This window comes from Chitinophaga oryziterrae (genome assembly GCF_009758125.1).
GTDB classification, from domain to species: domain Bacteria; phylum Bacteroidota; class Bacteroidia; order Chitinophagales; family Chitinophagaceae; genus Chitinophaga; species Chitinophaga oryziterrae.
This window is the reverse complement of the sequence record NZ_WRXO01000004.1, coordinates 173,015-288,357: the sequence shown is the minus strand read 5'-3', so window position 1 is coordinate 288,357 and position 115,343 is coordinate 173,015. Positions and strand designations below refer to the sequence as shown.

General features: G+C 40.6%; 102 protein-coding genes and 1 pseudogene (2 of these 103 running past the window's edge). 35 read left to right on the top strand and 68 right to left on the bottom strand.

What is annotated here, in order from left to right:
• Positions 1 to 1,530 carry the end of a DNA polymerase III subunit alpha gene (gene dnaE, locus GO495_RS16175; RefSeq protein ID WP_157300756.1) on the top strand. 2,106 nt of this gene lie to the left of the window's left edge, so 1,530 of the gene's 3,636 nt are visible here — the last part of the coding sequence; its start codon lies off the left edge, out of view; the stop codon is at positions 1,528 to 1,530.
• 138 nt (positions 1,531 to 1,668) lie between these two features.
• Positions 1,669 to 1,986 (top strand): thioredoxin, encoded by a 318-nt coding sequence (trxA, locus tag GO495_RS16170; protein ID WP_089786735.1) that lies wholly within the window; start codon positions 1,669 to 1,671, stop codon positions 1,984 to 1,986.
• Between the two features lie 51 nt (positions 1,987 to 2,037).
• Here trxA and GO495_RS16165 read toward each other — a convergent pair whose 3' ends face one another.
• Positions 2,038 to 4,689, bottom strand: coding sequence for a T9SS type B sorting domain-containing protein (locus GO495_RS16165; protein WP_157300755.1), 2,652 nt, complete (start codon positions 4,687 to 4,689; stop codon positions 2,038 to 2,040).
• 255 nt (positions 4,690 to 4,944) lie between these two features.
• Between GO495_RS16165 and GO495_RS16160 the strand changes: the two genes are divergently transcribed.
• The 5 genes from GO495_RS16160 to GO495_RS16140 all read left to right on the top strand — a co-directional run bounded on the left by GO495_RS16160 (position 4,945) and on the right by GO495_RS16140 (position 10,839).
• Complete coding sequence (locus GO495_RS16160; protein WP_157300754.1) at positions 4,945 to 7,083, top strand: M43 family zinc metalloprotease; 2,139 nt, start codon at positions 4,945 to 4,947, stop codon at positions 7,081 to 7,083.
• Complete coding sequence (mqnE, locus tag GO495_RS16155; RefSeq protein ID WP_157300753.1) at positions 7,080 to 8,258, top strand: aminofutalosine synthase MqnE; 1,179 nt, start codon at positions 7,080 to 7,082, stop codon at positions 8,256 to 8,258. The genes GO495_RS16160 and mqnE overlap by 4 nt, the downstream gene beginning before the upstream one ends.
• A gap of 16 nt (positions 8,259 to 8,274) precedes the next feature.
• A complete protein-coding gene (locus GO495_RS16150; protein ID WP_157300752.1) occupies positions 8,275 to 8,787 on the top strand; it encodes a DUF192 domain-containing protein in 513 nt (170 codons plus the stop codon).
• Positions 8,788 to 9,112: 325 nt separating this feature from the next.
• Positions 9,113 to 9,385: an RNA recognition motif domain-containing protein gene (locus tag GO495_RS16145; RefSeq protein WP_157300751.1), complete on the top strand. Its 273-nt coding sequence runs from the start codon at positions 9,113 to 9,115 to the stop codon at positions 9,383 to 9,385.
• Between the two features lie 50 nt (positions 9,386 to 9,435).
• Positions 9,436 to 10,839: a sigma-54-dependent transcriptional regulator gene (locus GO495_RS16140; protein ID WP_157300750.1), complete on the top strand. Its 1,404-nt coding sequence runs from the start codon at positions 9,436 to 9,438 to the stop codon at positions 10,837 to 10,839.
• Here GO495_RS16140 and GO495_RS16135 read toward each other — a convergent pair whose 3' ends face one another.
• Positions 10,840 to 13,092, bottom strand: coding sequence for a DUF7133 domain-containing protein (locus GO495_RS16135; RefSeq protein WP_157300749.1), 2,253 nt, complete (start codon positions 13,090 to 13,092; stop codon positions 10,840 to 10,842).
• A gap of 156 nt (positions 13,093 to 13,248) precedes the next feature.
• On the opposite strand from GO495_RS16135, the gene GO495_RS16130 reads away from it, so the two are divergent.
• Positions 13,249 to 14,511 carry a NupC/NupG family nucleoside CNT transporter gene (locus GO495_RS16130; RefSeq protein WP_157300748.1) on the top strand — a complete coding sequence of 421 codons (1,263 nt, stop codon included), beginning with the start codon at positions 13,249 to 13,251 and terminating at the stop codon, positions 14,509 to 14,511.
• 151 nt (positions 14,512 to 14,662) lie between these two features.
• Here GO495_RS16130 and GO495_RS16125 read toward each other — a convergent pair whose 3' ends face one another.
• Positions 14,663 to 15,058, bottom strand: coding sequence for a DUF4259 domain-containing protein (locus GO495_RS16125; RefSeq protein WP_157300747.1), 396 nt, complete (start codon positions 15,056 to 15,058; stop codon positions 14,663 to 14,665).
• Positions 15,059 to 15,087: 29 nt separating this feature from the next.
• The gene (gene smc / locus GO495_RS16120) at positions 15,088 to 18,618 is read right to left on the bottom strand and encodes a chromosome segregation protein SMC (RefSeq protein ID WP_338075437.1); all 3,531 of its coding nucleotides are present in this window, start codon (positions 18,616 to 18,618) and stop codon (positions 15,088 to 15,090) included.
• Positions 18,619 to 18,906: 288 nt separating this feature from the next.
• Between smc and GO495_RS16115 the strand changes: the two genes are divergently transcribed.
• On the top strand, positions 18,907 to 21,135 hold the full coding sequence (locus GO495_RS16115) for an FUSC family protein (protein WP_157300746.1): 2,229 nt from the start codon (positions 18,907 to 18,909) through the stop codon (positions 21,133 to 21,135).
• A gap of 213 nt (positions 21,136 to 21,348) precedes the next feature.
• Here GO495_RS16115 and bshC read toward each other — a convergent pair whose 3' ends face one another.
• The 3 genes from bshC to GO495_RS16100 all read right to left on the bottom strand — a co-directional run bounded on the left by bshC (position 21,349) and on the right by GO495_RS16100 (position 25,933).
• Positions 21,349 to 22,944 (bottom strand): bacillithiol biosynthesis cysteine-adding enzyme BshC, encoded by a 1,596-nt coding sequence (bshC, locus tag GO495_RS16110; RefSeq protein WP_157300745.1) that lies wholly within the window; start codon positions 22,942 to 22,944, stop codon positions 21,349 to 21,351.
• Between the two features lie 277 nt (positions 22,945 to 23,221).
• Positions 23,222 to 24,493 carry a glucose-1-phosphate adenylyltransferase gene (locus tag GO495_RS16105; RefSeq protein WP_157300744.1) on the bottom strand — a complete coding sequence of 424 codons (1,272 nt, stop codon included), beginning with the start codon at positions 24,491 to 24,493 and terminating at the stop codon, positions 23,222 to 23,224.
• A 27-nt stretch (positions 24,494 to 24,520) separates the two neighbouring features.
• Positions 24,521 to 25,933, bottom strand: a complete 1,413-nt coding sequence (locus GO495_RS16100; protein WP_157300743.1) for a glycogen synthase — start codon at positions 25,931 to 25,933, stop codon at positions 24,521 to 24,523.
• Positions 25,934 to 26,237: 304 nt separating this feature from the next.
• Here GO495_RS16100 and GO495_RS16095 point away from each other — a divergent pair, with 304 nt between their 5' ends.
• From GO495_RS16095 to GO495_RS16080, 4 genes are all read left to right on the top strand, one after another.
• On the top strand, positions 26,238 to 27,140 hold the full coding sequence (locus tag GO495_RS16095; protein ID WP_157300742.1) for a DUF72 domain-containing protein: 903 nt from the start codon (positions 26,238 to 26,240) through the stop codon (positions 27,138 to 27,140).
• Between the two features lie 66 nt (positions 27,141 to 27,206).
• Positions 27,207 to 30,137, top strand: coding sequence for an FAD-binding and (Fe-S)-binding domain-containing protein (locus tag GO495_RS16090; protein ID WP_157300741.1), 2,931 nt, complete (start codon positions 27,207 to 27,209; stop codon positions 30,135 to 30,137).
• Positions 30,138 to 30,305: 168 nt separating this feature from the next.
• Entirely contained in the window at positions 30,306 to 30,821 is a 516-nt protein-coding gene (locus tag GO495_RS16085; RefSeq protein ID WP_157300740.1) for a hypothetical protein, read from the top strand.
• Positions 30,822 to 30,835: 14 nt separating this feature from the next.
• Positions 30,836 to 31,360 carry a hypothetical protein gene (locus tag GO495_RS16080; protein ID WP_157300739.1) on the top strand — a complete coding sequence of 175 codons (525 nt, stop codon included), beginning with the start codon at positions 30,836 to 30,838 and terminating at the stop codon, positions 31,358 to 31,360.
• 100 nt (positions 31,361 to 31,460) lie between these two features.
• Here the strand turns inward: GO495_RS16080 and GO495_RS16075 are convergent, their stop codons facing one another.
• Both GO495_RS16075 and GO495_RS16070 read right to left on the bottom strand, forming a co-directional pair.
• On the bottom strand, positions 31,461 to 32,339 hold the full coding sequence (locus GO495_RS16075; protein WP_157300738.1) for an inositol oxygenase family protein: 879 nt from the start codon (positions 32,337 to 32,339) through the stop codon (positions 31,461 to 31,463).
• 320 nt (positions 32,340 to 32,659) lie between these two features.
• On the bottom strand, positions 32,660 to 34,291 hold the full coding sequence (locus tag GO495_RS16070; protein ID WP_157300737.1) for a sodium/sugar symporter: 1,632 nt from the start codon (positions 34,289 to 34,291) through the stop codon (positions 32,660 to 32,662).
• A gap of 101 nt (positions 34,292 to 34,392) precedes the next feature.
• Here GO495_RS16070 and GO495_RS16065 point away from each other — a divergent pair, with 101 nt between their 5' ends.
• Positions 34,393 to 35,454: a hypothetical protein gene (locus GO495_RS16065; RefSeq protein ID WP_157300736.1), complete on the top strand. Its 1,062-nt coding sequence runs from the start codon at positions 34,393 to 34,395 to the stop codon at positions 35,452 to 35,454.
• Positions 35,455 to 35,456: 2 nt separating this feature from the next.
• Here the strand turns inward: GO495_RS16065 and GO495_RS16060 are convergent, their stop codons facing one another.
• Together GO495_RS16060 and idi are read right to left on the bottom strand one after the other, a co-directional pair.
• A complete protein-coding gene (locus GO495_RS16060; protein WP_157300735.1) occupies positions 35,457 to 36,425 on the bottom strand; it encodes a (-)-gamma-cadinene synthase in 969 nt (322 codons plus the stop codon).
• A gap of 80 nt (positions 36,426 to 36,505) precedes the next feature.
• On the bottom strand, positions 36,506 to 37,021 hold the full coding sequence (idi, locus tag GO495_RS16055) for an isopentenyl-diphosphate Delta-isomerase (protein WP_157300734.1): 516 nt from the start codon (positions 37,019 to 37,021) through the stop codon (positions 36,506 to 36,508).
• A 300-nt stretch (positions 37,022 to 37,321) separates the two neighbouring features.
• Here idi and GO495_RS16050 point away from each other — a divergent pair, with 300 nt between their 5' ends.
• The 5 genes from GO495_RS16050 to GO495_RS16030 all read left to right on the top strand — a co-directional run bounded on the left by GO495_RS16050 (position 37,322) and on the right by GO495_RS16030 (position 41,868).
• Entirely contained in the window at positions 37,322 to 37,801 is a 480-nt protein-coding gene (locus GO495_RS16050) for a GAF domain-containing protein (RefSeq protein WP_157300733.1), read from the top strand.
• Between the two features lie 21 nt (positions 37,802 to 37,822).
• Complete coding sequence (locus GO495_RS16045) at positions 37,823 to 38,587, top strand: tyrosine-protein phosphatase (protein WP_157300732.1); 765 nt, start codon at positions 37,823 to 37,825, stop codon at positions 38,585 to 38,587.
• Positions 38,588 to 38,619: 32 nt separating this feature from the next.
• Complete coding sequence (locus GO495_RS16040; RefSeq protein ID WP_205691278.1) at positions 38,620 to 39,939, top strand: nucleotide sugar dehydrogenase; 1,320 nt, start codon at positions 38,620 to 38,622, stop codon at positions 39,937 to 39,939.
• 95 nt (positions 39,940 to 40,034) lie between these two features.
• Positions 40,035 to 40,865 (top strand): hypothetical protein, encoded by an 831-nt coding sequence (locus GO495_RS16035; protein ID WP_157300731.1) that lies wholly within the window; start codon positions 40,035 to 40,037, stop codon positions 40,863 to 40,865.
• A 316-nt stretch (positions 40,866 to 41,181) separates the two neighbouring features.
• A complete protein-coding gene (locus GO495_RS16030) occupies positions 41,182 to 41,868 on the top strand; it encodes a response regulator transcription factor (RefSeq protein WP_157300730.1) in 687 nt (228 codons plus the stop codon).
• On the opposite strand, the gene GO495_RS32725 is transcribed toward GO495_RS16030, so the two are convergent.
• A complete protein-coding gene (locus GO495_RS32725; RefSeq protein ID WP_420808921.1) occupies positions 41,855 to 41,962 on the bottom strand; it encodes a hypothetical protein in 108 nt (35 codons plus the stop codon). The two genes, GO495_RS16030 and GO495_RS32725, sit on opposite strands and share 14 nt — an antisense overlap.
• On the opposite strand from GO495_RS32725, the gene GO495_RS32190 reads away from it, so the two are divergent.
• Positions 41,925 to 42,065, top strand: coding sequence for a hypothetical protein (locus tag GO495_RS32190; protein ID WP_240915246.1), 141 nt, complete (start codon positions 41,925 to 41,927; stop codon positions 42,063 to 42,065). The genes GO495_RS32725 and GO495_RS32190 overlap by 38 nt on opposite strands.
• 54 nt (positions 42,066 to 42,119) lie before the next feature.
• On the opposite strand, the pseudogene GO495_RS32815 reads toward GO495_RS32190, so the two are convergent.
• Positions 42,120 to 42,230: pseudogene (locus GO495_RS32815) on the bottom strand (AAA-type ATPase lid domain-containing protein); the annotation flags it as partial.
• Between GO495_RS32815 and GO495_RS16020 the strand changes: the two are divergent.
• Both GO495_RS16020 and GO495_RS16015 read left to right on the top strand, forming a co-directional pair.
• Positions 42,221 to 42,439 carry a hypothetical protein gene (locus GO495_RS16020; RefSeq protein ID WP_157300729.1) on the top strand — a complete coding sequence of 73 codons (219 nt, stop codon included), beginning with the start codon at positions 42,221 to 42,223 and terminating at the stop codon, positions 42,437 to 42,439. The pseudogene GO495_RS32815 and the gene GO495_RS16020 sit on opposite strands and share 10 nt — an antisense overlap.
• Positions 42,440 to 42,441: 2 nt before the next feature.
• Positions 42,442 to 42,615 (top strand): hypothetical protein, encoded by a 174-nt coding sequence (locus tag GO495_RS16015; protein ID WP_157300728.1) that lies wholly within the window; start codon positions 42,442 to 42,444, stop codon positions 42,613 to 42,615.
• Positions 42,616 to 42,991: 376 nt separating this feature from the next.
• On the opposite strand, the gene GO495_RS16010 is transcribed toward GO495_RS16015, so the two are convergent.
• The 35 genes from GO495_RS16010 to GO495_RS15845 form a co-directional block, all read right to left on the bottom strand.
• Positions 42,992 to 43,837: a formyltransferase family protein gene (locus GO495_RS16010; protein WP_157300727.1), complete on the bottom strand. Its 846-nt coding sequence runs from the start codon at positions 43,835 to 43,837 to the stop codon at positions 42,992 to 42,994.
• 11 nt (positions 43,838 to 43,848) lie between these two features.
• Positions 43,849 to 44,415 carry a sugar transferase gene (locus tag GO495_RS16005; protein ID WP_157300726.1) on the bottom strand — a complete coding sequence of 189 codons (567 nt, stop codon included), beginning with the start codon at positions 44,413 to 44,415 and terminating at the stop codon, positions 43,849 to 43,851.
• 4 nt (positions 44,416 to 44,419) lie between these two features.
• A complete protein-coding gene (locus GO495_RS16000) occupies positions 44,420 to 45,109 on the bottom strand; it encodes a PIG-L deacetylase family protein (protein WP_157300725.1) in 690 nt (229 codons plus the stop codon).
• A gap of 187 nt (positions 45,110 to 45,296) precedes the next feature.
• The gene (locus tag GO495_RS15995; protein ID WP_157300724.1) at positions 45,297 to 46,226 is read right to left on the bottom strand and encodes an NAD-dependent epimerase/dehydratase family protein; all 930 of its coding nucleotides are present in this window, start codon (positions 46,224 to 46,226) and stop codon (positions 45,297 to 45,299) included.
• Positions 46,223 to 47,470, bottom strand: a complete 1,248-nt coding sequence (locus tag GO495_RS15990) for a glycosyltransferase family 4 protein (protein ID WP_157300723.1) — start codon at positions 47,468 to 47,470, stop codon at positions 46,223 to 46,225. Before GO495_RS15990 ends, GO495_RS15995 begins: the two co-directional genes overlap by 4 nt.
• Positions 47,471 to 47,988: 518 nt before the next feature.
• Complete coding sequence (locus GO495_RS15985; RefSeq protein ID WP_157300722.1) at positions 47,989 to 49,188, bottom strand: acyltransferase family protein; 1,200 nt, start codon at positions 49,186 to 49,188, stop codon at positions 47,989 to 47,991.
• A 168-nt stretch (positions 49,189 to 49,356) separates the two neighbouring features.
• Positions 49,357 to 50,949: a T9SS type B sorting domain-containing protein gene (locus GO495_RS15980; RefSeq protein ID WP_157300721.1), complete on the bottom strand. Its 1,593-nt coding sequence runs from the start codon at positions 50,947 to 50,949 to the stop codon at positions 49,357 to 49,359.
• Between the two features lie 346 nt (positions 50,950 to 51,295).
• Positions 51,296 to 52,072: a phytanoyl-CoA dioxygenase family protein gene (locus tag GO495_RS15975; protein ID WP_157300720.1), complete on the bottom strand. Its 777-nt coding sequence runs from the start codon at positions 52,070 to 52,072 to the stop codon at positions 51,296 to 51,298.
• Positions 52,073 to 52,328: 256 nt separating this feature from the next.
• Entirely contained in the window at positions 52,329 to 53,471 is a 1,143-nt protein-coding gene (gene wecB, locus GO495_RS15970) for a non-hydrolyzing UDP-N-acetylglucosamine 2-epimerase (protein ID WP_157300719.1), read from the bottom strand.
• Between the two features lie 17 nt (positions 53,472 to 53,488).
• Complete coding sequence (locus GO495_RS15965; RefSeq protein WP_157300718.1) at positions 53,489 to 54,619, bottom strand: polysaccharide biosynthesis C-terminal domain-containing protein; 1,131 nt, start codon at positions 54,617 to 54,619, stop codon at positions 53,489 to 53,491.
• A 56-nt stretch (positions 54,620 to 54,675) separates the two neighbouring features.
• Entirely contained in the window at positions 54,676 to 55,698 is a 1,023-nt protein-coding gene (locus tag GO495_RS15960) for a polysaccharide biosynthesis protein (RefSeq protein ID WP_157300717.1), read from the bottom strand.
• 81 nt (positions 55,699 to 55,779) lie between these two features.
• Positions 55,780 to 56,940 carry a glycosyltransferase gene (locus GO495_RS15955; RefSeq protein ID WP_157300716.1) on the bottom strand — a complete coding sequence of 387 codons (1,161 nt, stop codon included), beginning with the start codon at positions 56,938 to 56,940 and terminating at the stop codon, positions 55,780 to 55,782.
• Between the two features lie 79 nt (positions 56,941 to 57,019).
• Positions 57,020 to 57,976, bottom strand: a complete 957-nt coding sequence (locus tag GO495_RS15950) for a hypothetical protein (protein WP_157300715.1) — start codon at positions 57,974 to 57,976, stop codon at positions 57,020 to 57,022.
• Between the two features lie 15 nt (positions 57,977 to 57,991).
• The gene (locus tag GO495_RS15945) at positions 57,992 to 58,477 is read right to left on the bottom strand and encodes an acyltransferase (protein ID WP_205691276.1); all 486 of its coding nucleotides are present in this window, start codon (positions 58,475 to 58,477) and stop codon (positions 57,992 to 57,994) included.
• A gap of 22 nt (positions 58,478 to 58,499) precedes the next feature.
• On the bottom strand, positions 58,500 to 59,771 hold the full coding sequence (locus tag GO495_RS15940; RefSeq protein ID WP_157300713.1) for a lipopolysaccharide biosynthesis protein: 1,272 nt from the start codon (positions 59,769 to 59,771) through the stop codon (positions 58,500 to 58,502).
• A complete protein-coding gene (locus GO495_RS15935) occupies positions 59,772 to 60,788 on the bottom strand; it encodes a hypothetical protein (RefSeq protein ID WP_157300712.1) in 1,017 nt (338 codons plus the stop codon).
• Positions 60,785 to 62,050 carry an O-antigen ligase family protein gene (locus tag GO495_RS15930; protein ID WP_157300711.1) on the bottom strand — a complete coding sequence of 422 codons (1,266 nt, stop codon included), beginning with the start codon at positions 62,048 to 62,050 and terminating at the stop codon, positions 60,785 to 60,787. The genes GO495_RS15935 and GO495_RS15930 overlap by 4 nt, the downstream gene beginning before the upstream one ends.
• 14 nt (positions 62,051 to 62,064) lie before the next feature.
• The gene (locus tag GO495_RS15925) at positions 62,065 to 63,111 is read right to left on the bottom strand and encodes a nucleotidyltransferase family protein (protein ID WP_157300710.1); all 1,047 of its coding nucleotides are present in this window, start codon (positions 63,109 to 63,111) and stop codon (positions 62,065 to 62,067) included.
• 32 nt (positions 63,112 to 63,143) lie between these two features.
• On the bottom strand, positions 63,144 to 64,259 hold the full coding sequence (neuC, locus tag GO495_RS15920) for a UDP-N-acetylglucosamine 2-epimerase (RefSeq protein WP_157300709.1): 1,116 nt from the start codon (positions 64,257 to 64,259) through the stop codon (positions 63,144 to 63,146).
• Complete coding sequence (neuB, locus tag GO495_RS15915) at positions 64,256 to 65,278, bottom strand: N-acetylneuraminate synthase (RefSeq protein WP_157300708.1); 1,023 nt, start codon at positions 65,276 to 65,278, stop codon at positions 64,256 to 64,258. The genes neuC and neuB overlap by 4 nt, the downstream gene beginning before the upstream one ends.
• Positions 65,275 to 65,916 (bottom strand): acetyltransferase, encoded by a 642-nt coding sequence (locus GO495_RS15910; RefSeq protein ID WP_157300707.1) that lies wholly within the window; start codon positions 65,914 to 65,916, stop codon positions 65,275 to 65,277. The genes neuB and GO495_RS15910 overlap by 4 nt, the downstream gene beginning before the upstream one ends.
• Positions 65,909 to 67,042, bottom strand: a complete 1,134-nt coding sequence (locus tag GO495_RS15905; protein WP_157300706.1) for a LegC family aminotransferase — start codon at positions 67,040 to 67,042, stop codon at positions 65,909 to 65,911. The genes GO495_RS15910 and GO495_RS15905 overlap by 8 nt, the downstream gene beginning before the upstream one ends.
• Positions 67,039 to 68,037 (bottom strand): NAD-dependent 4,6-dehydratase LegB, encoded by a 999-nt coding sequence (locus tag GO495_RS15900; protein ID WP_157300705.1) that lies wholly within the window; start codon positions 68,035 to 68,037, stop codon positions 67,039 to 67,041. Before GO495_RS15900 ends, GO495_RS15905 begins: the two co-directional genes overlap by 4 nt.
• Positions 68,038 to 68,180: 143 nt before the next feature.
• Positions 68,181 to 70,601, bottom strand: a complete 2,421-nt coding sequence (locus tag GO495_RS15895) for a GumC family protein (RefSeq protein WP_157300704.1) — start codon at positions 70,599 to 70,601, stop codon at positions 68,181 to 68,183.
• An 18-nt stretch (positions 70,602 to 70,619) separates the two neighbouring features.
• Positions 70,620 to 71,468, bottom strand: a complete 849-nt coding sequence (locus GO495_RS15890; protein WP_157300703.1) for a polysaccharide biosynthesis/export family protein — start codon at positions 71,466 to 71,468, stop codon at positions 70,620 to 70,622.
• 82 nt (positions 71,469 to 71,550) lie between these two features.
• Positions 71,551 to 73,404, bottom strand: a complete 1,854-nt coding sequence (locus tag GO495_RS15885) for a polysaccharide biosynthesis protein (RefSeq protein WP_338075433.1) — start codon at positions 73,402 to 73,404, stop codon at positions 71,551 to 71,553.
• A 1,369-nt stretch (positions 73,405 to 74,773) separates the two neighbouring features.
• Positions 74,774 to 75,055, bottom strand: a complete 282-nt coding sequence (locus GO495_RS15880; protein WP_157300701.1) for a hypothetical protein — start codon at positions 75,053 to 75,055, stop codon at positions 74,774 to 74,776.
• Between the two features lie 54 nt (positions 75,056 to 75,109).
• Positions 75,110 to 75,889, bottom strand: coding sequence for a hypothetical protein (locus GO495_RS15875; protein WP_157300700.1), 780 nt, complete (start codon positions 75,887 to 75,889; stop codon positions 75,110 to 75,112).
• 95 nt (positions 75,890 to 75,984) lie between these two features.
• Complete coding sequence (locus GO495_RS15870) at positions 75,985 to 77,466, bottom strand: M56 family metallopeptidase (RefSeq protein ID WP_157300699.1); 1,482 nt, start codon at positions 77,464 to 77,466, stop codon at positions 75,985 to 75,987.
• 5 nt (positions 77,467 to 77,471) lie between these two features.
• Entirely contained in the window at positions 77,472 to 77,849 is a 378-nt protein-coding gene (locus GO495_RS15865; RefSeq protein WP_157300698.1) for a BlaI/MecI/CopY family transcriptional regulator, read from the bottom strand.
• 92 nt (positions 77,850 to 77,941) lie between these two features.
• Positions 77,942 to 78,442, bottom strand: coding sequence for an ABC transporter permease (locus tag GO495_RS32185; RefSeq protein ID WP_240915244.1), 501 nt, complete (start codon positions 78,440 to 78,442; stop codon positions 77,942 to 77,944).
• A complete protein-coding gene (locus GO495_RS32180; protein ID WP_240915243.1) occupies positions 78,405 to 78,947 on the bottom strand; it encodes an ABC transporter permease in 543 nt (180 codons plus the stop codon). The genes GO495_RS32185 and GO495_RS32180 overlap by 38 nt, the downstream gene beginning before the upstream one ends.
• A gap of 122 nt (positions 78,948 to 79,069) precedes the next feature.
• Complete coding sequence (locus tag GO495_RS15855; RefSeq protein WP_157300697.1) at positions 79,070 to 80,272, bottom strand: alpha/beta fold hydrolase; 1,203 nt, start codon at positions 80,270 to 80,272, stop codon at positions 79,070 to 79,072.
• Between the two features lie 2 nt (positions 80,273 to 80,274).
• Positions 80,275 to 80,823 carry a hypothetical protein gene (locus GO495_RS15850; protein WP_157300696.1) on the bottom strand — a complete coding sequence of 183 codons (549 nt, stop codon included), beginning with the start codon at positions 80,821 to 80,823 and terminating at the stop codon, positions 80,275 to 80,277.
• Positions 80,820 to 81,119: a DUF2089 family protein gene (locus tag GO495_RS15845; protein ID WP_157300695.1), complete on the bottom strand. Its 300-nt coding sequence runs from the start codon at positions 81,117 to 81,119 to the stop codon at positions 80,820 to 80,822. Before GO495_RS15845 ends, GO495_RS15850 begins: the two co-directional genes overlap by 4 nt.
• Positions 81,120 to 81,307: 188 nt before the next feature.
• Here GO495_RS15845 and GO495_RS15840 point away from each other — a divergent pair, with 188 nt between their 5' ends.
• Positions 81,308 to 81,595 (top strand): hypothetical protein, encoded by a 288-nt coding sequence (locus GO495_RS15840; RefSeq protein ID WP_157300694.1) that lies wholly within the window; start codon positions 81,308 to 81,310, stop codon positions 81,593 to 81,595.
• A gap of 75 nt (positions 81,596 to 81,670) precedes the next feature.
• Here the strand turns inward: GO495_RS15840 and GO495_RS15835 are convergent, their stop codons facing one another.
• From GO495_RS15835 to GO495_RS15825, 3 genes are all read right to left on the bottom strand, one after another.
• The gene (locus GO495_RS15835) at positions 81,671 to 82,003 is read right to left on the bottom strand and encodes a hypothetical protein (protein WP_157300693.1); all 333 of its coding nucleotides are present in this window, start codon (positions 82,001 to 82,003) and stop codon (positions 81,671 to 81,673) included.
• Positions 81,990 to 82,400, bottom strand: coding sequence for a DUF4267 domain-containing protein (locus GO495_RS15830; protein ID WP_157300692.1), 411 nt, complete (start codon positions 82,398 to 82,400; stop codon positions 81,990 to 81,992). The genes GO495_RS15835 and GO495_RS15830 overlap by 14 nt, the downstream gene beginning before the upstream one ends.
• 73 nt (positions 82,401 to 82,473) lie before the next feature.
• Positions 82,474 to 83,049, bottom strand: coding sequence for a Crp/Fnr family transcriptional regulator (locus GO495_RS15825; protein ID WP_157300691.1), 576 nt, complete (start codon positions 83,047 to 83,049; stop codon positions 82,474 to 82,476).
• A 90-nt stretch (positions 83,050 to 83,139) separates the two neighbouring features.
• Between GO495_RS15825 and GO495_RS15820 the strand changes: the two genes are divergently transcribed.
• The 4 genes from GO495_RS15820 (at position 83,140) to GO495_RS15805 (ending at position 86,622) form a co-directional block, all read left to right on the top strand.
• Positions 83,140 to 83,517, top strand: a complete 378-nt coding sequence (locus GO495_RS15820) for a hypothetical protein (RefSeq protein WP_157300690.1) — start codon at positions 83,140 to 83,142, stop codon at positions 83,515 to 83,517.
• 85 nt (positions 83,518 to 83,602) lie between these two features.
• Positions 83,603 to 84,160: a DUF3347 domain-containing protein gene (locus GO495_RS15815; RefSeq protein WP_157300689.1), complete on the top strand. Its 558-nt coding sequence runs from the start codon at positions 83,603 to 83,605 to the stop codon at positions 84,158 to 84,160.
• 5 nt (positions 84,161 to 84,165) lie between these two features.
• Entirely contained in the window at positions 84,166 to 84,627 is a 462-nt protein-coding gene (locus GO495_RS15810) for a heme-binding domain-containing protein (RefSeq protein WP_157300688.1), read from the top strand.
• 6 nt (positions 84,628 to 84,633) lie between these two features.
• Positions 84,634 to 86,622, top strand: a complete 1,989-nt coding sequence (locus GO495_RS15805; RefSeq protein ID WP_157300687.1) for a copper-translocating P-type ATPase — start codon at positions 84,634 to 84,636, stop codon at positions 86,620 to 86,622.
• A gap of 43 nt (positions 86,623 to 86,665) precedes the next feature.
• On the opposite strand, the gene GO495_RS15800 is transcribed toward GO495_RS15805, so the two are convergent.
• Positions 86,666 to 88,693 carry a pectate lyase family protein gene (locus GO495_RS15800; protein ID WP_157300686.1) on the bottom strand — a complete coding sequence of 676 codons (2,028 nt, stop codon included), beginning with the start codon at positions 88,691 to 88,693 and terminating at the stop codon, positions 86,666 to 86,668.
• A 240-nt stretch (positions 88,694 to 88,933) separates the two neighbouring features.
• Here GO495_RS15800 and GO495_RS15795 point away from each other — a divergent pair, with 240 nt between their 5' ends.
• Entirely contained in the window at positions 88,934 to 89,476 is a 543-nt protein-coding gene (locus tag GO495_RS15795) for an ester cyclase (RefSeq protein WP_157300685.1), read from the top strand.
• An 80-nt stretch (positions 89,477 to 89,556) separates the two neighbouring features.
• Here GO495_RS15795 and GO495_RS15790 read toward each other — a convergent pair whose 3' ends face one another.
• The gene (locus tag GO495_RS15790; protein WP_157300684.1) at positions 89,557 to 90,459 is read right to left on the bottom strand and encodes an SDR family oxidoreductase; all 903 of its coding nucleotides are present in this window, start codon (positions 90,457 to 90,459) and stop codon (positions 89,557 to 89,559) included.
• Between the two features lie 131 nt (positions 90,460 to 90,590).
• On the opposite strand from GO495_RS15790, the gene GO495_RS15785 reads away from it, so the two are divergent.
• Complete coding sequence (locus tag GO495_RS15785; protein WP_157300683.1) at positions 90,591 to 91,169, top strand: Crp/Fnr family transcriptional regulator; 579 nt, start codon at positions 90,591 to 90,593, stop codon at positions 91,167 to 91,169.
• 5 nt (positions 91,170 to 91,174) lie between these two features.
• Here the strand turns inward: GO495_RS15785 and GO495_RS15780 are convergent, their stop codons facing one another.
• Positions 91,175 to 91,729 carry a DUF4202 domain-containing protein gene (locus GO495_RS15780; protein ID WP_157300682.1) on the bottom strand — a complete coding sequence of 185 codons (555 nt, stop codon included), beginning with the start codon at positions 91,727 to 91,729 and terminating at the stop codon, positions 91,175 to 91,177.
• A 32-nt stretch (positions 91,730 to 91,761) separates the two neighbouring features.
• Complete coding sequence (locus tag GO495_RS15775; protein WP_157300681.1) at positions 91,762 to 92,553, bottom strand: MOSC domain-containing protein; 792 nt, start codon at positions 92,551 to 92,553, stop codon at positions 91,762 to 91,764.
• Positions 92,554 to 92,617: 64 nt separating this feature from the next.
• Here GO495_RS15775 and GO495_RS15770 point away from each other — a divergent pair, with 64 nt between their 5' ends.
• The 4 genes from GO495_RS15770 to GO495_RS15755 all read left to right on the top strand — a co-directional run bounded on the left by GO495_RS15770 (position 92,618) and on the right by GO495_RS15755 (position 98,275).
• Positions 92,618 to 93,844 carry a hypothetical protein gene (locus tag GO495_RS15770; protein ID WP_157300680.1) on the top strand — a complete coding sequence of 409 codons (1,227 nt, stop codon included), beginning with the start codon at positions 92,618 to 92,620 and terminating at the stop codon, positions 93,842 to 93,844.
• A 253-nt stretch (positions 93,845 to 94,097) separates the two neighbouring features.
• Positions 94,098 to 95,270 (top strand): hypothetical protein, encoded by a 1,173-nt coding sequence (locus tag GO495_RS15765; protein ID WP_157300679.1) that lies wholly within the window; start codon positions 94,098 to 94,100, stop codon positions 95,268 to 95,270.
• Positions 95,271 to 95,382: 112 nt separating this feature from the next.
• Positions 95,383 to 96,549, top strand: a complete 1,167-nt coding sequence (locus tag GO495_RS15760; protein ID WP_157300678.1) for a hypothetical protein — start codon at positions 95,383 to 95,385, stop codon at positions 96,547 to 96,549.
• 709 nt (positions 96,550 to 97,258) lie between these two features.
• On the top strand, positions 97,259 to 98,275 hold the full coding sequence (locus tag GO495_RS15755; protein WP_157300677.1) for a GntR family transcriptional regulator: 1,017 nt from the start codon (positions 97,259 to 97,261) through the stop codon (positions 98,273 to 98,275).
• 136 nt (positions 98,276 to 98,411) lie between these two features.
• Here the strand turns inward: GO495_RS15755 and GO495_RS15750 are convergent, their stop codons facing one another.
• Positions 98,412 to 99,617, bottom strand: a complete 1,206-nt coding sequence (locus GO495_RS15750; protein ID WP_157300676.1) for a PAS domain S-box protein — start codon at positions 99,615 to 99,617, stop codon at positions 98,412 to 98,414.
• 291 nt (positions 99,618 to 99,908) lie between these two features.
• A complete protein-coding gene (locus GO495_RS15745; RefSeq protein WP_157300675.1) occupies positions 99,909 to 100,907 on the bottom strand; it encodes an LLM class flavin-dependent oxidoreductase in 999 nt (332 codons plus the stop codon).
• 601 nt (positions 100,908 to 101,508) lie between these two features.
• On the opposite strand from GO495_RS15745, the gene GO495_RS15740 reads away from it, so the two are divergent.
• Positions 101,509 to 101,778: a hypothetical protein gene (locus GO495_RS15740; protein WP_157300674.1), complete on the top strand. Its 270-nt coding sequence runs from the start codon at positions 101,509 to 101,511 to the stop codon at positions 101,776 to 101,778.
• 125 nt (positions 101,779 to 101,903) lie between these two features.
• On the opposite strand, the gene GO495_RS15735 is transcribed toward GO495_RS15740, so the two are convergent.
• The 9 genes from GO495_RS15735 to GO495_RS15695 all read right to left on the bottom strand — a co-directional run bounded on the left by GO495_RS15735 (position 101,904) and on the right by GO495_RS15695 (position 113,301).
• A complete protein-coding gene (locus GO495_RS15735; RefSeq protein ID WP_157300673.1) occupies positions 101,904 to 104,531 on the bottom strand; it encodes an alpha/beta hydrolase family protein in 2,628 nt (875 codons plus the stop codon).
• A gap of 308 nt (positions 104,532 to 104,839) precedes the next feature.
• On the bottom strand, positions 104,840 to 105,070 hold the full coding sequence (locus tag GO495_RS32720) for an IS3 family transposase (RefSeq protein WP_157300672.1): 231 nt from the start codon (positions 105,068 to 105,070) through the stop codon (positions 104,840 to 104,842).
• A gap of 37 nt (positions 105,071 to 105,107) precedes the next feature.
• On the bottom strand, positions 105,108 to 105,329 hold the full coding sequence (locus tag GO495_RS32715; RefSeq protein WP_420808920.1) for a DDE-type integrase/transposase/recombinase: 222 nt from the start codon (positions 105,327 to 105,329) through the stop codon (positions 105,108 to 105,110).
• Between the two features lie 86 nt (positions 105,330 to 105,415).
• Positions 105,416 to 105,583: an IS3 family transposase gene (locus GO495_RS32710; RefSeq protein WP_420808919.1), complete on the bottom strand. Its 168-nt coding sequence runs from the start codon at positions 105,581 to 105,583 to the stop codon at positions 105,416 to 105,418.
• 298 nt (positions 105,584 to 105,881) lie between these two features.
• Positions 105,882 to 106,082: an IS3 family transposase gene (locus GO495_RS32705; RefSeq protein WP_420808917.1), complete on the bottom strand. Its 201-nt coding sequence runs from the start codon at positions 106,080 to 106,082 to the stop codon at positions 105,882 to 105,884.
• 728 nt (positions 106,083 to 106,810) lie between these two features.
• Positions 106,811 to 107,053 carry a hypothetical protein gene (locus GO495_RS15710; protein ID WP_157300670.1) on the bottom strand — a complete coding sequence of 81 codons (243 nt, stop codon included), beginning with the start codon at positions 107,051 to 107,053 and terminating at the stop codon, positions 106,811 to 106,813.
• A gap of 107 nt (positions 107,054 to 107,160) precedes the next feature.
• Positions 107,161 to 108,411 carry a thioredoxin family protein gene (locus GO495_RS15705; RefSeq protein WP_157300669.1) on the bottom strand — a complete coding sequence of 417 codons (1,251 nt, stop codon included), beginning with the start codon at positions 108,409 to 108,411 and terminating at the stop codon, positions 107,161 to 107,163.
• A 118-nt stretch (positions 108,412 to 108,529) separates the two neighbouring features.
• Positions 108,530 to 109,993, bottom strand: a complete 1,464-nt coding sequence (locus GO495_RS15700; protein ID WP_157300668.1) for a RagB/SusD family nutrient uptake outer membrane protein — start codon at positions 109,991 to 109,993, stop codon at positions 108,530 to 108,532.
• Between the two features lie 23 nt (positions 109,994 to 110,016).
• The gene (locus tag GO495_RS15695) at positions 110,017 to 113,301 is read right to left on the bottom strand and encodes a SusC/RagA family TonB-linked outer membrane protein (protein WP_157300667.1); all 3,285 of its coding nucleotides are present in this window, start codon (positions 113,299 to 113,301) and stop codon (positions 110,017 to 110,019) included.
• Positions 113,302 to 113,663: 362 nt separating this feature from the next.
• Here GO495_RS15695 and GO495_RS15690 point away from each other — a divergent pair, with 362 nt between their 5' ends.
• Positions 113,664 to 114,671 carry a FecR family protein gene (locus GO495_RS15690; protein WP_157300666.1) on the top strand — a complete coding sequence of 336 codons (1,008 nt, stop codon included), beginning with the start codon at positions 113,664 to 113,666 and terminating at the stop codon, positions 114,669 to 114,671.
• On the opposite strand, the gene GO495_RS15685 is transcribed toward GO495_RS15690, so the two are convergent.
• Together GO495_RS15685 and GO495_RS15680 are read right to left on the bottom strand one after the other, a co-directional pair.
• Entirely contained in the window at positions 114,636 to 115,178 is a 543-nt protein-coding gene (locus GO495_RS15685; RefSeq protein WP_157300665.1) for an adenylyl-sulfate kinase, read from the bottom strand. The two genes, GO495_RS15690 and GO495_RS15685, sit on opposite strands and share 36 nt — an antisense overlap.
• A protein-coding gene (locus tag GO495_RS15680) for a phytanoyl-CoA dioxygenase family protein (protein ID WP_157300664.1) crosses the window boundary here: on the bottom strand, positions 115,178 to 115,343 show its 3' end. 761 nt of this gene lie beyond the right edge of the window; 166 of the gene's 927 nt are visible here — the last part of the coding sequence; its start codon lies beyond the right edge, outside the window; the stop codon is at positions 115,178 to 115,180. Before GO495_RS15680 ends, GO495_RS15685 begins: the two co-directional genes overlap by 1 nt.

Genomic DNA, 115,343 nt, shown 5'->3' with positions numbered 1-115,343 from the left:
CTGCCGGAACTGGAAGAATACCTCCACGATACCTACGGGATCACCGTATACCAGGAACAGCTGATGCTCCTGAGCCAGAAACTGGCCAACTTCTCCAAAGGAGATGCCGACGTACTCCGTAAGGCGATGGGTAAGAAACAGAAGGCGGTGATGGATAAAATGAAGAAACAGTTCATGGAAGGATGTGCCGCTAACGGGCACGACCTGAAGATCTGTGATAAGATATGGACCGACTGGGAAGCGTTCGCATCCTACGCCTTCAACAAATCCCACTCTACCTGTTATGCCTTCGTGGCCTACCAGACCGGCTACCTGAAAGCACACTACCCTGCTGAATATATGGCGGCAGTACTGAACTGCGCCAGCAACATTGAAAAGATCACCTTCTTCATGGAAGAAGCGAAGAGAATGGGCATAGACGTATTGCCGCCGGATGTGAACGAATCCTTCAAAGGGTTTGCCGTGAATAAACAGGGTCAGATCCGTTTCGGACTGGCAGGTTTGAAAGGTGTGGGTGAAGCGGCCGTGGAAAACATCCTGGAAGAACGTAAAAACGGGCCTTACCAGAACATCTTCGAGATGATCAAACGTGTGAACCAGCGTGCAGTCAACAAGAAATCACTGGAAGCCCTGGCCATGTCCGGCGCTTTCGACTGCTTCCCTGCCCTGCACCGTGCACAATACTTCTTCAAACCGGAAAATGATAACACTACCGGCCTGGACAAAATCGTGAAATTCGGTAACCAGGTAGCGGCCGGCTCCAATTCAATAGGCAGCCTGTTCGGTGCTGATGATTTACCGGACATAGAGCCACCAAAGATCCCTCCCTGCGATCCATGGCCGCTGATCCTCAAACTGAATAATGAAAGAGAAGTAACCGGTATCTACATCTCGGGGCATCCACTGGATGATTACCGCTTTGAGAGCCGTTTCTATAACATGAATACCGTGCAGGACCTGGTAGAATACCAGGCCGATCTGGCCACACCAGGTAATGCCCGGGCCGGCAGGGAAAGGAATTTCCGCCTGGCTGTGTACGTTACCGGCGCCCAGGAAAGGATCTCCAGGAACAACCGCCAATTTGGCATTATGACGATAGAGGACTACTCCGGCAAGTTCGAATTTGCCCTCTGGAGTGAGGACTTTATCCGCTTTGCACCCTATCTGAAAACAGGGCTTTGCCTGTTCGTAAATGGTGGTTTTAAGGCAAAAAGATTCAATGATGCTGAGTACGAATTCAAAGTAAACGGGATCCAGTTACTACAGGAAGTAAAGAAAACGCATACCAAAAAGGTAGGTTTAGTGACCATGCCTAAATTTATTACCCGGGAGTTCGTGGATTTTATTGTAGATAATATCGCCAAATATCCCGGCGCCAGTGAATTGTACCTGCAACTGATAGACAGGGATAAGGATATGGCCGTGAAACTGCACACATTCAACAAACATATAGAGATGAATGATGAGCTGGCACACTATCTGACCCAACAGCGGGATATCGATATTTATATAGAGACAATCAATAAGTAGGGTATCAAAAAAGCACTACCTTGCACCCTGTATTTGATTCGAAACCAGCATGTCAAAAGAGCAGTAATATAGATCCGGTTTAATTCTTGAAGTATAGTAATCACAAATTGAATAACAACAATCATAAATTAAAATATCATGGCATTAGAATTCACAGATTCGAACTTCCAGACGGAAGTGTTAAGCTCAGATAAATTGAGCGTGATAGATTTCTGGGCAGAATGGTGTGGTCCTTGTCGCGCTATCGGTCCGGTTATCGAAGAACTGTCCAAAGATTACGCAGGTCAGATAAACGTTGGTAAAGTAAATGTGGACCAGAACCCGCAGCTGTCTATCAACTATGGTATCACCAGCATTCCTGCTATCCTTTTCATTAAAGGCGGTCAGGTAGTTGACAAACAGGTAGGTGCAGTACCAAGATCTGTACTCGAAAAGAAAATACAGTCTAATCTGTAATAAATCATATAATTATATATGAAAGCGACCCGGATAACCGGGTCGCTTTTTTTATTTTACCAAGGTCACCGTTCCCTTTTGCATCAGTTTGGTAGTCTCCTTTCCGTAAAAGGCATATTCTATCATGTACACGTATTCTCCCACCTCCTGCAGTGCCCCATCCCAGCCTTTACTCATATCCCTGGTTTGATAAACCAGCTCCCCCCAGCGGTTATAGATCTTCATGCTATAATAAGCCACTCCCTTACCCTTTACACGGAATACATCATTCACCCCGTCTCCATTCGGAGAAAAGGCATTAGGGGCATATAAAGAGAGATTATAAGTAAGGTGGATAGTGACCGTATCAGCCGGTACACAATTTAATCCGGTAACTGTATGTACGATGTAAGTAACAGGCGTTAAAGGCTGTGCAAATGGAGAAGGACAATCCGTACAACTCAATCCTTCCGCAGGTGTCCACTGGTAATCTACCGCATTCACAGCATGCAATGCTACTATATCTCCTATATTCACCGTCGTATCATGATTGTTGATATGTACAGGTGGAAGATTGATATTATTGATATCGACAGATGAACCGGTATTACAACTATTGGCATCCGTTACAGACAAGGCATAATTACCTTTCGATAATCCTGTTATTACATTACTGTTTTGCAGTACATTATCCCAGTAAATATTATAAGGAGTAGTGCCACCACTTACATTAACAGTGACCTTCCCATTCCCTCTTTCGCAAATTTCATCTTCTGTTATTACATCAGCTGTAAACGCTGGCGGCGTGGTCAGTGTGACCATCACACTATCTATACAAACAGCATTGCGGATATACACTTTATACGTTCCGCTTCCCAGGCCGGTAAACGAAGCGCCGGGTTGATATGGCTGCCCTGCAATCGCATATTCAAAAGGCGCGGTCCCTTTCTGTACCTGTATATTAATAGTCCCATCGGTAACCCCATAACATTCAGGGGAAATACCAGTCCCTGTTGCCCTGATAATACCGGGCGTATTCTCTGTGATAGTCAGTGGCACTGACACTTCGCAACCAGATGCATCCACTACCCTCACTGTATAATTCCCTACTGTAAGCTGACTATAAACAGAATCACTGTTCCTGTTTGTTCCATTCACGTAATAAGTATAAGGCCGTGTGCCACCCGTAGGATGCACTTCTATCTTTCCATAAGGGACACCGCAATCAATATTTGTAACAACAGGTGTATGCAGATCCATAGGATCTGAAACAGTGACTTTAATCATATCAGTGGCCGTACAACCACCATTGGTGACAGTCACGCTGTAAGTACCTGTTGTCGTCACCGGAATCGTTTGTGTGGTAGCGCCTGTATTCCACAGGTACCTGTTACCCGGAGAACCCGCATCCAGTAATAACGTTGTGCCAGCGCAAATCGCTTTATCATTACCCAGGTCAACTGCCAGTGTGGGCATCACAACGATATTCTTGCAATAAGTGGTCTGATCGGGTAAGGACTCATTCGTCAGCAGGTGTACCGTATAAGTACCCGCCTGGCTGTACGAAACAGGAGGCGCCACAGCCAGTGAGGAAGAGCCGATACTGGAACTCGTACAGCTCTTGAATACCAGCCGGGTAATCGTATTATTATCTATATTGGTAATGAAAGCATACAGATTATCTCCTTCCCTGAAGATGGTGGATATGGAATGCGGGAAACTCAGATTGCCGCCATTCCCCAATGAAACAGCCGTTGGAATACTGGTAATATCCGAGTTAAAATCAAGTCTTACCAGTTCATTGGAAAAGTGATTCACCACCAGAGCAAAGATGCCACCGCAATCATGTATGATACATAAATCCCTTGGGCCACTCAACAGCGGGTTTGTCAGTTTTACACCTGTAGGCGTATTTGTGAGAGAGTTACCAAAATCAAGCCTGGATAAGGAATTGTCTACTTCATTCGCCACAAAAACATGCCATTCCCCATTTTCCTGTATGGCAAAAATACCGGTAGGCATATTCACACCTCCTACTCCACCAAAGTTTGTACCCACCGGTGGATTCCGGAAGTTGGCGCCAAATGCAAAACGGGTGACCGTATTATTATAAAAGTTGACTGTCAGTCCATACCAGTTACCTCCATCCTGAAAAAGATAAAGATCTACCGGGTAATTCATTCCGCCTATATTTCCCCAGTTAGTAGCTACCGGCGTGTTATTGGAAAGTGTTGCACCAAAATCCAGTTTCATAATGCAGGCAGCCGCCACAGAGGCCCCTCCCACTATAATCACATGCCATCCGTCCAAATCCTTTACAACCTGCAATCCTTCTGTATTATTGGGTATCGCCCCGTTGAAATTACCCAGGTCGGTCACGGTAGGCGTATTGAGTAAGTTAGTGCCAAAATCCAGTCGCAGTAAAGAGGCAGATCCCAGGTTGGTCACAAAAGCATAGTAGTTATTCCCATCTTTTGCCGTAGCCATGAACGTTGACATATTCTGTGCATTGCCTACATTACCAAGATTTGTTAAATCCGGTGTTCCATATAAACTCCCGGAACAAAAATTCCAGAAATACGTTGATGCACCTACTGAAGTATTCTGTATCGTGACGGGGCTGTTCACGCATACTGTATCAGGAGCCGTAAAACTGGCCTGGGCATACGTTTTAGTAATAAAAAAAGTGAGGTATATGAAAATGCTCAGTAAGAATCTATTCATAGTATAAGGTAGTCCGGGCCGGGTCTGTTATATATTGTGTCCGCGCCCTAAAAATAGTACAATATTAATAATCCCCCTATAATAAGAAAATCATACAATTTGCGTTTAACGTTGTAGTTCAATTTGTTTTAATATCAATTGACTGCCGGAATATTCCTTTTCGCAGATTCTCTATAGGGGATCTGATAAAGAGATTGTAACTTCCCCCGGAAATCATTTGAGAAGCCAAGAATTTTTGACTTACAAACTTTAACATTGCGCAATTTTACCCTTTTTATCCTGACTATTTTCTATGTATTACCCGCTATTGCACAACGTAATTGTGGAACCGAAACATCTATCCTGCAACAAATCCAGGCCAATCCGGCCCTGCTGCAGGTAAGAGAGGCTAAAGAAGCCAGCCTCAGAGAAGCCACCCTGCGCATGAAGCAGATAAGGGCTCTCTCAAAAACGTCTTACAGTACCGTTACCATTCCCGTTGTAGTACATATCGTGTTGAAGAACCCGGCCAGTGTAACGGATGCGCAGGTACTTTCCCAGATAGCTACACTCAATGAAGACTATATCGCCGCTAACGCAGATATGTCCCAGTTGCCTTCAGCATGGCAATCACTGGTAGGTAACTCATCCCTGCAGTTTTGCCTGGCACAGCGTACACCTGATGACAATCCTACCAATGGTATAGACAGGGTAACGACTACCAAAAACAGCTTTTCGGCATTGGATAATGCAGCGCAGGGTGTGAAATTTGCCTCTACCGGTGGCGCTGATATATGGGATAATACCCGTTACCTGAATATATGGGTATGTGATCTTGCCAACAACTACCTTGGCGTAGCTACCTTCCCCGGCTTATATCCGGCCAACCAGGAAGGCGTGGTGGTTGATTATACAGCCTTTGGCAATACCGGTACTGCAGCTTCCCCTTATAATAAAGGCCGCACGGCCGTCCATGAAATAGGCCACTACTTTACCCTGCGTCATACCTGGGGTGATGAAGATGCCTGCGCAGCCGATGATGGTATCGACGATACCCCTTTACAGGGTACCAGTACCTCTGGCTGCCCTGTATTTCCCAGGACAGATAACTGCTCAAAAGTTTCTCCGGGTATCATGTTCAATAACTACATGGACTATTCAGATGATGCCTGTATGCTGCTGTTCACTTCTGAACAGGTAGACAGAATGCGCGTGTCCCTGGATGCTGACCATGCCAGCCTGCTTACTTCAAATGCCTGTCAGCCGCTTAACCTGCTCGCCAACGATGCCCAGGTGTTAAATATCCTCGCCCCTTCGGCACAGATCTGCGAGAACAGCATCACGCCGTATATCGTGCTGAAAAACCAGGGTCTTAACAAGCTCACTGCCGTTACCATCACCTACCAGATAGACAATGGTGATACGCATGCCTTCAACTGGACAGGCAGCCTGACCGCCCTTAAAACTGATACGCTCTACTTACCTGACACCGCTCCGGGAGAAGGCGCACATATACTGAAAGCTTATACCTCGCAGCCTAATGGCGGAACGGACGACGATATTACCAACGATACCGCTTCCATGGCCTTCCAATATTATGCAGATGGTACTTTCCCGCTCACGGAAGGCTTTGAAGGCAGTACCTTCCCGCCAACAGCCTGGGAAATAAAGAATTATGATGCCAGCTATACCTGGGAAGTAACCACTGATGCAGCCAAATCGGGCAGCAAATCAGTAGTGATGCACAACCGGGCTTATAATACAAATGGTGAGACAGACGACCTGTTCTCCCCTCTTATGAACCCTTCCGGTTATGACTCTGTATTCCTGTTCTTCGACGTGGCTTCCGCTTCCTATTCCGGCGCTACCAGTGGTGAAACCCTCTGGGACAGCCTGATGGTACTCACCACTTCCGATTGCGGCATCACATTCGACAGTATTTATAAAAGAGGTGGCCCGGATTTTCTGACACATAAACAGTCCGTTACCTCAGAATTCATCCCTACGGCTGCCGAATGGCGCAGAGACTCTGTGAACCTCACCCCTATCATTAAAAAAGGTGAGTTCCGGGTGGTTTTCCGCAACATCAGCAATGACGAAAACAATATCTACCTGGATAATATCAACCTGGTAACCAAAGCAACCCTGCCTTACCTGAAGGAAAAAGGGTACACCGTTGGGCCAAATCCAACCTCCAACCAGGTATTTATTACCTTCCTGGAACCACCGGCAAACCTCCAATATATAGCGTTATATAACACTTTAGGACAACTGGTATCAAAGCAGCAGGCCTCCGATATCAATAGCAGTAACCGTTTCATCTTTGATTTGGTAAATGAACCAAATGGTATTTATTTTGTGAAACTAATCTACAGGAACTCGGTTAAGACTATTAAAATAACAAAAGTGCAATGACGACTAGAAATGACTTTCCTGCTGTAGACATACTTCTGCAGGATACCAGACTGGATAAAGGATTGAAAATCATCGGTGAGAAAGTATTATCATCAGAAAGATTAACACCTGAAGAAGGATTGTTGTTATTCGAAAAGGGCGAACTCGGCTTCCTGGGCGCCCTGGCTAACCTGGTGCGGGTGCGCATGCATGGCGACAAAACCTATTTCAACCGCAATTTCCATATAGAACCGACCAACGTTTGCGTGTTCACCTGCAAATTCTGCTCTTACTCACGGCTTTACAAGAACCGGGAAGAAGGTTGGGAACTGAGCATCGATGAGATGATGGATATCGTGAAAAAGTATGATGGTCAGCCAGTTACAGAAGTACATATCGTAGGGGGGGTACATCCTAAAATGAACCTCGACTTCTTCTGTGAACTGTTAAGCAAGATAAGGGATTACCGCCCGGACCTGCACCTGAAAGGGTTCACGGCCGTAGAGCTGGACTATATGTTCCGCAAGGCTAAACTGACCATAGACGAAGGTATGCGCAAGCTGCACGAGGCCGGTTTACAGTCAATGCCAGGCGGTGGTGCTGAAATCTTCCATCCTGATGTACGTGTACAGATCTCCCACGATAAGGTAGATGCGGAAGGATGGCTGGAAATTCACAAAGCAGCACATAAACTGGGCATGCATACCAATGCTACCATGTTATATGGTCATGTAGAGAACTACTGGCACCGTGTAGACCATATGGAACGCCTTCGCAACCTGCAGGACGAAACACATGGTTTCAATACCTTTATACCACTGAAGTTCCGTAACAAAGACAATGAAATGTCTCATGTACCGGAATCCTCTATCATAGAAGATCTTAAATTATATGCAGTTGCAAGACTGTATATGGATAACTTCCCTCATCTGAAAGCCTACTGGCCTATGTTGGGAAGAAATACCGCACAACTCACATTGTCATTTGGGGTAAATGACCTGGATGGTACCATTGATGATACCACCAAGATTTACTCCATGGCGGGATCTGAAGAACAAACACCGTCTATGAACACTGCCCAGTTAGCGATGTTGATCCGGCAGGCAGGCAGAAGGCCCGTAGAAAGAGATACTGTTTATAACGAAATCAAAGATTATACTGAAGTGGAATTTACTGAGGAAGAACTGGCTGGCTGATTATAACTAATATATTATGCTTCTATCTTCTAAATGGTTATTTAACATAGGGTTATGTCTTTATATTGCAGGCTGCCATAACAACCAGGCAGGTCGTAATACAGTAGCTGCCAACATTGTTACTGATGATGGCCCTCAGTTTACCAAAGAAGGAGAATTGTATTTTCTCAGCAAAGTCAATAGTGATACCCTCCGGAAAATTGATATAGAACTGGCCACTACCAACCAGGAAAGGGCCCAGGGGTTGATGGACAGAAAATCAATGACAGATGAACAGGGCATGCTCTTTATTTTCCCTTCGGCATCTGAACAGTCCTTCTGGATGAAGAACACATACATCTCTCTGGATATCATATACATAGATGATCATAGAGAAATCGTATCTGTACAGAAGTATACCACTCCTCTCTCTGAAGAAAGCCTGCCATCATTTAAGAAAGCACAGTATGTGCTGGAAGTAAATGCAGGATTCTTTGATAAATACCATATCGCTTATGGCGATAAAATCTCCTACAAGGAAAAAAAATAATGTTATTGTACCAATAATGCAGCAAGCCCCGTAGAGGGCTTTCTGCATTATTGTTTATATGCTATTATTGCCTCAATGATTTATCTAGCGTTATTTTCGATACCTTTATGGTGTTATAGAAATATTGAGTTCTCTTACAACACTGCTTTTAGTCGCGTTTCCTCTTCTTGCAGCTTTATTATTGAATTTGCTCATTTTTATCTCTTCTGATCACCTCCTGACGAGAGCAAATTTTTTTTAAGACAATGTATTACGGTTTCAAAAAGGCTTAGTGCTTTCCGGGTATGTGTTTGTTCAGTTAATCTTCTCACTTAAAATAAATATTATGACTATTTATGTTTCAAACCTCATGTCTCAAATCAATGAGGAAGAATTAAAGAAAGTATTTTCCGCTTATGGAACAGTGGCTTCCTGCAAGATTATCGGCGACAAATTTACCGGTGTATCCCGTGGATTTGGTTTTGTAGAAATGGAAGACGAAAGTGGCAATAAAGCAATCAAAGAACTGGACGGAACAAATCTGGGTGGTAGAAATATCTCCGTTGCTGTTGCAAAGGAACGCGTTGACCGGTCATTTCCCTCCGGCAGAAGTTACTGATACGAACGCATAAAAGGCATCCTGATAATTTTTCCAAACAATTTGAATCTATGAGAAGTATCCTTATAATAGACGATGAGATCCATACATGTACATTATTACGTAAGATCCTGATGAAAGAAGGCTTTGATGTAGATGTTACCATGTCTGGCAATACAGCGCTTAAAATGGTCAAAGAGAAACACTATCAGGTTGTCTTTTGTGATTACCGTCTTAAAGACAAAGAGAAAGATGGCGCTACACTTTCCCGCGAAATACATTTGCTGAGCCCACTGACAGCCATCATCATTATGACGGGCTATCCCGATGTACGTATTGCCATCCAGTTCATCAAAAACGGTGCTTATGATTATATAACTAAACCTTTATATGCAGAGCAGGTAGTACTGCTGGCAAACAAGGCATTCTTATACATCGCCAATGCACATGGCAATGAAACTACCATCGATACACCGTCAGTCACCAGTGTAAATGCACAGGGAAAACTCAGTGAATCCGGACATGTATATGGTACCAGCAGTGCGTCCAAAGAGCTGGACCAGCAGATATCGCTTATCGCCCCTACTAATTACAGTGTCATCATCTTCGGAGAAACAGGTACCGGTAAAGAATCCGTTGCCCGCTTAATACATAGCCGCAGTAAGCGCCGTGATAAACCTTTCGTAGCACTGGATTGTGGCAGCCTTACCAATGAACTGGCGGCCAGTGAATTGTTTGGTCATGAGAAAGGTTCTTTTACAGGGGCCATCAGCTCCAAAACCGGCGCCTTCCAGGAAGCAAACGGTGGTACATTGTTCTTGGATGAAGTAGCGAACCTTTCCTACTCCATACAGGTAGCATTATTACGTGTGCTGCAGGAAAGAATGATAAGGCCTGTAGGGAGTAATGTAGAAATAGCAGTAGATATCAGGATCATCGTTGCCTCCAATGAGAACCTGTCTCAGGCTATTATCCAGGATAAATTCCGGGAGGACTTATTTTACAGACTAAATGAGTTCACACTCACTGTTCCTCCTCTGCGTAATCGACTGGAAGATCTACCCTTGTTCATAGAAACATTTGTAAAAGAAACAGAAAAGGATTTACAACGCAAAGCAGGCCCGTTATCTGCGGAAATGCTGGAATACTTCAGTACTTATAGCTGGCCGGGCAATATCCGTGAATTGAAGAACGTGATCCGGAGAGCCTGCCTGTTAACTCCGGCCAATAGTACAATTGATATACAGGTATTACCTCAGGAAATGATGGATGTACACAAGCCGGTACATAAGAAAGTGTTCATCATAGGAAAGCCTGATAACAATCTGAAATCTATTGCACAACAGGCAGAACACGAAAAAATCATGAAGGTATTACGCGAGGTAAAGTTCAATAAAACAAAAGCTGCAAGGCTGATGAATATTGATCGTAAAACCCTGTACAATAAGTTACAGTTACTGGAGATAAAGGTATAGTTACTTACCCAGTTCCTTTATTGTAAAAGACTTTTGCCTGCCTTTGTTTTGCTTCCTCACATCCTGGATATCTTTTTCCGTGATTGCAGGAGCTTTATTACTCCAGCAGTTACGAATGAAGCTCAGTACCTGGGCTATATCTTTGTCAGAATATTCATCATTACTGCCTATCCCCGGCATATCTCCGCTTATCTCAGGTGCTTTATATGTCTTTCCCCCTACTTCTACCGGTCCGGTAAGGCCATACAGTACAATGGAAATCAATCTTTGTTTTTCACCGGTTACAATGCCCGACTCGTTCAGTGGTGGCGCCAGCGACTGTATTCCATTACCATCTGCACCGTGGCAGGTCTGGCATACTGTTTTAAACAATATGGCCCCACGTGGATACATCTTCTTCAGTCCTTCCGTCAGCTTCTCATTCTTATGACTTTCTATGTTCTTTAATACCAGTTTCAGTCTTTTTGCTATCAGTAATGTCGTATCAGGCATCGCTTTCAGCAAATCAGCCTCTTTACCCGCATTATTACTGATAATGGCATCTGCCACGTACTTGTCATTTGCGTAATGCTTTATTAATTCCGCCTGCAAGAGCCCGGCCTGTTTAGCAGGTAAAACCGGCAACAGTAAAGCCACGTAAGGAGCCAGGAAAACATTCTGTGTTAAACGAGACAGTTCCTCCGCTATCTGTACGCCATTAGCAGGTGTAATAACAGCAGGTAATGCTGCTAATGCCTGTGCCTGTATATAGGGGTTCTTTTGCTGTAATAATAACTGGATATCGGCAAGATGCAGCGCGCCCAGTCCTTCCAGTGTCCATAAAGCATGCATTTGTCCATTTATGCTGTCTGTTTTTTGCAGGCGTTCTCTGAGAGCAGGAATTAACAGGGTATAATGATGATCGATGATCATCTGTTGTGCCTTATCCCTGATCCATCCGTTATTATTATTTAATAAAACCAGTAATTGCTGAGGATCATTCTCCAGTTGTACCGGTGTTACTTTTGTATTTGCCGGCACTATTCTGTAGATACGTCCGCAGTTCAGCGGGTTCGTTAAATTCCTGCTTTTAATTTCACTTTTCAGATAAGGGGTGAGAAAGGTTTTATGCTGGATAATCCCTCTGTACATATCTACTATGTATAAAGCGCCATCGGGAGCGTCATAGAGACTTACCGGGCGAAAACGTTCATCATCACTGGCCAGGAATTCCTTTTTATGATAGGCTTCTTTGCCTTTTACGATATATCCGCTGTCCTGTATCAGGTTGCGTTTAACCAGGTTGCCGGAGGGTTCTGCTACGAACACGTTATTATCGTATGCTTTGCCCAGCAGTTGCCCTCTGTATACTAATGGACTGCAGGCGGCCGTCATTTCATTTAAGCGCAGGCTATCGTCCAGTATTCCTTTCATATAGCCCCGGTTCACACCGGTAGTGGCCCTGATGGGGAATACTTTTTTGTCCGGTACTATCTTTTCATCATAACCGGCAACGTTACGTTGTTGCGGGTTGCCGGCGCCGAGTCCGGGTGGGAAGTAATCTCCCAATACATTTTCTGAGTTGTTATTATAGAAAAGCCTTCCATAATTATCCTGTGAAAGTCCCCACTGGCCGCGGAAATGAGTTTCTTCTTTCAGCCATTTATCACCTGCTTTTCTATATCTCTTGTCAGATTTTGCGTTGTAGATCCAGTTATCCATAGCTCTTAACAGCCCATTGGGTTGATGCTCCACATTTCCGCCTTCTGTATATTTATCATCTACCAGGGTACGTTTGCCGGGCTTATCATGATCGATCTCTACAAACCAGAGTTTGGGTGGTTCTGCCACTAACACCCCATTTTCCAGCAAACAGATGGCCCTGGGTAATACCAGGGAATCCAGGAATACTTTACGGGAGTCTGCAACACCGTCTTTGTCGGTATCTTCCAGGATCACTATTTTCCCATTGGGGATATCTTCTCCTGTACCAACGGTATCGGGCATATAACCAGTCATTTCCACTACCCACATGCGGCCTTTTTCGTCGAAGGTCATGGCAACGGGAACGGTTACCAGTGGCTCTGACGCGACTAACTGCACTTCCAGGTCTTTTTCAGTGACCATGTGCCGGATGGCCGTTTTAGCATCCAGTACCGGTGATACCGCATATTTTTCCCTGATGGCCAGTGAATCGGTGGCATGTGTATGCTGCTTTCCTTTACAGGCAGTCATTAATACGACAGCTCCCAGCAGATAAACGTGGTATTTCATCTTCAATCGATTGTAATCTCAAAATATAAATTAAATATGAATTATGAAGAGGGTAGTTATGAGTGGTAGATATACGTGCTGAATTGATTCGAGTTAATAGTAATTCGACATAGTTTTTTTTTATCTTCGTTCATTTACCATCATCTAACTCGGCTTATGGGACGTTTTCAGGGCATTTTCGGTATTATTCTCATCCTGGGACTCGCTTACTTATGCTCCAACAATAGAAAAAAGATCAATTTCCGGCTGGTGATCAGCGGAATTTCTTTACAGGTATTAATCGCCCTGCTCATTTTTAAAGTCGGACCCGTATTCTGGTTTTTCCAGCAATTAGGTAAAGCAATGGGTAAACTGGAGCAGTTTGCAAGCCAGGGTGCAGCCTTTGTATACGGCGGTATTGCCGTAGAACAGGCCCCCGGTACAATCGGCAACTATGTAAATGGCGGGTTCGTCTTTGCATTTAATGTAACAGCAGCGATCATCCTGGTATGCTCGCTGGTAGCTATCCTTTATCACTTTGGTGTCATGCAGCGCATCGTAGCGGTGATTGCACGTGCCATGAATGTGATCATGCGGGTAAGCGGTGCGGAAGCGCTCAGCAATGTGGCCAGCGCCTTCGTAGGACAAATTGAAGCCCAGGTAATGATACGGCCTTATCTGAACTCCATGACTAAAAGCGAACTGCTGGCGTCTATGAGTGGAAGTCTGGCCTGTATAGCAGGTGGTATCCTTGTTGTTTATTCCAACATGGGCCTTGCAGCAGGATTAGACCTCGCGCCTAAACTCATTACCGCCAGTCTTATGGCGGCACCTGGAGCCCTGGTCATTGCCAAAATCGTGTTTCCCGAAACAGAGAAAAGCATGACCATGGATACGATCAAGCTGGAAGTAAAAAGCCAGTACGTGAACGTGATAGATGCTATTACCCACGGTGCCAGCGATGGTTTTAAGATAGCCATGAACGTAATTGCTATGATCATCGGCTTTATTGCCCTTATTGCCTTCCTCGACTGGGGGTTGTTAAAAATAGGCCACCTCTTCAACGCGGATTTCAACCTCAGTCTGGATTGGATCTTTGGGAAGATCTTCTACCCTGTTGCCTGGGCAATGGGCGTACCTGCCAGCGATGTGAATAACGTAGCTACACTGCTGGGGCAAAAGCTCACCATCAACGAATTTGTAGCCTTCAAACACCTTACGGATAAGTCAGTTCCTATTATGACAGAGAAGGGACTACTGATAGTAAGTATCGCTATCTGCGGATTTGCGAATTTCAGTAGTGTAGGTATGCAGATAGGTGGTATCGGTGTACTTGCACCGGAGAGACGTGGAGACCTGGCCAGTCTGGGTTTAAAAGCCCTGTTCTGTGGCACACTGGCATCTTACCTGTCAGCTACTATCGCAGGTATATTGATCTGATTATAAAACACATTTTTTTTGTGATGGAGTTTCGCTCCATCACAAAAAATTAAAGGGGCTTTGCCCTGCACCCAAAATCAAATAACAAATTCCGCTTTACGTTCATTTTATCATGAACATAAAGCGGAACTCTATTTATAGCGTAACAGGCTTAGCTTAATCTCTTCTGCAGATCTTCCAGTATAGCTACCCACGCGTTAATGTCGCCGGCATCTGTCCACAATTCCTTCATCTCAGAATCGTTCTTTATTTTCTCTACTGCCGCAATAGCTAATTTCTTCAACGCAGGTGTTGCAAGGAGGTCCAGAGAATCCAGATTCTCGAGAGGATCTTCCGGGAAATCCTCACTGGCTTTACCCGCCAGCGCCGCTACTACTTCCGCAGCAGCCAAAGCATCTTCACATTCGGAAGCGTCCAGGTGCCCTTCCTTATTAATTGTGAATTGCAAGGTATCGGCAACCATGCCGCCATCCTTGTTCTCCATCATTTCGAATATCCAATCTTGTGAACCGTCGTTCTCAAAGTTCCTGGTGCCCCATGTGCCCATGATATTAATTTTTTGTTTGGTTTCTTAATTTAGTTCAGACTCCTGAAATCCACCGGAACCAGCTTACTTACGCCGGCCTCCTGCATGGTCACACCATAAATCACATCCACAGAGGCCATCGTCTGTTTGTTGTGCGTTACAATGATAAACTGAGAGTTGTCTGAAAATTTACGTATCATATTGGTAAACTTACCCACATTCGCATCATCCAGCGGTGCATCCACCTCATCGAGGATACAGAATGGCGCCGGCTTGATCAGATAAATAGCGAACAGCAATGCGGTCGCCGTCAGCGTCTTCTCTCCACCACTCAGCTGTGTAATTGCTGCCGGACGTTTACCTTTTGGTTTTGCGATGATCTCAATCCCTGTATCAGCCAGATTACCCGGATCATTCAGGATCATATCGCACTCGTCCTCTTCGGTAAACAAGGCCTTGAACACACGTGCAAAGTTCTCTTTTACCTGGTTGAACGTATCCAGGAATTTCTGGTTAGCGGTAGACTCCACTTCCTGTATCGTCGCCATTAAAGATTCCTTGGCGCTTACCAGGTCGTTCTTCTGCTCCAGTATGAACTCATAACGTTTCTTCATTTCCTGGTAAGCTTCAATCGCTGTAGGATTGATCTCACCCATATTTTCCAAACGTTTCTTCAGTCGTTCCGCACTCCCCTGTAACTCATCTACCGGTAAAACAGACGTACGCTGCTCATCCAGGATCTCATCCAGGTTCACTTTAAACTCCACGCTCAGACGTTCTTTCATGGAAGAAAGCTGTAAGCGGAGATCGTTCACCTTGTCTTTGATCACCGTTAATGCCTGCTCTAACTGATCTTTTGCACGCTGTTTCGCACGCAAGGTAGTTTCCTTCTCCTGTAAAACATTACGGAAGTTGTAATATTCCTGGTCCTTTTCGTTCAATTCTTTTTCCTCTTCTTCTTTCTTACGGAACAGGTCTACCAATCCTTCTTCAGCATCACTTAATTTATCCTGAGCAGCAGCAATATTCGCTACCGCATCTTCTAACTGCGATTTATTACTGGTGATCTGCACATGCAGATCAGATAACTGTTTGCGTTTGAATTCCAGTTCCTGTTTCAGCGCCTGTACCTTACTTTGCTGGCGGGTATGTTGCAGGTTCTGGTTATTGAACTGTATGTTCGACTGGTTGAACTGTTGTTCTGCATCAGAAGCTGCTTTCTCTGCGGTGATGATGTTATCATGCAGGGCATGCACCTTCTCATTCAGGTCTTCCAGTTCTTCACGTACCCCGGAAATGCTCTCCTGGTTGGTTTCCAAAGACAACTGCATTTCTGCCAGCCGTTTATCACCGGTCTCTATCAGTAAACGGAAATTCTCAATACGGTTCTGTAAACCAAACACCTGGTTATTCAGTTGATTGATACGTTCACGGGCGGTATTGATCTTGTTCTCATTCAATTGACCGTTGTACCCCAGCACCTGGTTATGTTTCTCCTGGATCTGATCACGCAGACCGGCCACCACTGTTTCCAGTGATTTGATCTCTTCGTCTAACTTCTCCAGGTTCTTCGCACGACCCAGTTTCTTGCCTTCAAACAACCCTACAGAACCACCACTGAAGCTGTATTTGCCACGGTGCATACGACCGCTCTTCTCGATGATCAGTACATCCTGGTCTACCAGTTTGTCGAATTCCAGTGTACTTACATCTTCGGAGATAAATACTTTAGCCAGCAGGTAGTTACCCAGTCCTTTGTAACGTTCATCAATCTCCACTACTTCCAGTGCGGAAATAGTTCCCGGAGGCGCAAATAAAGCTCCACCCTGGTGATTGAACTGATCTAATATGAAAAAATTAGCCTTTCCTTTCTTGTTTTCGTCCAGCAGACGGATAGCCTGAATGGCCTCTGCTGCATTATTTACAACATAATAGTTGAGATAAGGTTCCAGCAGGTTCTCTACGCAGGTGCGGTAATCTTCTTTACAGAAGAAAATATCACTGAGGATAGGCGCCTTGTTGTTCCAGTCGGTGTTCTTTTTAAGGAACTTGATACTCTCCGGATAGCCTTCCAGGCTATCTACGAGAGATTTCAGCAGGTCGTACTCATTCTTTTTCTGGTCTAATGAACGGTTCTCGTTCACCAGTTTATCACGCAGCCCTTCAATCTCGCCCTGTGTAGCCAGGATTTTGCCTTTGGTCTCTTCCTGGAAAGCCACCATATCTTCCAGGTCGGCCTTGCTGTCAGTGACGGTATCCTGTAAACCCAGTTTTTCTTCTTCCAGTTGGGAGATCTGTAACTGGCGGTTTGTCTTTTCTTCCTGTAACTGCTGGATACCGCGTTGCAGGTTCTGCACGGAAGTATCAGCAACTGCTACTTTCTTTTCCGCTTCGAACTGCTGGCGTTGCCATTGCTGCTGATCGCGGCGCAGGTTTTCCAGCGACAGTTTTTTCTGGTTGAAGAGTTCTTTCTTTTCATCCACCATTTCTGTCAGTCCTTCCAGTTGGTCCTGCAAAGACTCGAACACTTCCTGTTCTTCTTCAACCTGTTTATCAGTAAAGGCAATAGAATCGCTGAAGCCCTGCAACTGCCCTTCGGCATTGTTCAGGAACTGGCTGATATTCCTTTCTCTTTCTTTTAAATAGGTTAATTGCTGGGTAGCCAGGTTTTTATCATTCTCTTTGGTACGAACGGTGGAAATCAGTTCATTGAATGATTTCTGCAATACCTGCAGTTCTCTTTCCTTGGCTACAAAGTGTAGTTTATCTTCTTCAACGCTGGCCTCATCAGTAGCAATCTCAGCTTCCAGTGCTGTTTTGCGGTCGCTTTCCTGCTGTTGCTGATCTGTCAGCTCTTTAAAATTAATATTAAACCCTTCCAGGGCGGCTTTGGCCAGCTCAATGCTGATCTCGCGGTATTCCTTCTTGATTTCGAAGAAACGTTCTGCTTTACGGGCCTGGCTCTCAACCGTTTTCAGGTTGTTATTGATCTCGAACAGTAAGTCCTCGATACGGTTTAAGTCGCCTTCGGTAGCATCCAGTTTGGATTTCGCTTCCTTTTTACGTGTTTTATAGATAGAGATCCCGGCGGCCTGTTCCAGCATACGGCGGCGGCTGTTCTCTTTATCTTTGATGATATCGTCCACCATACCCAGCTCAATGATAGCGTAGGAATCTGTACTTATCCCGGTATCCATGAACAGGTTATGGATATCTTTTAAGCGGCAGGCTACATCATTCAGGCGGTATTCGCTATCGCCGTTCTTATAAAATTTGCGGGTAATGGTAACGGTGGTAAACTCTGTGGGCAGCACATTGCGGGTGTTCTCGAAGGTCAGGCTCACTTCCGCCATACCACTGGCAGAACGACTTTTTGAGCCATTAAACACCAGCCCCGCCTGATTTTCAGAACGCAGGTTACTGATCTTATGCTCTCCGATCACCCAGCGGATCGAGTCAATAATATTACTTTTGCCGCAACCGTTTGGTCCTATTACACCAGTCACTCCCTCGTCAAAATGCAGGACGGTTTTGTCAGCAAAACTTTTGAAGCCTTTAATTTCTAATGTTTTTAAACGCACAATCGCTTCGCTTTGTTTTTTAAGCCGTCAAAGATAACTATGATTTCTTTGATTTAGGACCAGGATTTCCCTGCTTTGCCTATATTAATGGCTCTTAACTGAAAAATATTATGATTATCAATGTCTTAAAACTATTTATTACTAATTATTTCTCCAAAGAAAACAGTATTTTATCAGAGAATTATAATTTAATTATTCACAGAGGGGTAAAAATTGTGTAGAACGATGACTATTAACGCGTAATTCTTCAATTGTAATTGAATTAACTTTGCATATATTTTTACTTACATGCGGCATTGGATTCAGGAAGTCAGGAATTTTATTTACAGCTACCATTTCAGTACAGGGCTCCGTACTACCATCAGCGTAGTAGTGCCTTCCGTAGTATTTTCCCTCATGGGCAACCTTCCCATGGGTATTATCGTCTCCCTTGGAGCGCTGGCTGTTGCCCTTTCTGATGTACCCGGTACTGCCTTACATAAACGCAATGGCATTTTAACCGCTATAGGCTTCGTCTTCTTCACCGCGTTGGGGACTAGCCTCATCCTGCCCTATCCCCTGCTCATGATGGGCTGGATAGTGGCCTGCTGCTTCGCCAATGGAATGTTGCTGGTGTATGGCAACCGGGGTGGGAATATTGGCATCGCCTGTATGCTGGTGATGGTATCCATACTGGGAGAAGAACCAATTCCCCCCGCACAGGCCTTGCTGCACAGCGGTATGATAGCTGCCGGTGGTATCTGGTACGGTTTCCTTGCGCTCATCCTCTGGCAGATACGTCCTTACCTCAGCGTTCAGCAGATGCTGGCCGGGTGTATCACCGAAACGGCAAAATATTTACAGCTACGTGCAGGCTTTTATGAGAAAAATGCAGACCTGGAAAATACTTTTAAAGCAGTATTAGCCCAACAGGTAATTGTGAGTGAAAAGCAGGAATCCGTTCGTGAACTGTTATTGAAACGCCGTACTGCTCAACAGGGATCTACCAGTATCAACAAAAGCATGGTACTTATCTTCCTGGATATTGTGGACCTCATGGAGCAGATCATGGCCTCTCAGACGGATTATACCGCTCTGCACGAAGCCTTTGACAATGACAACATCCTCGATAAATTTCATTCTCTTATCCTGAAATTCGCCAACGAACTGCAACTGATAGGGGAAGCCGTGGCAGCGGGGCAACGTACGCTGCCCAAAGCCAACCTTCGCTACGAAATAGAGAAAATAAAGCGTGCCGTGGATGAGATCCGCCAGACACTGCCTACTGTGAAAGAACGGTCCCGCCTGATCGTACTCAACAACATCCTGCATAATTTACAGGACATGGCGCAGCGCATGTACAACCTGCATCGCCTTACCCGACTGGAAAGGGTCAAAGACGATTCTATCGATCCACGGCTGGAACTGGCCAGTTTCACTACGCGTAACCGTTATGATATTGAACCTTTACAGAACAATTTCACCTTTAAGTCGCATATCTTCCGGCATGCTATAAGATTAAGTCTTGCGGCATTAACAGGGTATGTACTGGGGCAGGCCCTGCACCTTAGCCGGGTGTACTGGATCTTACTTACTACAGTAGTTATCCTGAAACCGGGGTTTGGTATCAGTAAGGCGCGCAGCTATCAGCGCCTGGTGGGGACTGTTACCGGGGCGTTATTTGCGGCGGGTGTCCTCTACCTCACGTCCAACGATACGATCATCTTTGTGATCATGTTATTCTGTATCCTGGGTGGATATAGCTTCATGACGCAGCAGTATACGGTGAGCGTATTTTTCGTGACGCCTTTTATTGTATTCTTATTGCATTTCCTTCATCCTGCGCATTTGCAATACGTGTGGCTGCGTGTCATTGATACTTTCATTGGCGGAGGTATTGCATTCCTTGCGAACATGCTGTTATGGCCCAGTTGGGAGCATAACTATATGCCAGGTCATATGATCAAAATGGTGAAGGATAACAGTAACTATTTTAAACAGGTCATGCACCTGTTTACGGAGCAGGAATTCGTGATGAATGATTATAAGCTGGCAAGGAAAGAAACGAATGTAAGTGCGGCGAACCTGATGTCTGCCTTCCAGCGGATGTTATCAGAACCTAAGAGCAAACAACTGCATGCTTCCCAGGTATATCATTTTGTGGTACTGAATCACTCGTTAATGTCGCATACCGCTGCACTGGCTAATTACGGGCTGTTGCACGGTGTACATTATGCCCGTCCGGAATACAAACTGATCACCGCTAATCTCCAGGAATATTTTACCTGCATAGAGAATATGTTATCAGAACCGGGTTGTAAGCCGGATGTACCCTCATCTGTTACAGCAGCATTTGCCACACTGGATGCATTGCTGGAAGACCTTTACCTGCGCAGGCAGGAAGAGAAGAATCTCGGAAAGGGTAATACGCCTTTAAGAGATGAAATGCTGGAAACAAAACAGGTACGCGATCAACTGCACGCTATCCTGTCTTTATTAAAAGATATGAAGAAGACATTGGAAAGCTGGAAAGGATAATGATACAGTGGTAGATTGTCAGATGTTAATGATCACAAATACACTGCATCTGACTGTTTAGTTCTCTGATTTAGCTTTGGAATACAGGTTCAGGATTTGTTTTTCAATTTAACTTCACCTAAAATTCACGTCAGATAAGGTGTATTTATGATCATTAACATCTGGCACGAAGATGATGTAATCAAACTGAGGCATTGCCCTGGGAAGGATTAATTAATCATTATAAATAATTCCAAACTGATCAGATAACGGGTCCAGCTTTTCCAGGATCAAATCAAAGAAAGCGGGTCCCTGATGTATATACCAGGGCATAAAGTTCTCTTTCCTCTCCTGTAAAGAATCTGCCGGGAATAATTTTCCCTTCAGCGTACGGATCTGCTCCGTTTGCCACGCAAATTTCTTCTTCTCCGCCTTCAGGAATTTATGTTCTAATTTACCAATAGATTTTATTGCTTTGCTGCGTTCAGAGCCTACCGTTGCTTCTAATGTAACATCTATATTACGCGCCTTCTCTACCAGATCATCAAACAACTTTTCTACTGCTGCATACTCATCTTTCAGTACCAGTGAAGCATTGGTATGTTTCTGCACAAACTGATTGATCAACACTTCCACATCTCCGAAAAGAGCTGTGATATCTAAACCCAGTTTCTGTAAACGCTGCTGCGATAAACTGTTCACCAGCAGGAATGAATTACGCAGCAACAACACCGGGAACGGTACTCTATAATGCGCAAATAAGTCCTGCAACTCTATCCAGTAAGCAATCTCCCCGCCCCCACCAATAAAGGCAATATTGGGCAGGATGGTTTCCTGGAATAATCCACGCAGGATCACATTCGGACTAAATCTTTCCGGATGCTCCTGTAGTTCTTTTTCCAGGGTAGTTGCTGTAAATTCTATAGGCATATGTAATACCTTCCAGGTATCTCCTATCCGTACAATACGTTCACGACTGGTCTCCGTGAGGTAAAACAGGTTAATCTCCCTGGGATTCGCCTGCACTTTATAATGCTGAGACAAACGTTCCGTTGTCTCATTTACAATCTTATGCGATTGCTGGTGCTGTAATTCATCCCGCATCACGGGGATGAACAGTCGCTTTAACGCAGGACTGTCCGGTATGAGTACCACCAGTCCGTAACGGCCAAACAACTCATTCACTAAATACAACGTAGCATCCTGGATATTCTCATGTTCAAGATAAGCAGTACGCAGTAATGTAATCAACTCATCGGAATAAGCGCCATGCCCTAATGCGTCCTTTATCTTGTTTATCAGCTCATCAAAACCTTCCGGCTGCATGCGCCCCACCGCTCCCTGCTGGGAAGTAGGCCATACGATGTTCTTACCATCAATGTATACATGTCCCAGTTCATCCAGGTCAGCATCTTCGCTGCCCATATAATAAACGGGTACAAAATTATAGGTTGAATATTGTTCTTTAAGTTGACTGGCCAGCTTGATAGTCTGGAGGATCTTATAAGCGAAGTAGAGGTAGCCGGTGAAGATATTAGGCTGATGTGCGGTTACCACGGTAAAAGTATTCAGATCAGATAAACTGCTGATATTCGCCTTTACAGCATCGGAAGCTGCCAGTCCCTGGTATTGCTGTTCCAGGGCGGCCACCAGCGTTTCCCTGTGCTGCGGATGGGCCTTTTTAGCCTTTATAACATCCTCAAACGACGGTTTTACCGGGGAATATGTATAGAATGGACGTAAATGCGGATGTTCTGCCAGAAAATCTATAACCAATTGATTAAAATACCCGGTGTCGCTATACGGGATACTACTTACAGGTTGTTCCATACACTCTCGCTAATCTTTTGAAGGCACGAAGGTAGGGAATGAATTACGAATGATCAATTACGAATTGGAGGAAGGATTTATCTGTTTATGCTTTATAGCTTGACTGGATTATAAGCAATTGGTTATAAATAAATTACAATAAATACGTCTCTGATAAAAAGATGGATTAGCGGTAATGCTAAAGCGATATTAGTCATAGGAGATAAATATATGGGACTAAAAAAAACAGGCTGTTCCAGTTTCCTGAAACAGCCTGTTTAAAAATATATTGTTTTATTCAGATCACATATCCGTCGGGAAGCACCACTCCGTTTTTCAATACCACGATGCCATCTTTCACAGCGTATAATTCGTAGTCGCCATCCGGCAAACGTTCGCCTACATTTATTTCTACGTTGTTGCCTATGCTGCAGTTCTTATCTACGATGGCGTTGTTGATGCGGCAGTTATTACCGATACCGATAGGTGGATGTCCTTTGGCTTTAGCCCTGGCAAGATCTTCCAGTGTCTGGTAATAATCACTACCCATTACATAGCTGTTGGTAATGGAAGAACCACTACCTATACGTGTACGTAATCCTACTACACAACGTTCCAGGTAACTGTCCGAAATGATACTGCCATCAGAGATGATGGTGTTCTTCAATGTACCGGAAATCTTTGCCGGAGGCAGCATACGTGCACGGGTATATATCGTTTTTGATTCGTCAAAAAGATTGAACTTAGGGATCTCGTCTGTGAGGCCCAGGTTCGCTTCCCAGAAAGAGCTGATATTTCCGATGTCTGTCCAGTAACCGGTGTACTGGTAACTTACCACTTTCATGTCTGCATTGATCGCGTACGGAATCAGTTCTTTACCAAAGTCGGTAGCAGCAGCCTGGTCATTCAGCAGATCGTACAGCGTCTGACGGCTGAAGATATAGATCCCCATACTGGCCAGGTAGTTCCTTCCTTCCTTCTGCATCTCTTCACTAACAGGAGAAGACCATGGGCCTAGTGCATCCTGTTTCGGCTTTTCTGTGAAGGAAGTGATCATGCCTTTGTTGTCTGTTTTCAGGATACCGAAATCAGAGGCATCTTTCGCGGTAACCGGGATGGTAGCGATAGATACTTCTGCCTGAGATTCGATATGATGCTGTAACATTTCGCGGAAGTCCATCTGGTATAGCTGGTCGCCCGAAAGGATCAGTACATATTCGTACTCAAAGTTCTCGATATGATGGAGGCATTGACGCACTGCATCCGCCGTTCCCTGGTACCAGGTGGGGTTATCAGGTGTCTGTTCTGCCGCCAGGATATCCACGAAGGCCTTGCTGAAATGACTGAATGAATACGTGTTTTTGATATGTTTGTTCAGCGAAGCTGAGTTAAATTGTGTCAGTACAAATATGCGGTTCATATCTGCATTCAGACAATTAGAAACGGGAATATCCACCAGGCGGTATTTACCAGCAACTGGCACGGCCGGTTTTGAACGGCGCCGTGTTAAGGGGTATAAGCGGGTACCGGAGCCGCCACCTAAGATAAGGGAGATAACTGCGTTAGACATATATTTGATTCTTTTGTTTCGGTTTTCTTACAAACTATTATACAATTTCAGATATTCTTCGGCTGCACTATCCCAGGAGTGATCCAGTTGCATGCAGTATTCCCTGATTTCCTGAAAAAGGGAATTATTGTGATACAGCACCATTGCCCTGGCTATTGCACTGCAGGCGTCCCATGCTGCAGGCTGTATGAACCGGATGCCAAATCCACCGGGGTCACCAAAATCAACGACGGTATCTTTTAATCCGCCTGTACTACGAACAATGGGTATCGTACCGTAACGCAATGCATACATCTGGTTAAGCCCACAGGGTTCTACCCTGGAAGGCATCAGGAGGAAATCACTACCCGCATAAATACGGTGGGCTAATCCCTCATTATATCCAAACTGCACATTGAAATTCTTACCTGTATAAATCTTTGTCTGCTGTAACGACCATTCTACATGTGAATCGCCGCTGCCTAACACTAAAAAATTAAGTTGCTTATGTTGTTCAAAGATTGAACGTCCAATGATCTCGGGTAACAGATCACCACCTTTTTCTCCTACCAGCCTTCCGATAAATGAGATTAATGGTAATGAGGGGTCGAGTCCAAACTCTTCACAAAGTTGCTGTTTTATTTCCTCTTTTGCTTTCAAAAATGTAAGCTCGTTATAATTAACCGGCAACATAGGATCGGTTGCCGGGTCCCAGACTACGGTATCAATTCCATTCAGGATACCCACGCCTTTACTCCTTTCACTGCTTAACAGGCTTTCCAGTCCATTTGCGTTGGTATACAGTTCTTCCAGGTAACTGGGCGATACTGTAGTGAAACGCCAGGCACATTTGACAGCTGCTGCCAACGGGTTAATCGCTCCTTCCCATCCCAGCAGACCAGCTTTCCAGAGATCAAATCCCGGTAAGCGGTACAACTGTTCCCATCCAAACTGGCCCTGGTACTGGGCATTATGTATCGTTAAAACTGTTGCAATATTCCGTAAACGTTCATACTTGTATCCGTAGCTGACCATAAAAGGGATCAGCCCTGTATGATGATCGTGGCAATGAATCACATCCGGGTGATGTACCCATTCATTCAGCCAGTCCAGCACTCCTACCTGGAATGCCAGGAAACGTTCCGTATCATTCCAGTGTCCGTAAACACCTTCCTTGTCAAGCAATCCCGGAATATCCAGGAGATACAGATCAAATCCAAGGGTATTGTGATCTTCCTTCCATACATTGACGTGGTACCAGTCGTGCCCCAGCCATGTCCCTCCCTGGTGGACCAGTTCGAATTCATGCGTGGCAAAAAACCTGGTCTTGTATGCGGGCATTACTACCTTCGCCACGCAGCCCGCCTGGGTCTGGTACTTGGGCAAGGCCCCCACTACATCCGCTAATCCTCCAACCTTTGCTATCGGATAACATTCTGCGCTAACGTGTAAAATCTCCATGCTTATCTGTTATGTCTGTTTCTTCAAATTACCTTGGAAAAAGCATATTACAAAGAAATGTCCAATTTTTCTTCAGTGGCCTCTACAGGCCTTTCCATACCTGATTTAAGTAGGGTAAGGCCTCACCGATCCAATCGTGTGGCTCACTCCCACACATGCAGATTATTCATCTATTAACGTGTACCCTTGGCAGTTTGATTGCTGGCCAATGAAGAAAATATTATAACTATGTGCATTTATACCACCAACTGGGGCAGGGAAACCACAATACGCGGGAAAAAGACAAAATACTTACCTTCGGAATATGGATTTTGGTCGCGTAGATCCGGCCCGGCTGGATGAAATAGATTTTAAGTTGCCGGCAGAACCGGCCTTCAATAAAACAGTTTTCAAGGGTACTCCTTTGAAGAAACCGCATGTGTACCTGGGCTGCTCCAAATGGGGCCGGAAGGAATGGATAGGTAAAATCTACCCTAAAGGCACAAAGGAAGCAGACTTCCCCGATCAGTACATGCATCATTTCAATACCATAGAACTCAATGCCACCCACTACAAGATCTATGGGGCGGATGTCATTGAAAAATGGGATGCCCGGGCCAAAGGGAAACACTTTAAGTTCTGCCCTAAAGTACCACAGTCTATCAGTCATTACAGTAACCTGATTAATACCGAAGCACAGACCACCGCCTTCCTGGAAGGTATCCTGGCTTTCCGGGATCACCTGGGACCTGTCTTTTTACAGCTGGGTGAGCGGTTCTCCCCAAACAGAAGGGATAACCTGTACAAGTACCTCGGGAGCCTTCCCCACGATCTTCAGTTCTTCCTGGAAGTACGTAACCCGGAATGGTTCAGCGATCTGTCCATACGTAAAGAGCTCTTCGATACCCTGCACAAACTGAAAGTAGGCGCCGTTATCACCGATACGGCCGGCCGCCGGGATTGCTGTCATATGCACATGCCTGTTGCCAAAGGATTCATCCGGTACGTGGGTAATGGTGCACATCCCACCGATTATACCCGTATAGACGACTGGATGAACCGTATTCATTACTGGCTGCAACATGGCTTAAAAGAGCTGTATTTCTTCATTCACGACATGGCCTTTTCTCCGGAAGTCGCTGTATATGTGGCAGATAAGCTAAAGGAGGTATGTGGTATTGAAGTGCCCCGTCCCCAGTTCCTCAACAGGCAAAGTACACTGTTCTGACAGAAGGAGATTGTTTCCCATCATTCTAAATATTACTTTTGAAGCCTGAAAAGGGAAGATTTAATTATGCGGAACAAGCTCAGTGAACTGGCCCATGATCTGGAGGGCATACTTTACGATGATGAAACCATGCGGACATTGTATGCCACGGATGCATCGGCCTACCGGGAAATGCCACTGGCAGTAGCTATTCCGGCCAATGAAAAAGATCTTAAAACACTCATCGCCTTTGCGCGTGCCAATAAAACCTCGCTTATCCCACGTACAGCAGGGACTTCCCTCGCTGGTCAGGTAGTAGGGAACGGGATCATCGTGGATGTTTCCCGCACCTTCACCAAAATACTGGAAATCAATACAGAAGAACATTGGGTACGGGTACAGCCCGGCGTGATCCGCGATGAACTGAATATGTTCCTCAAACCCTACGGGTTCTATTTCGGCCCGGAAACATCCACCGCCAACCGTGCTATGATAGGCGGGATGGTCGGGAATAACTCCTGTGGCTCCAATTCCGTTGTCTATGGCAGCACCCGCGAACACCTGCTGGAAGTAAAAGCCCTGCTCAGCGATGGCTCCGAAGCCGTATTCAACCAGATCAGTATCGACGAGTTTCACGCCCGCTGCGAACGGAACGACGGTACCCTGGAAACTGCTGTGTACAAACAGGTACGCAGCATGCTGAGCAACCACGCCAACCAGGAAGAGATCCGCAGGGAATTCCCCAAACCCAGCATCACCCGCCGTAACACCGGTTACGCGATAGACCTGCTGCTGGAAACCGCGCCTTTTACCGCGGGTAAGGACGACTTCAACTTCTGCCGCCTCATCGCTGGTTCTGAAGGTACGCTGGCGCTCATCACAGAAATAAAACTGCATTTCGATCCCCTGCCTCCCAAAGAGACAGGCTTGTTATGCGTCCACTTCAATAACATAGACGAATCACTGAGAGCCAATATTATTGCCATGCAATATAAACCCAGCGCCAGTGAACTGATCGATCATTACATCCTCGAATGCACAAAGGATAATATCCAGCAAAGCCAGAACCGCTTCTTTGTTCAAGGCGATCCCGGCGCTATCCTGGTAGTGGAATTCTGCCGGGATACCCGCGAAGCCATTACCGAAATCGCCAACCGCCTGATACTGGACCTGCAAAACGCCGGACTGGGATACCATTTCCCGCTGTTATTCGGAGAAGATACCAAGAAGATCTGGACACTGCGTAAAGCCGGACTGGGCCTTCTCAGTAACCTGCCCGGTGATGAAAAAGCAGTGCCCGTTATTGAGGATACGGCTGTTGATATCGAAGACCTGCCCGATTTTATCCGGGACTTCAACGATATCTTAAAAACACATAACCTCTATTGCGTACACTACGCCCACGCAGGCAGCGGGGAAATCCACCTGCGCCCTATCATCAACCTGAAAACAGTTGAAGGCAATAAACTCTTCCATACCATCGCCGCGGAAATTGCTACCCTCGTTAAAAGATACAAGGGATCTCTCAGCGGTGAACATGGGGACGGCCGCCTTCGCGGTGAGTTCATCCACCAGATGATAGGTGATAAAAACTACGAACTCCTCAAACAGGTTAAATACACCTGGGACCCGGAAAATATCTTCAATCCGCATAAGATCGTAGATACGCCTAGTATGAACAGTATGTTACGCTATGAACCGGGACAAAAACCACCGCCTTTAAAAACGGTGTTTCATTTCCCGGAACAAACCATGCTGCAACATGCAGAACAATGCAACGGCTCCGGCGACTGCCGCAAGACAGAACTCAGTGGTGGTACCATGTGCCCCAGTTACATGGCTACCCGCAATGAAAAGGATACTACCCGTGCAAGAGCGAATATCCTGCGTGAATTCCTGACGCATTCCAACAAAGAAAACCGCTTTGATCATAAAGAAATCTACGATGTACTGGACCTCTGCCTGGCCTGTAAAGGTTGTAAATCAGAGTGTCCTTCCAACGTAGATATGGCCAAACTGAAAATGGAATTCCTTCAGCATTATCAGGATGCGAACGGTGTCTCTTTCAGGGCAAGACTGATCACCAACTATACAAGGTTGAACGGCCTGGCCACAATAGCGCCCGGCATTTACAACTGGATGATCAATACGCCTTTCACCGGTAACCTGATCAAAAAAACTTCCGGATTTGCACTGAAACGCTCTCTTCCTGAATTACAGGATACCACCCTCAGAAGCTGGTACCGCAAACAATGGCCCGCACAGAAATCCAGACTACCTGCTGCGACTAAACCGGTATACCTTTTCTGCGACGAATTCACCAACTTCAATGATACCCATATCGGTATCAAAACGGTACAGCTATTGCATAAACTGGGCTATGAAGTCACTATCATCAATCACCCGGAAAGCGCACGTGCATGGATGTCTAAAGGCTTACTGAGAAAGGCCCGCAATTTTGCGGAAGAGAACGTGCGTATATTCAGCGCCGTTATCAACGATAATGTTCCTTTACTAGGTGTAGAACCTTCTGCTATCCTCAGTTTCCGGGATGAATACCCCGATCTTGTACGGGAAGAGCTGAGAGCTGCTGCCAAAGAATTAGCAAAGAATGTATTCCTGGTAGATGAATTTATCAGCAATGAGATCTCAAAAGGAAACATCAATAAAGCCTTATTTACAACAGAGAAAAGAAGTATAAAATTACACGGGCATTGCCAGCAAAAAGCATTGTCCTCTGCCCTGCACAGTAAAAATATATTGTCCCTGCCACAGAACTATTCTGTAGAAGTCATCCCTTCCGGATGTTGTGGTATGGCGGGTTCTTTCGGGTACGAAAAAGAACATTACGACCTCTCTATGCAGATAGGAGAACTGGTATTGTTCCCGGCCGTACGCAATGCTACTTCAGAAACAATTATTGCTGCTCCCGGCACCAGTTGCAGGCACCAGGTAAAAGACGGTACCGGCCGGAAAGCTTTACATCCCATTGAAATCCTACACGACGCATTAATATAAGTATAAGCGGAATAATTCCGCTTATACATTGTTACCCAACATTTAAAAGAAGTAATATTTTGTAATATTAAAATAATTAATATCTTTGCGGAGAGAAACCTGGTATGTCGTTGTCCCGAATTATAACCTATGACCCGATTATACAACCTATAATATACACTCAATTTCATGAAACAATTAGCATTAGGCCTGCTTGCTGCAGCACTGTTTTTTACTGCCTGTTCGAAAGATGACGACAAAACAACAACTCCAACGACCGGAGGTTCCTTTTCCTTTAATGACACGACCGTAGTAGCCAACAATGGTTACCTGTTTCAGTATGGTGTGAACGATCTGGCGCTGGCGTTTACAGATGTAGTATTGTCAGATACATTGAAGGGCAAAGTGAGTGCCGTTGGTTTTGATCTGGATACACTGATATCTGGCCAGACTTACACTTACTTATCCCATAATTCTGTATCATATAATAAAACCAAAAACTTCAGTGATGCATATGCCTATTACAAATCTGAATGGGTAGATGGAGATATTGATGGAACAACCGGTCGTATTCTTGATGGCATCACATCTGGTACAGTAACATACACTAAGAACGGAGATGCTTATTCCATTACTTATTCTTTCGTATTCCCTACCGGTAAACTGACTGGTAAGTACGATGGTAAATTAGAATTACGTAAATAATAACAAACTACTTCATGAAAAAATTAGCATTCGCTGTACTTGCGACGGTACTGTTCTTTGCTGCATGTAAAAAAGACGAGGACAAATCAACTCCTGCTGTAACCGGAGGTTCCTTTTCATTTAATGATACTACCGCAATAGTCAATAACGGCTACCTGTATAAGTACGGTGTGAATGAAGGATATTCATTAGCATTTGCAGATTCAGTATTAACAGATACTTTGAAAGGTAAGGTATCTGCATTAAGTATTGATCTTGATACACTGATATCCGGACAGACTTATACCTACTTATCCGATGATTCTGCATCATATGATAAAACCAAAAACTTCAATGATGCTACAGTCTTTTACAAATATCAATGGGAAGATACAAATCTGGATCCAGCGTCCGGACGTTTCTTTGATGGCATTACATCTGGTACGCTGACCTGCACGAAGAATGGTGACAATTATTCCATTACCTATACTTTGGTCTACCCTACGGGTAAAGTAACCGGTATGTACAATGGTAAATTAGAATTACGTAACCAGCAATAAAAAAAGCTGGTGGCATTACTGCTACCAGCTTTTTGACTATCCTTTAAAAAAGGAAAAATAATCCATTACGGGTGATGGCACCTGTGATGGATTATTCCATTTATAGCCTGATCGTTTCAGGCAGGTATTTTGCGATCAACGCTTCGTAATATGGTTTCAGTTCCGATATTACGGGCGGCTTCGGGCTTTTCGAATAGAGATCATAAGGATTGAATTTCTTTACCCACTCAAACATCTCCCTGTCATGATCATTCATCAGGTGTTCATAAGAATGTTCCCTGTGCTGTGCATAAAAGGAGTGATAACGGATCATATATAAAGCCGGTTCCGGCAGGTAATCTTTCATGATCTGGTACAGATACTCGTCATGCCCCCAGGATAAGTCCACATTATTCAATCCGCAGTTGGGTTCATATACCCCGTATTTGGTATTATAACGTTCATCTTTACTATCCGGGTTATCTGCAAAGAACTCAGGATATACGATCTTATCTGAGAAGCTGCAACCTACCGGGAAGGTATCTCCTACCACTGCCCATTGCGGTTCTCCGAACAGGCATAATACTTTACCCATATCGTGTAAGAAGCCAGTCAGCACGAACCAGTCGGGATGACCATCAGCACGGATCGCTTCTGCGGTCTGCAACAGGTGCTGCAACTGGTCCAGTTCTATATCAGGGTCGGAATCATCTACTAATGTATTGAGGAACTCCATCGCTTTCCATACCGGCATTTCCTTACGGCTGAACTGCAGAAAATCTTTCTTCTTTTCCTGCACAAAGTCGTAGGTCTGGTATTTGTGATTAAGACGGTAAAACTCCCGCACAGTATCCCTTACAGGACTTTCATAATTGCGGAACTCTTCTTTACTCTTGGCTGGCTGGTCTGCTTCCGGGTAGCGAAGTACAACATCATCTTCCCAATCTTCAATACTCTGTAGTGGATTGATCTCCTTCCCGGAAAAGTTATTTGCATTCATTGTTCGTGGATTTTGTACCCTGAATTTACAAATTACAATCGATTTCAACAAATGAAAAAAAGGACTTTTTATTTTATCTTATTAGCTCCTGAAGAGCTTCGGAACGGCTCCTGAAGAGCTTCTGACAGGCTCTTGAAGAGGATTATCCTACGTTTATCCTACGTTAAAAGACGTAGGATAAACGTAGGATAATCCTCTTCAAGAGCCGTTTTATTCCTGTTCAATTACTATTTCGCTAATATTGAAGTGTCGTTAGCAACATGTTTGTAGAACAGATTAAAACAACAGAACACAGACTCCGGAGCTATCTTTTGGATCTCTTACCAGAAAACGGTATATAAAGCTGTCAATATCCCTATGATGAGTACACTTCCTACTACAAATGCAGTGGAAGGCTTAAACATACTATTATCGATGATCAGCACTCTTTCCTGATGTTTACTGTTCACATCCAGTAACGTAACTACTGCCATCAGCACTATCAGGAACACAAACACAATAGACATCCTGTTCAGAAAAGCAAAATCAGGGAACAGCCCGTCTGTCCACATTGGCAGGAACTTCAGCACGGTAGATAACGGGATGGTCAGCGCCGCTCCCAACAACGCTGCGGTGGAGGTAGTCCGCTTCCAGCAGAAGCCCATCAGGAAGATGGCCAGTACGCCCGGTGCAATGAACCCTACGTACTCCTGTATGAACTGGTAAGCCTGGTCAAGGTTACGCAAAGCCGGCGCTACCAGGCTGGCGATCACCATAGAGATGATCACGGCAACACGCCCGGTACGGACCAGGTGTTTCTCAGAAGCATTTTTATTAAAATACTGCCGATAAATATCCAAAGAGAAAATCGTAGAGATACTATTGGCCTTCCCTGCCAGCGAAGCCACAATAGCTGCTGTAAGTGCCGCAAAAGCCATCCCTTTCACACCGGGAGGCAGCAGGTTCAGCAAAGTAGGATAGGCATGATCGGGCTTCACAACGCCGGACGCATCCAGCATCTCATGATTAAACACCCCTTGCTGGTACAGCACGAACGCTGTAATACCAGGCAACACCGCAATTACCGGGATCAGCAGTTTCAGGAAAGCTGCAAAGAGGATCCCGCTGCGGGCGGTTTTAAGGTCGGCACCCAGCGCACGCTGTGTAATATACTGGTTACAACCCCAGTAGCTGAGATTATTCACCCACATCCCTCCTATCAACACAGATAATCCGGGCAGATCTTTATAATAAGGATGAGAAGGCGGGAAGATCATATGAAAATGTGTGTCTGCCTTTTCACGGATCAGCGCTAATCCCTTCCATACGTTGTCCCCATAGCCAAAATGATTTGACACCATGTTGAGGGCCAGGTAAGTAGTTACCAGTCCGCCGGCAATCAGCACAAACACCTGGATCACGTCCGTATAGCCTATCACCTTCATACCACCCAGCGTTACCACCACAGCGAAGACTGCCAGTCCGGTTATACATAACCCGAAGTCAATCCCCGAAACGGACGATATCGCCAGTGCCCCCAGGTAAATAATAGAGGTAAGGTTCACAAAAACGTATACCAGCAGCCAGAAGACCGCCATTATAGTACTAACAGTAGCATTATACCTTTGTTTCAGAAACTGCGGCATGGTGTAAATCCTGTTTTTCAGGTACACCGGTATAAAAAACAACGCCACTATTATCAGCGTAGCCGCCGACATCCATTCATAAGTAGAGATGGCCAGTCCCAGGGCAAAACCCGATCCGGACATCCCGATAAAATGTTCTGCAGAGATATTGGAAGCGATCAGGGATGCCCCGATAGCCCACCATGTGAGAGAACCTTCCGCAAGGAAGAAGTCTTTCGAACTCGTAATAACCGATCTTTTCCTCTGATAAATATAATAGCCATACGATGCGACCACTACGAAATAAATAAGAAAAACGAAGTAGTCTAAAGCCTGTAAATGATTCATAACGCGCTAAAGTTAATAAGTGGAACTTGAGTTTCGTTAAAATAATTAAATAATCTCATAAATTATTACTTTGATCTTTTCTTTTATATTTACCATAGATTATGCTGGAAGTAGACAAAAAGGACGCGAATTTATTGCAGAAAGCCATCTCTGAGTGGGAAAAGAATGCATTGATCACCCCTCAACAGGCCAATGATCTGCAAAAGACATGGCGTGTGCGGGAGGCCGACTGGCAAGCGATTACACTCTATATCTTCATTGCCGCTATTTCCTGTGCTTTGATGGCCTTTGGCTCCCTGGTACTGGATGAGAAGTGGATTGAAGTACTGAGGCTGAAATTCTCTTTAAATGATGGCATTATTGCCACCTTATTTGCCGGTCTTACTGTCTTTTTATGCCTGCATGGTTACAGAAGGCAGCACCGGCACCCTGCTTATTCTTTAAACAGGGAGCTTTTCTGGTTATTACCGGTTCTCAGCATAGGCGTCAGCGTAGTATACCTGGGCAAAAGCCTGTCTTACCTGAATGGTAATTATGGAGCATTCTGGTTGCTGGCCACTGTCTGTTACGGAATATTGGCCGTTATCCTGTCTTCCAGGTTATTATGGTCGGCCACATTACTTTGCTTCATCCCCGCCTATGTAAAACTCACTTACTTCATTACGGCTGATAAACCTTATTTCCTGGGCATGAACCTCCCCTGCCGTATGTTCCTGCTGGCAATGATCATGCTGGGAGTGGACCTGATTTTCCGTAACATTAAAAAGTACAAACGGGTAGAGGATATCACCTGGGTAGGTGGCTGGTTATTATTGTTATTATCCGGCTGGCTCATTTCCATTTTCGGTAACAGCGGCACCTGGGATGAATGGCAGCATGTGCGGCAGGTACAGTTACTCTGGTGGGTAGCCGCCTTTACGATATTATGTGTGATAACGTTATTGATCGGGATTAAAACGCAGGACAGTGTGGTGAGGGATATCAGTGTCCTCTTCCTGTTACTCGATATGTACACCCGTTATTTTGAATACCTGTGGGACCGTACCCATAAAGGATTATTCTTTGCTATCCTGGCAGTATCATTCTGGTGGATAGGGAAATTATTAGAGCGAAGAATGAGAAAAAAGAACTCCGTGGAAGAAAATACGACCACGGAGTTATAAGATTAATCAACGCGGCTCACTACTTCCACTTCCTGCATCTGGTATCTTTTGGTATCATGGAAACTCCAGTCGTAATTGGCAGTGATCCATGAGCGCAGCACAGCTATGAAACGTTCCAGTTCTCTATCTGTTTCAGCGCCAAAAGAGGGCAGTAATTTTTCCAGTGCAGTGAACAGTTTTACCTCCTCATCATGCATGCGTACCGTTTCATTTACAGCATCCTGCAAAGACAGGTTCCTTTCATGTTCCAGTACCAGAACAAGGTTATGTACATCGCCCTGTCTGGCTTCTTTAGCACAGGAGAAAATGTCATTGCTCCAGCATACAATATTATTGCAGGCCAGTTCCAGACGTTGTACGATAAAATGCTGCAAAACATGTGCAGGCAGGTATATTCTTTCGATGATCTCTATTGCTTCCACATCAGCAAACAATGCACCTGTGTAAGGACGCATGGTGACATACTCTGCAACTGTTGGCGTAGCGCCTGCGGCCCGGTTACCCGCTTCCCAATGGCAGGAAGTAAAGTATTCTTCCATGCTGCGTATAAAACGTTGTTGCCAGGCAGGGCTGCCTATCTGTTGCATCCTTTGCCAGATATCCGCAAAGCTGTTACCCAATACGGTATCTACATGTTTGTTATGTTTCAGGATATCCATAAAGCCATCCGTGATCGCTTCCAGGTACACCGCTTTTTTACCCAGTTGCGCTTCGTCGCACTGGTCATCCAGCATAAACAGCCAGGTATTAAAATTGGCAATGATGCATAATTCATGCAGTTCCGCCTGTGGGAAAGCACGGGCAGCCAGCCATGCAAAGCGCGACCTGTTAAAACGGGTTAATGCTTCCGGGGTGTTCATAAATCCTGCAGCCTGTACCCATTGGAGATTTTGTGCGTTTGCGGCCTCTACATGTGGGTTAATGAGAGATGGGAACGGATATTTAATCCGAGGCAGAATGATCGTTGGCATAAGTGAAAATTGTGGGTTAAATGTTGATTATCCGAGCGTTTGAATGTTTGAATTTATTCAACCTTTCAGATCGTCAAAACTCAAACCGTCAGGCGCTCAATTACTCTGGGAAAAGCCAGCTGAAACCAGCTGGTGAATTGAGAGGGTTCTGCTTCTAACAGCCGGGTTACTGCTGTTATACTCATATACCGGTAGTCGTTTACTTCTGTTGGATCCGGGTTAATGATCCCATTGTAAATACCGGACAATACATGGTCGTATTCATGCTCAATAAGACCATTACCGAATGCTGTACGATAAGTAAATTGAAATAATCCTGTAAGCGCACAGTCGAATCCCATTTCTTCAAACAGCCGCCTGTGTGCTGCTGTTTCTACCGTTTCTCCCGGTAAGGGATGACTGCAACAGGTATTGGTCCACAGACCACCTGAATGATACTTATCGAGCGCCCGCTGCTGCAGCAGCATTTCTCCTTTATCATTCATTACAAACACCGAAAAAGCCCTGTGTAACACGCCTTTACGGTGCGCTTCCATCTTTTCCATTACGCCTGTAGCTTCATCCTGTTCATTAACTAAAATAACCTGTGCTTCCATACTATAAACAAATATACTTGTTCAATTTAAGTAAACGAATTCCGGCTGGCATAGCCCCCCTTCAATAGTAACAACTTAACGTTGCCGGAGGAGAATGAATTGTAGTCATAAAAGTTCTTTTAAATGAGTTAATCTGACAGGAGTTTCAATATCCGGGTATAACAGGGATAACAAGTAGAGATAGGGCTAAAATGAGTCGGCCTTAAATTACGAATTAATTTGTTCATTTTATCTTTCCGCACCACCTATTCTCCGCAGCGTAATCCGAACGATTTGAACTTTAATGTATATTTGCACCCTATGGCAGAAGATCTGAGCATTATTCAAGGCGATAAAATTGCAGCATATAAATCAATAATTCCTCAAATAAAGGCATTGGTAGAGGGTGAACCGGACCTTGTTGCAAACCTTGCCAATACTGTTGCAGCATTAAAGGAACAGTTTGGATGGTTTTGGGTAGGGTTCTATCTTGTAAAAGGAGATGAGCTGGTACTGGCCCCCTTCCAGGGACCCGTTGCCTGTACGCGCATAAAGAAAGGTCGTGGTGTATGTGGCAGCAGTTGGGCAGAAGCACGCACACTGATTGTTCCTGATGTGGAAGCTTTCCCTGGTCATATTGCCTGTAGCAGCCTTTCCAAATCCGAAATTGTTGTTCCGGTTATACGCCATGGACAGGTAACAGGCGTATTGGATGTAGATAGCGAACATCTCAACTATTTTGATGAAACAGACCAGCAATTTCTAGAAGAACTGATTGCAGGCCTGGATTTTGCAGTATAACAGCATTTCCAATACAGTACTATGTTTTTTTTCCGCAAAAAATCAGAGAATAATACGGCCGTTGTCCCTTTCCTTGCCGGCATTGAAACAGATCTGCACTCTCACCTGATACCAGGTGTGGATGATGGTGTGCAGGACCTTGAAACGTCCATACACTTCATCGAAACACTGCATTCCCTGGGCATAAAAAAAGTGATCACCACTCCTCATATCATGATGGACAGGTACCCCAATTCAGTAGAAACCCTTAGTACTCCCTATAAAAGCGTACAGGAAAAACTGCTGGAAAATAACCTGGGCATCCAGTTTCAGCATGCCGCAGAATATTACATGGATGAATATTTTGAAGAGCTGATGAAAAAGCCCCTGCTTACCCTCAACGGTGAACTGCTGCTGGTAGAGATCTCTTTTATGAGTGCACCGCCTCAACTGCCTCAATGGCTCTTTGAGCTGCAGGCACAGGGTTATCGTCCCATCCTGGCTCACCCGGAGCGATATAACTACTATCACAACCAATTAGAAGAATATAAAACCTTCAAACAACGGGGTTGCTACCTGCAGGTAAACCTGCTTTCCCTTACCGGTTATTATGGCCGGCATATCCAGAAAGTAGCTGAATGGCTGATAGAACACCAGCTCGTTGACTTCATCGGTACGGACCTGCACCATGAAAAACACCTGAGCGCTATTCTTTCGATTGCTAAAGACAAAAAACTGGTAAAACTGCTGGAAGTATATCCTTTTAAAAATAATATACTCACACATTTACCCCAGACAATAAAGTAAGAAATCTGCTGTTAAAATTCTATTTTTACAAAATGAATACCATTGTACCGCAAAAAGGGCTGGAAAACAGCCATATAGCTATTATAGGATTAGGTTATGTCGGTTTACCTCTTGCTATTGAATTCGCCAAAAAGTACAAAGTACTTGGCTTTGATATCAATGAAGATCGTGTAAAAGAACTGAGTAAAGGACAAGACAGGACCAAAGAGGCCAATATTGAAGACCTTAGTAAGGTCATCAGTATCAGAAAAGAACCAGGCGCAGACAAGGGCCTGCTGTTTTCCTCTGACAAAGCCGCCCTGAAAGACTACAATATCTTCATTGTTACAGTTCCAACACCTATCAACGAATATAAATCCCCGGACCTCAGACCATTAATTAATGCGTCTACTATGCTGGGCAGTATCCTGAAAGCAGGGGACATTGTGATATATGAGTCTACCGTATACCCTGGTTGTACGGAAGATGACTGTGTACCTGTGCTGGAAAAGGTGTCCGGCCTGAAATTCAATAAGGATTTCTTTGCCGGTTATTCTCCCGAGCGTATCAATCCGGGGGATAAAGTAAATACCCTTACAAAGATCAAAAAGGTAACCAGCGGATCAACCCCTGAAATTGCGGCCAAAGTCGATGCATTATATGCCTCAATTATAGAAGCAGGTACGCACAAAGCCTCCAGTATAAAAGTGGCAGAAGCGTCCAAAGCGATTGAGAATGCCCAGCGCGATATCAACATCTCCTTTGTAAATGAACTGGCACTTATATTTGACCGTATCGGTATTGATACCAACGACGTGATAGAAGCGGCAGGAACAAAGTGGAACTTCCTGAAATACAAGCCAGGATTGGTAGGCGGCCATTGCATAGGCGTTGATCCTTATTATCTTGCCCATAAAGCGGAATCCCTGGGATATCATCCGCAGGTAATCCTTTCCGGAAGAAGGGTGAATGACCATATGGGCAATTTTGTTGCGAATAAGATCGTAAAGCTCATGATTGAAAAGGACCACAAGATCAAGGGGTCCAAAATACTGATCATGGGGATTACCTTTAAAGAAAACTGCCCGGATGTGCGTAATACAAGGGTGGTAGACATTTACCATGAGTTAAAGCAATTCGGAACAGATGTTACGATCTATGATCCCTGGGCAGATCCTAAAGAAGTAGCACACGAATACGGGCTGGAAATCGTAACAAAGCTAAAAGATGATGAGATCTATGATGGGATCATTATCGCGGTGGCACATAAAGAGTTCCTCACCTTTGATTATAAAAAGTATAAACGTAATAATGGGGTCATTTTCGATACCAAAGCCTGTGTAGACAGGAACATTGTTGATTGCCGTCTGTAAACTGACATGAAAATGAGTGGCTATTGTATATTAAGATTCCTTATATAGTTAAAAATATATGTATATTTGACTGGCATTATTAATCTAGTGCCGGGATGCCTATGAAACAATCTTTTATTTGCTTAGCTACGCTAACATTGTTATTTGCGGCCTGTAAAAAGGATGACTCATCTACTACCATCACTCCCACTCCGGTTACAAAGTATTTACAGAGTACTATTGCTACCAATGGGGACAGTACTTCGATAGAGTTTAACATGGATAAATCAGTGTACAGGTATCTTACCTTTGGTGAGAATCCTTCTGCAACGCTCCCTTCGTATACATCAGGGATGATCGTTACAATCGATTTTACTACGGATCTTTTGCTGAATAATATCTACCAGCGTCAGGGCATTACTTTCAATGATCTGGGCCTGCCCAGCGTGATCAGTTCTTATGATTCAGCAGGATCCTTAATTGGTGTGGATTCCCTGGGATATAATACAGATAAGAAACTGGCCATGCTCTATCACGCTGAAAAAGATGCTGGTACGAACCAGGAAAAACTCCTTTACTCATATGAATACACCTGGGATATAAAGGGTAATATCATCAAACGGGTAATGGTTGCCTATGCGTTGGATAATGCCAGCTCCATTACGACTTACACCTATGATGATAAAATTAACCCGGCCCCGAAGGTACTGGGTTACTATCTTGTTAAATTTAATGTAGAAGACCTGGCAGGTTTACTCTCTGCTAATAACCTGCTGACATACGCATCTCATAATCCTTTTACGGATATAAGCACTACTGTCAACAATACTTATCAGTATGATGCCGATGATTATCCGGCAGTTATGACGTTGAGAACAACAACAATGAAAGGCAATCAGGCAGCAGTTACAGACTCGGTTGTTATGCAAGCGCACTATGGTAAATAGATGTTACCACCTATAATATTTAAAAAGAACTGGTATATATACTGGTTCTTTTTTGTTTTATCACATTTTTCCTTTCTATAGATACATTGTAACCCAGAATTATTTAATAACTTTACCTCAGCATATGCCTTAAAAAACCCCATATCTTTCTTAAAAAAACCTCCCTTAGATTGTTATTATTCCTGGTACACCCTATAAAACGGGGCATTAAAGATATGTCCGTTACAAGCCATTATTAAGATTACACCTTTGTAAAGTATTCCTGTAAAGCTGCTAATAACATGCACGCGGTTTTACGAGAAAAAACCATGTACCGATGAACACACCTTACAATGAAGTTTTAGGGTTCAGTGAGCCAGCCCAACTCAAAATTTTGCTATTAACAGGTGACTCTGCGATGCTGCGCAAATTCCGTCAGCTGTTAACCCCACAGTATACGTTATTGGTTGCCAACACAGTTGCAGAAGGTATCGCGCACGGTTATAACGATCAGCCTGATATGATTTTATGCGACTCTATGATGCACGACACCACCGGGTACCAGTTCCTGATCACGCTCAGGAATGATCCCGTGTTGAAACACACACCCTTTATCCTTTTCAGCAGACCTAATGGCCCGGCCAATATGCGGAAAGGAATGAACCTGGGTGCAGATGATTTCCTGGTAGCTCCGTTTAGCGGAGAAGAATTACTGAAAAGTATACAGTCGAGACTCAGCAGGTTTTATCATATCCGCGATACCTATCACGCTACCTCAAGAGAACTTGTTTCAGCCGGAGATATAAATACCCTGCCTGTCAATGACAGATTGAGTAAAACGGAATCAAAAATACTGGATATGATTGCCAGAGGTATGAGCAGCAGGGATATTGCGTCTTATCAGTGCATCAGTGTAAGAACAGTAGACAATCACAGGCACAATATTACCAAGAAACTGCAGCTTTCAGGACCCAATGCGCTGGTAAAGTTTGCTATAGGATATGCCGGGGCTATGGGTAGATAATGTGTTCTTTTACAATCCCCAGTTTTTTCATTCTCGCTTCCAGCGTAGTTGGCTTTATGTCTAAAATATCAGCTGCTCCATGTGGGCCTCGTATCCTGCCATTACAATATTTCAGTACGCGGATAATTGCTTCCCGTTCTGCATCTGCCAGAGAAAGCAAAGGCGGCGGAGAGGTGTCCGATGCCTTGATCTGCTGACGATCGGGCGCTGTAATTGTAATGGTAGGTGATGTGGCAGAAAAGCGCAGCTATGGATACAAGGTCTATATGCTTAACAGCTTTGCCATATTTACTGGCCGCCTTCTCCGCAAAATACCGGAGCAATAACGGGATGTCTTCTTTCCTTTCTCTTAATGCCGGCAAGTCCCCCGTCCGCCATCTCAATGATGCGCCCTGCCGGGTTCGATAGCCTGCTTGTGGCCTTCCGTGGTACGGTAATAGCGGCGGGCGTACTATTAACCTTCTGTAATGATAGCATGCAGTTACACCTGGCAGCAACACATGAAAACCGTCTGCAGGATGCACCTTTAAAATTATTATTGCTGAAACCGCTTTATTTGGAAAATCACTAGGCATGCAATATCTGCACCTGGGTGGTATAGCAGACAAAACAGAAGCACTGTTCGCTGCTAAGGCAATCTGCCCCGATATTTATCCGGGTTTCAAATCATGGAATGTTAGCACTGCTAACATATTAATTCCTCAAGACAGTTGTGACTTCGGGCAAAAACTTTTAATAGCCGTTTAATAATAAACGCCGGATGGTACTGACCATCCGGCGTTTCGCTATAAATAAGTTTGAATAATAAGCAAAAAAAAACGGCCAACCATGAATGGAAAGCCGGTCTTTCATCCATTGTTTGTTAACCCCAGCTGCTGATCTTTTTTATTCCGATTGAGCAGCTGGGGCTACCCTTACAATGTTTGTTATGCAATATTAATAAATTGATACGTACAAAGTTGTTAACCCTTGGTTAACGGTGATTTATTATTCGTGTTATATAAATTACCGGTAAGGATTAGGAGTCCTTACGATGACGTAAGCTTTTATAACATCACCGTGCTAAACAATTATTAGTTAATCAGTAACAAAGAAAATATCAGTGTCTCCATTATAAATAATTTCACACCTGGTCTAATATCTCAATGTCAAATTCATCTATCAAAAAATCTCCATTCGAAAAATTAATTATCAACTTTATACTATCGGGCTGATTGCGTTCCCTTATTCGCCCACTCCAAACAATGATCTTTACATTATTCGAAATAATAAAAGCTCCCGGATATGGTTTTGTTGTAGCTCTTACCAATCGATCAACTTCTTCCACTTTCATTTCATATTTCATCTCTCCATCTGCAGGCGTCCTTCCCTCCCAAATAGTAGCTTTGGATTCATCCTGCTTCATCAAGTTGATTGTACCTTCTAATAATTTCGGGTAAATATTTTTTATTAATGTCGCATGAGCTTCATTTACTTTCTTATATAAGCTCGTAGCTGTTTCAGATTGATCAATATCGATAATCTCCTGTCCTATAATATCTCCTGTATCTACACCTTTATCCATTTTAAACATGGTAACTCCTGTTTCCTGAAGATTCTTCATAATGGCCCAGGGAATGGAAGCTCTCCCACGACCAACAGGTAATAAAGTCGGATGCATACCAATACATCCATTTTTTGGAGCTTTTAATAAATCATACGAAGCAATTTGTGACCATCCAATTATAAATAACCAGTCAATATCATGTTTTCGGACAGCATCAATAACTTCTATATCATTAACATGATTAATCTTCAAAAGTTCAACGTCTTCCCGCTTACTAATATCATCAAGATAAATACGGCCTGATTTCTGCCGTGCTTTATTATCATGCAATGTAATTAACAGATCCAATTTGCCCCCACTCTGATAAATACTTTCAATGCATGAAAGACCCAATTGTACACATGTAACAAATCCAAATTTCATAATCTAATTAATTAATAAGTAGGCGGTTTTTTGGTAAGATAAACAAACGTCTTCAAGATTACTTTCAAATCCATACTAATAGAAATATCAGCAGCATACTCTCCGTCAAACCTGGCTTTTTGCTCTTCTGGCATAAAATCGTAAGCATTTACCTGTGCCCATCCTGTTAAACCCGGCCGACAATCTAAAGCCCCATTCTCTCTTCTCATTTCGATAAGATTCGTTTGAGAGGGAATCGGTGGTCTTGGCCCAACTATACTCATATCACCTTTCAGGATATTAAATAGCTGGGGCAATTCATCAATATTGGTACGACGAATAATTTTCCCAAAAGGAGTGATCTTCAATTTATCGGTTTCCCTGGATTGAACATTTGGTGTATTCACCGGCATACTTCTGAACTTGAAGAATAAAAAAATCCTTCCATTTTTACCGACCCTTTTCTGTTTAAACACAATCGGACCAAAATCCTGAAAATAAATAATCAATCCACAAACCAGGATAATTGGAGACAATCCAATTAAGGCTAAAATTGTAATAGAAATATCGATACTTCTTTTAATAAAACTCCTATACATAAAATCAAATATCTAACAATTGAAATACACACTGAAAGGCCTCTGCATAATTAGTTCCTGATTGCCCCCCACGATATGCAGCAATACCTTTTACTACCTCTACAGACCTAGGATGTGGATAAGGCCTCATTACACCTCTATATGCCTCCAATGCTTTCAGTTTTTTTGCAAGAAAATCCTGCCCAATTTCAACAAATGCATTGGGTTGAAAATTATTTCCATCTACAGGGAATGACCAATCAGTTGAAGAAAGAACTTCCATAAAATACAATCCTTTGATCCTTTTTACAGGTTTTCTCTGAAAAAGCCGGGAAGCAGCCTGACATGCTTTTGAAACATGGTAATGATCATTATTCAGATCATAAGGATGATGCGTAAAGATATAATCTGGCTGTACCTCTTCAATTACTTTCTCAATAAATTGCACCATTTCCAAATGAGGAACTGTGTTAAACTTTATATTGGGAAATGTACCTAGAATAGGAGGTTCACATCCTAATATATACTGTGCCTTACAAGCATCATTATATAATTCTGTCAAATCTGGTCTATGTCTTCTTGCATCTACATCTCCAGACAGTATACAATTATATACCTTGCTTCCATTTGATGCAAATTTGGCGGCACTCGCTCCAAAGCCTAAAACTTCGTCATCCGGATGAGCTGTAACGGAAAGAATTATTGAATCATTCATTCTAAATTCATAGTTTTAAAATATTAGTACAGTAATAAATAGAGTAACTAAAGTCTCTATATTAAGTATTTGTAATGTAATTGTCTCATTTCGCTATAATTCGGAGACAGGTTTACATTTGTAAAAATTTGATTCGCCAGTAACATATTATAATATACTAATTTAGGGTTCTACTAAGAGTACCTCTTTAACCAAAACTCTTAATTGTATTCGACAACCCTTCTTCTACACTAAAAGGAAGCCTGTCAACTTTTAAAACACGTTTTAATTTTCCATTGGATACCATGTAACTTTCTGTCAGTTTTTGCAATCTATGAGAATTTAAAGGCAACCTGCCAATATCGCCAATCTTAGCCATTGCTATCAACAAGCCCTTTGGAATATACCATACTCTTGCAGAACGATTCATCGCGCGTGCTATCAGCTTTACCAATTGCTTAGTAGAGAGCCCCTCATCATCCGCTACATTGTATATTCCAGATGGAATATCCTTATTTCTAATTATTTCTCTTATTACAAACAAGAGATTATCTATTCCCAGAAAAGAACGTCTATTATCAAATGCAGCCAATGGATAAGGAATCCCTCTTTTAATAAAACCGTATAACAGGTTGAGATTTCCTTTATTTCCCGGACCATGGATCATACAAGGACGTAAAATGACCAATCGTTTATCAGTTGGTAAAGGTTGAGATAACAAGTATTCTTCCGCTCTAAGTTTAGATAATCCGTAAGGTGTTTGTGGGTTAGGAACCAACTCTTCATCCAGGATGTTATCTACTGCGTCAGCGGCGGCTTTCACACTACTGAAATAAATAAAATCCTTTGCACCACTTGAAAGAAAGTGCTTAAATAATTGCTTCGTAAGCTCAGTATTTATAAGGAAATATTCTTCAGGGGCACTCACATTTTTCAGGTCATGTGCCTTTCCTGCCAGATGAATATATACGTCGTATGCTGTTTTATCCGTCACATTCTGTCGGATATCCTCCCAGGTTATTGCATTATTACCGGCTGATTGCCGTGTAACTTCAGTAATACTCATTCCTTCAGACAGTAGGTATGCAGATAGATTCTTACCTACAAATCCGCTTGCACCGGTTAGCAATGTGTTCATATCTGTTTGTTTGAAGAAAACCGGGTAATTAAATCATGATATTGACCGGCTACAATTTCCTTTGAATAATTATCCACTATAAACTGTCGTCCCTTCAAACCTTCTTCTACCAAAAGATGTCGCTCTTCATATGCTTTCAATATAGCAGCAGTATATTGGTCATTATCGTCGAGCGGTACCGTACGATTATAACCCGCCTTTTTCATCAGATTGCTTAGAGGCGAATTTGCGCCTGTACTTACAACGGCTGCCCTTGCTGAAGACATGATATTATATATTTTGGAAGGAAACCCGTCACCGTCCAATTCAGGAGTCATTACGATAGTATGAATATCCGCACTGGCATTTATTTCAGGCATCAATTCTCTCGGCTGATAATCCAGCAAAAGGATATTTTTAATACTATATCGATTAATTTCAGACTTTAACCATTCCTTTCGGTTACCATCACCTATGATCAGGAACAAGATTGGTTTGCCTGCAAGTTGCCTTGCTGCCTGAATTACCGGATTCCAATTTTGTGCAAACCCAATATTGCCAGCATAAGCCACTACAAATTTATCATCCAGGTGATATTGAGAAGAAAAAGAATTTTTTCTTTTCCCCGGAATATACAATTGCGTATCCACAAAATTAGGGATGACAGACAACTTATTCTGATCTTTAAAACGTGGGCGTATAATATCAGAGAACTTACTATCGATCGTAACAACCGCAACACTCCTATCGTAAATAAATCTTTCGATCGCCTTTAAAATATTGATTATAAAACGGTTCTTGACTCCCCCCTGATTGATGATAAAATCCGGATAGATTTCCTGTACGTTATAAATGGCTTTTCCGCCCTTCAATTTTGCAATAATATAGCCTACAATACCGATTGTTAACGGAGGTGAAGGCGAAAGTACAATATCAATATTTTTCATTGCCCCTCCTATTAAAACAGCGTAAACATGGAATTTTACGAAATCCACTATACGACGTAATGTTCCACGGGCTTTTACCATAGGAATATGGTATACCTTTATCCCATCGTATGTACTCGTATAATATAAGCCGCCTTTTCGCTTAGTTAACGGCTGTGTTTCAACTTTTGTTGCCACCTTGTTATAATGCGGAGTAGAGGTAAGTACAACTATTTCATGTCCCAGTTTTTTCAATTCAGAAACCAGGTCTGCATATAAATAAGCGGTGGAGACGCCATCCGGCTTAAAGACAATAGAATGAATCAGTATTCTTGCCATTATTCCTTTTAATTTAATTTTTTACAGAAATTCATTCCAGACAACACGCTTATATAATCTGCATATGAAGTAATGATCCTTATTACTTTATCAGAAACATTCGGAATGGAATAATCAGCCACTTCAATATCACTGATAAGATCAACTAAGGGTCTATCTTTATCAGGATCTGACCAATGGAATCTATGGCAGTTTTACCTGCAGCGTCTAAGAAATGATCGGGCTTGCGTAACCCCGGATCTTCTATGATTCACCTGTTTGTAGCAAACATTCATATAAGCCCCAATCATCTTTCGTAAACAGGTATTATTGAGCATTCGCGTAACTTTTACGCGTATCCGGTCACTATACCCTTCATACACTTTACCTCCTGGATAAATGGGGAATCCGGTCAGAATCCGGGCTGTATGCTCTCTTTGTTGCAAGGCTTTGGCAAAGGTAAGTGCTTTTTAAATCCCGCTCCGGATAAGACCATTTACTTAGAATAAAGACCTTTAGATTTCTTCCAGCCATCAGAATTATTTTCCAACTCTTAATACACCTGTTACTGTTTTGCAACGCTCTTTTATATTATTCAAGAATATTACGGGCCAATCCTTATTCATACATGGACGCTCCACTAAAACAAAAAACATAGAGGATACTATCATAATAAACGTAATCAGCAACGCATAATATATGACCAGGTTTAAGTAATAAGATTTAAAAAACAAGTGATGCAGATATTGATTACCAACAAGAGATATAAGCGCATAATGAATCAGGTATATAGAATAACACATTCCTCCTGTAATTGAAATAATATTACTTGACAGAAAACCTTTCATGTAATTCTGGAACATACACATGTAGTTGAAGATAGCGATCCAGATAAATAGCAGGCTGCTGAAAAGAATATTTGCTGGGTTATCATTATATGCATATGTAAAAAAAATCATACTAAAAGATACAGATCCTATGAGCATTACCCACACCACCTTTAACTTCTTTCCCACATCATTTGTGACTTTAAAATCTGCAAATAAAAGGCCAATTAAAAAAAATTGCAAATAATCTATAATCGATCTCAAAGGAAACGTGTGTAAACCTTGAAATATAATCACTGCAAATGATGCGAGTATCAATACCATTCTCCTTTTTTCTTTCGAAAGCAGAAATACTTTTGCAAGTAATGGAGCTAATAAATAAAACTGTACTTCTATTTCAAGGCTCCATGCTACTGAATTTATCAGAGGTAAGATCCCTCTGCCGTAGAAAAAATTATGCGTATATGTTAGAGATGCCAGCAGACTTGGCAAAAGTTGGGAGAACGTATATTTATGAACAACATAAACATATACAAAAAAAAGAATAACCATAATAATTATATACGGAGGTTCCAACCGGGTAATTCTTCTTTTGTAATAATTTTTCAAGCGTACATCTTTACCACTTCCCAAGTATTTATTTGCAAAAGGCAATCCTAAGATATATCCACTTATTACAAAAAATAATTCTACACCGATCCTTCCGGTACCTGCTAATGAATTCCAGATTGAAAGCAAAGTATTAGACACAGACACACTATTTATCTCCTCCATCTTTGCAATCCAAAATCCATTCATATGAAAAATAACAACGCTGGTTATTGCTATGAATCGCAATCCATCAATTTCGGGGACATACATCCCATTAGAAGTAATTCTTCTGAGGTTCAAAAAGGGTAGCTGATCCTTCATTTTGTTTATTTAGTAACGAGAGTATTCGATTACAATAATACGAATATTGTATAATTACAAACCCGTACGCAAATCTCATTCCTAAAATAAACATCCCGACGAATAAAATAGTTTAAAAAAAGATCAGTATTTAAATCTTGAAAAGATGCCTATCGTATTAAGTCTATCTTACTTTAATAATAATAATGTGCCCTGTTGTTTCATCTGTTGTTTCTTACTATCTGTGTAGGTAATTACCCATAGGTAGCTGCCTACAGGTAGGCCAATACCTTTCTGGTATCCGTCCCATCCCCATCGGGGATCATGAGTTTCAAATACCAATTGTCCCCAACGACCATATACTGCCATTCGGAAATCACTAATATCGTCCTGTATTTTTGCCTTGAATATATCGTTAACTCCATCCCCATTGGGACTAAAAGCATTGGGGACAAATACTGCACAGTCACGCCATTCTTTAGAGATCTCTACATCGCCTTCTACTATACATTCATGACTATCTGTTATACGATAATGATACTCCCCTTCATTTAGATGACGAATAATGCTGTCTGACTGAAACATATACCCTGATATGCTGTATGTGTAAGGACGAGTGCCACCGGCAGCGACGAGGATTATCTCACCATTTTTCACATCACTGCAAGAGACTGGTCTGGTGGATGCAGATATTACCGACAAAGCGGAAGGCGCACTAATATAAAGACTATCAATATTCAAAGTGCAGTTATAAGAATCCTTAATGATAGCACTATATACGCCTGCAGATAAATTATTAAAAATGGAGGATTGCTGAAAAGATGTGCCATTATCGATGCTGAAGCTATATGGCTGTATACCACCTGTTGCATCCAATGATATCCTGGCACTCCTTCCTCCATAACAATCATCATTCGTGATTGCCGCACTAGCCTTGAGTTCATATTCACCTACAACAACCTCACTTTTGGTACTGGTACCATTAGCAGCTGTAACTGTTACTTCATAACTTCCGGCAGCGAGATTAGCAACCCTGTTAGATGTTTGTCCACCAGGCTGCCATTCATATGTATATGGCCCTATACTATCAACCACCCTAACAATAGCATCACCAGTACTGGCAGCTTTACAGGTATTTTGAACAGATATTACAAGCTGAGGGATCTCACGGATGGAAGCTGAAAGATTATCGACTAACACACCAGAAAAAACACTGCTTTTACACTTTACATCTATATACGGACCGAGAATAATTTGCTTATATGCTTTCGTAGGAGTAATAACAGCTGTATATCTTTTCCAGTCAGTATGATAAAATTCTCCTGACTTCCACAAAGTATCCGGTATCTCACCTTTATTACTTCCATATATGGCAAATGAACCATTACATATATCTTTAGTATAATAAGGGGGATAAGCCAAATCAAAAGATAAAACATACATCTTTCCGGCTTTCAGACCGACCTCTATATCAAGGGCAAATTTCTCCGGCCAGCTCGCGTTATATATTCCGCCAATATAAGTTTTCCCATCAGAAGGTTTTAAAGAAACACCTGCAAAACCTGGCTGGGTATCAGGAGACTTACTATATAAGTACCAAGGAGCAGGGACATTAGATGTTTGAGCTTTCCCTTCGAATGAAGGGTTCTCCAACTTAATATCCTGTGCATCCAAATAATGATGATAGGTAAATAATAAAAATAACAGGAGAATAACTTTAAGAGCTGTCCTGGCATAGTTATTCAACACAGCTAAATTAACTGCACTTAAAATTGGCTTCATAGGTATAGCGCATCAAAAATTCATAGGATGTTAATAAGAGGATAATTCTCTTAATAGCGCATTAAATTGTCTATAGTATAAATAAAATCTACGGAATAGAAAATCACTAAATTTTCATAGGATAAAGGCTTATGATTTCAAGAATAGTTGGAAAATGACTATTGACTTATCTATAAATATATGATAGCATACTCTCAATACAAATATATATAAAATATACTAATTTATAAAATAATAAATATTTTATAAATTAGTAATCACCTTTATTGCTCGGCCTTGCATAACATTTAAATGTTATACAAGGCCAAAGATCTAACATAAATAATCTGGAATTTCATTCGCCCCGCTACTGGTTATTCTCTAATTTAACCACTCCTAGTGCTTCTTTCACAATAGATCGGAATTTATCTTCTGACATATATTGAGTAGCTGCATAGCGAATATTTCCTTCCTTTATGGGGCGACCTCTATGAATACCGCTTGAATCAACAATTATTAATGTCCCTGCCTTTCCCGTTATATTCTTAACCCTATAATTATTGCTAGCTAACAATTTTTCAATATTCTCATCTTTATAACGAGAGGCATCTAGTCCAACGTTCATTAGACGATTAGTCTTCCATTTTTCAAATGGTGTATGTGTGGCAGGTATATATTGAAAACATCCAGTATTCTCATCAACATCATTAAGGTACATCAAAAATTTCAACTGTCTCCTGGTAACGGTATCACGATGCCAGCCACCACCACTACCCCGATTTTTATCAGTGTAACTTACCTTATTAGCCATAATGAAATGATGACAGGAGAATTGACTAATATACTTCTTGTAAATATTTGCTAACCAGGGTTTATCAAAAACATCTCTGAACTCAGCACTTACTGTCTCAATTTCTGATACACGGGAATCACTCCCCTCAGGGTCATGCCAGGCATAACTCTTCTGCATATGTTCTTCCATACAATTAAGTAATATCTCGCATTCAGTGGGTTTAATAAAATCTGGTATGATAACAAAACCAGTTTTGCGGAGTTCACCATAAACAGAAGCATCATTTTTATCTATGTAAGATACTAGTGCTTCATTAATCAGATATTGGATTTCCTTGACAAAATATTTCATTTTAATCCGTTTTAGTTATTAATTTTTATTAAAAAATGTGCCCATATTTATCTTAATAACAATAATAAAAATTAAAAGTTCTACTCCTGTATTTAAAATGAACATAAATTATAATATAAGATTACGTCTTCGTATATAGTATAGTAAACGACCTAGTCTTTAGAATCAAAAAATGCTTCATTCTTTATCAACTTATTTTCCCATTTATAATCTTTTGAGAGTAATCTGAAAATTTGTTATGCAGATAAAGCTCACCTTATAACGACTCCCCCCACACTACCCTCTTAATATAATCAGCATATGAAATAATGATACGCACTACTTTATCCGATACATTGGGCATAGAATAATCACTTACTTCCCTGAAATTTCTTGGTTCGCGATGTTGGTATTTCAATTGCTGCAACCCCTGTAGTATTCTTTCCGGGTTTAATCCTACCATCATTACAGCCGCTTCTTCCATTGCTTCCGGCCTTTCATGCGCCTCACGAATGTTAAGTGCAGGAAAATTAAGGATAGAGGACTCTTCAGAAATAGTACCACTATCTGACAACACCGCTTTAGCCTGCATTTGAAGAGCGATGTAGTCGCTCAGGCCATATGGCTTCATTAGCTTTATCAGAGGGTCAAATGTGACTCTCTTTTCCTCTATCATTTTGCGCGTCCGGGGATGAGTACTCACTATTACAGGTAACCCGAATACTTCAACTATTTTGTTAAGCGATATTACAAGCTGTTCAAAATTCTTCTCCGAATTAATATTTTCCTCCCGGTGTGCAGATACCACAAAATATTGTTGTGCTTCCAACTGTAGCTCCTTAAGAATACCTGATACTTTTACTTTAGGCAAGTAATGATGTAGCACCTCATACATGGGGCTACCTGTTTTTATAATACGATCAGGTGATAATCCTTCCCGCAACAGATATTCCCTTGCTATATCGGAATAGGTCAGATTAATATCACTGATATGATCCACAATTTTCCGGTTTGTTTCTTCTGGTACTCTTTGATCAAAACAACGATTACCTGCCTCCATATGGAAAATAGGTATCTTTCTTTTCTTAGCAGGTATAGCACAAAGACAACTATTGGTATCTCCCAGTACCAGAAATGCATCTGGCTTTTCAACTTCCAGTAATGGATCAATTTTAATCAGAATCTGACCAATCGTTTCCGTAGCAGTTTTCCCAGCCGCTTCCAGGAAATAGTCCGGCTTACGCAGCCCCAGATCCTCAAAAAATATCTGGTTTAGTTCATAATCATAGTTTTGACCGGTATGCACCAAAATATGCTCTATCGCCTCAGATTCATCCAATTTTGCCAGTACCCTTGACAGGCGTATAATTTCAGGTCTGGTGCCTACTACTGTCAATACCTTTAATCTCTTACTTGCCATACTCATAAATAGTATCGTTAAAATCCATTTTGAACTGTTTCAAAATAAGTATCCGGGTCTTCTGGATCAAAAAATTCATTGATCCAGAATATTGTATACAACTCCTCCTCTCCAATATTTTTAATATTATGCGTATACCAAACAGGCATATCTACATAAGACGGTTCATTCCCATCCAATTCAAAATTTAAGACTTCCTTTGTATTATACCTTCTCAACTGAATCACTGCTTTTCCTTTTATTACAAGGAACCGTTCTATTTTCCTGGTATGAAAATGATTCCCCCTGGTTATCCCTGAATGGGTAGTAGAAAAAGATACCTGTCCTCCTACTTCCAGTTTGATCATTTCTACAAATACACCTCTATTATCAGCGTGTTGCTTTAATTTAAACGGGAAATAAGTCCGATGATCAATATAACTTCTAAATGTATTAAATAAGTTAATACTGAATTTATCAGGCAATTCAGGGAAAATACCCTGCTCCAGATACAATCTTTTAAACTGCATTAGCCTCAAAAGGATTTCTGAAACGTAACTTTCACTGGTGGACCTTACTTCATAAGCAGCATCATTATTAACATTTCGAATAACGTTAATAATCTCTTCAGCTAATTCATCAACATAGATCAACTTCAAAAACCCATCCTGATCTATTTTAGGACTCAACCCATTACATAGCTGATGACAAAAAGTAGCAATTACAGAGTTATAAAAGGGCTTCCCGAACGGACCAAATACGTTAGGTATCACCATCCCTGTGAAACTTGCCTGGTTATTACCAGCCCATTCCTCCAAAAGCCCTCTACCCGTCTTTTTGGATCTGCCATATAGATTATCCCTTTCTTCCTGGGTAGAAGAAGAAAAAATAACATGCGGGCTATTACCAGCCATATTAAGGGCTTTCAACAGCTTTTGTATAAGCGCCAGATTCGTATCATAAAGCACCTGTGGATCCGGATCACGGTTCACAGCAGCCAGATGCACAATCACATCACATTCCTTTACCCAGTCTGCTAAAGCGGTTTCCGAATCAAAATAAGATCTACTGAAAGGAATAAGCAAATATTCCTCTTTTAACAGGCTTACCTTATTAAACAGGTGAGTTCCAACAAAACCGTTTTGTCCCGTGATTCCAATTCTTTTCATTATATATAGTTCAAGACCAGCCAAAGGAGCGAAATAAAAGACTATATGCAATCAAATCAGCTAATTGAATACAGATTATTCTTTAATTGTTCTTTTACGTAATCCAGATTAAGCAATAACTCTTTTAGTTCATCATTACTTAACCTATACGTATTATGAGAATGGTAATCCTGCGCTTCTGCAATTCTATTATTTCCTTCTGAAAAATACTTAGCATAATTAAGATCACGATCATCCGCAGCAATGCGGTAATAATCACCAAGATCCTCCGCCTTACCAAATTCTTCTCTGGTTAATAAAGTTTCGTACAATTTCTCACCATGCCGGGTACCAATAATTTGCAGCTCGCTCTTCGCATCAAAAATATCCATCAGGACCTCAGCCAATTGTTTAATAGTAGATGCTGGTGATTTCTGTACAAAGATATCACCTGGATTCGCGTTCTTATAAGCAAACAATACAAGCTCTACTGCATTGTCCAGCGACATCATAAAGCGTGTCATTTCAGGATCAGTGATAGTCAGGGGATTGCCTGCTTTAATCTGTGAAATGAACAAAGGAATAACCGATCCACGGCTGGCCATTACATTGCCATACCGGGTGCAGGTGATCAAAGGATTGGAACGCAGGCGTGCTTTTGAAATAGCGACCTTTTCCATCATTGCCTTCGAAATACCCATTGCATTGATAGGATAAACGGCCTTATCTGTACCTAGACAAATTATTTTTTCAACATTATGCTTTATAGCAGCCTCTAACACATTTTCCGTTCCCAGAACATTCGTTCGCACTGCCTCCATTGGATAAAATTCACAGGAAGGCACCTGCTTTAAAGCAGCGGCATGGAAAACATAGTCAACACCCTCCATCACGTTATCAATACTTCTGAAATCCCGTACATCTCCCATGTAAAATTTCACCTTATTGCTACGCAAAAGATTACGCATATCATCCTGCTTTTTCTCATCACGGCTGAATATTCTTATTTGTTTAATATCAGTATGCAGGAACCGTTTTAAAACAGCGTTCCCAAAAGAACCTGTTCCTCCAGTTATTAAAAGTGTCTTATTTGTAAACATAATTGACGGGGCTTATAATTCGATCAAATTTATTTGTGGATTTCTATGGTGATAATCTACCTGTCGTTTATTAAGCTTAACTCAAAAAAATAATTCAATGTATCGTTCAATGATTTCATTATTTCCACCTTTCTTTTCTGCATAGTCCTGTGCTTTACGTCTCATATTCTGATAATGCTCATCTTCCATTTCCAGACAATATAGAATACATTCTCTAAAAATACTTCCTTCCAGTTCCAGGTCCCAACCAATTTCTTCTTTTGCAAGGTCTCTCCATGGAGTTTTATCCGATATGATCACAGGGCATCCTACCATTAAAGACTCTGCAATGGCATAACCAAAATTTTCACCTTTTGATGGAAGAATAAAGAAATGATATTTTGTTATCGTTTCGTGTACTTTTTCATATTGCAAATCACCTTTGTAAGTCACACAAAATCCATTTTTTCTATTTAGTTCAGTAATAATTAACTTACATCTTACTAACAGATTTTTGTCTTCCGGAGGCCCGTAAATATCTAATGTCAATTTATCATTCGGTTCCAAATCCAAATTCAACAACATTTCAAGCAGGAAATCAAGATTCTTTAATGGAGAAATGCGAGACATAAAAATCAGCTTCAGCTCTCTCTTAATTTTTACAATCGGAAAACTCATTAAAGGTTTTTTATTCATTAATACTTCCGCAATTGAAACATCAGCATTTATTCCAAAAATCCTTTTAATACTCTTCGCTTCAATATCAGTAGTGGCATGCCATTTCACGTTTCGATAAACTCCGGAATATTTCATCATGCCGATAAATATCTTTTTCTTAACCGATTTCATGGCCAGAGCGCCTTCATTAAATTCACCATGCGGGCATACGATTATTTTTTTTTGAAAAACACCTATTCTTTTTAATAAGATAATAAGAATGCTGAATTTATAATTAAAAAAACTATTCAAATGAACAGTGTCATAATTATTAAATGTTTTGATCAATCTCATTAATCGGCGAATCCTGAGATACGCTGGTGATAAATAAATTATGTTATAATTCATACTTTCAATCCAGCTATCTATAATTACAGAAGGATATGGCCTATTCTCACCTAAATCTCTATCGGCTGTAATAATTGAGAAATCAAAATACTGATTAAGTCGCTCAATCATTGCAGCTACACTACGTATCGTCCCTCCTCCTTTATATCCGGGTAAAAAATGATTAGTAAGAATCAGCACATGCTGTTTTTTTTCCATATCACATCCAATTTATAAGTAAGCACCTCGATGTCCGGGTAAAAACAATTGGTAAGAATTAATACACGTTTCATGTTTCTCACTTATGAGCGATTTTCTTTATTTCATTCCCATAATTAATTATCAAGCTATCATAATGTATCTGAAACCTTTTTAAGTTCGGAGCCTCTCCTGATACAACTGCATTCTTATGAGAATAGAAATACGTATCTTTTGACCACCAAACAATACCATCAACTTTCTTTCCCGAATAACTCGCATTCACAATATCATTAACCATATTTCTAAATTGAACTTTGGGTATCACCTTATCCCTATATTCTTTATCATTTATTTCATACCTATGCCATATAAATGGTAGAACAATCTTATTATATGCCAACGCTAAGCGAAGTGCTTCCCTGGTATCTTTCGAAAAAATGGACTCTCCTCTCTTTAAATTCCCTTTTTGCACAATATCCGGAGCTATAGAATAGCTGGAATATAAGGCCGGAAAAAAAGCATCCGTCTCTCTTAATAGTGGCGCTATTTTATCATTACTATTGACCCATGCTTCATCGTTCTTAAATATCCGTCTTCTAAAAGGAATTCCAAAAAATCCCCACATAACATTTGGTCTTATCGATTTTGCAAAGCGTATTGCTTTTGTAAATTCGTTCAATACTTTGACATAATCAGGGTCCGATTCCGCACTATTTGCCAATATGTATACTGCTTTTCCTTCCCAGTCCAAAACGCCAATACCGTCATCGTTAACGCCAGGAAATGCTTTAACTATTGCGGCTTTAAAAACACCTATATTAACCGCTGTAGGATTGTCAGGATAAATATCAGTTCCATAAATCATTTTAACAACTCCAATATTGCCCTCATTCTCTTTTAGGAAATGTTGCGCGTCAATACCACCATCATCTATTGCAACAAAAATATGCCGTCCTCTAATATAGTTCCTTGATTGCCCCAACAAAACAAGCGGCAGCATTGACAATAGAAGCATAAACAACTTACCTGCTATTAATCTGTTTATTAACATCATTTATCATTTTTAATGCTAAACAAATTTCTTTTCCTTCTTAAGTTTCTCATAATGTTCAATGTTCCTATACTTAAAAACCTTTGCGGGGTTACCACCTGCAATGGCATATTTTGGAATATTATTCACTACAACAGAACCAGCTTGTATAATCGCACCTTCACCAATTCTCACCCCACCCAGGATTATCACCTTTGACCCAATCCATACACAGTCCTCAATTACAATTGGTTTTTCTATGCTCGTCTCATCATATGGAATCGCCTCTCCTTCATAATTATGATTACTTGAAATCATGATGCAGTGAACACCGGCATGAAAATAACTTCCTATTTCAACCTTACCAAATCCATAAATTCTCATGCCATTTAAGTTTATATAATCTGACAGATAAGTATTATGATTCAGTATCGAATATTTCCAAACTTTCAGACCTTTACCACAAGATTTAGCCTTTCGTTTGACATTGTAAACATAGAAATGGCTCATCAATCCAGTAGACATTTTTCTAATTTTTGTCAGAATTCTATTTATTAACATATCTTATCCGATTTAATGAATAAAAAAATGATATAGCAAAAATTATAAGCCATGAAAAACAATTCATTTTTGCAGCAAATTCCAGTCCGTACTTTTTAAGGAAACTAACATTTAAAACTACACTAAATAAAAAGGCCGGAACAGAGGCTAGTAATAGATACCAGTTCCTTTTATAATATTGTAAAATCGGTGCAACCAGACAATAAAGTGCCTGAAAAATATTGGCTCCTACAAACCAGCCTAAAAGCGAAATACCTGCTTTATATTTCTCACCGGCAAAAAAAGGAAGAAACCTATTAACAACAGACCAAAATACGATTCCAAAAAGCAGAAATAAAAATGCTACCCCAAGACCAATTTTCAATAACTTGCCGGAATCAATTTTGTTTTTCAGACTTTCAAATACCCAGGGGAGCCATGCTGCATTAAATGACACTCCCAGAATCTGAAGAATGGAAACTATTTGAAAACTTGCAGAGTAAATTGCGACAGATTCTTCTCCTAACTGATAATTAATAATATAACGGTCGGACAAAGCAAAAGCGTATGCCAGCAGACTATTGAGGACTAGTGGAAATGAATAAACAAACGCATCTCTTATATATTGTCTCTTAACTTCGAAAGATATACTATACTTCTTTACCAGTTGCCATCCTCCAATAATGGCAAACAAAAGATAGACAAATACTTCAGCATAAACAGCAGCTCTGATGTACAATCTATGCTGCCAATACAATACAAAAATAATTACAAAATAAATTAATGATTGCCCAACAACAACAATACTAAACAGAACATTATTTCTTTCACATCGATATAATCCTCTTTCAATCGTAATTATCGAAGTAAAAAAACTGATCAATAATGCCAGGCACAACATTTCTCTGGATAATCCAATAATGCTAAATAACGCATTGCCAGATAACAAAACAAAAACCTCCAATAATCCAATGGTCCCAATATTAACAAATAGTATAGAGAATATATAAGTACCAAACTCTATCCTTTCCTTCTCATAATAGCTCCTGATAACAGCCTCTGATAAAGATAATCCAACCAAAGGAATACATATATTCATCGTAGCTCTGTAAATAGAAAATGTGCCATATTCATTCAATGTAAAGGCTCTCGTAAACAATGGCAGCAAAAAAAAAGGAAATGCCTTATTAACAAAGTTAATAATTGTGTAAATCGCAGAGGACCTAATCAAATTAGAATGCCTCAATGCGTTTATTCTATATAAAAGTTTAATTTCCATTTAATTCAATAAAATCGTTTTGAAAATTTGTTTATAGTATGATTGTACATTTTCAACCGCTTCAATATACTCTTCATTTAGCAAGTCTTTTTGAAGAGTTACAATTTCTATTGAGCAATGAGGATATAGCAATTTCAAAGAATATAGAGCAGTAGAATAGAATGAACAGATATGAGATGGTACAATATTACTTTCAATGAATCCCAACTCAACAATATTATCCAATCGCAATATTTTCAGGTCACATATGTTCGCCAGCACTTCCAAAGTTTCTTTTTCTTCATATCTATGAGGCAAATAAATGAATTCAAACGGAGCGTAATATGTTCTCACTTTCCTAATCAAATCAATGTAGATTTCAATAGATCTCATAACACCTGATTTAACCATTTCACCACCAATGAAATAAATCTTCGTACTATAATTTGATTCCCACGCAACATTAATCGCTGAACTCTTCAAGTACTCAAATTGATGCTTTAATATCTCCCCATTATTCAAAGGCTTAAATTCAAACATCGTAAACCAATTAATATTAACATTTCTTTTTACGGATAATCCATTAGCATAAGCCAACAGCTGTTTAAATATATCCCTCACAGTCATTTTTCCATAACTACCTCTCATCGATGTAATATGATCAACCAATTGACTATTTAATACCAGCGTTGAGTTACCATCATCAAGGAGAAACAGTTTATCATACGCGAGATTGCAAGCAAAGGATCTCATTGAGAACTCACGATAGTCTCCAATGAATAAATTCAGGAATCGCTCATTACGCATTTTTTTCATCAATTTCATTTTCCTGTTCAGAAACCATAAATCAGAGGTGTAGTGTATATAGATAATCTCATCATCAATAAATCTCTTAATTATCTTTAACATAAAGGAGTTCTGCAGTTCATTCTTCCCAATAAAAACAACAAAAATGCTGTTTACTCCGTTAAACTTATTCTTTGCTTCTAATGCACCTGCTAATTGGAGCGGCGACGCAACAATAAAAATATTCCTCATGATAAACTTTCGGCTTTTAAGATGATTGAATTATAAATATTCACGCGTCTCTGATTCTCGCTACTGGTATTAAATTCATCAGCTATCAATGCAAAAAACAGCAACCAAATCATACTATACCCTCTCATATATGAACCATAAAATATGCAAATGATCAGGAATGCAACAATCCCTACATAAGCTAATCCAAGGTTTCTTTTTATCGCGGATATCATTATTTTAAATATTGCTATTACAAAGATAAAATACACAATTCCATGAAAGGCCAGCATCAATCCAAACCACGTTTCGCCGGTACCAACTGTCTCAGAAAAATATTTACTCTTATCAATCTTACCTGCGCCCAATAACCAATTATGCATAAAAATGTCCAAATACTGCTTCCACATAATATACCTATCAAGATCTTCAATACTCCGGTAATCAGCGTATTTAACATTACGTACAAAAATAGAATCCAGCAATTCGTTATGTGTTGACTGTACAAGCTGGCCCATAAACGCTGATGCTATTAGAGCAAATAAAAAAACAACAGGAAACATGAAATAAAAAACCGGCCATTTATTCATCGGAATAAACCGCCTGACAAGAGTAAGTAAAAAATAAAAACCACAGATTAAGTAAATAGTTCTTGAACCAGAAAACATTACAAAATAAAGTGCAAGAACAATAACCATAATATCAAACATCTTCCTTTTCCCTGGCTTTTCTGCATTTGCAAGAAAAACTAAAAAGGCAAAAGCTCCTGTATAAGGTGGCGACAAATATGAGAATAAGGATATTTTCCAAAAAAATTCGGGATGAATGCTTTGACCTGGCAAAAAGCCATAAGAATTAGCATTTAAATAATATGAAATTACCGCAATAATAATTTGAGCAACAAATATCATATTGATGAACTTCAATGAGATAAATGCTCGCCTGTTTGCCAGAATTATATATGCGGGAAGTATATCAATTGCCGTACTTAATATCAATGAAAATTCGCCTCTTGCCGTATTAACCAAAATAACAACACCAAGGAATATTAAAAAAAACAAGTTAATATTATTTATATTTTTAGGCCGAAAAAGACTTAGTTGTGCAATTACAAAAAGTATAACGGGAAACTGCAAGAAAATAAATATTGAAATGGAATCGAGCTCTTCAAATTTCATCAAATTTGAAAGAATCCAATAATAACCCAAAACTAACAATACTCTAAAATCAACTCTATTATTCTTTTTTATTCCACTAAAATAAGTCCAGTTATTACTCTCCATAAAAAAGAATTTTATCAGAATTTAATGTGTTTTATGTCTTCCTGCGCCTTTTTAAAATCTTCATGCCTTCCTATATCCAGCCAATATCCTCTTAATGGATAAGAGATTACTCTCTCCCCTCTGGCAATTAACAATTCTATCAGGTCCGTTGCATTAAAAAAGCAGTCTTTAGGAATATGGATCAGGCATTCTTTTTTAAGTAAATAAATGCCTCCATTTGAATAATAAGTATAAGTAGGCTTTTCCTTGAAAGAAAGTATATTTTCTTTCGTAGTCTCAAGAACAGCGTAAGGTATATCTACATTATAGGGTATTGAAACCACAGATAAAGCCGCATCCTTTTCTATAAAATCAAGGAAGAACTCTTCATAGTCAATATTCGTTAATATGTCTGAATTACTGATCAATACATAAGCATCCCTATTTACTTCTATATTTGCAACTGCTCCGATCGTACCTAAGGGCGTGCTTTCCTTAATGTATCGTACTTTAATACCTTTTGCACTTCCATCTTTAAAATGATCTACAATCTGCTCTCCAAGATATCTTACCGAGATACAGATATCATCAATACCAAAACTGATTAAACGATCAACAGTATGCTCAATGATTGGTTTATCACCGATTTTAAGCATTGGTTTAGGCGTATTATCTGTAAGCGGCCTTAAACGCTCTCCTCTGCCCCCCGCCATAATAATGGCTTCAACAGGTAAATAAGACTTATGAAAACGGAAGTTGATTACATTCAGAATACAATCATCTTTGTCCAATATAGGAACAACGCGAAATCCTTTACTCCGGTACTCAATTACCTGTTGCATAGTATATTCATTATCCCTGAAGAATCTCGGGCAGTCCTGAATAAATTGCGACACGTTGGAGTCAAGACCTAACCCTTTAAGCAACCCTCTACGAACATCTCCGTCCGTTAAAGAACCTACCAGTTTACCTTCATTGTCCACTGCAAAGATGATTGCATCGCTGGCCAGTACATCAAGTTTCGCAAGGGCCTCCAGGACATTTGCCTTCTGATCAATTATATGCTTCTTATAATCCGTCATAGTTCATTCATTAATTGAAAATTTGGAATATATCAACGCAAGGATTTCAACTTATCAATGATTTTGTCCTTTGCACCGCCGTTGAAGTATATATTTTCTATCTCATGTACTCCATTAGATTCAATATCTGCCACCGCAGATAATATGCTATTCTTTTCAAATGGCACGTGCAGGACATTCTCTCCTGTTAATCTTCCTTTCTGCCGGTCTCCTATATTAACAACACACTTATTTAAGGATGCAGCCTCTATAATTCCGCTGGAAGTATTTCCCAGCATAAAAAGAACATGCTTCATACATGAAAAATAACTTTGGGTTCCAAAATTTTCTATTATTTTAATTTTCTCCGGATATTTCATACCCAATTCCTGGAATGCCAGACGAAATAAACTTCCATTTGTATCAGCATTCGGCATTGTAATGATCAATTGGTATCTCTCCTTTAATTCATTCAATACTGATAATATCGTTTTCAGATGTGTTTCGTTGTGGGAAGCTGTAACAGTTTCCGGATGAATAGTAATCAATACGGAAGGAACAGAAAGATCAATTTGCCATTTCCTGTAAAAAGCGTCTTTATCTAAAAGGGGCATCCCTTTGAGATTGTCCAGACCAAGCGCTCCTGACACTACAATGTTTTCCGCATTACCCTCCATTAATATTTTCACTTTTTCTGCAAAAGAAGGTGTTGCAACAAAGTGTAACTGTGAGGCCATTGTAATACTGTGTCTGAAAACATTGTCGATCGCACCTAATGTAGTTTCCCCACCGTGTATGTGCGCAAACCTGATACCAAAACTCAACCCCGCCATTACAGCGGCAAACATTTCAAACCTGTCGCCCAAACAAAATATCCAGTCAAAATCAGCAGCATGTGTTGCCCAGAAATCTGCGAATTTAACCATCGTCAGCCCCATAGACGTAGAAATAGCCTGCTCATCATCCGTTAATAACAAGGATGATATCCGGTGATCCACAGTAAATCCATCGTGAATGATTTCATCAATCGTATGACCATGGAAAGGAGATAAATGTGTGCCAAAGGCAATAATGCTGACATGAAAAAAAGCATCCTCCTTTAAAGCCCTTATTAAAGGTTTATAAATACCGTAATCGGCTCTGGAACTTGTTAGTATAGCAATTCTCATGATAAATCAGACCAGGAAATCTTGTGATAGGCAGCTAAATCTTTATTCACTTTAAGCCCAATTATTTTATCTAAATCAAAGGGAGAAATCCCATCACCTGGTCTCAACATCAGCAAATGAGGAGCCGTAATATATTCTCCCTTATTAAGAGGCACTTTCAAATGCACACTTTTTCTGGCCACGGCAATATTTTTCTTTTCCGAGGCACTTGGTTCCTTAAATCCTTTTCCCGACAATGCTGCCTCTACATTGCGGATGGCAATTACCATGTTTTTTAATTCTGAGGGATCGAGAGAAGCCTTATGATCAGGTCCTGCCATACCCTTATCCAGTGTAAAATGTTTTTCTATTACCGTAGCTCCCAAAGCAACTGCGGCAATAGGAATCTCAATGCCGAGTGTATGATCAGAGTAGCCCACTTCAATGCCAAATGCTGCTTCAATTGCTTTCATAGCCCTCAAATTAACATCACTCATGGGCGTAGGATACTCCGTATTGCAGTGTAACACCCGGATATCTTTTCGGGCAATCCCATTTTCTGTTAATACGTTCAATGCGTTTTCAATTTCCCCCAGAGTTGTCATACCAGTTGATAATATAACTGGCTTCTTCTTAGAAGCAATATGCTTCAGATAAGGATAATTAGTAATTTCACCTGATGGTACTTTAAAAAAATCTATTCCCAGATGGTCGAGGAAGTCAATACTATCTTCATCAAAACCTGTTGACAAAAATTTCAGGTGTTTCTTATCTGCATACTCCTTCAATTCATAATGCTCAGCCTCACTAAGTTCCAGTTTCTTAAGCATCTCATATTGGGAGCTATTATCACTTCCCATATTATGGGACTGGTACGCCGCCATCGCAGCACTTTTACTTACAAGTTTATCTGCTTTAAACGTCTGAAATTTCACATAATCCACCCCCGCATCATGCGCCGCATCAATAAGTTTAAATGCATTTTCCATGCTGCCATTATGGTTAACCCCTGCTTCCGCTATGATCAATGTCTGTCTCATCTTACTATTATTTTACCTGGAGTACCCGCATAGATACCCGCAACATTAATACTTTTCATCAAGACACTTCCAGCCCCTATAATAACATTATCAGATATATGAATACCATTTGAAATAACAGTGCCACTCCCGATAAAACATTCACTGCCTATCATCACATTACCATTCAACACAGCACAGGTAGAAACATGCGTATGATCCCCGACCTGTGTATCATGTTCAATATTTGCCGCTGTATTGATAATGCAATTAGCTCCGATATTTACTGCTGCATTAACAATACATGAATGATGTACAATCGTTCCGGGTCCTATACTGGCATATTTAGAAACAATTGCTTTGGAGGAGACAACCGTTGCTATTTTTGCATCTTTTTCTCTAAGCCGGCTGAATAAAATTTTCCTGGAATCCGCTGATTTTATCTGACCTATTGTAATTAAAAAATAGTGCCCCTCTTTAACTAATCTATCGAGATCATTATCTGTGCCAATCACAGGATAACCCAATATCTGTTTTCCCTCCATTTCTTCTTTATCAATGATGCCCGATATTATCCACTCATCTGTAGATTCAATCACGTCAATACAGGACTTACAATGCCCTCCACCACCAATTAATATCAAACTTTTCCTATGCATAAAACTCCTTGATTTTATTACTCACCTCTATTACCTCTTTATCAGAAATATTAGTAGAACATGGCATACTAAGACAACTCTTATAAACACTGCCTGCTATATCATCCACATGGAAGTAAAGATCATTTTTAAAAGGTGGCAATTGGTTCATAGGTACCCAGAATGGCCTTGTTTGAACACCGTTGTCATTTAAATACTTCAGTAATCCTTTAGAGTTCTCAAAACAACAGGTAAATAACCAGCAATTGGGATTTACATGTTCAGTGATAACCTGTGGTTTAAATCCGGGAACATCTTTAAGCTCCCGAGTATACAACTCACTTACGTTTCTTTTTCTATCAATAAATGCCGGTAATTGTTCCATCTGTGCTACTCCGATTGCAGCAAGAATATTTACTAACCTATAATTATAACCAATTTCATCATGGTAATATTCCAGAGGATCGGCTTTGGCCTGAGTAGTAAGATGTTTTGCTTTTTCACCCAATTCTTTATCATTAGTAAGAATCATTCCACCTCCACCAGTTGTAATAATCTTATTACCATTATAACTTAAACAACCGAAGAGGCCGAAGGAACCTGCAGGTTTTCCTTTATAAGTAGAGCCCAATGCTTCTGTCGCATCTTCGATCACTTTTATTTTATAATAATCAGCAAGCGGAAGCAATTTCTCCATATTTACCATATTACCCAATACATGTACCGGTATAATAGCAGATATTCTCCGACCCGTATTCTTATGGTGACAGGTATCTTCTTTTATCAGACATTCCTGCTCAAAAAACCGGGTTAAAAGAGCGATGTCCAGTTGCCAGGTGTGCTCATCTACATCCATTAATATGGGATCAGCTCCCATATATTTGATTACGTTTGCAGGTGCTACGAAAGTTATATTCGGGAGAATAACCAGATCATCTCTTTGTACACCAGAAAGAATCAGACTAATATGTAATGCAGACGTACCATTAACCGTAGCTACGGCCCTTGTAACACTACTGAATTTTGCAGCTAATTCTTCAAATTGATTAACATAACTCCCAACTGATGACACCCAATTGGTATCCAGGCAATCCTTTACATATTTCCATTCATTACCTGAAAGATTTGGCACGGATAACGGTATCATATATTATATATATCAGCTTTATATTGTTTCAGGTTCTCACTATTTTTAAACCATTCAATGGTCTCTGCCAGCCCTTCTTTCAAAGAATATTGCTGTTCCCAGTTAGTGTATTTTCTCAATTTCTCATTTGCTCCAAGCAACCGGAATACCTCCGACTTTTCGGGACGTATTCTTTGTTCATCGGTAATAATCCTGGCCAGTGGATTAATTTGATCAATCAGTTCCTGCGCCAGTTCCCCAACAGATATTTCCGACTGCGTAGCAATATTGCAATCATGCCCGATCAATTGATCAGATTTAGAGATCTCTACAAAACCGTTAACAGTATCCTTTACAAAAAGCAGATCACGGGTCGGAATGAGGTCTCCCAACTTTATTTCCTCCCTACCATTCAATAGTTGGCTGATGATAGTAGGAATTACAGCCCTGGCCGATTGACGGGGACCGAAAGTATTAAACGGTCTTACAATAGTTAATGGCAGATTAAAACTTCTGTAAAAAGACTCTGCTATGGCATCTGCTCCGATTTTCGAAGCAGAATAAGGAGACTGTGGCTGACGGGGATGCTTCTCATCTATGGGTATATATTGCGCTGTACCATAAACTTCAGATGTGGATGTCACTAAAACTCTTTCAATACCAAGATCCTTTGCTGCCTGTATAATATTCAATGTACCTTTTACATTAGTGTCGATATATGAATCAGGAGAATGGTAGCTGAAGGGAATAGCTATTAAAGCTGCCAGATGAAATACTACGTCTACATCTTTCATCGCAGTTCTGACACCATTCGGATCACGCACGTCACCGGAAAAAATTGTTATTCCCTGTAATTGTTCCTTTGAGAACGAATCAAGCCATCCCCAACTATTAAATGAATTATAATAAACAAATGCTTTAACCTTACATCCTTCCTCAATTAATTGCTCTACCAGGTGGCTGCCAATAAAGCCATCCGCTCCTGTTACTAAAACTCTTTTATTCTTTAATTCCATCTACGTAAATATTTATAGCATTACAGTCTTGCATCAACTGATTTTCTATCCAAACAAGCCTTTGTATCAAACACAACCCCATTATTGCGCTTGATTTTTTTGAAAATCATTTTGTCGACAAAAATTTCAACAAGCACTAAATTCTATTTACTTCTAACATATTTTCGAATTCTTCTAATTATACTTTTTTTCTTTTCATCGCCATTGCTACTATAACCATAACCATAACCATATCCATATCCATAACCATATCCATATCCGTATCCATACCCATATCCACCGTTGGACTTAACATCATTTACGATCAGGTTAATTTTTGGAACTTTCTTTTGCAGGTAAAGGTCTTTTGTAATCTGTATTTGCTGCTTGAGCGTATAGCCTTGTCTGACGAGATATAGTGTTGCATCAGCAAATCGTCCCAATAATTGCGCGTCAGTAACTAATCCTATCGGTGCAGTATCAATTATTATGTAATCAAATTGCTTCCGTAACTCAGCGAATAGTTCTTTTGTTCTATCCAACAACAGTAACTCGGAGGGATTTGGCGGAACAGGTCCGGAGGTTATCAACCAAAAATTATCATGAATACCAGAAGGTATAATCAACTCATCTATTGAAACCTTTCCAATTACATATGTACTAAAACCACTAAGATTATCGGCACCCAACATCTCGGATATCTTAGGTTTCCTCAGATCCATTTCCATCAGCACTACCTTTTTACCTGATAGTGCCAATACAGCTGCAAGGTTGGTCGCAACGAAAGTTTTACCTTCTCCGCTCATACTTGATGTAAGCAGAATAACCTTCTCATTAATTCCGGACATTATAAACTGGAGATTTGTACGTATTGCCCTGAATTGCTCTGAAATGGCCGAATGTGCATCCTTTCCAACAATAACCTGGAACTCCTCTTTGTTATGGCCAATTTCAGCCAATATGGGAACAGGTGTATTACTAAGAATATCCTGTTTATTTACAACACGCCTGTTTAATAATTCCCCTAAATACATCCATATCGAAGGAACGGCAATACCAAATATAAGTCCTAAAACATAAGCTAAAGAGTGCTTCGGCCTGAATGGTAAGGGATCACTTTTTCCTGCATCAATGATCTTGGCTATAGCGATGTTGGATGCTTTGGAAATGGCGGACTCTTCCCTCTTCTTCAATAAGAACAAATATAATTCCTGTTTAACAACCTGTTGACGTGAATAATCTAAAAAGACCCGCTCCTTACCTGGAACTTCACGTATTTTTTGATTTAGTGAATTAGCGTTCCTTTGTAACTCATTTATTCCAACCTGTATGTTTTGCTTTAAAGAAGAAAGATTGTTTCGCAAACCTGCACGCAAACCTGTTAATTGCTGATCGATATTTTTGATTACGGGATTGGATTCTGTGTTGGACATTAAAAGTCTCTCCCGCTCTAATTGCAGCATATTATATTTTTCCACAATCCCTAAAAATGTAGGATCCTGCAAGAGTGCTGCTGAAGGGACAACACGTCTGTTATTTTGCTCATCCTTCATGTATTGTTCCAGCGATTCAACGACATTTAATCTTACCTGCTGCTCTGTTAATAGCTTTAGGAAATCACCAGTATTTGAAACCAGTAATTTGGATTGTTCTCCCAGATCAGCAAGCTCATTGGACTGTTTAAATTGCTGTATATCTTTTTCTACGCCTGACAGTTCTTTTGTTACGATAATTAAACGATTATCAATGAAAGTAATCGTACTGTCAACTATCCTGTTTTTGTCTTCAATACTTGCATTTAAATATGTATCCATTAACCGGTTCAACACCTTCTCCCCCTTTTCAGGAAGGGCATCTGTGATAGTAAGATCTATTGTGCTTACCTGTTTATTGGGAATAGTTATCTCCAATAAGTTTTTATATGCTTCAACAGTATTATCAATTGAAGATATTTTCACCATATATTCTTTGTTATTCAAATCAAATTGAGTATCACGAATAATCTGGACAATCCCCTCCGGTAAATGCAATGTATCATTCCAGGAAGCTTCTTTACTTAGATCCTTCCCTTTTAATAAAAATTTATTTTCAGTCAATACCTCCAATGTGTAATTTGCCTGACTGAGTGTATCTTTCAGATAGATCCATCTGAAAGAAAAAGGAAGTTTAGAAAATTGCTCCCCTTTTTTCACCCGGCCTTCTACCCAATAACTTACATTTAATCGCAAATCCCTCACTACTTTTTCCATTAACGAACGGGATTTAAGTATCTCTACTTCATTGTCTACGTTACTTTTACTGCTGAACATTTCTAATTCCTGCAATATCTCCTGGCCTGGGATGCCACCGTCTTTTTTATCATCCTGCACAAGTATTTTGGCACTTATCTTATAACTGGGAGTTGAATAACGCAGGAACAACCACGCTCCTACCCCCCCAAGGCTTATAAAAATCAAAAACAAATACCATCGCCCAATTAGTTTATCAAGTATTTTTCTCAAATTCAACCCATCTTCCTCTTCCTGTTCACCGGAAAATGTGCCATTCGTTTTTAAAATACCGTTAGTGTGAATATTTTCAGACATAAGAAAATAAATGAAAATTTAGAAGTTAATTCTTGTTACAATTATGATGACTACAGATAGGATGGAAGCAAAAATGGAAATTCGTCTAACCTGTTCCATATCGGATCCGGAAACTTTAGCCTTATTCGGTTCTACATATATAACGTCTCCCTGATGAAGATAAAAGTAGGGAGAGGAAAATATTTTACTATCATTCAAATTGAATCTTACAATTTCCTTTTTCCCATTAATATTATCCCTGATTAACATCACGTTTTCCCTTTTGCCATAAATAGTAAGATCACCGGCCATTCCCAACGCATCCAGCAGGGTAACTTTCTCATTTGGCATAATATAGGAGGATGGTTTATTTACGTCTCCCAATACTGTTATTTTGAAATTGGCGAAACGTACGTTTACTACAGGATCTTTATAATATTCGGTGGCCTTCGTACGAATATCATCTCGTACCTGGTCTGTTGTCCTACCCTTTACAGATACTTTGCCAAGTAAAGGAAGTATTACATATCCATCTCTATCCACCAGGTATACACTTGCATTACCTCCGGGGGTATTGATGCTGCTACTATTATTTGTATTATTATTTGAAGGTCCCGAAATAGCACTCTGTTGATTCAATACGGCAGTCGCAGTGGGGTCAAGTGTAAGTATTGTAACCGTAAGAATATCATCCGGCTGGATCACTGGTGTATTATACACAGACTGATCAACAAGCTTTTGTTTAACACTATCCGGAACATCCTTGAAATACGTAATATTTCTTGGAGTAGAACATGAACTTGCATACATAACAATAATGCCTGTGGAGAGCATCAGTAGGGCAGAAAAGGGGAGTTTGCGGTGCTTCCCGAAATTAGTAATTCTCATTATTATATAACTGGGTGTTTAAATGCATCTGTTTTATTGTTCATAACAATAGCTATACCGTCAAACAAACGTTTTGTATATACTATAATTTTATTTTATCCTTATCAAGTTGCTCGTACGCAGAATTCTTACTGATAAACTCGGGAACTAACTGCTTCATCAGAGCTACGGTTGGGGTGAGATAATGCTTATGGGCAGATGCAATAAGATGCTCTATTTTATCTTTCACTTCTACGAAATCATATTCACGAACTCTTGCAATCATAATCTTTTCGTGATAAGTGCTTATTGTATTCTCCGCGTTGTTCAATAGTTCCTCATACAATTTTTCTCCCGGACGCAGGCCTGTATACACTACTTGTATATCTTTCCCAGGTTCTCTTCCGCTCATCCGGATCATTTTCTTTGCCAGCTCCACAATCTTCACCGGCTCCCCCATATCAAACACAAAGATCTCTCCTCCCTGCCCCATTGCACCTGCTTCCAGCACAAGCTGGCAGGCTTCCGGAATAGTCATGAAATAACGGGTGATGTCGGGATGTGTAACGGTAATCGGACCTCCTTTTTCCAACTGCTGTTTAAAGCGGGGTATCACAGATCCATTGGAACCTAATACATTGCCAAAACGGGTAGTGATGAACCTGGTTGGAGGCACGCCATAAACTGGACCGGATTTCTTATACTGCTTATTAACGTGATTACTGTACGACTGTGTAAAAATTTCCGCAATACGCTTTGAAGCTCCCATTACATTGGTCGGATTAACTGCTTTGTCTGTAGATACCATCACGAATTTCTCCACGCCAAATTCTACTGATAATTCTGCCAGAATTTTGGTGCCCAAAACATTATTGAGTACAGCAATAGAAGGATTTTTTTCCATCATGGGTACGTGCTTGTAAGCAGCAACATGATACACAATAGCTGGTTCGTAGACTTCAAACAATTGCTGCATCCGTATCCTGTCACAGATGTTCGCGATGAAAGGTACAACAGCTATATCAGGCGCAACATCTCCCATCTCCAGTTCCAGTTCATGCAGCGGCGATTCTGCTTTATCACATAACACGACTACAGATGGGCCAGCCTTTACAAGCTGCTTTACCAATTCACTTCCAATGGAACCGGCGGCACCTGTTACCAGGATCGCTTTACCCTTTGTTTCACTGTTAACCTGCTCATTGTTGATATTTATTACAGAACGGTCCAGCAGATCCTCAATTTTGATGTCCTGCAGTTTGGATGGATTCCATCCGGTACTGATCCATTTACTTACAGGCAATACTTTCTGCACCTTAATATTAAGGGCTATACAATTATCCACCAGGCTATTTAGCACATCTGGCTCCATCGATTCTTCTGCAAGTATTACAAGTGCAATTTTATCCTGCTTCACCAGCTTTTCGAGCGCGGCTCTGCTTGTATTATAAATAAGCAATCCTTCGAGACGCTTACCACTACGTGTTAGTTTATCATCCAGAAATCCTACAATGCGGATGTTACCGGCCACATCTTCATTAATGGCTCTGCGCACCATTAAACCGGAATGTCCTGCACTGTATATTACCGCTTTGGTCTTGTTTATATTGCCATAACGGCCATAATAATGGAATGCCCATTTTACAAACAGTCGATACGATAACAGGCAGAATGTATTAATGAAAAAGTTAATCGCTATCACGGAGAGCGGGAACATATTAATACTACTATAGTGTAATGAAGTTATCCCTACATAATAATATATTGCAGCACTAATCAGTCCCAGGCACGAAATACGGCCGATATCTTCTATACTGGTATAGCGTATTATACCCGTATAGGTTCGAAATATTAACGAAAGCAGAAGATTCACGCTCACCACAACCAATACAATACCTTGTATGGGGTAGCGATTAAAATCTTCGAGATTAAAATTCAGCCTAAGCAAAAAGGCCACGCTTATTCCGACAATAGAACAGGCTAAATCTAATAACAATATTAGCCAGGACGGGGTAATCCAAGATCTCTTAGTCATCAGTTTAATAGATAAGGTTAAAACATATCAGTTTTTCATAACACTCATTTTCGGAATTAACTCAATTTTCTTTTGAGATTTTTTTTGTTCTAACCTGCGTGCAAAATAAATACATATTGTCTACTTTTTGGTTAAGAATAGGTGAATAGAATTAAATGTTTTTAATTCTAATATCAATTTATAATAACATTATAAACATCTCATCTACCAATATTCCTTGCAAACAGCACCGGATCAACATCAGAATATAATTAGGGTCTTATCCTCTTTAAAAAACAATTTTGACTGAAAATAAAATCGCGTATAAATACGTAACGAAACAGTTATATAAAAAACAGAAACAAATACTGGTTTGTTGTATTGTTCGCAGTAACGAACATCAATTGCACATCATCGGGGCATTCAGTTAAAAACGTGGTTCTCTCGGTGTCTGCTTTAAACATGACTTTAAAAAGTTGAACATATTTAACTTTACCCTAAAGCGTGTCTTACTAGTGATAGTATTATTCTTTCGAGTACTTTTAAGAGTTCGAAACAGACTAAACAAACTTTATACCAATAAAATCATATTCTGTTTTTTCAATGTCTGTTTAGATAACAAAAAACAAGGAAAGATTGTTCTCTATTGCATAAAAATGTATAGATAAAACATTTAACAGTTGATGAATAACTACGATATAAGATGGCTGGTAATGTTATATGTAATTAATCCTTCCTGAGAGAGGGATGTGTACTGTTTACTACACATGTTGTCAAATTCCTCACTTTTCCCCCCGGTACCAGACATACGATTTCCTGTTACAACGGTAGCAGATATACCTTCTTAAAGGAAGGAACCACAAGAACACCTTTACAAACAGCGCCCTGGGAACTCTGTCTTCCAGATTGGCGCGTTTACATTTTGGACATGGCAATGCTTTTCTGCCGGTTACGTTATGTACCAGCATTTCATCTTGATAATTCATGGATATGAAATGTTGTGTCCCTTAATGGTCAAAAGGGATCTATTATTAAATGCCGGCTTTCCCCTAAAGAATGGTTAGCAAATTTTCGATGTCTGTACTATACGATTGTGTGAGACTTGTGTCTGGTTTTTGCAAAAATAAATTTTTAGTTCGGATGGAGGATGTTATATCATTGTAACGGATGGAAAATAAGTAATACCCCTCAGCGGATTTTAATGCTGTATGAATACTATCTTAGCATTCATGAACATCAGCAATCCGCAACTTAAGACGATCATAGACTGGAAAGGCACACCGGTAGATAAAAATGGCAGGTTCGTAAATCTTCATTCTCCCTTTAAGGTCCCCAGCCTCCTGGACATGCTGAAATGGAAGCTGGCCCCTCTCCTTTCAGGGAAGAAAAGAAAGAGGAAGTATGGCAGCCCGAAATCGCGACGGACACTTTCTGGCTGAACAGTACTGATGATATCATCGTTTTTCTGGGGCATAGCGCCTTTTATATGCGTATAGGCGGCATCAGCCTGCAAACTGATCCTGTTTTCGGAGATATCCTCATGCTGAATCGGAAAACACCGTTTCCGCTCGATCCTTCCCTCCTGCATCCTCATTACATCCTAATATATAGGGGCTGACAGTTTTTTTGTCAACCCCTTCTCCCCCCTTTAATTATTATTACTTATAGTAGTACCGTGATTGCCATAAGTCAGATGTGCAAAACGGGGATATTTCTCTTTGTATTTTTTAAATACGTTATCTGGTTGTTGTATCCCATTTACTACCATTCCGTTTTTTGAGATAACCAGGTCTTCGATACTCTGTTTATCCGGAACAATTTTATCATGGATCAGATCATCGATCAGACTTGCCATCATTTTACGATCTTCTGCAGCCTGTGCTCTGTCTTTATCGGCCTGTATACGATCTAATTTTGCCTGCTCGCGGTCTTTCTCTGCCTGGGCCCTGTCTTTAACCGCCTGTTCGCGGTCTTTATCTGCCTGTATACGATCTTTCCCGGCCTGTTCGCGGTCCTTTTCTGCCTGTGCCCTGTCCCTTGCAGCCTGCTCCTGGTCTTTTTCCGCCTGTTCACGATCTCTATCTGCCTGTGCACGGTCCAGCTTTGCCCGCGCACGGTCCAGCTTTGCCTGCGCACGGTCTTTCTTAGCCTGGATCTTGTCCTTTTCTACCTGTTCATTGATGTCATTAATAACAGTGCGGTAATCACCCCAGTTAGCAGCAGGAATTAATTTACCATCTACAGAGAATTCTGTCATCTCCCCTTTCACTTTTTTCATTTTATAACTCACACCATTCATGTCCATGTTGATGCTTTCTACCTGGTCATCGCTGTTATACGTTCTGTTAGTTGTTTTAATGGATTTTTGTGCATTCGCGGCTGTTGTAAACAGTAAAGCTGCGAAGATGAATACATACATTCTTTTCATGGTTTTTTAATTTTTAAAAGGTTTAAAAAGGGCAATACGATTCCTGTTCACTTTTCAGTGAATGTTAATAATGCTAATAAAATGAAGTGGATTTATTATTGAGGTTGCTTATCCCTCATCGCCTGTTCTCTTTCTCTATCGGCTCGTAACCGGTCTCTCTGCGCCTGTTCTATATCCCGGCGGGCCTGCTCCCTGTCCTTATCTGCCTGGGCGCGGTCTCTGTCGGCCTGTTCGCGGTCTCTTTGCGCCTGCATACGATCTCTGTCGGCCTGCATTCTGTCTTTAACAGCTTGTTCGCGATCTTTTGCAGCCTGTTCACGATCTCTTTGCGCCTGTTCTTTATCACGGATGGCCTGTTGATGTGCCTGTTCCTTGTCACGCATGAATTGTTCTTTATCGCGGGCGGCCTGTTCCTGATCGTTTAATGCCTCTTCCTGATCCAGTATCGCCTGTTCCCGGTCTCTTTCCGCTTCTTCGGCGTCTGTTGGTTCTACCCGTTTTATTTCCTTCACCTGTTTTATCTTCTTATGCTTAACAACCGGTTTAACCGTTTTTTGCACAGGTTGTTGTTCCTGTAGTACAACATGCTCTTCTTTCACGATCGTCCTCACCTCCATTACACCGGCTGCAGTCACCATCACAGCAAGGATTAAGATCCCTGTCATGAAAAACACTTTCTCTATTGGATTGAGTGTATTATTCTTATTATGAATGATACGGCTCACTCTTTGCAACAGGTGATTTTTCTTTCCGGGAAAAGCGACCGCATAATTATTACTATGTTCTTTAAAGCTGATCAGCGCTTCTATAAACTCCCGCTTATTTTTCGTTTGTGCCAAAGCGATATCATCACAACAATGCTCACGTTCATCTCGTAATAATGATGATATCCACAATAATCCGGGGTTAAAAAAGAAGATCGCTTCCATAATATTCTGCAAGAGATTTACGCAATAATCATTACGACGGATATGTGCCAGTTCATGTAACAGCACTGCTTCTACCTGACTGGCAGGCAGTCCGGCCAATAAGCCTGCAGGTATCAGTATCACCGGTTTGAAATGTCCTATTATCAGGGGCATTTTCACATATCCGGATTCGAATAAAGTAACTGCTTTTTTTATCCGTAGCTGCTCACAGAGCAACACAATTTTGTCTTTCCAGAAATCTTCCGGGGAATAAATGTTCTTATATCTGGCACGACGGAGGTATACCAGTCCGCCCATCATTTTCACTGCTCTCGCTATAAATAACACAAACCATAACAACAACACCATAGGCGCATTTGCCGAGAAATAACTGATAACAGTTTGCGTATATTGTTTGATATTATCGGCCTGCAGGTGTAAGAAATCAATGGTCTGCAACTGGTTCTGCTGCCACTCCCAGGCGAAAGTAAACACGCAGCCTGTTATAAACAGCAGCAGCTGTAACAATATCAGGTTATAACGGATAGCCGAAGACGATCGTTTTGTGAGCATCAGTACTACACCTGTAATAACGGACAGCAGTAATCCCTGCCATAATGAATGGATCAGCGTCCAGCTGAAAGCCTGTACCAGTTGATCTGTTGTCATGTTTATTATTTATCCATGTTATCCAGCAGCTCTTTAATCTTCTTCAGCTCTTCTGCAGAGGTTTTATCATTGCCCAGTAAAGCGACCATCAGGCTACTGGGAGACCCATTATACATGGAATCGACAAAACGGCCCAGCAGGTTGCCTTTTACCTTTTCTTCCACCAGGTTGGCGCTATAGATATGTTTCATATTTGTCTCATCACGGTCCAGCATCCCCTTCTCTTTCATCACCTGCATCAGCTTTAAAGTAGAGGTATATATGACCGCCTGCTTCTGCTCATTCAGCTTGTCGTGTACGAATCTTACTGTGGATGGCCCGTGCTGCCATAACACCTGTAACACGTCCATTTCGGTCTTGGTAGGAACAACTTCATCTTTCATAATTTAAAGGTACGTATTAAAACGTACGTTACATCACGAAGGGTCACTTTTTTTGAAAAAAATTAACAGGCTCCTAAAGGGGCCCGAATTATCTATTCCGCTTTCAGACTCTTTACCGGGTTCATTAACGCGGCTTTGATACTCTGAAAACTAACGGTGAGTAATGTAATAATAAGGATGCCTGCTCCTGCTACTGCAAAAATCCACCAGGAGATATCAGACCTGTACTGATAATTCTGTAGCCAGTTATTCATCAGGTAATAAGCCAAAGGAACGGCTATCAGCAAAGAAATAAATACCAGCACCACGAAATCCTTCGACAATAACTTCCAGAGATTAAATACGGATGCGCCCATGACCTTGCGCACACCTATTTCTTTGGTACGCCGCTCAGCCATAAAGGATGCCATACCAAACAGACCCAGACAACTGATAAAGATCGCCAGTGCCGCAAAGAAACTGGCCAGCTTACCTATCCGCTCTTCATTCCCGAACTTCCGCGCATATTCATCATTCACAAACCTGTAATCAAAAGGTATATCAGGGTTATACTTTTTAAACACCGGTAACGATCTCCGTATTCTTTTTATCAAATGTGATGGTTTTGCCTACAGGATCTGCTTCTCCGAATAATTCCTTTGCCAGCGATTCGGACAACATCACCGATCCGGGGTCTTTCAGCCCTCCATAGGTTCCCCTCAGCATGGTAAGACCCATCAGTCCGGGCGCCCCCGGCTCCATGAATATACCTTCCTTTACAATTTTCTTTTCACCGGTAATCAGCAGGGAACTCCAGTTCCAGGAACTCATTACCACATGTTTAAAGTAGCTTCCGTAATCGTTGCGGAGCGCATCTCCCATAGGGAACGGCATTGTTTGCCAGGTACCAATGCTTCCATTGAAGTTCTGATTCTGCATTACCTGCGCAATGCGGTCGTAGTTTTTGTTGTATTTCTCGAACGAAAGCTCATCCCATATCCATAAACCAATGAGCATGGCCACGGCCATGCCTGCTGCTAATCCGCCAATATTGATAAGAGAGTAACCTTTGCTTTTTATAAGATTGCGCCAGGCAATTCTGAAATAGCTTCTGATCATAAGGGAACGGGTTCTAATACCCCTGGTTCAATGAAAAGTATGCCAATAAAAAATCACCTGATTTACAGGTGATTAAATAATTCAAATTGATAGAAGTGTCCGGTTTCGTTACACTATACTGTTCACTTTTGAGATAATACAAAGGGGATGATCGCTTTCATCAGTTCTTCTTTCAATGGCAGGTCCGGCTGGTTATAAGTCGCCCGGTTCGCGTTCCGCTCTGCAGGAGCTGCTTTAAGTATATGATTCATCCCTTCTATTTCCAGCAGTGTGGCGTCCGGTTTTGCTTTCTTCAACAGCGCTGCATCCCGGGTACTCACTTGTATGTCTGTTGTACCTTGTATAATCAATACCGGGATTTTCAGCTTTTTAATTTCCTGCTGCGGATCATATTTCATCCAGGAGGTCATATAAGGCTGTATAGAACTGTGAAATAACATATTCAGTTCACCGGAAGGCTCCTTTACGGGATACCCCTTCTTTAAACTATCCATCAGCAAAGATGCCTGTACGGCACTATTAGGCATTGAGATGTTCAATTGTTCCCGGAGAAGGATATCTGCGGCCTCTCCTGCTCCTGCAATAGAGATATAACCGGCTACATTTGTCTTTGAGGCCAGCATACCCACCAATGCGCCTTCACTATGACCAGCAACATATACCTGCGCATAACTTCCTTTCAGCATTTTAATCAATGATACTGCATCATCCACCATATTCTCAAATCGCAGGTCTTTCTCCTGTATAACATCAGAAGTTCCTATACCGCGTTTGTCATAACGCAGACTGGCAATGCCTGCTTTCTCCAAAGCTTCTGCCATCATTTTTGTGCAGTTGGTCCTGAGCCCCATCCCGCTGTTCCCATTCCTGTCCGTAGGACCAGATCCTGCTATGAATAACACTACTTTCTTACTCCCGGGTGGTGCTATCAGCGTTCCATGAATACCATTCAAAACAACATTATCACTATCTTTCTTTTCTTCATATGCGCCAAAATGAAGTCCTTCCAGCTGGTTATCATTATTCAGATACATCGATAACCGGAGCGTAACTTTTTCAAAGACGGCTTTATAGGCTTTTTCATTTCTTATGGGTGTTACACTTTTCAGCGCTCCGGCCTGACTATTCAACTGGTTAATCATCCCGGTCGTTTTATCCAACGATAATGCGGCTTTCATATTCGGGCCATACATATTGAAAAGACTGTCGGCCTCATTCTGATTATAATATCTCTGAAATTTAGCAACAGCAGCAGGATAATCGGCCTGCGCGATTACGCATACTGTATTTAACAGTATGATGAGAACAAACAAACCTCTTTTCATGATTAATGTAATGTATAGTAAAGGATAATTTTTGATATCACTTCGGCTGCGATCAATGATATAATAAACAGCCAAACGGATTTTTGTCCTCTGATATTAGCAGATACTTTAAATGCATTGTACATCAAGGCGATCATCCATATGCAAAAACCCAGAGAAATGAATATCAGCAGCAGGTCAAGCGGACTTATTCTTGTAAGATCCTTTATATGCGGGCCTAAAAAATTAATGAGCGCCAGGAAGGCAAAAGGCCAGCGGGCAAAGGCGAAAGTACCGGCTATATCAATGAACCTGATGGCAGAAGCAGAGAATACTTTTCCCATGATAAAGAACACAAGTACCAGACAACTCCAGTCTATAAATGGCTCCGCCACGTAATGCCAGGCAGGGTACACCTTATTACTTAATTGTAAATGCGCATCAATAGCGCCATCGAAATGAGTGTGACTATAATAAGCGATACAGGCGGTAGCAAGTATTATAATCCAGCCTATTACCAGCGATTTAAGACCGGCAATATATGTGAACGGATTAAAGAGCCAGGTTGTCATTTATCAGGTTTTAGAATTCTTTCGTTGGTCTCTATTTTCTGAATGAGATCATCCAGCAGATTACGTACAGTAGGATAACTCAGCCCAAGTTGCTGGGCCATCACTTTAAGGCTTCCACTGCTTTTCACAAAGTCCAGTACAAACTGTAATTCCTCTCCTGAAAGTCTTGCCAGTAAAGGCAGTTCAAAAGAACCGGATACCACTGTTTCACAGGCGTCGCACGACAGCGACGTCACTTTCAGTGGCGACTGGCAACTGGGACAAACATGCGGGAGCGATTTCTTTAACTGCTTCATTGTTTAATAAAGTTAAAGAAAATATCAATAAAATTGAGTTTTAGGTAAATATTATTTCATAAATGGATTAAATAGATTGGTTTTTACATACAAGGTAATTGGGGATAAAGAAGTTTTGATCATTAAAATCTCCGTTGTATATTTAGTATGACACAACCCTATTTTTGTTAATCATTAAACACCCTCAAATGAGAAATTTGAAAGTCCTCATGACTCTCCCATTATTTGCCATGTTATTGCTGTTCAGCTCATTCACCCCTAAACAGGCGCCAAAAGATGCTGCAATCGTAAACTATGCCTGGTACAATCCTGCCGGCCAGTTTATTGCCTGGAGTACATTGGCAAATGCTGAAATTGTCAGCGATGCTACTACAGACCCTACTAATGGAACGTTGGTAGCAATAGGATACTCCGATGGCGGGCCAACCGTGCCTCCAGTAGGAGCTCCTATATATCGGCTCTATACGCATCCATAATGAAGACACACCTCATTGGAAACGCCCCCGGAAAGTCAAACGCTTTTGGGGGCGTTTTTTTTCTTCCGAAACTATTTACACACGTACCACTGCAATACATGCAGCAAGCAAGGTAGCTGCGATCAATGCATAGTAGGCCCCACGGGTATAGACTTTACCACCAAAACGTATATTAATAATAGTAACCACCGCAAACAACCCCGTTTTAGGAACAACCTTATAGTAATTTACATGCGGGTATTTCAGCGCCACCAGTGCAATACCACTCAGCAGCAGTATTATACCCAATACTAAACCCAACGCCCCCCGTACACGGGTATTATAATCCTGCCACTGGGCTAATAAGGTACAGAGATAAACGGCAAAGCACAGAAAGTGGGTCAGAAGGATAACATTAAAAAGCAACATTCGAAGAGGATTTACGTGATATTAAAAGATAATAGGCCCCCAGTGCGATACCAAGTATCACAGCGGTTATATGTGGATATAAACGTGCTGTAAGATGGCCAGGTGCGCTGAGTACAATCAGGAAATCGGTAACAGGTACTATGGTAATTGCCAGCAGCAATATGCCCAGGCCACGTTGTGTACGTGTAAGCAGCATGGCCAGTATTGCAAGCCCTACGGCCATATCACGTATGCCTTTGATATAGTGAAAGGAATAATCATTGCCGGTAGGTGTCTGTATACCAAAAGCCAGTTCGGCCACATATGGCATAAGGAGAAAACGTGCGCCGATAAATACCAGTAACAGACCAGTGACTAATGTACATCCAAAAGCGATGGAAGAAATTGTCTTTTTCATTTGATGCATTTTTGATTTGATGCAACAAAGATAAAACCGGCTTTTGGCCGGTTCGTTCACCCAGGTTAATTAATTACGCGGAAAGCCTTTTTCTGATACGGCTTAATGAAGGTGGTTTAACGCCTACATAAGAGGATATATAATATTGAGGGATACGCTGTTGCAGATCAGGATAATCATTTAAAAAGTTGAGATAACGCTTTTCCGGTTCATCGGTATACATGGAACCCACCTGATTGATGGCTTGTAAATAAAGAGATTCGCAAATCAGCCGGCCGAATTTTTGACCTTCTTTGACTTCTTCATATAGCCTTTGCAGGTTATCATATGATATTACCTGTATTTCGCAGGCTTCCAGGCACTGTATACCACGTTGCGACACCGAATGGTCCAGAAAGCTCTGGTAATTGCAGGTGAATTCGTTCTCTTTTCCAAAATGCAGGGTCATTTCCTCGCCATTATCTTTGATCGCGTAATAACGGACCAGACCTTTTTGAATAAAACCTCCTTCACGGCAAACCTGTCCCGGGCGTAAAAAATAATCATTCTTCTCATATGTTTTACAAACAGTTATCGAGGATATGAATTCCTTCTCTTCGGCATCAAGATGAATAAAGTATTCGATGCCATTAATAATGTTAACATCCATACCTTTAAGATAATAATTATATACATCTTCTCAATAATTATATAACCCTTTTTAAGGAGTTAACACTACTTTTGGGCTGTTAAGCCAGGAATGAAAAGGACCAGGACCATACAAATCAAAGCGTTTTTCCTACTCGTAGTGTTCGCCCTGAATACTATGGCAGGGTTTGCCTGTGCTGTAGGTATGGAATTAATTGCACATCATCATGATAAGCATCATCACCACAAAACATCTGACAAACAGGATGATCACTGCTGTAATAAACATGTAATCAAGTTTTCGCAGTTAGATAAATTACTTGCCAGGTCTGTCAATACAGGCATCGAAAGCCCGGTTACATTTATATTTCTCCCCTCATTTTATTTACCTTATTTAGCTCCTTCTTTTAAAACAGAAAAACCAATACCCCGACAGCGGTTTTTCAATCCTCCTGACATACGTGTGTCCATTCAGTCCTTCCAGATTTGATTTTTGCAACATATACACCATTCAATGCGTCGAAAACATTGAACAATAGGCCATTTTATTTGTTCAGAAATTAAAAATAATACAAATGAGAAATATACTCTTTTTAGTAGTAATAGCTGCATTCGCAGCGTGCAACAGCGGTAATAATAAACCATCTGAAGGTAGCGACACCATACAGGCACAAACAGACACAATGGTTGCTAAACCATCCGCTTCCATAAAAGAAATCGTTGCGGGTTATCTGAGCATGAAAAATGCACTGGCAAACGATAATGGTAATGAAGCAGCCGCTGCCGGCAATACCATGGTATCTGCATTCCAACAATTTGATACCTCTTTGTTGACAGCCGGACAAAAGAAAACTTACGAAGACCTGGAAGAGGATGCCAGGGAACATGCTGAACATATCGGGAAAAATGCCGCTAATATCCCACACCAACGGGAACATTTTGATATGTTGAGCAAAGATATGTACGAACTGGTAAAAACCTTTGGTGGCGGCCAGCCATTATACCAGGATTATTGCCCTATGTACAACGATGGTAAAGGCGCTACCTGGCTGAGTGAAATAAAGGAAATAAAAAATCCGTACCTGGGTAAAAAGATGCCAACATGTGGTTCTGTAAAAGAAGAGCTTAAATAAATAACATGAACCGTAGCAAAAAAATACTTATCGGAATATTGATCGTATTAATCGCTATACAGTTTATTCAACCTGCCCGTAATAAAAACGGGCAGGTATTACCAACAGCTATTTCAAAGATGTATAGCCTTCCTGAAAATGTACAGGCTACCCTTAAAACAGCCTGTTATGATTGTCATAGCAACAATACGCAATACCCCTGGTATGCGAACGTGCAACCAGTCAGATCGATGCTGGACTGGCATATTAAAGAAGGTAAGGAAGAGCTCAACTTCAGTGAGTTTGGATCTTATTCCCACAGAAGGCAGATCAATAAGTTAAAGGCCATTGCGAATAGTATTGATGATGGCAGTATGCCTTTATCTTCTTACACATTGATCCATAAAAATGCAAGACTATCACCGGCAGAAAAAATATCGATCATAAACTGGGCGCGAAAAACAGCGGATAGTTTAACCATTAAATAAATACATATGGAACATCAACATCTTCATGCTGCACCCGGCATGAATCACGCAGGGCATGATCACCATTCCATGATGATCATGGATTTCCGGAAACGGTTCTATGTGGTATTCGTGCTTACTATTCCCATTATGTTATTATCAACGATGATACAACATTTTATGGGTGTCAACTGGCAGTTCGCGGGTTCACAATACATCCTGTTCGCGTTATCCTCTGTGGTGTTTTTCTATGGGGGCTGGCCATTTTTAAAAGGGCTGGCAGATGAGGTGAAATTGAAAACCCCGGGCATGATGTTTCTCATCGGCTTTGCCATCACCGTAGCCTATATATACAGCGTTGCAATTGTGTTTGGTTTGGAGGGCATGGATTTCTTTTGGGAACTGGCAACGTTAATTCTGATCATGCTGCTGGGGCATTGGATAGAAATGAAATCTGTAGCCGGTGCTTCAAAAGAACTGGAATTGCTGGTACAGTTAATGCCTGCCGAGGCGCATATGGTCATGCCGGATATGGTGCATGATGTAAAAACGGATACATTGAAAGAGAACGATATCATCCTTGTAAAACCAGGAGAAAAGGTAGCTGCAGACGGGATCATCTCAGAAGGAGAAAGTTACCTGAACGAGAGTATGTTAACGGGTGAATCCAAACCTGTACAAAAAGTAAAGGGGGATAAGGTCATCGCAGGTGCTATCAATGGCAACGGTTCTATTAAAGTGACGGTCTCTCATGCTGCAAAAGATTCTTATTTGTCGCAGGTAATAAAGTTGGTGGACGATGCACAAAAATCAAAATCAAAAACGCAGCTATTGGCTGATACAGCGGCAAAATGGCTCACCATCATTGCATTGATCTCAGGTATCGCTACCTTCCTGTATTGGTATTTAACCGGGCAATCCCTGGCGTTTGCAATGGAGAGAATGGTAACGGTCATTGTGATTTGTTGCCCTCATGCTTTGGGCCTGGCAGTACCGCTGGTAGTGGCAAAATCAACCGCCCTATCCGCTAAGAACGGCTTGCTGATCAAGAACAGGACAGCATTTGAAAATGCGAGAAAAATCACCACCATTGTATTTGACAAAACGGGTACATTGACCGTAGGGAGATTCGAAGTATCAAAAGTTGTATCATTACAAAAAGATATCAGCGAAAATGAAATCATCCGTTTAGCCTCGGCATTAGAGCAAAAATCGGAACATCCTATTGCTACAGGCATACTGCAAAAAGCAAAAGATCTATCCATCTCCCCTCCTGCAACAGAAAGTTTTAATGCAATTACAGGAAAGGGTGTTGAAGCAACTGTAGAAGGTAAAAAGATATTGGTGGTAAGTCCGGGATATTTAAAAGAGAATAACATCCCTATCCCTGAAGGATATACTGTCAATGATATAGAAACCGTTGTATTTATTATTATCAATAAGCAGTTAGCGGGATATATCGCGTTATCAGATGAAATTCGTCCGGAATCAGCCGAAGCAGTTAAAACCTTACAACAGCATAATATCAAATCCATATTGCTTACCGGTGACAATAATAAAGTAGCAAAGAGTGTAAGTGAAACTTTGGGCCTGGATAGTTTCATTGCCGAGGTATTACCCCATCAGAAACTGGAAAAGATAAAAGAGTTGCAAAACAAAGGTGAGTTTGTGGCCATGACTGGCGACGGTGTAAATGATGCTCCTGCGCTGGCGATTGCTGATGTTGGCATTGCTGTTGGCAGCGGCAGCGATATTGCGGCAGAAACAGCAGGGATCGTTCTGGTAAACAGCAATCCCAGGGACATTGTAAGTTTGATCTTATTTGGTAAAGCTACTTACAGAAAAATGATTCAGAATTTAGCATGGGCAACAGGTTATAACGTGGTCGCGTTGCCATTAGCGGCAGGTGTGTTATACAAACAGGGCATTTTATTAAGCCCTGCGGCGGGAGCCGTTTTAATGACTGTCAGCACCATTGTGGTTGCTGTTAATGCAAGCCTGCTGAAAGTAAAATAGGATTATAAGAGCCGCTTTGTATAAAGCGGCTCTTATATTAAAGTTATTCTACAAATAGTTTGTAACCAGACTTAAATCCTTTGTCGCCAGTCACCACCACATAATATAACCCTGGCTTTTTACCATTCAGGTTACAGTGGATCTGTTGTGTACCGCCTGTCTCTGACCTGATAGTGCCGAGATTATCTACCAGACTACCCTGTGTATTATATACCCTGATAACGGCCTGTTCATTCTTTTGCAAGGTCATTGTTATCGTGGCTACACCTGTAGTAGGATTCGGATAGATAGCCGGGGTGGATGCAGCAATCTCTGATGCAGGAAGCACATAACTTGCCATTGTAGAGACGCAGCTTGCGGCTGAAGGTGTCTTCCCTGTAACTTCCATCCAGTCAATATCCGCAGTGGCGGTAGCCGCTACTGATTGCAGACGGATGGTATTGTCACCGGCATTCAACGATACAGAGGCAGTAGCATTCGCAAATACAGTACTGCCGCTTGTTTTGGGGAATGATTGTGCACTGTTGACAGTAACCCCGTTTATGATCAGCGCCATTGTATAGGTATTACTGCTACTGCTGTTTACATAACGCCAGTTAATGGCGTATGTACCCGCTTCAGGCACATTTATCTTCCAGCTTACACCCTTATCCGCTGCATTGGCCAGGTTGATCACTTTGCCATTTGCGGCACCGCTGTTGCTACTGATAGCACCATCATAACTACAAAGCCCCTGTGAGGTGGAAGCATCGTCTTCTATTCTGATAGTAGTATCAGTGATACCAGTAGTATCGGTAGTCGTAGAGTCAGCGGTATTCTGTGCCTGGAAGTTAGCTGTAACGGATTTATCACTGTTCATGGTTACACTTACTACAGTGGAAGTATCTGATATAGCGCCACTCCATCCGGTGAAGGTATATCCCGTTGCTGCAGTAGCTTTTACGGTTACTACAGTTGCTGAATCATATGTTCCGCCACCGGTGATCGTCCCCCCTGTTGTGGGCGCCGCGATAGTGCTTAACGTGTAAGTCACTGGTGCAGGCGTGGTGGTACTGTCGCAGTATGGGCTTGTTAATGTGGCACCAGCACCTGCCGTCACCAGGCTTTTCACATTTGCGGCAGATGTGATGGTCAATGTGTAAGGAGGGGTGAATGCTGCGCCACTGTTTGTAGTGTCACCGGAAGTATTGGTAAAAATATTATTCCTGGAGGTCACGGCAGTAAATGTATTATCCATCGTGGTGATAGCGTTATTCACATTCTCAAACACATTACTTTCCACCAGCAGATCTGCTTCAAAACCAGCCGTTACACATTTTGAAGCAACAGTGCTATTGAAAAAGTTGTTGACCATATGTACTTTCCCAAATCTTACCCTTGGCATGCGTTCTTTGCAACCCTGTGCCCACCAGCAATGCTGCATGGTTACACGCAGGTGTCCCCTGTCGCCGGTAGCGCCGTCACTGGAGCCAAACAGGTCGGAGAAGCGGTGATCATCCGAGCCTCCGGGGCCACCTGCCCTGGGCGCTTTTAAGTAGATAAACTTGCACCAGGTGACCGTGATGTAGTCGGCCATGTTCTTAATGTCCAGGTTACCATCCATTCCATCCTGATATTCGCAATGATCTATCCAGATATTGGTGCTGTTGTCCAGGGTCATGTTATCCCAGCCATCGGTATCATAGGCTCCTGGTCCTTCTAATGTGACGTTCCTGAAAATGATATTCGAACATCTTTTTACATACAGTATCCCTGAGCCATCTTTTGTCTGGTCAGTCGACACTAATTTAGAACCTGGTAAACCATAAATCGTCTTTCCTGACTGGTCCTGTAAGCTGATGCGACCCGCAGAAGGAATGGTGATCGTCCCCGATATATGGACAACCTTCACGGAAGAAGAAGTAATGGCGGTTTTAAGATCATTGTAATTAGTAACAACAGTAGCAGTGGCTGTTCCTCCACCTGTTACACCTCCGTTTTGGCTGGCCCAGCCAACAACTGCACATTGGGTCTGTGCAAATAAATGGGCATGGCATAATAATGCCATCAATAAAAAGCGGGCTTTTCTCATAGGTTTTGTTTATGGTTAATGGTTATAAATGTGCTCACATGGCATTGCTCTGCCAGAATTTTCGTTTACGTACAATCATTGTTCACTGCCCCAAAATGCTGATTTTTTTCTAATTTTTATACCCTTAACAATAATTTATTTATGCAAACGTTCCCGGGCGCAGAGATTCGTATCATTAAAATCCAGCTAAAACAATTTGTATCAACAAGTTGTTTATTTTTTAACCATAAAATAAACCAAATGGAAAATAAACACTTCAAACCTGTAAACGATCTCCTTTTCCTGGTTGTTGTTACCATTACCGTTTTAAGCGGTTGTTCAAACAATAAAGCAGGCGACAACGCTGCGAATGCAGAAACAGCCATATTGCTTCAACGTTTCGACAGCCTGGACTTTGATATTTACTCTCATCAGAAATGGGACAGCCTGCAACTTAGCCATGCGGAGAATATCTTAGTCCACTATCCTGATGGTAGCACAACAAAAGGCTTGCATGATCATATTGAGCAATTGAAGCCTATGTTTGTTTTTGCACCTGACACGAAAATCACGGAGCATCCTGTAAAGTTTGGGACCAATGGCTGGACATCCGTAATTGGTATAATGGAAGGAACATTTACCCAACCTATGCCTATCGGGAATGGAAAAACAATTCCACCAACAGGTAAAAAATTCAGGCTGGAAATGAATACGGTGGCAAACTGGAAAAATGGAAAGATGATAGAAGAATACCTGTTTTGGGACAATCAATCGTTTATGAAACAAATTGGACTGGCCCAATAAAACTGAACAAATTCCAGTATAATAAAAGCCTTCAGATCGAATGATCTGAAGGCTTTTAATTTGTCGGGAAGACAAAATAGTTAAACCTGGTTAGCTTGAAACTGAAGTACACTTTTAAGATCATCTATCAGTCCGGGTTGGTTTGGATACCATCCCAGCCTTTCCTGCGTTATTGCACTTGAAGCAGGGCAGTTTAAACTTACGATAGGGGCAAGCCAGCCAAAATGCTCCACAGCTTCTTCAGCGGTTTTGGATACGACTGGCAAATTCAGACACTGACCAATCACTTCGGCGATATTCCTTAAAGGGATCCCTTCTTCGGCAACAGCATGATATCTGAAATCAGGAACGCCTTTTTCAATTGCCAGCTTAAAAACACGCGCTGCATCATGGTGATGTACCGCCGGCCAGCGATTAAGGCCTTCACCCACATAGGCTGAAACGCCTTTTTCACGGGCGATGGCGATGAGGAATGTCACTAAACCCTGTTGTTCCCATCCGTGTACAGAAGGAGGAAGCCGCACTACAGCTACCTTTCCACCGAGTTCTGCTACTGAAGCTGCTGTCTCTTCGGACACACGTAGTGTCATCGGCGATCTCGAAGCTGTCCCGTCGTTCTCTGTCTTAATCTGGCCGGAATCGTTAATACCCGTGCCTGCGGATACAATAAAGGGTCTGTCTGAACCCAACAGCACAGTCCCCATGGCTTCAATGGCAAGCCTGTCTACTTCACAATTTTCCTTGAACCTGGAGAAGTCATGAATAAAACCGGTGTGGATAACCCCATCGGACAGAGCAGCTCCGCTGCGTAAACTTTCAAGGTCTTCCAGATTACCCCAATGCACTTCCGCTCCCAGCTCAGTAAGCAACTGGGCAGAAGCCTTGGACCGGGCAAGCCCCAATACCTGGTAACCATCCGCAATTAAACTTTTAGTAATAATTGAGCCTATAAATCCCGAGGCTCCGGTAATAAAAACACGCATACTTTAGTCTTTTATTTGTAACATTGACAAGACAAAGTTGCGCACGCAAAAGGGCTATAACAAGGTCATTTGACACCGTTTTTTGAGGTCATTTGACCTAAATTTGTAAGAAAACAATTAAATTTTACTTAATGCCGGAGAGCTTTGAAGCATTTATGACAACTGAAGCCACCCTGACCAAAGATGAACTTGGCCGGGTTTTGTCTTTGTCTACATTCAAAAAAATACGCAAAAGGCAGCTTTGGTTGAAACAGGGAGAAATCTGTAAACAAAAAATGTTTATTGAAAGTGGCTTATTGAGGACCTATCGTCTGAGTGACAGCGGAGAAGAATATATCCTGCGGTTTTCGCCGGAAAACTCATGGCTGGTTGATCTCGAAAGTTTCAGGAACGGAACACCTTCTATGTATAATATTGACGCGCTGGAAGATACAGAGGTGATATTATGGACTGAGAAAAGTTTTATCGAATTGGTTTCTACCATTCCGGCATTTAAATGTTACGCACAAAAGCTGATCGGAAAAGCATATCTCGCTGATGAGGAACGGATAATGATGAACATCAGCTATACGGCTGAAGAAAAGTATCAGAATTTCATCACCACATTTCCCGATGTTTTCAATCGTGTGCCCCTTCATATGGTAGCATCTTATCTGGGCGTGTCAAGAGAAACACTAACCCGTATAAGGCATGCCCGGGTGAGAAAATAGGACCTCTATTTTAATGCTTTTTCTAACAGTTGCTGTCCGGCGTCGCTATAAGTGAGAGACAACGCGACCTCTCTCCCCTTTGCACTCATTTTCCCCCAGGTTTTCTGCAGGATCTCTATCATTTTTTCCGCCGGCTGTTTTTTAATCAGGTCGTCATACTGAAATTCCAGGAACACCAGGCAAAGCGCATCCTCCATCGTTTGAACTTCAGTATCTGTTTTAAGCCTTTTCTTCAATATTATTTCATTCACACGGGCAATGATGTCCTCATCATATCCAAGCGATTGCAATATCTCTGTTGCTTTTTGTGCGTGAAATTTTGACAGATCACTTCTCCATTTCAGGTAACCAACCCTGCCTTCCGGATAAGTTTTCCTGGAGATCTCCCATCTTCCTATGTGCTGGCATCTTGAAGCAAGTAGCAAAGGCTCATTGGCTTCCGGATCCAGTTTTTTTACCCATTCATACAATTTGATGGCATAAAAATATTCAGATGGCTCTGAAGGGTCCTGTTGGTTATAAGTATCAAAAAGATGAAAAGCCTGTTCCATTCTTGTCATAAAGATCAACGATTTAATTGCTCAAAGTTATTCTAATTAATAACATCGCCAATGCGAATAGTTCCAGCACCCTGATACAACAGGTTCTGGCCAAAATAAATACGATTGTTCTTCGCACGGTAAGTACTGAGTGTTTTCAAAGGTTCTTTCCCTTTTACCCCGGTTTGTTGATCGATGGTAGTAATGGTACAGCGTGCGCAGGGTTTAACACCAAAAAATTGTATCTCCCCAATACTAAATTGTTTCATATCATCTTCCTGAAACGGCAGCCCACCGGTAAATACAATATTGGGTCTGAAGCGGTCCATCAGCAAAGGCGATGATAACCTGCTGTTCAGGTCATCCAATGAAGCCTGACCGATAATTAACAAAGGATATCCATCAGAAAAACTGGTGATCTCTTTATTGTGTGCATATAACTCATCTACCTCCCGCAGGGTATTATCCGGCATATACACCAGCCGGCAGGAAATATCCAGTTGTTCACTAAACCAGGCATCCGCTTCAGCGCTTACACATTGGGCAAGGCAGTTGTCGCTCCATACAGAAACCATCATCGTTTCTGTCGTTAAAGGTTGAAAAGGGACAAGGTAAAAACAATCTGCTTTATTGGTATTTTGGACCAGCAAGCCACCTTCCTGCAGACTTACTTTTAAAAAAGCCATGGCAGCTACTTCCCGTTGTGAGATGAAACGGTTGTTTTCATCTATCAGCATCCATCTTCTGTCGTATTCAAAACCGCGATCGGTCAGAGAGGCCGCAGGCAATGCGATTCCTCCCAATGATTTAACAGGATAAATATATAATCCGCTAACTGTAAGCATAGGCGCTAAGGTACGAAATAGTAAAAAGTGTATATTACAACAGCCAATAAATCTATTCCCTGACATGACCCACGAAAGAAAAAAACCAGCCACCACTTTCCCTGCGGCTGCGAATTCCCATAATATCGCTGAAATGAAGTCACTCTCAATGCCTGCTGTTCAGGCTAAAGCGTTAGATATTAAACCATCTCCATCAAATATTGCCCGGGATTTACCACCTGAAGCCTGGCATGTGGTACAGCAGAAGCAGCGGCGGGTGAAACCGGCCCCGGTAAGCGATAATGGTCCGATACAACTGATAACCAAACCAGGGGTACTGTTCCCTGGTAAAGCAACAATGACAAGCGGGGAGATGATGGAATATCTTAAATCCGGTGAGATGATGCAACTGAAGGTCAAAATAAATAGGATGTCCAAGGAGCCATGGTTAACCAACACACCGGAATTTGCTCCAATAATGATAGCCACAGATACGGTGGGAAAGATTTACGGGGATCTGTTCGAGCGATGTTTAGAGAATAAGATTTTCACCGTAAGTGAAATCGATGTTCTTTTTGATACTCATGCCAGTGCCTTTACACTGGTGGAAGACTTTGTCGTAGATGAAATCGCTAAAAAAGCAGCTTATGAGAAAGCAGCGTTCAAAGGGTCCCCTGCAGACCTTGGAGAAATGCTGTCCAAAACAGCAAGTGAAGTCGGCGAGGACAAAAGTCCCGTGGACGTGATGAAGGTAGTGGCCAATAAACATCCACTTGCATTCAAATGGATAAAATCAGACATCATGGCAACACTTGATTATCAATTTTTTGTAAAGGAGGACAAAGACGGGTCCAGGACCGCCGGATCTGCTGCCATTCTAAGCCTGGTAGAAAAGTACAACCTCACAAGGGTCACGGCGCCCAGGAAAATGCCTTTGGCAGTAGGCACAGGGCATGTAGTGATAGTCGAGGGGCTTTCATTGGAGACGGTAGATGATATGGAGATATCCGGGTGGAAAGAAGGGATCGGAAAAGAAACACTGGCAGAAATTGGTTTTGTTGTTCTTCACAGCGGTGTGGGAGATGTAAACAGTACGAACGCAAGGAAGCTGAAAGATCGCGATACATATGCCATTATCGATACCGGAGGAAGTTTCGCAAAGGGGGATGAAGAAGCAAAAACGAGACAAATCAAGGTAAACTATGGAGAGTTTTTAGGCAGCCTTGACGAGACGAACCGCCAGTACCTGAAGACCTGGGAGCAATTAGCAGGAAAACTGCCAGCCTCGCCGGCAGAGCTATTGATAGCCTGACAGTAATTCATATTGATCCTGCAAGAAAACTCGCCTCCTTTATATTAATAACGCCGACGTATATATCAATATTTATACGCAAAACCGAACAACAATATATACCGAATTATAAAAATACGTACATATCAATAATCATTAATCGGCTATCAGCCAGCTAGTTAATAACTTATAGCAACCCCAGATATACTATGGTTCTGAACAATTAAACATTACCGCCATATTTTTGTACCAAATAATTATTATCCCTTTATCTATGAAGAAGATCATACTTTTTGGCGCTATAGCTGGCGTTACAGGTTTCTATGCTTGTACAAAAGACGGTAAGACCGTTACTGTTACAAACACATTACACGATACCACAACTATAAATGTATTTGCATCCGGCAAAGTAAATGCTGATGTGCTGACAGCAGGTCTCAAGGTGGCTTATGCTACCCCTGTGGCAGATTCAGTATTACCGGCAGCGTCCACCAATGCCAGTGCTCCTGTACTGGACACTACTTACGACAAGACTTACACCGTGGTAAGAAGCCGTTATCTGACTATCTATCCTCCAAACGTTGCAGGTTATGTAGCCGGTTATTATGTACAGATCGTAGGCGCTAAGTCTTATTTTAAAGTAGATTATACAAAGGCTAATGGTCTCAGACAAGCTGCAAGACAGGCCAGACTGGCAAATGCGTTAAAAACCGCTGATAATGCAAGAATAAGCAGCAAAAATGTGCCTGGTATCCGTGGTACCGGAGATGGTTATATCGATTCTTCTATCGTGTTCAAATTACCAGCCTCTATTAACGGAGACACCTTCTACGTAAAATATGCTGCGTATGACACCTTAAACCGTGTAAGCCGTCCTGTTACTGCTATGGTAGTTATATTACCGGAAGGAAGCGATGCCCTGACAGATTCATTGACAGGTACCTGGAAGTATTATTCTTACAGAGATTATGAAAATGGACAATATACCAGCGACTGGTCAGTAGATACCGGTTATGTATCATCATACCGGTACTATGATTGTACTAATAATACACTCACCGCCAGCGGCTCAGAAACAGCGTATTACATTCCATATTACACCTACTCCCATATATGGCAGTACACATTTGATAAATACAACATGAAGAATCTTACTACGTCTGTTAACAGGGTCCTTGACGTAAGCAATTCCACTTGCAGTAATTACGTCTATGTTGTAAACAATAATGGCAAAATGGGAGCCGAATCCACTGGTGGCCTCTCATACGATCGTGGCAGCAGGAAACTTACGCTCATTTATGATAATGATGGTACAGGTAGTAATATTGACTTACATTATGATACCTATTATTTGTCCGAGCTAACTGATTCCACATTAATAATGTCATACTATAACAATAATGGAGATGACAATTCTGCAGAATTATATAAGTTCATTAAACAATAATTCATAATAATAAAAGAGGCCGTTTCATTCTTTCAAACGGCCTCTTAGTTAATAACTGATAACAACTATTGCCAGGATAGGCTTATATTAAATAATTATCATTCCTTTATCTATGAAAAAGATCATACTTTTTGGCGCTTTAGCGGGCGTTGTAGGCTTTTACGCTTGTAAGAAAGACGATAAGACCGTCACTGTTACAAACACAGTACACGATACCACTGTTGTAAATATATTTGCCTCCGGCAAAGTAAATGCTGATGTACTGACAGCAGGTCTCAAGGTCGCTTATGCTACCCCTGTTGCAGATTCAGTGCTGCCGGCTGCTTCCACCAATGCCAGCGCTCCTGTACTCGATACAACTTATAACAGGGTTTACAATGTGGTTAAAAGCCGTTACCTGACTATCTATCCTCCAAACGTTGCAGGTTATGTGGCAGGTTATTATGTACAGATCGTAGGCGCTAAGTCTTATTTTAAAGTAGATTATACACAGGCTAATGGTCTCAGAAAAGCTGCAAGGCAGGCCAGACTGGCAAGTGTTTCAAAAGCGGCCGGTGATGCAAGAATAAGCACTAAAAATCTGAGTGGCACCCGTGGCACCGGAGATGGCTATATTGATTCTACTATCGTATTCAAATTACCAGCCTCTATTAATGGAGATACCTTCTATGTAAAATATGCTGCGTACGATACCTTAAACCGTGTAAGCCGTTCTATTACTTCTATGGTAATTATATTACCGGAAGGAAGCGATGCGCTGACCGATTCATTAACAGGTACCTGGAGGTATAATGCTTACAAAGAATATTCAAATGGACAATTTACCAGTGACTGGCAAATAGATACCGGTAATGTATCATCATATCAGTACTATAATTGTAATAAAGGTATGCTGATAGCTGCCGACGTTGAAACAATGTATTACCTCCCATATAACACATACTCCTTTACATGGCAGTACACATTGGGTAAATACAATATGACCCAGCAAAGAAGATACTTATATAAGTACCTTGATTTGAATAATTCATCCTGCAGTAATTACATTTATCTTGTAAATTATGATTATAACGGTCTGAATACTGGTGGCTTCTCATACGATCGCAGCAGTAAGAAACTTACGCTTGTTTACGATGATAATGGTACTGCCAGTAATGTTAACTTAAGTTATGATACTTATTATTTGTCCGAAATAAATGACTCTACATTGATATTATCAGGCACTGGTGAGAGTGGAGATGATAATTATAAAGAATTGTATAAGTTTATTAAGCAATAATTCATAATAACATATTGAGTGTGTATCAGTTGCTTTTGATACACACTCTTTTTTTGCCCCAAAACATAATAGTCTCCGTTAGGCTCCTACGCAGCTAAATGATATTGAATTTTTCACTATTTCCTGCCATAATAATTTTCCATATATCTTAATTCATTGCTAATCAGCAATAAAAGTATTCAAATAGTAATTACTGCTTATAACCTACTGAGATTCACTGCTTATGGTGATATAAGCCCTATATAAGCCCACTATAAGTCCTATACAACAGCTCTACAAGCCCACCTTATTTAGAGTGGGCTTATATACCAGTTATATACCAGTTACAAAGAGTTTCCAGGAACGTTTATGCTCTTTCTGCGTTTTGATTAAGATGGTTGTTACCAGCCTAACTCACCTGCTGATCTCATAGCCTGCTGGAAGAACATATCTACATCACCACTGAGTTCAATGACATAGATGTCCCTTTTAAGGCCAACAGAGGCACGGTAGGCGTTCCCTGGCCACCTGGTGCCAAGTTCAATAATAAACTCGCCTTAAGCCTGAAATCGATAAAAATGGGGGATATAAAACTCAGCCCCTGGCAGAACTGAATTATATCCTGCAACAGGGGTCGTTTTGTAGCGGCTGAACTACTGATTAACAGGGCAATGCGACCCTTTCTACACTGGAACACCCATCAGTAATATAAATTTCCTATTTTACAACGATGAAAGGGTTGAATATAGATACCGGCAGCAAAGTTCCCGTTTACCTGCAGATAGTGGATTCTATCATGGCAGCCGTGCGTGACGGCGGACTAAAACGCGATCAGCAGATTCCTTCCATCAATGAACTGAGCGAACATTACCTGCTTTCCCGTGGTACCGTGGAGAAAGCCTATAAAGAACTCCGGGATAAAAAAGTGATCATTTCCGTTAAAGGAAAAGGTTACTTTATTAACCGGACGGATATTGTCATCCCGCTACGTATACTCCTTCTCTTTAACAAGATCAGCAACTATAAAAAGCAGGTCTATAATGCTTTTGTGAAAAGCCTGGGAGATAGCGTGTTCGTGGACCTTCATATGCATCATCACAGCGTTGCGCTCTTCGAAAACCTGATCAATAATCACCTTGGCGATTATGATTACTATGTGATCATGCCCCATTTTTATGATCATCCCGAAGAAGTTTTACGTATCATCAGACAAATCCCGGCTGATCAGCTCATTTTATTAGATAAGGACCTGCCTTCTCTCAGCGGCAATTATGCGGCTGTATATCAGGACTTTGAGAAAGATATCAATGAGGCGCTGTATGAGGCTTTACCTTCTCTAAAAAAATACGAGAACATGATTTTCGTGAATCCTGGTATTGATCCTTATCCTGAAGAGATTAAAAAAGGGTTTCAGTATTTCTGCCGGATGCACGATTTTAATTTCTCTGTGATTGAAGGCGTGGAAATGTATACACCGGTGAAAAAAGGCCAGGCGTATGTGGTGATCGAAGAAACAGACCTTGTTAACCTGGTGAAGATATGCCGTAATAATAAGTTGCGGATAGGAAAAGATGTGGGTATTGTTTCTTATAATGAGACGTTGTTAAAAGAGATCCTACTGGATGGGATCACAGTGATCTCTACAGATCATGAGCAGATGGGGATTACTGCGGCGCAGATCATTATGGATAAGATACCGCAGAAGGTGAAGAACCCTTTTAAATTGATATTGCGGAACTCGTTGTGAGTATTGTAGACTAATTAATTTAAAATCACTAATTTATATATTCAAAATACCTCCATCGCCTTGTATTTTTGTCATTTGCAACAATTATTGCCTTGTATTTTTGTCAAATTGGGGGTGTTATTGCCTTGGAAAAATGTCATTTCATATGTATCGCGTCATTTGCCAATTCTATAATTTCTTTGAGTTTCTTGTCTAGTTTGGCTAATGCATCTTCCATCATATCCATCTGTATAGGATCTACTTCTGAATATTCTTCTTTTATAAGTGGTAATAAGGATTGCACGGATGTTAATGGTCCCCTGAACTCATGGGCCTGGATAAAGGCGATCTTCTCCAGTAATGCGTTCTTGTTTTCCAGTCGCTGCTGATTGAGCTTTCGCTCAGTGATATCTTTTAGTATCAATGTCACGCCGACTATCTTCCCGGACTTATCCCTGGCGGGTTCCAGTGATAATTGCTGCCAGTCGCCGAAATTAAGCTTCTGCTCATGACTGATTTTCACACCTGACATCGATTGCTTAAAATCTTCCAAAAAATTGGGTCTGTAGGAAGGTAACAGGATCGAGGTGATAGACTGCCCTTCTTTAGGTTCTATTCCGTATTGTTTCTGATATTGCTCAGCAGCTTTGCTGTTAAAGTGAACGATATTCATCTTGTCATCCAACAGGAAGAACTGGTCGCTGAGACCTTCGAAAAACGCCTGTAATTTAAGTTCGGATGCTGCCAGTTGCACAGATTTATTTGCTGATATCGCCTGCTGTTCCGCCATGTATACCCTGATCCTTGTCGTGACGAAGTAGATGTACAACGTAACGATGATAAATGAGGAGCCGATATCTATATACTGTTCACGCGGACTGTGATACCTTCCACGGATCATGTCCGGGTAGATACTTTCCAATACCAGGCAGCCAACGGGCAGGACAAGATGTATGATCAGCCATACCGGATACCATTTACGCTCTGAAATGCTTAATGCCAGCATCAAAGGCATGAAAAACAGGACGAATGACGGGCCGCTTATACCCGCATTTAATCCGTAATTGATCACAATGGCGATGACACCGATGAATATGTAAAGGTTGATGATATAAGAATAGATGCGTCGTACCTGGGAAAGAAAAAGGAAGATGAATTGCAGTATCAGTATTATTTCCAGCAGATATGGGGGTGTGGGTAGGTCAGCCAACGTATCTACCAGCATAAAAATAAAGAGTATAGCGATGGTCATGATCGATATAATCTGGAAGATGTATTTTTCGATGGAATAGTCGCCCCGGGGATTTAATAAATGTTTAAGATAAGAAATTACCTTAGTCTTTTGCGCCTGAATCTGCCCCATATTATTGTTAAATGATTAACAATATACAGAAACGATTGAATTTTTCAAGGGAGAATGTGATAAATTCTTTTTTAATGTGTTTTTTTGAAAATATGGTAAAAATCTTAGTATTGTCAATAAAAATGCGGGTGGTACTTATTGTGTGTTCGCCTTGTAAACAGTTCTTTAAACTTCATGCGTTTCCCCGTGTGCAATTTTCATTGTAGGGATTTTTGTGTGGGATTTCCTCAAGTTATCAGGCTAATTATTCCCCTGGCAAGTTGTTCTCTGTTTTCTCACCAGGGGGTGTTTTTACTTAAATATCTCTGAGAATAACTTGTATGAGTGGACTCTCGCCTGATGATCATAGATGTGAGATGTTGCCATTACTTCATCTACACCTGTTTTATCCAGGAAGGCTTCCATTTGCTTTTTGATCTTTGCTGGCCCTCCTATAAACGAATATGCCAGCATCTGGTTCACCGCTGCTTCTTCATGCATATTCCAGATGTCTTCCATATTGTCTACCGGGGGTGGTAATAACTGCCTGCGTCCCGTAACGACTCCCATGAAGAACTGTTTTACCGATGTTGCGAGCCTTTCTGCTTCTTCATCCGTATCTGCGGCCACCACGTTTACACAGGACAACACGTATGGCTTATCTAAGCTTGCTGAGGGCTTAAAGTTCTCTCTATACAATCTTATTGCGTCCATGAAATACGTAGGGGCGAAATGGCTGGCAAAAGCATATGGCAATCCTAATTCCGCTGCGACCATCGCACTATCTGTGCTAGACCCCAATACCCAGATCGGTATTTCCAGTCCTTCTCCTGGTATCGCCCTTACATTACTATGACTGTTCTCTGCTGAGAAGAATTGCTGCAGTCGCTGGATATCCCTGGGAAAGTTGTGTACTGCTTTAAAGTTCTCCCCTCTTATTGCATGAGCGGTTAGCTGGTCTGTCCCTGGCGCTCTGCCTAATCCCAGGTCTATCCTTCCCGGATACAGTGATGCCAATGTCCCAAACTGCTCTGCTACTATCAGTGGCGCATGGTTCGGCAGCATGATCCCCCCTGATCCTACTCTCATCGTCTTCGTCCCTCCAGCTATGTGTCCTATTAATATGGCGGTTGCTGAACTCGCTACGTTGGCCATGTTGTGGTGTTCGGCGAACCAGTAGCGTGTATAACCGAACTCTTCTACCTTCTTTGCTAAATCCAGGCTGTTCCTGAAACTATCTGCTGGTGTGTGGCCCTGTGTTACGCTGGCCAAGTCTAATACTGAGTACTTCGTTGATTCTAATTTCGTCATTGTGATTCTTTTAGTCTGTTCTTCTTTTGGCCAGCAAAATTAAAGGTTATTGGTGGATTTTGAGGGCTTTACATCGCCCCTTTTCATTATTAGTAAAACCCTCTCCATCTTTATACTTTCAGGGTTTCCTTACAATATCTCGCCCGTTAAACCTTTCTCATATCCCAGTCACCCAATCATTTACTTCTCATAAATATTCCCCTTCCTCCTAAGTTTTTTTCTCCATCTCCTAAATAAAAAGGACTAGGATGATCTATCTTTGATTCAGAAACAAAAAAGTACAATAATTGCTAAAAAACATTCACCATATTTTAGAAATGTACCCTTATCAATCTTTTCTTATACGACAATACATTTAAAGTTTAACCCTTAACAATTTCAAACTCATTTAAAACTTAACCATCGTTAATAACTCTTTCAATACGTATTGACATGTATTGCTCTGATCAGGCAATGCGTTCCTAATCTTTTGTTGCGCTTGCAAGAGCAACTTCAGGTTATGAATTAGAGGGGGAAAGCCGAAAACCCTTAGAATAGAGTAGGCAGAATTTTTTTGTTAACTTAAAGTTTAGCCTTTTGATTCATAAAGGCGGCTAATTTTATGAAGAAAGCAAAAATCATGTTAAGCGCAATCGCAGTATTGGCTGTTGTTGGTGGAGCTTTTGCATTTAAAGCAAATAAGTTCAATCCAGGTAGAACACTTTATTATATTAATCCTGGTGCTGCTTGTCTGCCAACGACTTTAACTACAGTAAATTGGGGAACAACGACTGTTACAACAGGTCCTGCAACTGTATTCCGCAGCGGATTTTATACAACTTCACTATGTGTTGGACCTGTAACTATTGCTTATCCAACGAATCCACAGTGATATAAAATACTACAGTATAATCACTTTTATTAGGGATTAGTTAAATGTAAATTACTCCATGAGGTTAACATCATAACCTCGTGGAGTAATTCGAATATGGCTGACTATTTGATTTCTTATAAAATTCATGGCATTCTTAAACTATCATCTAATTCCAATCCGGTCTCTTTCTTTTTAAGAATAGCTGGAATTCCTATCGTCATCCACTTTGGAGCGGACTTGCATTCCAAATAATAATCGAAAAATTGCTTAAGTCGAATGGAAAAATCAATCATATTATTTTTCCCTCCGATACCATGACCTTCATCATCATATTCTAACATCCATACTTTTTTACCCAATCGCCTAAGAGCTGTAAACCATTCGATTCCTTGGGACCATGGGACGGATTGATCTCCTTTATTATGCATAATTAATAATGGAGTACTTACTCTATCAGCATTAAATATTGGAGAGTTTTTTATGTACAAATCAGGCTTCTCCCACAATGTTTTACCAATACGACCTTGGTGTGTTTCATAAATATATTGGCTGCTCATGCCAGATCCTCTCAAGCTTCCATAGCCGCTGACAAGGTTACAAATGCCAGCTGAGGATGAAGCAGCAGCAAATATTTTAGTATTTGCTATAATAAAGTTTATTTCGTATCCTCCAAAACTAATACCTTGAAGACCCATTTTCATCGAATCTATATATGTTAATTTGCTTAATTGTTTAGCTGCTGAAATGACATAATCATAAGCGCTTTCCCCTGGGTAACCTATATTATAATGAATATCAGGTTCAAATACTAAGTAACCATTACTTACAAAGTAGGGAACATTCATCTCTCCATTACTAAGTTCTGGCTTCTTAAATTCATTTATTTGATTTGAAAATTTCTCATAAATATGAAAAATAATGGGATATTTTTTAGTAGAGTCAAAGTTCTCTGGTTTGTATAAAACACCCTCTCCTACTTCCCCACTGAAGGTTTCCCAACGAATAAGTTGTGTTGTCAACCAGTTGTAATGTTCTTGAGGCTTAATATCTGTAAGTATTTTATATGATTCCAAATTAGATGAAATATAAATATTAGGCGCATTTGTAGCGTTCCTAATTTTAACTACGTATCGATTTGCTTTTTTTGATTTACATATAATCTCATATTTATATGGCCCTGCAACAAGCTTTTTTAAATGGTTACTCGCTTCGCCTAATTTAATTTTATAATATCCTTCGTCCTTATTTAATTTATTGAAGCCTTTTATTATCAAGATATCTCCCATTTTATAAACCGGGCTATATCTCTCATCTTGACTTTTCTCAATTCTTAATACTGTATTGTTTTTTTCTCCCCAACTGCTTGTAATATTAATAGGAGGAATAACGCCATTAGGATCTACCTGCCAAATATCATAGTTATCATAAATAAGTACGAACTCATCATCTTCAGTCCACCCTGCAACTCCAAGCCCTCCATATAAGCCATATGTAGTTGAAGGTGCAGGTTTATCATATTCCTTATTATATAGTGGTACAGGTATTGAACTGGTTATGTTTTTTGTTTCATTTTTTAGTATGTTATAAGTAAAATAGTTTTTCTTTATTTGGTCATAATAAATAACATACTTTTCTTTGGGAGAAATACTACATTCTTGAATAAACTTATTATCAATTATCTTTTTTCTCCATTTACTATTTGTTGAAGCGAGGTTTATAGTATGCTTTCCATCACCTTCAAACATTCCAGTAGCAGAATAAGGAATGTCAGCAGGATCAATCTCCAAATTATTTATTAAAACATAATTATTCATTTTATCTATTGCTAAAGTTACACAATCATTGATATTATTATTTAGAAGCAATATATTATCTATATCAGTATAAGTGTTTATCGTTCCAATTACTTCCTTGTCAAGCATACTATTACTGGAAATTATTTGTTGCGATTGCAAGTACTTATCCTTATAATTCCATATGTTTACATCGGCATCATTAACTTCTGATATCTTGCTTTGGGTCTTGTGGGAATTTTTAAGAGAAAAAAAAAGTCTACGACCATCTCCGCTAAATAAGAGTGCGTTATTGGTTATTATGAGATCGTTGTCTATGTTAGATTTTTTCGTATCAATTTTCAATACGGCACTATCCATTCCTAAATGATAATAATAAATCTGATTTTGATATCCTTCTTTACCTGAGACGAAGAAAGCGAGTTGCTTATTACTTTTATCAAATGTTTTGTTGCTTGGAGAACTATTGCCTTGCCAAATTGTATCAATACTTTGAGTTCGTAAATTTATCCACAATAAATAATAATTATTTTCAACTTGGCCCTGAATAAGTAGTGTGTTATTATCACTACTAAATAGGTAATCTTGAACATTATTAAAAGTGTAAGATTTATATTCATTTAATCTTTTAAATAAAAATGCGTTATTTGTCTTTAGTTGACATGCTAGCCAATTGGAATTTTCACTTTTAGAAAGTTGGAATGAAGCAACGTTTGATAAGTAAGAGATTTTTTTTGTTTTTAAATTTAATATTCCGATACTGTCCGGGAATGTGGAGAAGACGATATATCGATCGTCATAACTAATTACTGCACTTTTTGACCCTTTAACATTTAATTCCCACTTTGAAATTGTTGACTGAATAGTTAATACATCATTCAAAACATAACAGATATAATTACCATTATCACTTATAATTATATTGTATGGATCGACCCAATCATATTCTTTAATTTCTAGGTTTTTTTTTTGACTCATACAGAATTGGTAAATATTGAATAACATTATAACAAAAAAAAATCTTTTCATGATAACTTTGTATTAAAGTGAGAAATGATCGCAGGAATTATAATACCATTGCACTTTTTTTCTCCTTAATTTATATTGAAAATATAAGTGCCCTATAATTTAATGTTTTTTAATGATATAAGATTGCATTGGGATTACAACTATAAAATTAATACTTAATTAGGCTGTAATATATAATTTGGGGTTATTTCGAAAGTTCCGTTAGAAAAGCATCCTGACCAATATATTGAAATTGCAACAATAAAATGGACACTTGGTTAAGTGGTGAAAGATTGCTTGTTTAACTTTAGGCTAAATTCTTCCAGAGGCATATACGCCAGCAAAAAATGTAGTCTTTTTCTATTATACCAAATTTCTATATACTCAAATGTTGCTAACGCTGTTTGTTCCTTGTCTCTGTACTTATTCTGGTAGATACATTGGGCTTTGAGTGTCTTGAAAAAGCTCTCAGCGACCATATTATACCAGCAATTCTCTTTTCGGCTCATACTCCTAATGACTAATGGATTAGCCTCCAGAATCCGCTTAAAATCCGTACAGGCATATTGGATACGTCTGTCCGATGGAATATAATTCCTTTATTACCGGCCGGTTTGTTTGTACCATTTTCCATACAGCTACTACTGTATCTTCAGCCTTCATAGTTGTACTTAGGACCCAGCCTATGATTTTTCTATCTCCCAGATCAAGTACTATTGTAAGGTACAACCAGCCTTGACGTGTTTTAATATAGGCTATATCAGAAATCCAGGCAGTACCGATACTTTCAAGATTAAATGCCCTGTTTAGCTTGTTTTCTACTACAGGGTATTTTGCTTTGAATTCGCAGTGGCCTAGAACTTTTTCTTAACAATACTTCTCAGCTTTGCTTTTCGCATCAACCTCGCTACTCGAGGCCTTGATATCTTTATTCCACGCTTGTTCAATACCATGGTAATCGTAGGGCTAACATATATATTTTTGCAGTCAGCATGAACCTGTTGGATATACTCAGTAAGAATCTGGTTCCCAATAAGTCTTGCTGAAACAACAGCATTTAACCATAATAACCAGTCCGACTAACTTTAAGAACTTTACATATATTCTCAATGCGAAATAAATGCTCATGGTCTTTTATGAACCTGAATATTTGCCAACGTTCCTGGAGAAGATGCTGATAGCCTTTTTAGAATATCGCATTCAATCTGAGTGTCACGGAGCTCCTTCTTTAATCTTGCAACCTTTTGCTCTGCTTCACTAAGGATCACTTTGCCATTCCCTGGGAAGCAACTTTGGGATTGAGAAAAAATGGGCACTCAGTTAAGCTGCAATTTTTTGTTGACTAAATTTCTCTATAAATACGGCTGGTAACAAGTACCTAAGCGCAGGGTGTCGCCTTTTACGATTATATCGGGTCTCAATATATTCGAAGATAACTATCGCCGCACTTTCCTTACTGACGAACATTTGATGATATATACACTCCGCTTTTAGCGTTTTAAAGGCTTTCTGCGACCTCATTATCCCAGCAATTGCCCTTTCTGTTCATACTTCTTCTTACAAGAATAATTACGTTTAAAACGGCTGCAACAGCTGTACAAGCATATTGGATACCCCGGTCAGAATGAAAGATTAAATCTTCTGTTATTTGCCGGCTTTTAAAGCCATCACTCATGCTAATAACACTGTATTTGACGCCTTCATGGTTTCGCTTAATGACCAACCAATGATACGCCGATCTCCAGGATCCATGATTATCGTCAGTTACAACCAGCCTTGCAGTGTCTTGATATATGTAATATCTGACACCAATACTTGTCGAGATCTCAAAGGATCAAAGCCTCTATTAAATATGTTTCCCACTATTGGATACTTATGGCTGGAGTTTGTTGTAATCTTAAATTCCTTCTTTGCCATACTTCGTATCCTTCCTTTTCTCATTGAACGAGCAACCTTGGGTCTGGATACATCAATTCCCATACCACTTAGTTCCTTGGTGATCTTGTTCTGCTATACCGTTTTTTACTATCTTCATAGATAGCAGATATTTGTTTTGTAAGAGAAACACTCTCAACGCTTCTTGCAGATTCTAGGCTCTCACGCCAGCAGTAATATCCTCTTTTACTGACACCTATACTTTGCACATCTTCTCAATGGGAAATATTGCATCATGTTCTTTTATGAACCATAGATTTGCCATCGCTCCTGGAGAAGATGCTTACAGCCTCTTTTAAAATATCGCGTTCCAGCTATGTATCACGGAGGTCTTTTTTAAATGAACAATCTCTTACTCCTATTCGCTCAAAATCGTCTTCCCATTGCCGGAAAAGTTTTTCTCTTGCTTTTCTAACTACTCCTTTCGCCAACGATATAACAGAGCAGGGCGGGATGTCCAACTCCTTGGCAAGAGCAACTAAATCCGTACGCTGCTTGCTCAATTCAACACTCATTAGCTTAAACTTCTTGTTGTAAGTCTTTCTCTGTCTTGACATAATGTTAAGGTATAGATTTTTTTCTCTTAACTCCATGTCCACTCAAATGCAGCACTTCAATCAAGTATTCATTAGTATAAATTTCAGTCTATAAGATTTGTCCGCCGTTAGTTTGTCGGCCAAGTTGGAATTCCATTATTCATTTTATCTAATGTTTCTTTATATATTTTAATATCCTCTTCTTGTTTAAGTTCAGTAACTAATTTTAATGCTTTTTTTTCCCATAGTAGGGCTTCTTTAATTTCCCCTGTTCTATATAAGAGATTAGCATAAGTATCATAGACTGGATAATATTTTCCGTCACCACTGGTTAAATTTTTTTTACTCCAAGTTAGCATAGTTTTCAAATAGTTTTCATCCTGAATATTTTCAAAAAAGTACCATATATAGTTATTCATTTCAAATTGATTCATCCTTTCACCATATCTATTTAGATATTCTATAAAATATTTGGACGCTTCTATAGGGTTCATTGCTGCATCTTTGTAATAATTGAGCTTTTCTTTCAAAATTATTTCATCAGAAAGTTCCGGACAAATGTATGCAACCTTTTGGGTTATACTATCCCAATCAACCTTTCTATTATTAATAAACGCTTTATTTGCAAATGGATGAACAACCTCGTTGTATATTTGATTTCTTATAACTCCTTGTGAAAATTCTCTATCATTTAATACTTGGTTTATTTTATTGGAATTATTTAAGAAAAACTTAAATGCTTTACTATTTACATCTTTTATAATTTGATAAATTATCATGAGATTGTCTTTGGTAAATGGATCATTCAATGATAAGACATAATCATCGCCTAAAATAATCGCGGTTTTCCTATCATTAGCTTTTAATGCTACAGGTACAAGTTTATTTGCTAAAAGGGGACCTCTTTCTCCTTTTTTAAATCGTTTATATAAAGTAAAATATTGGAATTCAGGCATTAAAGACTCGGATGCTTTGTTTATAAATTCTTGACCTTCATTGAACGCACCTGTTATTAAATGTACTAATTCCCCATCTGGATTAAAGAATAGAAAAGTCGGGTACGCCTCTATATTTGCCATTTTTTTAAATTTTTCAACATCAGCATACCAATTCTTAATCTGTTGATTATCAATATTAGTTCTGTCAAATTGCACTTGAACATTGATGAAATTTTCATTGAAAAAAGTTCCCACTTTTTCTAGTCCAAATATATTATTATTCATCATTTTGCAAGGACCACACCAAGTAGTATAGCAATCTATGAAGATATATTTTTTTTCGGCTTTGGCCTTTGCTTTTATTTGTTCCCAATTTAGAGTTTGCTCAAATTTTATTCCTTTAAAATTTATAGCAATTGAATTTCTATAGATTAGTAGCATAGAGATCAAGGTTACCGCATATTTGATCCGACAATTGAGCATAATATTTATTTTGATTTATAATTCATAATTAATCCAATTCATCCAGTTCCTTTTTGTTCGATTCTTAATTTATCAATTATTGATAACCTGGATTTTGATGAAGTGTACTACTTGCTTGAATTGTCGCTAAAGGAATAGGGTAAAGACTCCAGTTGTTATTCCAAACTCCTCCTTTTTGAGGGGTCACCTCTGCCATCACAGCATCTATTAGTCCATTTCTTTTTAAATCAAACCATCTATGCCCCCATTCTGAGAAAAGCTCAACTTGCCTTTCATGCATAATTGAGGCAAGCATTTCACTAGCAGTTATTGCCGTAGTATTAGCTAGACCAGCTCTTGTTCGAATAACATTTAAATCAGTTGCTGCACTATTGGATCCTGTTACATTACCTAAATTTGCTCTTGCTTCAGCACGAATTAAGTATTGCTCTGCGAGACGTAATACCATTAAATATTCAGTAACGGGTGCATTTTGAATAGCGCTCTTATATTTAAAAGGATAATAGTACGATGTTCCATTTGATATGTTATTCCCAAGCCAATTACTTTTTCTTAGATCTCCCATTTCAAAGGCATCATATAGAAACTTACTTACAGAAACTGGTTGTTCATCATTAACTCCTGTTAATAGAATGAAAATTCTTGCGTCTTCTGTATTCCAGCCAATATTGATTGGTTGCAGTTGCCAAATAGCTTCTTTACTATTTTTTAGAAAGACACTAGCTAAAGGGATGGTATCGTATAAAGTGACATTATTTATAACCCTAGATGACTGATCCTCTGCATTTTTCCAGTCTCCTATATAGAGATAAGTTCTAGCCAACAATGCAGTAGCAGCAAATTTATTTGGTCGTACCCTTTCATCTGAAGATGATGTTACATTTATTCCAACATAATTTTCATTTAGTGAATTTTGCGCATCTTTCAGGTCAGAAATAATTTGTTTATAAACTTCAGCCTTAGGCATTCGTTGCATAATTATATTTTCTTTATAATTTGTTGAGGTAATGATTGGAATATCACCGAATAGATTAACTAAATAAAAGTGGAAGAAGGCTCTCATAAACTTCGCTTCACCCAATAATTGATGTTTAACTTGATCTGATATTCCACTGGAACTTTCCAATCCTTCAATAGCTGCATTTGTTGCATAGATATAGTTATACATTTCTGTCCAGTATAGAGCATTTGTACTAAGTAAGGAATTAGCATATGCTTGTGGAATCATGCTGTAATAGGTGGGATAACCTTTTAACTCGTCTGCTGTCAAACCTGCAATCATTGAAATACTAGTTATACCCGTACCTGACCCATATCCACTTAGCCTTGTATATATTCCTGTAAGGACAGAAATAGCTGTAGAATTAGAACTATATATAATTTTCGAATCCGGTTGAGTTAGGGGAGAAGGAATTTCGACTAATTTTTTGCACTGCAAATGAATAAAAAATAAAATCGCAGTTAATCCTATAAATTTTACTTTTTTTACGATTGCATATACTTTAACGCTTATTTTTTTCACGAAATTTGATGATTTCATTTTTTTTTATTAAATGTTAACGTTTACAATTCGAGATGTATACCAGCTGTTAATACTTTTAATGGAGGGAGTGCTGAAATACTTTGATTTTCTGGATCTACACCTTTATATCTAGTTATTGTAAGAAAATTTTGTCCTTGGACATATACCCTTGCATTTTGGAGATGCATGCTTTTCTTAAAGATTTCATGTAAGCTGTATGATATTGAAAAGTTTTTTAAACGGATGAATGAGGCATCTGTATAAGCATAATCACTGAATCCTGCAAAATCATAGGCTCTTGCAGCATCCGATCCTGAATTTTGCGTGAATTTTTGTATTGAACTAATATCACCACTTTTTTTCCATCTATGCAATATTTCCTTTGGCTGATTAAAATAAAATCTACCTGGAAATTGAGTTGAGTACAAATAGTTATGTCCTATTTGCTTCACAAATTGGATTAGAAAATCAAGTTGTAATCCTTTGTATTGGATGGTATTTTGAAATCCACCGTAAAATTTTGGTGCCGTATTTATAAATGTAGTTCTATCATTTTCATAATCTGGATTGAAAGTTTCCTTACCATTCTTGTCAGAAAATTTATATACTCCAGTTTCCGAATCAACTCCAGTTAAGTGATAAACTTTTACAACTTGAATGGATTTACCTATTTCGTATATATCTTTATAAGATGAATTTTTTAGGTTAGCGAATTTCACAAGTTTATTATTAGCAATAGTTAGATTGCCTGAAGAAATCCAACTAAATTTTTGAGTTTTTATATTAGTTGTGTTCAATGTAAACTCCCATCCACTATTTTGTACTGTTGCCGGTAAATTAGCAGTAATACTTTGAAATCCAGCTATATCTGGTAATCTATAATTGACTAATTGGTTTGAGGAATAATTATGATAATAGTTAACAGTTAATAAGATTCTATCTTTTATAAATCCTAATTCAATAGCACCTTCTGTTTTTACATTTTTTTCCCAACTGTAATCTGATGCTGGAAGATAACTGGGAAAGAGGCCTTGTCCACCTTGGTATGGAATTCCTCCATTTGTAAATTCATATAATCCTAAATATTGATAGTCAGAAATCTGATCATTACCCGTGGTTCCATAGCTCGCCCTAATTTTGCCAAAGCTCAACATCGGCAAGTTCTTTTTGCTGAAATTTTCGTTAGAGAATATCCACCCTGTAGCTATTGAACCGAAGTTACCAAATTGCTTTCCTGGTCCAAATCTACTACTGCCATCTCTTCGAGCTGTTAAATTTAATAAGTATCTATCTTTGAGGTTGTATGTTAAACGACCATATATTGCGTTATATTTATACTGTATGTAATTAACATCGCCTTTTGAAACATTGGCTGCAGCAGCTAAGCTATATAGCAATGCATCATTTGTATAACCATTTCCTTGTATGACTTGTTGATTTGATACTAATTTTTGAATTGTATTACCTATTAAAGCATTAATCTTTCCGGACCCTAGTCTTAAGTTATAAGTTATTTGAGGTTCAGTAATCCATGTATAACCATAATTATTAGTAAACTGTGAAGATCCTGTTGTAATACCATAGGATGGTCTATATGAAGCAATGGCGTTTGTTAACGTTTCATTTGTTTGAGTATTTGTATAACCTAAATTAACTTTAACGTCAAGATTGGGAATAAAGTTATAACTTAATACTGAATTACTTACTAAATTGGTAGTAAAGGTTTTATACTTGTTATAAAAACGAGCTTGTGGATTATCCCACGTATTGTTAGCCCAATTTAATGTTGCATCTGAATTAAATATGGCTGGAGCATCAGGCGGTAATAATATCCTATCGGTTACATCACCAGCGGTCAGGTTATTATTGTCTATTAGATATATTCCCGATAAAGTGATTTTAAATTTTTGGTTTTGTGATACTGAATTTATGTTGAAATGGATGGCGTTTTTTTTATCAAAAAAATCTTTTGAAAAAGTTGTTGTCTCTTTATGATAACTACCATCAATTAGGTATTGTGTGTTAGCATTTCCGCCTGATAGAGATATTCTTGAATCCGTATATTGCGCATTTCCCTGAATGACTTTTTTAGGCCAATTAGTATAACGTGTAGTATCCCAAATTCCATTTATATCTTGATCAAAAGTTGGGTCGGGCGTCATGTGATCATTTAGAAACGCTTCGTGCCGCATTTCTAAATACTGATTTGTATTAAGTAAATTAGGGCTACGGGTTACATTACCAGTACCGAAATATCCACTGAATTCTACTTTACTTGCGCCAATTTGACCTTTTTTAGTTGTTATGAGGACTACTCCATTTGATCCTCGGGATCCATAAATTGCTGTAGCATCGGCATCTTTTAATATATCTATACTCAGAATATCTAACGGATTGATCAAGTTAAGTGGATTCCCATTTCCTGTAATACCTAAACCAAGCTTTGATAATGACTGGGAAGAATACGGAACCCCATCAATAATGTACAATGGATCATTTCCAACAGCAGGATTAATGCTACTGCGTCCCCTAATTTGTACTTGTATTGCACCACCTGGTACACCAGTTTGCTGTGTGATTAACATTCCAGCTACTCGTCCTTGTAAACTAAGTAGTGGATTACTTACTGGTTGTTTTTCTATTTCTTCAGCTTTTACAGTTGTGACATTTCCTGTACTAAAACGACGAGTCGTTGTACCATAAGCGATTATAACTGTTTCATCCAGTGCTCCTACATAATTTTTTAACTGAATTACTTTGGTTCGACCACTTCCAAAGCTAACATCTTGGGTAACAAACCCAATACTGCTGACTGTTAGTGCAGCGTTTCGACGAACTGAATTCAAACTAAAATCTCCATTTTCTAATGTAGTTGTTCCCATAGTAGATCCTTTTATAAGCACCGTAGCTCCAATAATAGGCTCTCCTTTTTCATTAACAACTTTACCCTTTAAAGTAATAGTCGTATCCGAATTACTATTATTAACCACCACTGTCCTCCTTATCGCTATCGAATTCTTACCCACCTCCACCCACGTCAACCCTCTTCCATCCAGCAACTCATGCAAAACAACATCCACCGCTTTATTCTTCACATCAATGGATACACTGGGATACGCAGACAAATCCGCATCCTGAAAATAAATGTAGACACCACTCTTTTTAGATATTTGTCGCAGCACTTCTGCCAGCGAAGTATTTTTAATCGAAATAGTCAGAGGTTTACCTTGCAGAGGCTCACTTTTAACAAAGAGAGGAGATAAGCAGAGCATAGCAACCAGGCAGCAGTATAGAAATGCGCGGTTGAATTTGACAATCTTTTGCATAAGTGCACTACGATTTTGGTTAGTAAAATGGTTGGTTGGTCGTACTATTTAACGCTAGCAGGCAAGCGCAAGTGCAATAGAGTGTCTTTTAACGGCTACTGAGAAATTAAGGTAAAAGTAAAAAGCATTCACATTGTAGTTTCACATGATATTCACAGGTATAGTAAAACTAAATCAGAGAGGATAAATATCGTCCCTACTATAGAAAAGTAAAACTTAATAAAAAGGTAACGTTCCAATAAAAACTTTTTTCAGCCAAAGGATCAAATGTCTTCAATTCAATGATTTAGACACCTGCATGCTCAAAATAATTTCAAAACCAACATTACCTGGAATTAACTTTTTACTTTATTAGGTTTAGAATGAATACCAAACTGGAAGATATAAGGCTTTTAGTAATACAGGAAATCCTTGGAACCCTCTCAGACGACGGCACGGATATCCTGTCGGACCAGTTATCCCAAAGAGTAGAGGCCAGGAAAATCAGGGAAGATCTCTGGCAGGTACTAAATGTAGAAGCTGTTCAACAATATATAAAGCAGGACAATAACGCTGCTGATAAAATTATTAACCGGATACACCGTCAGAAAAGGAGAAAGATCATTTATGTAAGCACAGCGACCCTCATCATTGCCTTATTAATGGTGTCAAATGTTTACAGAACGCAGATTCCATCAAAGAACATTCAACTGCAGCTAGCGAACGGGCAGGTTATTAATTTAAGTAATAACAACAAGATAGCCACGGTGATGAAGACGCATAAAGCGGAATACGCAACGCTTAAAATACCAGCAGGAAAGGGTTATACGATGAATCTATCCGATGGAACGGAGATACAGTTAAATGCGGCCACAACGATGCGGTTTCCATTAGCGTTCACAGGAAATAAAAGGGAAGTATTTATCAATGGAGAAGCCTATCTGAAAGTAGCAAAAGAAGCTGACAAACCATTCATCGTTCACCTGCCGAATTCAACAATACTAGTTGTAGGCACAGAATTCAATGTGAATAGTTATGATGTAGAAAAGGTCGCATTAGTTAAAGGGGCCATTAAAGTAAATAACGTTTTATTAAAACCCGGACAGGAATTAATCGGTTCTGTTATCAATACATTCGATGAAGCAGAAGTCTTAAGCTGGCGACAAGGGAAATTCGTCTTCTGCAATACAAAGCTGGAAGACGTCTGTAGGATCATCCCGAGGATATATGGGATAAGCGTAGAACTGGATGATAAGGAAACAGGCAGTAAACGGTTCTCGGGGGTGATTGATAAGAATAAACCAATAGAGAATGTCCTAAAGGCACTAAAAGCCACCAACGGGATCGACTACTACTCAGATAAAGACAACGGCACCTTTCACATCAGATAAGAACCCCACAACAACCCCCAACGTCTCCTCCGCATTCAGTTTATCAGTATCCACAATCAAATCAGCAATTAAAGAATCCTCAAAGGTATCATTGAGCCCGGTAAGGTTATGGATCTTATCAGGATGGTTATCCGGTAAAAGCGCTTTCCGGTACAACCCTTTGGGGTCCCGGGCAATTAAGGTCTGCAAATCACATCTCAGCCATATCAGGGAAGCGCCGTATTGGTGTTTAAGGCGGATACGGGCCTCCTCATAAGGATTTATGGCCGCAATGATGATGAAGTCGTAAGAATCGATCAAAGACCAGGCATAAGCCCCTAAACGGGCAATATTCTCCAGGCGGTCCGCTTTGCTGAAGCCAAGGTCTTTGCAAAGGGTCTGACGGTAGACGTCCCCGTCTATCAGTTTGATACGCAGGCCGGATAACTCCCCCCAGGCAAGTAAAGCATTCGATAAGGTAGTTTTACCCGTTCCGGACAACCCGGTGAACTGTATAATATGACCCATTATAATGTAGAGAAGTTAAGGTACTGGACAAATCTGGGCAGGGAAGAGCGGTTGGCACTCGCTGCATGAGGCAGGGTATTGAGCCACACGACCACATCCCCTTTCACACCAGGCACAGGTATGGGGGAAGTAACAGCACGCACCGCCTCCATAGCATCATCCAAC

What these genes read in the sequence shown, in the direction of transcription:
- GO495_RS15800 (WP_157300686.1), bottom strand. Translation starts at nt 88,693, where the DNA reads ATGAGAAAAGCCCGCTTTTTATTGATGGCATTATTATGCCATGCCCAT.
- GO495_RS15760 (WP_157300678.1), top strand. Translation starts at nt 95,383, where the DNA reads ATGAAAAAGATCATACTTTTTGGCGCTTTAGCGGGCGTTGTAGGCTTT.
- GO495_RS15810 (WP_157300688.1), top strand. Translation starts at nt 84,166, where the DNA reads ATGAACCGTAGCAAAAAAATACTTATCGGAATATTGATCGTATTAATC.
- GO495_RS16095 (WP_157300742.1), top strand. Translation starts at nt 26,238, where the DNA reads ATGGATTTTGGTCGCGTAGATCCGGCCCGGCTGGATGAAATAGATTTT.
- GO495_RS16010 (WP_157300727.1), bottom strand. Translation starts at nt 43,837, where the DNA reads ATGAAATTTGGATTTGTTACATGTGTACAATTGGGTCTTTCATGCATT.
- GO495_RS16100 (WP_157300743.1), bottom strand. Translation starts at nt 25,933, where the DNA reads ATGGAGATTTTACACGTTAGCGCAGAATGTTATCCGATAGCAAAGGTT.
- GO495_RS16140 (WP_157300750.1), top strand. Translation starts at nt 9,436, where the DNA reads ATGAGAAGTATCCTTATAATAGACGATGAGATCCATACATGTACATTA.
- GO495_RS32180 (WP_240915243.1), bottom strand. Translation starts at nt 78,947, where the DNA reads ATGATCAGAAGCTATTTCAGAATTGCCTGGCGCAATCTTATAAAAAGC.
- GO495_RS15930 (WP_157300711.1), bottom strand. Translation starts at nt 62,050, where the DNA reads ATGGAGAGTAATAACTGGACTTATTTTAGTGGAATAAAAAAGAATAAT.
- GO495_RS15965 (WP_157300718.1), bottom strand. Translation starts at nt 54,619, where the DNA reads ATGAAAAGAATTGGAATCACGGGACAAAACGGTTTTGTTGGAACTCAC.
- GO495_RS15815 (WP_157300689.1), top strand. Translation starts at nt 83,603, where the DNA reads ATGAGAAATATACTCTTTTTAGTAGTAATAGCTGCATTCGCAGCGTGC.
- GO495_RS15955 (WP_157300716.1), bottom strand. Translation starts at nt 56,940, where the DNA reads ATGGAAAAAAAACAGCATGTGCTGATTCTTACTAATCATTTTTTACCC.
- GO495_RS15690 (WP_157300666.1), top strand. Translation starts at nt 113,664, where the DNA reads ATGAATACCAAACTGGAAGATATAAGGCTTTTAGTAATACAGGAAATC.
- GO495_RS15755 (WP_157300677.1), top strand. Translation starts at nt 97,259, where the DNA reads ATGAAAGGGTTGAATATAGATACCGGCAGCAAAGTTCCCGTTTACCTG.
- GO495_RS15995 (WP_157300724.1), bottom strand. Translation starts at nt 46,226, where the DNA reads ATGAACACATTGCTAACCGGTGCAAGCGGATTTGTAGGTAAGAATCTA.
- GO495_RS16040 (WP_205691278.1), top strand. Translation starts at nt 38,620, where the DNA reads ATGAATACCATTGTACCGCAAAAAGGGCTGGAAAACAGCCATATAGCT.
- mqnE (WP_157300753.1), top strand. Translation starts at nt 7,080, where the DNA reads ATGACGACTAGAAATGACTTTCCTGCTGTAGACATACTTCTGCAGGAT.
- GO495_RS15880 (WP_157300701.1), bottom strand. Translation starts at nt 75,055, where the DNA reads ATGAGGATGCAGGAGGGAAGGATCGAGCGGAAACGGTGTTTTCCGATT.
- GO495_RS15770 (WP_157300680.1), top strand. Translation starts at nt 92,618, where the DNA reads ATGACCCACGAAAGAAAAAAACCAGCCACCACTTTCCCTGCGGCTGCG.
- GO495_RS16115 (WP_157300746.1), top strand. Translation starts at nt 18,907, where the DNA reads ATGCGGCATTGGATTCAGGAAGTCAGGAATTTTATTTACAGCTACCAT.
- GO495_RS15950 (WP_157300715.1), bottom strand. Translation starts at nt 57,976, where the DNA reads ATGATGTTAATAAACAGATTAATAGCAGGTAAGTTGTTTATGCTTCTA.
- GO495_RS16090 (WP_157300741.1), top strand. Translation starts at nt 27,207, where the DNA reads ATGCGGAACAAGCTCAGTGAACTGGCCCATGATCTGGAGGGCATACTT.
- GO495_RS15850 (WP_157300696.1), bottom strand. Translation starts at nt 80,823, where the DNA reads ATGACAACCTGGCTCTTTAATCCGTTCACATATATTGCCGGTCTTAAA.
- GO495_RS15925 (WP_157300710.1), bottom strand. Translation starts at nt 63,111, where the DNA reads ATGACGGATTATAAGAAGCATATAATTGATCAGAAGGCAAATGTCCTG.
- GO495_RS15790 (WP_157300684.1), bottom strand. Translation starts at nt 90,459, where the DNA reads ATGCGTGTTTTTATTACCGGAGCCTCGGGATTTATAGGCTCAATTATT.
- GO495_RS16050 (WP_157300733.1), top strand. Translation starts at nt 37,322, where the DNA reads ATGGCAGAAGATCTGAGCATTATTCAAGGCGATAAAATTGCAGCATAT.
- GO495_RS15745 (WP_157300675.1), bottom strand. Translation starts at nt 100,907, where the DNA reads ATGACGAAATTAGAATCAACGAAGTACTCAGTATTAGACTTGGCCAGC.
- GO495_RS16020 (WP_157300729.1), top strand. Translation starts at nt 42,221, where the DNA reads ATGCCGGCAAGTCCCCCGTCCGCCATCTCAATGATGCGCCCTGCCGGG.
- GO495_RS15980 (WP_157300721.1), bottom strand. Translation starts at nt 50,949, where the DNA reads ATGAAGCCAATTTTAAGTGCAGTTAATTTAGCTGTGTTGAATAACTAT.
- GO495_RS15890 (WP_157300703.1), bottom strand. Translation starts at nt 71,468, where the DNA reads ATGAGAATTACTAATTTCGGGAAGCACCGCAAACTCCCCTTTTCTGCC.
- GO495_RS32190 (WP_240915246.1), top strand. Translation starts at nt 41,925, where the DNA reads ATGTCTAAAATATCAGCTGCTCCATGTGGGCCTCGTATCCTGCCATTA.
- GO495_RS15910 (WP_157300707.1), bottom strand. Translation starts at nt 65,916, where the DNA reads ATGCATAGGAAAAGTTTGATATTAATTGGTGGTGGAGGGCATTGTAAG.
- GO495_RS15705 (WP_157300669.1), bottom strand. Translation starts at nt 108,411, where the DNA reads ATGCTACTAATCTATAGAAATTCAATTGCTATAAATTTTAAAGGAATA.
- GO495_RS15735 (WP_157300673.1), bottom strand. Translation starts at nt 104,531, where the DNA reads ATGAGTCAAAAAAAAAACCTAGAAATTAAAGAATATGATTGGGTCGAT.
- trxA (WP_089786735.1), top strand. Translation starts at nt 1,669, where the DNA reads ATGGCATTAGAATTCACAGATTCGAACTTCCAGACGGAAGTGTTAAGC.
- GO495_RS16000 (WP_157300725.1), bottom strand. Translation starts at nt 45,109, where the DNA reads ATGAATGATTCAATAATTCTTTCCGTTACAGCTCATCCGGATGACGAA.
- GO495_RS16105 (WP_157300744.1), bottom strand. Translation starts at nt 24,493, where the DNA reads ATGTCTAACGCAGTTATCTCCCTTATCTTAGGTGGCGGCTCCGGTACC.
- GO495_RS15740 (WP_157300674.1), top strand. Translation starts at nt 101,509, where the DNA reads ATGAAGAAAGCAAAAATCATGTTAAGCGCAATCGCAGTATTGGCTGTT.
- GO495_RS16015 (WP_157300728.1), top strand. Translation starts at nt 42,442, where the DNA reads ATGCAATATCTGCACCTGGGTGGTATAGCAGACAAAACAGAAGCACTG.
- GO495_RS15875 (WP_157300700.1), bottom strand. Translation starts at nt 75,889, where the DNA reads ATGAAAAGAATGTATGTATTCATCTTCGCAGCTTTACTGTTTACAACA.
- GO495_RS15685 (WP_157300665.1), bottom strand. Translation starts at nt 115,178, where the DNA reads ATGGGTCATATTATACAGTTCACCGGGTTGTCCGGAACGGGTAAAACT.
- GO495_RS15900 (WP_157300705.1), bottom strand. Translation starts at nt 68,037, where the DNA reads ATGGAATTAAAGAATAAAAGAGTTTTAGTAACAGGAGCGGATGGCTTT.
- GO495_RS15990 (WP_157300723.1), bottom strand. Translation starts at nt 47,470, where the DNA reads ATGGCAAGAATACTGATTCATTCTATTGTCTTTAAGCCGGATGGCGTC.
- GO495_RS15895 (WP_157300704.1), bottom strand. Translation starts at nt 70,601, where the DNA reads ATGTCTGAAAATATTCACACTAACGGTATTTTAAAAACGAATGGCACA.
- GO495_RS16085 (WP_157300740.1), top strand. Translation starts at nt 30,306, where the DNA reads ATGAAACAATTAGCATTAGGCCTGCTTGCTGCAGCACTGTTTTTTACT.
- GO495_RS16035 (WP_157300731.1), top strand. Translation starts at nt 40,035, where the DNA reads ATGCCTATGAAACAATCTTTTATTTGCTTAGCTACGCTAACATTGTTA.
- GO495_RS16075 (WP_157300738.1), bottom strand. Translation starts at nt 32,339, where the DNA reads ATGAATGCAAATAACTTTTCCGGGAAGGAGATCAATCCACTACAGAGT.
- GO495_RS15775 (WP_157300681.1), bottom strand. Translation starts at nt 92,553, where the DNA reads ATGCTTACAGTTAGCGGATTATATATTTATCCTGTTAAATCATTGGGA.
- GO495_RS15940 (WP_157300713.1), bottom strand. Translation starts at nt 59,771, where the DNA reads ATGGAAATTAAACTTTTATATAGAATAAACGCATTGAGGCATTCTAAT.
- GO495_RS16145 (WP_157300751.1), top strand. Translation starts at nt 9,113, where the DNA reads ATGACTATTTATGTTTCAAACCTCATGTCTCAAATCAATGAGGAAGAA.
- GO495_RS15960 (WP_157300717.1), bottom strand. Translation starts at nt 55,698, where the DNA reads ATGTTTACAAATAAGACACTTTTAATAACTGGAGGAACAGGTTCTTTT.
- GO495_RS15945 (WP_205691276.1), bottom strand. Translation starts at nt 58,477, where the DNA reads ATGTCTACTGGATTGATGAGCCATTTCTATGTTTACAATGTCAAACGA.
- GO495_RS15830 (WP_157300692.1), bottom strand. Translation starts at nt 82,400, where the DNA reads ATGAAAAAGACAATTTCTTCCATCGCTTTTGGATGTACATTAGTCACT.
- GO495_RS16135 (WP_157300749.1), bottom strand. Translation starts at nt 13,092, where the DNA reads ATGAAATACCACGTTTATCTGCTGGGAGCTGTCGTATTAATGACTGCC.
- GO495_RS15710 (WP_157300670.1), bottom strand. Translation starts at nt 107,053, where the DNA reads ATGTCAAGACAGAGAAAGACTTACAACAAGAAGTTTAAGCTAATGAGT.
- GO495_RS15700 (WP_157300668.1), bottom strand. Translation starts at nt 109,993, where the DNA reads ATGAAATCATCAAATTTCGTGAAAAAAATAAGCGTTAAAGTATATGCA.
- GO495_RS16070 (WP_157300737.1), bottom strand. Translation starts at nt 34,291, where the DNA reads ATGAATCATTTACAGGCTTTAGACTACTTCGTTTTTCTTATTTATTTC.
- GO495_RS15780 (WP_157300682.1), bottom strand. Translation starts at nt 91,729, where the DNA reads ATGACAAGAATGGAACAGGCTTTTCATCTTTTTGATACTTATAACCAA.
- GO495_RS15870 (WP_157300699.1), bottom strand. Translation starts at nt 77,466, where the DNA reads ATGACAACAGATCAACTGGTACAGGCTTTCAGCTGGACGCTGATCCAT.
- GO495_RS16060 (WP_157300735.1), bottom strand. Translation starts at nt 36,425, where the DNA reads ATGCCAACGATCATTCTGCCTCGGATTAAATATCCGTTCCCATCTCTC.
- GO495_RS15750 (WP_157300676.1), bottom strand. Translation starts at nt 99,617, where the DNA reads ATGGGGCAGATTCAGGCGCAAAAGACTAAGGTAATTTCTTATCTTAAA.
- GO495_RS16080 (WP_157300739.1), top strand. Translation starts at nt 30,836, where the DNA reads ATGAAAAAATTAGCATTCGCTGTACTTGCGACGGTACTGTTCTTTGCT.
- GO495_RS15825 (WP_157300691.1), bottom strand. Translation starts at nt 83,049, where the DNA reads ATGGATGTTAACATTATTAATGGCATCGAATACTTTATTCATCTTGAT.
- GO495_RS16065 (WP_157300736.1), top strand. Translation starts at nt 34,393, where the DNA reads ATGCTGGAAGTAGACAAAAAGGACGCGAATTTATTGCAGAAAGCCATC.
- GO495_RS15765 (WP_157300679.1), top strand. Translation starts at nt 94,098, where the DNA reads ATGAAGAAGATCATACTTTTTGGCGCTATAGCTGGCGTTACAGGTTTC.
- GO495_RS15855 (WP_157300697.1), bottom strand. Translation starts at nt 80,272, where the DNA reads ATGAAAAGAGGTTTGTTTGTTCTCATCATACTGTTAAATACAGTATGC.
- neuB (WP_157300708.1), bottom strand. Translation starts at nt 65,278, where the DNA reads ATGAGACAGACATTGATCATAGCGGAAGCAGGGGTTAACCATAATGGC.
- GO495_RS16125 (WP_157300747.1), bottom strand. Translation starts at nt 15,058, where the DNA reads ATGGGCACATGGGGCACCAGGAACTTTGAGAACGACGGTTCACAAGAT.
- GO495_RS15985 (WP_157300722.1), bottom strand. Translation starts at nt 49,188, where the DNA reads ATGAAGGATCAGCTACCCTTTTTGAACCTCAGAAGAATTACTTCTAAT.
- GO495_RS15865 (WP_157300698.1), bottom strand. Translation starts at nt 77,849, where the DNA reads ATGAAAGATGAAGTTGTTCCTACCAAGACCGAAATGGACGTGTTACAG.
- GO495_RS16165 (WP_157300755.1), bottom strand. Translation starts at nt 4,689, where the DNA reads ATGAATAGATTCTTACTGAGCATTTTCATATACCTCACTTTTTTTATT.
- GO495_RS15840 (WP_157300694.1), top strand. Translation starts at nt 81,308, where the DNA reads ATGAGAAATTTGAAAGTCCTCATGACTCTCCCATTATTTGCCATGTTA.
- idi (WP_157300734.1), bottom strand. Translation starts at nt 37,021, where the DNA reads ATGGAAGCACAGGTTATTTTAGTTAATGAACAGGATGAAGCTACAGGC.
- GO495_RS32705 (WP_420808917.1), bottom strand. Translation starts at nt 106,082, where the DNA reads ATGAGGTCGCAGAAAGCCTTTAAAACGCTAAAAGCGGAGTGTATATAT.
- bshC (WP_157300745.1), bottom strand. Translation starts at nt 22,944, where the DNA reads ATGGAACAACCTGTAAGTAGTATCCCGTATAGCGACACCGGGTATTTT.
- GO495_RS15805 (WP_157300687.1), top strand. Translation starts at nt 84,634, where the DNA reads ATGGAACATCAACATCTTCATGCTGCACCCGGCATGAATCACGCAGGG.
- GO495_RS15695 (WP_157300667.1), bottom strand. Translation starts at nt 113,301, where the DNA reads ATGCAAAAGATTGTCAAATTCAACCGCGCATTTCTATACTGCTGCCTG.
- GO495_RS32720 (WP_157300672.1), bottom strand. Translation starts at nt 105,070, where the DNA reads ATGAGCCGAAAAGAGAATTGCTGGTATAATATGGTCGCTGAGAGCTTT.
- GO495_RS16045 (WP_157300732.1), top strand. Translation starts at nt 37,823, where the DNA reads ATGTTTTTTTTCCGCAAAAAATCAGAGAATAATACGGCCGTTGTCCCT.
- GO495_RS15975 (WP_157300720.1), bottom strand. Translation starts at nt 52,072, where the DNA reads ATGAAATATTTTGTCAAGGAAATCCAATATCTGATTAATGAAGCACTA.
- GO495_RS16150 (WP_157300752.1), top strand. Translation starts at nt 8,275, where the DNA reads ATGCTTCTATCTTCTAAATGGTTATTTAACATAGGGTTATGTCTTTAT.
- GO495_RS15935 (WP_157300712.1), bottom strand. Translation starts at nt 60,788, where the DNA reads ATGAGGAATATTTTTATTGTTGCGTCGCCGCTCCAATTAGCAGGTGCA.
- GO495_RS15845 (WP_157300695.1), bottom strand. Translation starts at nt 81,119, where the DNA reads ATGAAGCAGTTAAAGAAATCGCTCCCGCATGTTTGTCCCAGTTGCCAG.
- GO495_RS15835 (WP_157300693.1), bottom strand. Translation starts at nt 82,003, where the DNA reads ATGTTGCTTTTTAATGTTATCCTTCTGACCCACTTTCTGTGCTTTGCC.
- GO495_RS16005 (WP_157300726.1), bottom strand. Translation starts at nt 44,415, where the DNA reads ATGTATAGGAGTTTTATTAAAAGAAGTATCGATATTTCTATTACAATT.
- GO495_RS15905 (WP_157300706.1), bottom strand. Translation starts at nt 67,042, where the DNA reads ATGATACCGTTATCCGTGCCAAATCTTTCAGGTAATGAATGGAAATAT.
- GO495_RS16030 (WP_157300730.1), top strand. Translation starts at nt 41,182, where the DNA reads ATGAACACACCTTACAATGAAGTTTTAGGGTTCAGTGAGCCAGCCCAA.
- GO495_RS16130 (WP_157300748.1), top strand. Translation starts at nt 13,249, where the DNA reads ATGGGACGTTTTCAGGGCATTTTCGGTATTATTCTCATCCTGGGACTC.
- GO495_RS15785 (WP_157300683.1), top strand. Translation starts at nt 90,591, where the DNA reads ATGCCGGAGAGCTTTGAAGCATTTATGACAACTGAAGCCACCCTGACC.
- GO495_RS15820 (WP_157300690.1), top strand. Translation starts at nt 83,140, where the DNA reads ATGAAAAGGACCAGGACCATACAAATCAAAGCGTTTTTCCTACTCGTA.
- GO495_RS15795 (WP_157300685.1), top strand. Translation starts at nt 88,934, where the DNA reads ATGGAAAATAAACACTTCAAACCTGTAAACGATCTCCTTTTCCTGGTT.
- neuC (WP_157300709.1), bottom strand. Translation starts at nt 64,259, where the DNA reads ATGAGAATTGCTATACTAACAAGTTCCAGAGCCGATTACGGTATTTAT.
- wecB (WP_157300719.1), bottom strand. Translation starts at nt 53,471, where the DNA reads ATGGCAAGTAAGAGATTAAAGGTATTGACAGTAGTAGGCACCAGACCT.